General features: G+C 41.1%; 113 protein-coding genes and 1 tRNA gene (1 of these 114 only partly in view). 59 read left to right on the top strand and 55 right to left on the bottom strand.

What is annotated here, in order from left to right; genetic code table 11:
• Window positions 1–1,086 precede the first annotated feature (1,086 nt).
• Window positions 1,087–2,385, top strand: coding sequence for a DUF418 domain-containing protein (locus tag ACXAH9_RS15395; RefSeq protein WP_474895746.1), 1,299 nt, complete (start codon window positions 1,087–1,089; stop codon window positions 2,383–2,385).
• 108 nt (window positions 2,386–2,493) lie between these two features.
• On the opposite strand, the gene thrC is transcribed toward ACXAH9_RS15395, so the two are convergent.
• The 3 genes from thrC to thrA are packed head-to-tail and all read right to left on the bottom strand — an operon-like array spanning window position 2,494 to window position 7,126.
• Window positions 2,494–3,765, bottom strand: coding sequence for a threonine synthase (gene thrC, locus ACXAH9_RS15390; protein WP_474895745.1), 1,272 nt, complete (start codon window positions 3,763–3,765; stop codon window positions 2,494–2,496).
• Complete coding sequence (locus tag ACXAH9_RS15385; RefSeq protein WP_474895744.1) at window positions 3,762–4,691, bottom strand: homoserine kinase; 930 nt, start codon at window positions 4,689–4,691, stop codon at window positions 3,762–3,764. The genes thrC and ACXAH9_RS15385 overlap by 4 nt, the downstream gene beginning before the upstream one ends.
• 5 nt (window positions 4,692–4,696) lie before the next feature.
• Window positions 4,697–7,126, bottom strand: coding sequence for a bifunctional aspartate kinase/homoserine dehydrogenase I (gene thrA, locus ACXAH9_RS15380; protein WP_474895743.1), 2,430 nt, complete (start codon window positions 7,124–7,126; stop codon window positions 4,697–4,699).
• 347 nt (window positions 7,127–7,473) lie between these two features.
• On the opposite strand from thrA, the gene ACXAH9_RS15375 reads away from it, so the two are divergent.
• The 5 genes from ACXAH9_RS15375 to ACXAH9_RS15355 all read left to right on the top strand — a co-directional run bounded on the left by ACXAH9_RS15375 (window position 7,474) and on the right by ACXAH9_RS15355 (window position 13,105).
• On the top strand, window positions 7,474–8,961 hold the full coding sequence (locus ACXAH9_RS15375; RefSeq protein ID WP_474895742.1) for a sodium:solute symporter family protein: 1,488 nt from the start codon (window positions 7,474–7,476) through the stop codon (window positions 8,959–8,961).
• A gap of 74 nt (window positions 8,962–9,035) precedes the next feature.
• Entirely contained in the window at window positions 9,036–10,652 is a 1,617-nt protein-coding gene (gene pckA, locus ACXAH9_RS15370) for a phosphoenolpyruvate carboxykinase (ATP) (RefSeq protein ID WP_474895741.1), read from the top strand.
• Window positions 10,653–10,781: 129 nt separating this feature from the next.
• Complete coding sequence (locus ACXAH9_RS15365; RefSeq protein ID WP_474895740.1) at window positions 10,782–11,312, top strand: RNA polymerase sigma factor; 531 nt, start codon at window positions 10,782–10,784, stop codon at window positions 11,310–11,312.
• The gene (locus ACXAH9_RS15360; RefSeq protein ID WP_474895739.1) at window positions 11,302–11,841 is read left to right on the top strand and encodes a hypothetical protein; all 540 of its coding nucleotides are present in this window, start codon (window positions 11,302–11,304) and stop codon (window positions 11,839–11,841) included. The genes ACXAH9_RS15365 and ACXAH9_RS15360 overlap by 11 nt, the downstream gene beginning before the upstream one ends.
• Window positions 11,807–13,105, top strand: coding sequence for a hypothetical protein (locus ACXAH9_RS15355; RefSeq protein ID WP_474895738.1), 1,299 nt, complete (start codon window positions 11,807–11,809; stop codon window positions 13,103–13,105). The genes ACXAH9_RS15360 and ACXAH9_RS15355 overlap by 35 nt, the downstream gene beginning before the upstream one ends.
• 6 nt (window positions 13,106–13,111) lie before the next feature.
• On the opposite strand, the gene ACXAH9_RS15350 is transcribed toward ACXAH9_RS15355, so the two are convergent.
• Genes ACXAH9_RS15350 through ACXAH9_RS15330 form a run of 5 tightly spaced genes read right to left on the bottom strand, consistent with a single transcriptional unit; the run spans window position 13,112 to window position 17,561 of the window.
• Window positions 13,112–13,975, bottom strand: a complete 864-nt coding sequence (locus ACXAH9_RS15350; protein ID WP_474895737.1) for an FKBP-type peptidyl-prolyl cis-trans isomerase — start codon at window positions 13,973–13,975, stop codon at window positions 13,112–13,114.
• 2 nt (window positions 13,976–13,977) lie between these two features.
• The gene (locus tag ACXAH9_RS15345) at window positions 13,978–15,288 is read right to left on the bottom strand and encodes a NupC/NupG family nucleoside CNT transporter (RefSeq protein ID WP_474895736.1); all 1,311 of its coding nucleotides are present in this window, start codon (window positions 15,286–15,288) and stop codon (window positions 13,978–13,980) included.
• Between the two features lie 2 nt (window positions 15,289–15,290).
• Window positions 15,291–15,872 (bottom strand): bifunctional nuclease family protein, encoded by a 582-nt coding sequence (locus tag ACXAH9_RS15340; RefSeq protein ID WP_474895735.1) that lies wholly within the window; start codon window positions 15,870–15,872, stop codon window positions 15,291–15,293.
• A complete protein-coding gene (locus ACXAH9_RS15335; RefSeq protein WP_474895734.1) occupies window positions 15,872–16,822 on the bottom strand; it encodes an electron transfer flavoprotein subunit alpha/FixB family protein in 951 nt (316 codons plus the stop codon). Before ACXAH9_RS15335 ends, ACXAH9_RS15340 begins: the two co-directional genes overlap by 1 nt.
• A 1-nt stretch (window position 16,823) precedes the next feature.
• Window positions 16,824–17,561: an electron transfer flavoprotein subunit beta/FixA family protein gene (locus ACXAH9_RS15330; RefSeq protein ID WP_474895733.1), complete on the bottom strand. Its 738-nt coding sequence runs from the start codon at window positions 17,559–17,561 to the stop codon at window positions 16,824–16,826.
• 356 nt (window positions 17,562–17,917) lie between these two features.
• On the opposite strand from ACXAH9_RS15330, the gene ACXAH9_RS15325 reads away from it, so the two are divergent.
• The 6 genes from ACXAH9_RS15325 (at window position 17,918) to ACXAH9_RS15300 (ending at window position 23,055) form a co-directional block, all read left to right on the top strand.
• Window positions 17,918–18,724, top strand: coding sequence for a M57 family metalloprotease (locus ACXAH9_RS15325; protein WP_474895732.1), 807 nt, complete (start codon window positions 17,918–17,920; stop codon window positions 18,722–18,724).
• A gap of 171 nt (window positions 18,725–18,895) precedes the next feature.
• Window positions 18,896–19,624, top strand: coding sequence for a head GIN domain-containing protein (locus tag ACXAH9_RS15320; RefSeq protein ID WP_474895731.1), 729 nt, complete (start codon window positions 18,896–18,898; stop codon window positions 19,622–19,624).
• A gap of 177 nt (window positions 19,625–19,801) precedes the next feature.
• Window positions 19,802–20,605, top strand: coding sequence for a helix-turn-helix domain-containing protein (locus ACXAH9_RS15315; RefSeq protein ID WP_474895730.1), 804 nt, complete (start codon window positions 19,802–19,804; stop codon window positions 20,603–20,605).
• 3 nt (window positions 20,606–20,608) lie between these two features.
• Window positions 20,609–21,829 carry a serine hydrolase domain-containing protein gene (locus ACXAH9_RS15310; protein ID WP_474895729.1) on the top strand — a complete coding sequence of 407 codons (1,221 nt, stop codon included), beginning with the start codon at window positions 20,609–20,611 and terminating at the stop codon, window positions 21,827–21,829.
• Between the two features lie 15 nt (window positions 21,830–21,844).
• The gene (locus ACXAH9_RS15305; RefSeq protein ID WP_474895728.1) at window positions 21,845–22,810 is read left to right on the top strand and encodes a YpdA family putative bacillithiol disulfide reductase; all 966 of its coding nucleotides are present in this window, start codon (window positions 21,845–21,847) and stop codon (window positions 22,808–22,810) included.
• Entirely contained in the window at window positions 22,810–23,055 is a 246-nt protein-coding gene (locus tag ACXAH9_RS15300) for a SemiSWEET transporter (protein ID WP_474895727.1), read from the top strand. The genes ACXAH9_RS15305 and ACXAH9_RS15300 overlap by 1 nt, the downstream gene beginning before the upstream one ends.
• Here ACXAH9_RS15300 and ACXAH9_RS15295 read toward each other — a convergent pair.
• Window positions 23,052–23,660, bottom strand: coding sequence for a DinB family protein (locus tag ACXAH9_RS15295; protein WP_474895726.1), 609 nt, complete (start codon window positions 23,658–23,660; stop codon window positions 23,052–23,054). The two genes, ACXAH9_RS15300 and ACXAH9_RS15295, sit on opposite strands and share 4 nt — an antisense overlap.
• A gap of 20 nt (window positions 23,661–23,680) precedes the next feature.
• On the opposite strand from ACXAH9_RS15295, the gene ACXAH9_RS15290 reads away from it, so the two are divergent.
• A complete protein-coding gene (locus tag ACXAH9_RS15290; RefSeq protein ID WP_474895725.1) occupies window positions 23,681–24,004 on the top strand; it encodes a tetratricopeptide repeat protein in 324 nt (107 codons plus the stop codon).
• Window positions 24,005–24,016: 12 nt separating this feature from the next.
• A complete protein-coding gene (locus tag ACXAH9_RS15285; RefSeq protein WP_474895724.1) occupies window positions 24,017–24,604 on the top strand; it encodes a YdeI/OmpD-associated family protein in 588 nt (195 codons plus the stop codon).
• 36 nt (window positions 24,605–24,640) lie between these two features.
• On the opposite strand, the gene ACXAH9_RS15280 is transcribed toward ACXAH9_RS15285, so the two are convergent.
• A complete protein-coding gene (locus tag ACXAH9_RS15280; RefSeq protein WP_474895723.1) occupies window positions 24,641–25,612 on the bottom strand; it encodes a quinone oxidoreductase family protein in 972 nt (323 codons plus the stop codon).
• Window positions 25,613–25,633: 21 nt separating this feature from the next.
• The gene (gene dnaB, locus ACXAH9_RS15275) at window positions 25,634–27,163 is read right to left on the bottom strand and encodes a replicative DNA helicase (RefSeq protein ID WP_474895722.1); all 1,530 of its coding nucleotides are present in this window, start codon (window positions 27,161–27,163) and stop codon (window positions 25,634–25,636) included.
• Between the two features lie 161 nt (window positions 27,164–27,324).
• Here dnaB and ACXAH9_RS15270 point away from each other — a divergent pair, with 161 nt between their 5' ends.
• The 3 genes from ACXAH9_RS15270 to ACXAH9_RS15260 all read left to right on the top strand — a co-directional run bounded on the left by ACXAH9_RS15270 (window position 27,325) and on the right by ACXAH9_RS15260 (window position 29,808).
• A complete protein-coding gene (locus ACXAH9_RS15270; protein ID WP_474895748.1) occupies window positions 27,325–28,131 on the top strand; it encodes an exonuclease domain-containing protein in 807 nt (268 codons plus the stop codon).
• Between the two features lie 142 nt (window positions 28,132–28,273).
• On the top strand, window positions 28,274–29,362 hold the full coding sequence (locus ACXAH9_RS15265; RefSeq protein ID WP_474895721.1) for a potassium channel family protein: 1,089 nt from the start codon (window positions 28,274–28,276) through the stop codon (window positions 29,360–29,362).
• Window positions 29,359–29,808 (top strand): hypothetical protein, encoded by a 450-nt coding sequence (locus ACXAH9_RS15260; RefSeq protein WP_474895720.1) that lies wholly within the window; start codon window positions 29,359–29,361, stop codon window positions 29,806–29,808. The genes ACXAH9_RS15265 and ACXAH9_RS15260 overlap by 4 nt, the downstream gene beginning before the upstream one ends.
• Before the next feature lie 42 nt (window positions 29,809–29,850).
• Here ACXAH9_RS15260 and ACXAH9_RS15255 read toward each other — a convergent pair whose 3' ends face one another.
• Entirely contained in the window at window positions 29,851–30,474 is a 624-nt protein-coding gene (locus tag ACXAH9_RS15255) for a GOLPH3/VPS74 family protein (protein WP_474895719.1), read from the bottom strand.
• Between the two features lie 81 nt (window positions 30,475–30,555).
• On the bottom strand, window positions 30,556–31,836 hold the full coding sequence (locus ACXAH9_RS15250; RefSeq protein ID WP_474895718.1) for a cation:proton antiporter: 1,281 nt from the start codon (window positions 31,834–31,836) through the stop codon (window positions 30,556–30,558).
• A gap of 132 nt (window positions 31,837–31,968) precedes the next feature.
• Between ACXAH9_RS15250 and ACXAH9_RS15245 the strand changes: the two genes are divergently transcribed.
• A complete protein-coding gene (locus ACXAH9_RS15245; RefSeq protein WP_474895717.1) occupies window positions 31,969–33,303 on the top strand; it encodes a D-alanyl-D-alanine carboxypeptidase in 1,335 nt (444 codons plus the stop codon).
• Here ACXAH9_RS15245 and ACXAH9_RS15240 read toward each other — a convergent pair.
• From ACXAH9_RS15240 to ACXAH9_RS15225, 4 genes are all read right to left on the bottom strand, one after another.
• Window positions 33,297–33,926 (bottom strand): hypothetical protein, encoded by a 630-nt coding sequence (locus ACXAH9_RS15240; protein ID WP_474895716.1) that lies wholly within the window; start codon window positions 33,924–33,926, stop codon window positions 33,297–33,299. The two genes, ACXAH9_RS15245 and ACXAH9_RS15240, sit on opposite strands and share 7 nt — an antisense overlap.
• Window positions 33,927–33,987: 61 nt before the next feature.
• Window positions 33,988–35,364 (bottom strand): TolC family protein, encoded by a 1,377-nt coding sequence (locus ACXAH9_RS15235; RefSeq protein WP_474895715.1) that lies wholly within the window; start codon window positions 35,362–35,364, stop codon window positions 33,988–33,990.
• A gap of 21 nt (window positions 35,365–35,385) precedes the next feature.
• On the bottom strand, window positions 35,386–38,589 hold the full coding sequence (locus tag ACXAH9_RS15230; RefSeq protein ID WP_474895714.1) for an efflux RND transporter permease subunit: 3,204 nt from the start codon (window positions 38,587–38,589) through the stop codon (window positions 35,386–35,388).
• 11 nt (window positions 38,590–38,600) lie between these two features.
• A complete protein-coding gene (locus ACXAH9_RS15225) occupies window positions 38,601–39,797 on the bottom strand; it encodes an efflux RND transporter periplasmic adaptor subunit (RefSeq protein WP_474895713.1) in 1,197 nt (398 codons plus the stop codon).
• Window positions 39,798–39,930: 133 nt separating this feature from the next.
• Between ACXAH9_RS15225 and msrB (ACXAH9_RS15220) the strand changes: the two genes are divergently transcribed.
• Window positions 39,931–40,326, top strand: a complete 396-nt coding sequence (msrB, locus tag ACXAH9_RS15220) for a peptide-methionine (R)-S-oxide reductase MsrB (RefSeq protein WP_474895712.1) — start codon at window positions 39,931–39,933, stop codon at window positions 40,324–40,326.
• On the opposite strand, the gene ACXAH9_RS15215 is transcribed toward msrB (ACXAH9_RS15220), so the two are convergent.
• Window positions 40,323–40,967, bottom strand: a complete 645-nt coding sequence (locus ACXAH9_RS15215; RefSeq protein ID WP_474895711.1) for a hypothetical protein — start codon at window positions 40,965–40,967, stop codon at window positions 40,323–40,325. The genes msrB (ACXAH9_RS15220) and ACXAH9_RS15215 overlap by 4 nt on opposite strands.
• A 130-nt stretch (window positions 40,968–41,097) precedes the next feature.
• On the opposite strand from ACXAH9_RS15215, the gene ACXAH9_RS15210 reads away from it, so the two are divergent.
• Complete coding sequence (locus ACXAH9_RS15210) at window positions 41,098–44,208, top strand: WD40/YVTN/BNR-like repeat-containing protein (RefSeq protein WP_474895710.1); 3,111 nt, start codon at window positions 41,098–41,100, stop codon at window positions 44,206–44,208.
• 91 nt (window positions 44,209–44,299) lie between these two features.
• Here ACXAH9_RS15210 and ACXAH9_RS15205 read toward each other — a convergent pair whose 3' ends face one another.
• Entirely contained in the window at window positions 44,300–45,343 is a 1,044-nt protein-coding gene (locus ACXAH9_RS15205) for an SO2930 family diheme c-type cytochrome (protein WP_474895709.1), read from the bottom strand.
• Window positions 45,340–46,560, bottom strand: coding sequence for a parallel beta-helix domain-containing protein (locus ACXAH9_RS15200; RefSeq protein ID WP_474895708.1), 1,221 nt, complete (start codon window positions 46,558–46,560; stop codon window positions 45,340–45,342). The genes ACXAH9_RS15205 and ACXAH9_RS15200 overlap by 4 nt, the downstream gene beginning before the upstream one ends.
• 82 nt (window positions 46,561–46,642) lie before the next feature.
• Here ACXAH9_RS15200 and ACXAH9_RS15195 point away from each other — a divergent pair, with 82 nt between their 5' ends.
• The 5 genes from ACXAH9_RS15195 (at window position 46,643) to msrB (ACXAH9_RS15175) (ending at window position 50,846) form a co-directional block, all read left to right on the top strand.
• Complete coding sequence (locus ACXAH9_RS15195; protein ID WP_474895707.1) at window positions 46,643–47,122, top strand: hypothetical protein; 480 nt, start codon at window positions 46,643–46,645, stop codon at window positions 47,120–47,122.
• Between the two features lie 103 nt (window positions 47,123–47,225).
• Window positions 47,226–48,380: an LVIVD repeat-containing protein gene (locus tag ACXAH9_RS15190; RefSeq protein ID WP_474895706.1), complete on the top strand. Its 1,155-nt coding sequence runs from the start codon at window positions 47,226–47,228 to the stop codon at window positions 48,378–48,380.
• Window positions 48,381–48,479: 99 nt separating this feature from the next.
• Complete coding sequence (gene lhgO / locus ACXAH9_RS15185) at window positions 48,480–49,676, top strand: L-2-hydroxyglutarate oxidase (protein WP_474895705.1); 1,197 nt, start codon at window positions 48,480–48,482, stop codon at window positions 49,674–49,676.
• Window positions 49,677–49,688: 12 nt separating this feature from the next.
• Window positions 49,689–50,210: a DinB family protein gene (locus ACXAH9_RS15180; protein WP_474895704.1), complete on the top strand. Its 522-nt coding sequence runs from the start codon at window positions 49,689–49,691 to the stop codon at window positions 50,208–50,210.
• Window positions 50,211–50,360: 150 nt separating this feature from the next.
• The gene (msrB, locus tag ACXAH9_RS15175; RefSeq protein ID WP_474895703.1) at window positions 50,361–50,846 is read left to right on the top strand and encodes a peptide-methionine (R)-S-oxide reductase MsrB; all 486 of its coding nucleotides are present in this window, start codon (window positions 50,361–50,363) and stop codon (window positions 50,844–50,846) included.
• On the opposite strand, the gene ACXAH9_RS15170 is transcribed toward msrB (ACXAH9_RS15175), so the two are convergent.
• Window positions 50,812–51,792 carry a YheT family hydrolase gene (locus ACXAH9_RS15170; RefSeq protein ID WP_474895702.1) on the bottom strand — a complete coding sequence of 327 codons (981 nt, stop codon included), beginning with the start codon at window positions 51,790–51,792 and terminating at the stop codon, window positions 50,812–50,814. The two genes, msrB (ACXAH9_RS15175) and ACXAH9_RS15170, sit on opposite strands and share 35 nt — an antisense overlap.
• 60 nt (window positions 51,793–51,852) lie before the next feature.
• Between ACXAH9_RS15170 and ACXAH9_RS15165 the strand changes: the two genes are divergently transcribed.
• The gene (locus tag ACXAH9_RS15165) at window positions 51,853–54,246 is read left to right on the top strand and encodes a TonB-dependent receptor (protein ID WP_474895701.1); all 2,394 of its coding nucleotides are present in this window, start codon (window positions 51,853–51,855) and stop codon (window positions 54,244–54,246) included.
• A 2-nt stretch (window positions 54,247–54,248) separates the two neighbouring features.
• On the opposite strand, the gene ACXAH9_RS15160 is transcribed toward ACXAH9_RS15165, so the two are convergent.
• The 7 genes from ACXAH9_RS15160 to ACXAH9_RS15130 all read right to left on the bottom strand — a co-directional run bounded on the left by ACXAH9_RS15160 (window position 54,249) and on the right by ACXAH9_RS15130 (window position 58,867).
• On the bottom strand, window positions 54,249–55,103 hold the full coding sequence (locus tag ACXAH9_RS15160) for an outer membrane beta-barrel protein (RefSeq protein ID WP_474895700.1): 855 nt from the start codon (window positions 55,101–55,103) through the stop codon (window positions 54,249–54,251).
• 49 nt (window positions 55,104–55,152) lie between these two features.
• Window positions 55,153–56,013, bottom strand: coding sequence for a DUF5777 family beta-barrel protein (locus ACXAH9_RS15155; protein ID WP_474895699.1), 861 nt, complete (start codon window positions 56,011–56,013; stop codon window positions 55,153–55,155).
• A complete protein-coding gene (locus ACXAH9_RS15150) occupies window positions 56,000–56,545 on the bottom strand; it encodes a YceI family protein (protein WP_474895698.1) in 546 nt (181 codons plus the stop codon). The genes ACXAH9_RS15155 and ACXAH9_RS15150 overlap by 14 nt, the downstream gene beginning before the upstream one ends.
• Window positions 56,545–57,342 carry a SprB repeat-containing protein gene (locus ACXAH9_RS15145; protein ID WP_474895697.1) on the bottom strand — a complete coding sequence of 266 codons (798 nt, stop codon included), beginning with the start codon at window positions 57,340–57,342 and terminating at the stop codon, window positions 56,545–56,547. Before ACXAH9_RS15145 ends, ACXAH9_RS15150 begins: the two co-directional genes overlap by 1 nt.
• Window positions 57,343–57,428: 86 nt before the next feature.
• The gene (locus ACXAH9_RS15140) at window positions 57,429–58,229 is read right to left on the bottom strand and encodes a hypothetical protein (RefSeq protein WP_474895696.1); all 801 of its coding nucleotides are present in this window, start codon (window positions 58,227–58,229) and stop codon (window positions 57,429–57,431) included.
• Window positions 58,230–58,266: 37 nt separating this feature from the next.
• Window positions 58,267–58,740, bottom strand: a complete 474-nt coding sequence (locus tag ACXAH9_RS15135) for a DUF2452 domain-containing protein (RefSeq protein WP_474895695.1) — start codon at window positions 58,738–58,740, stop codon at window positions 58,267–58,269.
• Complete coding sequence (locus tag ACXAH9_RS15130; RefSeq protein WP_474895694.1) at window positions 58,730–58,867, bottom strand: hypothetical protein; 138 nt, start codon at window positions 58,865–58,867, stop codon at window positions 58,730–58,732. The genes ACXAH9_RS15135 and ACXAH9_RS15130 overlap by 11 nt, the downstream gene beginning before the upstream one ends.
• 137 nt (window positions 58,868–59,004) lie before the next feature.
• Between ACXAH9_RS15130 and ACXAH9_RS15125 the strand changes: the two genes are divergently transcribed.
• Window positions 59,005–59,367 (top strand): DUF3127 domain-containing protein, encoded by a 363-nt coding sequence (locus ACXAH9_RS15125; RefSeq protein ID WP_474895693.1) that lies wholly within the window; start codon window positions 59,005–59,007, stop codon window positions 59,365–59,367.
• Here the strand turns inward: ACXAH9_RS15125 and ACXAH9_RS15120 are convergent.
• Entirely contained in the window at window positions 59,364–59,621 is a 258-nt protein-coding gene (locus ACXAH9_RS15120) for a hypothetical protein (protein WP_474895692.1), read from the bottom strand. The genes ACXAH9_RS15125 and ACXAH9_RS15120 overlap by 4 nt on opposite strands.
• Window positions 59,622–59,707: 86 nt before the next feature.
• Here ACXAH9_RS15120 and ACXAH9_RS15115 point away from each other — a divergent pair, with 86 nt between their 5' ends.
• A complete protein-coding gene (locus ACXAH9_RS15115; protein ID WP_474895691.1) occupies window positions 59,708–60,283 on the top strand; it encodes a DUF2911 domain-containing protein in 576 nt (191 codons plus the stop codon).
• Here the strand turns inward: ACXAH9_RS15115 and ACXAH9_RS15110 are convergent.
• Entirely contained in the window at window positions 60,255–60,701 is a 447-nt protein-coding gene (locus ACXAH9_RS15110) for a DUF302 domain-containing protein (protein ID WP_474895690.1), read from the bottom strand. The genes ACXAH9_RS15115 and ACXAH9_RS15110 overlap by 29 nt on opposite strands.
• 144 nt (window positions 60,702–60,845) lie before the next feature.
• Here ACXAH9_RS15110 and ACXAH9_RS15105 point away from each other — a divergent pair, with 144 nt between their 5' ends.
• The gene (locus ACXAH9_RS15105; protein ID WP_474895689.1) at window positions 60,846–62,780 is read left to right on the top strand and encodes a SpoIIE family protein phosphatase; all 1,935 of its coding nucleotides are present in this window, start codon (window positions 60,846–60,848) and stop codon (window positions 62,778–62,780) included.
• An 11-nt stretch (window positions 62,781–62,791) separates the two neighbouring features.
• Here the strand turns inward: ACXAH9_RS15105 and ACXAH9_RS15100 are convergent, their stop codons facing one another.
• From ACXAH9_RS15100 to ACXAH9_RS15090, 3 genes are read right to left on the bottom strand one after another with little or no spacing between them, the layout of a single operon-like run.
• A complete protein-coding gene (locus ACXAH9_RS15100) occupies window positions 62,792–63,028 on the bottom strand; it encodes a hypothetical protein (protein ID WP_474895688.1) in 237 nt (78 codons plus the stop codon).
• A gap of 9 nt (window positions 63,029–63,037) precedes the next feature.
• Complete coding sequence (locus tag ACXAH9_RS15095; protein ID WP_474895687.1) at window positions 63,038–64,285, bottom strand: response regulator; 1,248 nt, start codon at window positions 64,283–64,285, stop codon at window positions 63,038–63,040.
• A 30-nt stretch (window positions 64,286–64,315) separates the two neighbouring features.
• Window positions 64,316–66,217, bottom strand: a complete 1,902-nt coding sequence (locus ACXAH9_RS15090; RefSeq protein ID WP_474895686.1) for a sensor histidine kinase — start codon at window positions 66,215–66,217, stop codon at window positions 64,316–64,318.
• A 413-nt stretch (window positions 66,218–66,630) separates the two neighbouring features.
• Here ACXAH9_RS15090 and ACXAH9_RS15085 point away from each other — a divergent pair, with 413 nt between their 5' ends.
• The 4 genes from ACXAH9_RS15085 to ACXAH9_RS15070 are packed head-to-tail and all read left to right on the top strand — an operon-like array spanning window position 66,631 to window position 68,636.
• Entirely contained in the window at window positions 66,631–67,194 is a 564-nt protein-coding gene (locus ACXAH9_RS15085; RefSeq protein ID WP_474895685.1) for a SiaB family protein kinase, read from the top strand.
• A 36-nt stretch (window positions 67,195–67,230) separates the two neighbouring features.
• Window positions 67,231–67,620 carry a DUF1987 domain-containing protein gene (locus ACXAH9_RS15080; RefSeq protein WP_474895684.1) on the top strand — a complete coding sequence of 130 codons (390 nt, stop codon included), beginning with the start codon at window positions 67,231–67,233 and terminating at the stop codon, window positions 67,618–67,620.
• A 13-nt stretch (window positions 67,621–67,633) separates the two neighbouring features.
• Window positions 67,634–68,158 carry a hypothetical protein gene (locus ACXAH9_RS15075; RefSeq protein WP_474895683.1) on the top strand — a complete coding sequence of 175 codons (525 nt, stop codon included), beginning with the start codon at window positions 67,634–67,636 and terminating at the stop codon, window positions 68,156–68,158.
• A complete protein-coding gene (locus tag ACXAH9_RS15070) occupies window positions 68,142–68,636 on the top strand; it encodes a thioesterase (protein WP_474895682.1) in 495 nt (164 codons plus the stop codon). The genes ACXAH9_RS15075 and ACXAH9_RS15070 overlap by 17 nt, the downstream gene beginning before the upstream one ends.
• Here ACXAH9_RS15070 and ACXAH9_RS15065 read toward each other — a convergent pair.
• The 6 genes from ACXAH9_RS15065 to ACXAH9_RS15040 form a co-directional block, all read right to left on the bottom strand.
• Window positions 68,631–69,950, bottom strand: coding sequence for a YihY/virulence factor BrkB family protein (locus tag ACXAH9_RS15065; protein WP_474895681.1), 1,320 nt, complete (start codon window positions 69,948–69,950; stop codon window positions 68,631–68,633). The genes ACXAH9_RS15070 and ACXAH9_RS15065 overlap by 6 nt on opposite strands.
• 167 nt (window positions 69,951–70,117) lie before the next feature.
• Entirely contained in the window at window positions 70,118–71,350 is a 1,233-nt protein-coding gene (locus tag ACXAH9_RS15060) for a metallophosphoesterase (RefSeq protein ID WP_474895680.1), read from the bottom strand.
• Between the two features lie 39 nt (window positions 71,351–71,389).
• Window positions 71,390–74,797, bottom strand: a complete 3,408-nt coding sequence (locus ACXAH9_RS15055) for an efflux RND transporter permease subunit (RefSeq protein ID WP_474895679.1) — start codon at window positions 74,795–74,797, stop codon at window positions 71,390–71,392.
• A gap of 24 nt (window positions 74,798–74,821) precedes the next feature.
• Window positions 74,822–75,973 carry an efflux RND transporter periplasmic adaptor subunit gene (locus ACXAH9_RS15050; RefSeq protein ID WP_474895678.1) on the bottom strand — a complete coding sequence of 384 codons (1,152 nt, stop codon included), beginning with the start codon at window positions 75,971–75,973 and terminating at the stop codon, window positions 74,822–74,824.
• 4 nt (window positions 75,974–75,977) lie between these two features.
• Window positions 75,978–77,324, bottom strand: a complete 1,347-nt coding sequence (locus ACXAH9_RS15045; protein WP_474895677.1) for a TolC family protein — start codon at window positions 77,322–77,324, stop codon at window positions 75,978–75,980.
• A gap of 4 nt (window positions 77,325–77,328) precedes the next feature.
• A complete protein-coding gene (locus ACXAH9_RS15040; RefSeq protein ID WP_474895676.1) occupies window positions 77,329–77,952 on the bottom strand; it encodes a TetR/AcrR family transcriptional regulator in 624 nt (207 codons plus the stop codon).
• A 153-nt stretch (window positions 77,953–78,105) separates the two neighbouring features.
• On the opposite strand from ACXAH9_RS15040, the gene ACXAH9_RS15035 reads away from it, so the two are divergent.
• The 7 genes from ACXAH9_RS15035 (at window position 78,106) to pth (ending at window position 85,785) form a co-directional block, all read left to right on the top strand.
• Entirely contained in the window at window positions 78,106–78,918 is an 813-nt protein-coding gene (locus ACXAH9_RS15035; protein ID WP_474895675.1) for an alpha/beta hydrolase, read from the top strand.
• Window positions 78,905–79,432: a TlpA family protein disulfide reductase gene (locus ACXAH9_RS15030; RefSeq protein ID WP_474895674.1), complete on the top strand. Its 528-nt coding sequence runs from the start codon at window positions 78,905–78,907 to the stop codon at window positions 79,430–79,432. Before ACXAH9_RS15035 ends, ACXAH9_RS15030 begins: the two co-directional genes overlap by 14 nt.
• A gap of 227 nt (window positions 79,433–79,659) precedes the next feature.
• A complete protein-coding gene (gene purL / locus ACXAH9_RS15025) occupies window positions 79,660–83,334 on the top strand; it encodes a phosphoribosylformylglycinamidine synthase (protein WP_474895673.1) in 3,675 nt (1,224 codons plus the stop codon).
• A gap of 85 nt (window positions 83,335–83,419) precedes the next feature.
• A tRNA-Gln gene (locus ACXAH9_RS15020) sits at window positions 83,420–83,492 on the top strand.
• Between the two features lie 65 nt (window positions 83,493–83,557).
• Window positions 83,558–84,487 carry a ribose-phosphate pyrophosphokinase gene (locus ACXAH9_RS15015; protein ID WP_474895672.1) on the top strand — a complete coding sequence of 310 codons (930 nt, stop codon included), beginning with the start codon at window positions 83,558–83,560 and terminating at the stop codon, window positions 84,485–84,487.
• A 24-nt stretch (window positions 84,488–84,511) separates the two neighbouring features.
• Window positions 84,512–85,162, top strand: a complete 651-nt coding sequence (locus ACXAH9_RS15010; protein ID WP_474895671.1) for a 50S ribosomal protein L25/general stress protein Ctc — start codon at window positions 84,512–84,514, stop codon at window positions 85,160–85,162.
• Window positions 85,163–85,227: 65 nt separating this feature from the next.
• Entirely contained in the window at window positions 85,228–85,785 is a 558-nt protein-coding gene (gene pth, locus ACXAH9_RS15005) for an aminoacyl-tRNA hydrolase (protein ID WP_474895670.1), read from the top strand.
• 30 nt (window positions 85,786–85,815) lie between these two features.
• Here the strand turns inward: pth and ACXAH9_RS15000 are convergent, their stop codons facing one another.
• On the bottom strand, window positions 85,816–86,637 hold the full coding sequence (locus tag ACXAH9_RS15000) for an aminotransferase class IV (RefSeq protein WP_474895669.1): 822 nt from the start codon (window positions 86,635–86,637) through the stop codon (window positions 85,816–85,818).
• A gap of 49 nt (window positions 86,638–86,686) precedes the next feature.
• Here ACXAH9_RS15000 and ACXAH9_RS14995 point away from each other — a divergent pair, with 49 nt between their 5' ends.
• Entirely contained in the window at window positions 86,687–87,886 is a 1,200-nt protein-coding gene (locus ACXAH9_RS14995; RefSeq protein ID WP_474895668.1) for a BaiN/RdsA family NAD(P)/FAD-dependent oxidoreductase, read from the top strand.
• A 42-nt stretch (window positions 87,887–87,928) separates the two neighbouring features.
• Here the strand turns inward: ACXAH9_RS14995 and ACXAH9_RS14990 are convergent, their stop codons facing one another.
• The gene (locus ACXAH9_RS14990) at window positions 87,929–88,555 is read right to left on the bottom strand and encodes a 2OG-Fe(II) oxygenase (protein ID WP_474895667.1); all 627 of its coding nucleotides are present in this window, start codon (window positions 88,553–88,555) and stop codon (window positions 87,929–87,931) included.
• Between the two features lie 52 nt (window positions 88,556–88,607).
• Between ACXAH9_RS14990 and ACXAH9_RS14985 the strand changes: the two genes are divergently transcribed.
• Window positions 88,608–88,970 carry a VOC family protein gene (locus ACXAH9_RS14985; protein WP_474895666.1) on the top strand — a complete coding sequence of 121 codons (363 nt, stop codon included), beginning with the start codon at window positions 88,608–88,610 and terminating at the stop codon, window positions 88,968–88,970.
• 2 nt (window positions 88,971–88,972) lie between these two features.
• Here the strand turns inward: ACXAH9_RS14985 and ACXAH9_RS14980 are convergent, their stop codons facing one another.
• A complete protein-coding gene (locus ACXAH9_RS14980) occupies window positions 88,973–89,182 on the bottom strand; it encodes an RNA-binding S4 domain-containing protein (RefSeq protein WP_474895665.1) in 210 nt (69 codons plus the stop codon).
• A gap of 13 nt (window positions 89,183–89,195) precedes the next feature.
• Complete coding sequence (locus ACXAH9_RS14975) at window positions 89,196–90,446, bottom strand: YaiO family outer membrane beta-barrel protein (RefSeq protein WP_474895664.1); 1,251 nt, start codon at window positions 90,444–90,446, stop codon at window positions 89,196–89,198.
• Window positions 90,447–90,615: 169 nt separating this feature from the next.
• Here ACXAH9_RS14975 and ACXAH9_RS14970 point away from each other — a divergent pair, with 169 nt between their 5' ends.
• The 8 genes from ACXAH9_RS14970 (at window position 90,616) to ACXAH9_RS14935 (ending at window position 98,520) form a co-directional block, all read left to right on the top strand.
• Window positions 90,616–91,038 carry a response regulator gene (locus ACXAH9_RS14970; RefSeq protein WP_474895663.1) on the top strand — a complete coding sequence of 141 codons (423 nt, stop codon included), beginning with the start codon at window positions 90,616–90,618 and terminating at the stop codon, window positions 91,036–91,038.
• The gene (locus ACXAH9_RS14965; protein WP_474895662.1) at window positions 91,026–91,886 is read left to right on the top strand and encodes a hypothetical protein; all 861 of its coding nucleotides are present in this window, start codon (window positions 91,026–91,028) and stop codon (window positions 91,884–91,886) included. The genes ACXAH9_RS14970 and ACXAH9_RS14965 overlap by 13 nt, the downstream gene beginning before the upstream one ends.
• A 1-nt stretch (window position 91,887) precedes the next feature.
• Complete coding sequence (locus ACXAH9_RS14960; protein WP_474895661.1) at window positions 91,888–93,333, top strand: glycosyltransferase family 2 protein; 1,446 nt, start codon at window positions 91,888–91,890, stop codon at window positions 93,331–93,333.
• Between the two features lie 238 nt (window positions 93,334–93,571).
• Window positions 93,572–93,898: a PadR family transcriptional regulator gene (locus ACXAH9_RS14955; RefSeq protein WP_474895660.1), complete on the top strand. Its 327-nt coding sequence runs from the start codon at window positions 93,572–93,574 to the stop codon at window positions 93,896–93,898.
• Entirely contained in the window at window positions 93,895–96,492 is a 2,598-nt protein-coding gene (locus ACXAH9_RS14950) for an ABC transporter permease (protein ID WP_474895659.1), read from the top strand. The genes ACXAH9_RS14955 and ACXAH9_RS14950 overlap by 4 nt, the downstream gene beginning before the upstream one ends.
• 92 nt (window positions 96,493–96,584) lie before the next feature.
• Window positions 96,585–97,319 (top strand): tRNA1(Val) (adenine(37)-N6)-methyltransferase, encoded by a 735-nt coding sequence (locus tag ACXAH9_RS14945; protein WP_474895658.1) that lies wholly within the window; start codon window positions 96,585–96,587, stop codon window positions 97,317–97,319.
• Between the two features lie 15 nt (window positions 97,320–97,334).
• Window positions 97,335–98,159 (top strand): class I SAM-dependent methyltransferase, encoded by an 825-nt coding sequence (locus ACXAH9_RS14940; protein ID WP_474895657.1) that lies wholly within the window; start codon window positions 97,335–97,337, stop codon window positions 98,157–98,159.
• 67 nt (window positions 98,160–98,226) lie between these two features.
• Window positions 98,227–98,520 carry a rhodanese-like domain-containing protein gene (locus ACXAH9_RS14935; protein ID WP_474895656.1) on the top strand — a complete coding sequence of 98 codons (294 nt, stop codon included), beginning with the start codon at window positions 98,227–98,229 and terminating at the stop codon, window positions 98,518–98,520.
• A 96-nt stretch (window positions 98,521–98,616) separates the two neighbouring features.
• Here the strand turns inward: ACXAH9_RS14935 and ACXAH9_RS14930 are convergent, their stop codons facing one another.
• Window positions 98,617–99,822, bottom strand: coding sequence for a sensor histidine kinase (locus ACXAH9_RS14930; protein ID WP_474895655.1), 1,206 nt, complete (start codon window positions 99,820–99,822; stop codon window positions 98,617–98,619).
• Between the two features lie 202 nt (window positions 99,823–100,024).
• Here ACXAH9_RS14930 and ACXAH9_RS14925 point away from each other — a divergent pair, with 202 nt between their 5' ends.
• Together ACXAH9_RS14925 and ACXAH9_RS14920 are read left to right on the top strand one after the other, a co-directional pair.
• Window positions 100,025–100,765: a hypothetical protein gene (locus ACXAH9_RS14925; RefSeq protein WP_474895654.1), complete on the top strand. Its 741-nt coding sequence runs from the start codon at window positions 100,025–100,027 to the stop codon at window positions 100,763–100,765.
• A gap of 199 nt (window positions 100,766–100,964) precedes the next feature.
• The gene (locus ACXAH9_RS14920; protein WP_474895653.1) at window positions 100,965–101,537 is read left to right on the top strand and encodes a peroxiredoxin-like family protein; all 573 of its coding nucleotides are present in this window, start codon (window positions 100,965–100,967) and stop codon (window positions 101,535–101,537) included.
• A gap of 2 nt (window positions 101,538–101,539) precedes the next feature.
• On the opposite strand, the gene ACXAH9_RS14915 is transcribed toward ACXAH9_RS14920, so the two are convergent.
• Complete coding sequence (locus ACXAH9_RS14915) at window positions 101,540–103,888, bottom strand: GAF domain-containing protein (protein WP_474895652.1); 2,349 nt, start codon at window positions 103,886–103,888, stop codon at window positions 101,540–101,542.
• A gap of 183 nt (window positions 103,889–104,071) precedes the next feature.
• On the opposite strand from ACXAH9_RS14915, the gene ACXAH9_RS14910 reads away from it, so the two are divergent.
• On the top strand, window positions 104,072–104,578 hold the full coding sequence (locus ACXAH9_RS14910) for a ClbS/DfsB family four-helix bundle protein (protein WP_474895651.1): 507 nt from the start codon (window positions 104,072–104,074) through the stop codon (window positions 104,576–104,578).
• Here ACXAH9_RS14910 and ACXAH9_RS14905 read toward each other — a convergent pair.
• The 7 genes from ACXAH9_RS14905 to ACXAH9_RS14875 form a co-directional block, all read right to left on the bottom strand.
• A complete protein-coding gene (locus ACXAH9_RS14905) occupies window positions 104,575–105,363 on the bottom strand; it encodes a peptidoglycan-binding domain-containing protein (protein ID WP_474895650.1) in 789 nt (262 codons plus the stop codon). The genes ACXAH9_RS14910 and ACXAH9_RS14905 overlap by 4 nt on opposite strands.
• Before the next feature lie 4 nt (window positions 105,364–105,367).
• Complete coding sequence (locus ACXAH9_RS14900) at window positions 105,368–107,077, bottom strand: DUF4230 domain-containing protein (RefSeq protein ID WP_474895649.1); 1,710 nt, start codon at window positions 107,075–107,077, stop codon at window positions 105,368–105,370.
• Window positions 107,074–107,664, bottom strand: a complete 591-nt coding sequence (locus ACXAH9_RS14895) for a DUF4230 domain-containing protein (RefSeq protein WP_474895648.1) — start codon at window positions 107,662–107,664, stop codon at window positions 107,074–107,076. The genes ACXAH9_RS14900 and ACXAH9_RS14895 overlap by 4 nt, the downstream gene beginning before the upstream one ends.
• Window positions 107,665–107,666: 2 nt before the next feature.
• Window positions 107,667–108,647, bottom strand: coding sequence for a hypothetical protein (locus ACXAH9_RS14890; RefSeq protein WP_474895647.1), 981 nt, complete (start codon window positions 108,645–108,647; stop codon window positions 107,667–107,669).
• Window positions 108,640–108,828, bottom strand: coding sequence for a hypothetical protein (locus ACXAH9_RS14885; RefSeq protein WP_349562710.1), 189 nt, complete (start codon window positions 108,826–108,828; stop codon window positions 108,640–108,642). Before ACXAH9_RS14885 ends, ACXAH9_RS14890 begins: the two co-directional genes overlap by 8 nt.
• A gap of 77 nt (window positions 108,829–108,905) precedes the next feature.
• Window positions 108,906–109,931 (bottom strand): D-alanine--D-alanine ligase family protein, encoded by a 1,026-nt coding sequence (locus ACXAH9_RS14880; protein WP_474895646.1) that lies wholly within the window; start codon window positions 109,929–109,931, stop codon window positions 108,906–108,908.
• A gap of 31 nt (window positions 109,932–109,962) precedes the next feature.
• A complete protein-coding gene (locus ACXAH9_RS14875; protein WP_349562712.1) occupies window positions 109,963–110,172 on the bottom strand; it encodes a hypothetical protein in 210 nt (69 codons plus the stop codon).
• Window positions 110,173–110,218: 46 nt separating this feature from the next.
• Here ACXAH9_RS14875 and ACXAH9_RS14870 point away from each other — a divergent pair, with 46 nt between their 5' ends.
• Complete coding sequence (locus ACXAH9_RS14870; protein WP_474895645.1) at window positions 110,219–110,647, top strand: hypothetical protein; 429 nt, start codon at window positions 110,219–110,221, stop codon at window positions 110,645–110,647.
• Window positions 110,647–111,381, top strand: coding sequence for a VIT1/CCC1 transporter family protein (locus ACXAH9_RS14865; protein WP_474895644.1), 735 nt, complete (start codon window positions 110,647–110,649; stop codon window positions 111,379–111,381). The genes ACXAH9_RS14870 and ACXAH9_RS14865 overlap by 1 nt, the downstream gene beginning before the upstream one ends.
• A 2-nt stretch (window positions 111,382–111,383) precedes the next feature.
• Here the strand turns inward: ACXAH9_RS14865 and ACXAH9_RS14860 are convergent, their stop codons facing one another.
• Window positions 111,384–111,956, bottom strand: a complete 573-nt coding sequence (locus tag ACXAH9_RS14860; RefSeq protein WP_474895643.1) for a toxin-antitoxin system YwqK family antitoxin — start codon at window positions 111,954–111,956, stop codon at window positions 111,384–111,386.
• Window positions 111,956–112,354: a DoxX family protein gene (locus tag ACXAH9_RS14855; protein ID WP_474895642.1), complete on the bottom strand. Its 399-nt coding sequence runs from the start codon at window positions 112,352–112,354 to the stop codon at window positions 111,956–111,958. Before ACXAH9_RS14855 ends, ACXAH9_RS14860 begins: the two co-directional genes overlap by 1 nt.
• A gap of 36 nt (window positions 112,355–112,390) precedes the next feature.
• Here ACXAH9_RS14855 and ACXAH9_RS14850 point away from each other — a divergent pair, with 36 nt between their 5' ends.
• The 4 genes from ACXAH9_RS14850 (at window position 112,391) to ACXAH9_RS14835 (ending at window position 114,926) form a co-directional block, all read left to right on the top strand.
• On the top strand, window positions 112,391–112,819 hold the full coding sequence (locus ACXAH9_RS14850) for a response regulator transcription factor (protein ID WP_474895641.1): 429 nt from the start codon (window positions 112,391–112,393) through the stop codon (window positions 112,817–112,819).
• 74 nt (window positions 112,820–112,893) lie between these two features.
• Window positions 112,894–113,406: a DUF4199 domain-containing protein gene (locus ACXAH9_RS14845; protein ID WP_474895640.1), complete on the top strand. Its 513-nt coding sequence runs from the start codon at window positions 112,894–112,896 to the stop codon at window positions 113,404–113,406.
• 20 nt (window positions 113,407–113,426) lie between these two features.
• Window positions 113,427–113,948, top strand: a complete 522-nt coding sequence (locus ACXAH9_RS14840) for a hypothetical protein (RefSeq protein WP_474895639.1) — start codon at window positions 113,427–113,429, stop codon at window positions 113,946–113,948.
• A gap of 93 nt (window positions 113,949–114,041) precedes the next feature.
• Entirely contained in the window at window positions 114,042–114,926 is an 885-nt protein-coding gene (locus ACXAH9_RS14835) for a hypothetical protein (RefSeq protein WP_474895638.1), read from the top strand.
• Between the two features lie 107 nt (window positions 114,927–115,033).
• Here the strand turns inward: ACXAH9_RS14835 and ACXAH9_RS14830 are convergent, their stop codons facing one another.
• Window positions 115,034–115,343, bottom strand: partial view of a hypothetical protein gene (locus ACXAH9_RS14830; RefSeq protein ID WP_474895637.1) — the 3' portion only. It continues 119 nt past the right edge of the window; only the last 310 of its 429 coding nucleotides appear in the window; its start codon lies beyond the right edge, outside the window; the stop codon is at window positions 115,034–115,036.

Genomic DNA, 115,343 nt, shown 5'->3' with positions numbered 1-115,343 from the left:
TCTACTATTTTAATTGAAGCTCCAATTTCTGAATCATTTCAGTAACCTTGTCTGATATATTCGATTTATCATTGGTTTCAATGTAAAAGTACCTCTTAATGAGATTATTGTTATCTATGAACCTAATTCTATATGCTCTGTATAGCACTTTCTTAATCGATTCAACTTTTGACCTTTCGACTCGGTATTGGCTAAATAGATTACTAATTAAAACTTCATTTGCATTATAAAAAATCAAGTTAAAACGAGATATTACATATACTGGAGGAACTAAAAATATCAATACAAATAAAGAAATGTAAAAAATTTGGTTGTCCCAAAATATTCCTAGAATTAAAGAAGTCAGCAAAATTGAATAACAAACGATTGGAATTATTATACCAAGTATTCTAGTATTCCATGGAGTCAACAAAATAAAGTCTTCTTTTTTAATTTTCTTAATCGTATTAATATTAATGAAAACTATCACAACTAGCATGATCACAGTGAGTCCGACATAGAATAATTTGGAGATGATTAATAAGTTTTGATTCAAATCAAAAGGATCAATAATTGATTGTAATAAACCAGTCAATGCTACTATCAACAATATGTATGCTATTCTAATCACTGCTTAGAGAGTTAATCAAAAAGAAGACCATTGAAAGTTTCACCTCCGGTAAATACTCCAGCCCCGTAAGTGGCTCCTAGTGAACCGCCAACAAAGAAACTACCACCTTCTGTACCCCACCCTGGCGCAAGCGTCCGCTTGTGCCTATGCTATAATGACAACATCAAGCAATCCTTTCCCTCCTGAATAATCAATTGCACTGCTCCAAGTCCAATGTAATTTCCATTCCTCAGAGTCCGCTTTCCCTCCACTCTACCCAGAGGTGACACTGAGGGGGTGGAAATGTAATCAACTTTCTGATCTATTACTCCTGAACTCCAAAGTTCAATTGGTTTATTGTGTTGTCGCCAAAACTGTTTGATCTCCATTCCTCGCTATTGGGTATGATGCTGTAATCTGGCCAGCTTTCGTTTGAGGTGTCCCTTCATTAATGCATACAAGATTTCGAACCAGAATTAGGTCCTAAATCATTATCCGTGAAAGTTTCTGAACCAGAGGAACTTAGTTACTTTTATAACTCTTTCAAATCACCTAAGATGAACCAAAGTCTATCTCCCGTCAAGTCTTCCGATCGAATCATGAGCCTTGATATCCTTCGAGGGGTTGCTATACTCGGCATATTAATTATGAATATCCAGAGCTTTGCAATGCCGGGGGCTGCCTACATGAATCCGACAGTTTACGGTAATCTGGAAGGCGTCAACCTGTGGGTTTGGATACTATCTCACATCCTGGCAGATCAAAAGTTCATGACGATATTCTCTATACTGTTTGGTGCAGGGATCATTTTGGTAACTGAAAAGGCAGAGTCAAAAAATAGGCGTTCGGTAGGTCTTCACTACAAAAGAACATTTTGGTTACTGATCATCGGCATCATTCATGCCCATATTATTTGGTATGGAGATATATTAGTTCCATATGCCATTTGTGCCTTATTTGTTTATTTATTCAGAAAGAAAAGCCCAGTAAGTCTGCTAATTGTGGGGGTGATTTTTATATCTGTCCACACGTTGATTTATGGTTTTTTTGGAACTTCGATGGAACACTGGCCAGATGAGGCCATCGCATCAGCCAAATCCAGCTGGATTCCCGACCAAAATGAAATTAAGAGCGAAATTGAAGCTGTTACAGGATCGATCAATGATCAAGTCAGGCATAACTCAGAATCGGCCTTATTTTTAGAAACACTGGTATTTTTAGTATTATTCCTGTGGCGAGCAGGAGGACTAATGCTGGTAGGTATGGCCCTCTACAAATGGAACATCCTGCAGGGCTTAAAGAGTAAAAAATTTTACCGGCGAGGATTGCTTATTTCCTGGCTTATAGGGTTTCCTATCGTGATCTATGGCTTAATTAAGAATTTCGAAAATACCTGGAGTTTCGATTACTCGATGTATTTAGGCTCACAATACAACTATTGGGGAAGTTTATTTATCAGCTTTGGTTACATATGCCTTATCATGCTGTTTAGCAAAACTCAAGCCGGCGTGTCCATTAAAAAACGTTTCGCTGCTATCGGTCAAATGGCCCTGACAAACTACATTTTACAATCCATCATCTGTGTGTTTATTTTTTATGGCGTTGGCTTTGGTTTATTCGGGCAGGTTGAAAGAAGCGTTCAACTACTTATTACATTCGGAATCTGGATCATTCAATATGCCTATTCTAAAGCATGGTTGGACCGATATCAGTTTGGGCCTTTGGAGTGGGTGTGGCGCTCCCTTACTTATGGTAAGGTTCAGACCATGCGAAAAGAAAACGATCAAGCTAGTTGAAAAGAAGGCTGAAAAATAGTTGCTGTGAGACGACATTAATCCTTGAGATAAATACGTGCCAGAGCGGCTCTTTGATGCTCGAAAGAACCTCGACAATAGGCTATTTTATCAAGACCTTAAGAATTCCTTAAACTGTTTATAATCCACTTTCATCTCTAATGATCGTTTTTTACGAGTCATCAGGTCTTTAGCAAAGTCAGGAATATTCACTTCCTGCCCTAAAGCCTCCTTCATGGTTGGCAGGAATTTGCAATAGTGAGCCGTCCCCAGGAACACACCTTCTTCGTCCGAATTATGCAGTGCTGCATAAGCGATCGCACTATGCGGGTCCAATAGGTAATTGTTTGCTTGATGGCATTCACGAATGGTTCGTTTAATTGCTCCATCATCCATTGTGAATGGTGCCAGGTGGTTTTTTATGTCCTGATAGCTCCCACCAAACAAAGAAAGCAATCGTTTGAAGTTGCTGGGGTCTGAAACATCCATGGCATTCGCAATGGTTTGGATCGTGTATTCAGGCTCATAATCTCCAGACAGTAGATATCTTGGTACCACATCATTTGCATTACTTGCTGCTACAAATTGCTTGATCGGCACACCCATTTTCATTGTCAGTATACCGGAGGTCAGGTTACCGTAGTTGCCGCTAGGCACAGCAATTGTCACATCATGAAACCCGTGTTTTAACGGTACATAGTAAAACAATGATTGAGGCAACCACCTCGCAATATTGATAGAGTTGGCCGAAGACAAGTGCATCTCTTTATTCAGCTGCACATCCGCAAATGCCTGCTTAACCAGGCTTTGGCAATCATCAAATGTGCCCTCAACTTCCAGCGCTGTAATATTTTGTCCCAGAGTAGTCAGCTGTTTTTCCTGAAGCGCACTTACTTTTCCCTTTGGGTAAAGTATGACCACCCTCACGCCTTCCACTCCTAAGAATCCATTGGCAACCGCCCCACCTGTATCCCCGGAAGTAGCTACCAAAACGGTCGTTTCTTTGCTATTGTTTGCATTGAAGTGAGCCAAGCACTCGGCAAGAAACTTTGCCCCTATGTCTTTAAAAGCAAACGTTGGTCCATGAAACAACTCCATGCAATGAATCTTGTCGTTCACCTGTACCAAAGGAATTGGAAAATCAAAGACCCTTTCAGTAATCTTAACCAGTTCGTTAGAATCAATATCTTCTTTGCAGAACTTACCCAGCACTTCCAATGCGATCTGCGATAACTCCATCTCAGGGATCTCTTTGATGAAATCTTGGGCTAGTCTGGGAATTTCTTTTGGAAAATAAAGCCCTCCATCATTTGGCAGGTTATTCAAAACAGCCTCCCTGAAAGAGACTTCAGATCCTTGTCCAGTGGTGCTTACAAACTTCATTTTCCTTCGATTATTTTACAACCGTGATCACTCATGCTGCTTTCAAAAAAATCACAGGTGATTCCCAGTTGACCATACAACCCCAGAATTTTCTTCTTTGCCTTTGTAAGGCATTCCGCATCCTCAAATAGCCCAAACATGCTGGGTCCGGATCCGGATATATTGAAGCCCACACATTCATGATCATGTGCGATGGCTTTCACTTCTTCATAACCTGGAATCAGGGACTTTCTGACTGGCTCAGCGATAAAATCCTGAATAGAAGCTTTAAGTCTGCTCCAGTCCTTCATATGCATCGCATGAACCAGGCTGGCGAGGTTTCCCCATTGATTGCGAGCAGTAGCTATATCTAAAGATTTTGGAACAATCCCTTTCGCTTCTGAGGTCTTAACCTCAACAGACGGACGCACGATCAGCACATGCAATTCGTCTGCGACGGGTAACGCAAAGTAGTCCAGAGGATGATAGCTTCGGATAACAATAAAACCACCCATCAGAGAGGGAGCCACATTATCTGCGTGGTAGCATTTGGATGCAAATGCCTCTCCCTCCAAAGCAAACGGCAATAATTCAGATGTCTTCAATGGATTGGGTAGCAATTGATTTACTGCATACACTGCTCCTGCTGCACTGGAGGCACTGGAGCCCAAGCCGCTTCCGGGTTTAAAGAATTTTTTGATTTGAAAATCAAAGCCTGCCTTTATGCCTATATGATCCAATAAAGCCTTGGCAGCTATGGTCGCCACATTTTGTTCAGGATCAAGAGATAAATCAGCTCCCTCTATCGATTGTAAAACCAGACGCTCATCACTTCTTTTCGAAACAATGATCTCTTCATAAACACCATCAAGTGCAAACCCAATGGTGTCATAACCGCATCCGACGTTTGCGACGGTGGCCGGAGCATGAACCTTTATTCTTTCCATATTCATCAGGAATCAGATTGAGCAATTCGTAATACATCCGCAAATATCCCGGAGGCAGTAACTTCCGCTCCTGCACCCGCCCCTTTAATGACTAATGGCTGCTCCGCATAGCGATTGGTGTAAAACAGCACGACATTGTCTTTTCCTTCCAGGTGATAAAACGGGTGAGTATCCGGTATCTCTTCCAAACTTACTTTTCCCTTTCCATTTTCATAAGATGCCACCACCTTTAACCGAGTGCCATTGGCGATTGATTTGTCATAGAGTTCTTTGAAATAGGATTCCGCCGATTCAATTTTTTCATAGAAATCATCCAGGTCAGTACTTTGCTGACAAGATGTTGGTAAAAATGAAGTCAATGCAATCTGATCCGCCTCCATTGGGTATCCACTCTCCCGAATCAAGATAAGCAACTTTCGCATCACGTCTTCTCCGGAGATATCAAGTCGTGGATCCGGCTCTGTATAACCAAGGTCTTTAGCCTTTCTGATTACATCAGCAAAAGGTTTCGACCCATCATATTCATTAAATAGGAAATTCAATGTGCCCGAAAGTACCGCCTGCAACTTATTCACCTGATCACCACTTCTCACCAGATCATGAAGGGTAGATAGTATTGGAAGTCCAGCACATACATTCGTTTCTATATAAAACTGGCTCTTGAATTTCTTAGCTACTCCCTTCAATTCCAGATACTCACCATAAGAGCGGGTTGCTGCTATTTTATTAGGAGTAACCACAGAAATGCTTTCCTTCAGGATATCCTTATACATGGACGAGATGTCAGCAGATGCAGTGATGTCAATGAAGACCGAATTTCTAAAGTTGAGATTCACCATGTGCTGAACAAAAGTTAATTTGTCAAACGTTTCTCCTTTGCTAAGATGTTTTTCCCACTTTAATAATGGAATTCCATCCTTTTCAAAAGCCATTTGCCGGGAGTTCGCCACACCAATCACTTTGATATTTAGATGGTGATGTTCTTTCAGAAAACCGAACTGCTTCTTCAGCTGACCCAAAAAAGCCTTTCCAACATTTCCCGTTCCAATGATAAACAGGTTGATTCGTCTGGTTAGCGATAAGAAAAAGCTTTCATGTAGCACATTCAGTGCCTTATCCAGGTCTGACTTGGGAATAATGGCAGAGATGTTTCGCTCTGAAGATCCCTGCGAAATTGCTTTGATGCTAATCCCGTTTCTGCCCAATACATTAAACATATTGCCACTTACACCTATTTGATCTTTCATATTAGATCCAATAAGAGCAAGCAAGGAGTAGCCATCTTCCACATCCATTGAGTCTAAAACCTGCTTTTCCTCAGAGCTGCTAAATTCCTTTTTTAGGGTTCGGATAGCAGATCGGGCATGTTTCGTTTCAACACCTAAAGTCACAGTCAAACCAGCGTTGCTATGGGTCATAAATGCAATTGGTATCTCTTTACCCGCCAAGCCACTAAATAATCGCGGGAAAAATACACCATTGTCACGCAGGGTACTTCCACTAATTGATAAAATGGTGACCTCATTAATACTTGAAATCCCTTTGATAAGGTGTTCGTCCGAGTAGTCATTGGAAATGAAAGTGCCTGGATTTTCGGGATGAAATGTATTCTTCACCCATACTGGAATTCCAGCCTTTAAAACCGGTTCAATGCTTTGAGGATAAAGCACCTTGGCCCCAAAGTAAGAAAGCTCCAAAGCTTCGTCGTAAGTCACCTGATTCACTGTATGTGAACGCTTCACTCGCTGAGGATCAGCGGTCATTATGCCATCTACATCCGTCCATATTTCGAGCGATTTTGCATTCAAAGTAGAGGCTATGATGGATGCGGTGTAATCTGAGCCACCTCTGCCCAGTGTTGTGGTCTCACCTGTAGTAGTTCCTGCAATGAAGCCTGGAAAGAAATTGACTTTCCTAAAGTCCTTCTCCACTTCTTTGAACCGGTTAGCTGTTTTTGCGAAATCAACATTTGCTGCACCAAATCGATGATCTGTGACAATCAATTTACGTGTATCATACCTGATTGAGTCTAGTCCCTGACTGACGAAGTAATCAGAAATAATGATCGAGGAAGCCAACTCTCCTGTCCCAAGAATAAAGTCCTGACTTTTTGAAGTAAGCTCCTTGAGCAGGTAAACGCCCTCACAAACTCTTTTGAGTTGGGTAAAGCAAGCTTGAAGTTCCAATGATTCCTTCTTACCTATTAGCGACTTATAAAGGGAGTAATGACGCTTTTCCAATTCTTCAATGGAATTCAAATACTCCTCCGCACCCCGTTTTGCTGTGTCGGCGATTTTCTGAAGTTCATCTGTGGTGCTGCCGATGGCAGAAACCACTACACATGATTTTGAATCGCGTACTTCCACAATGGCCTTCACCTGTTTGATGGCCTGTTCATTTTTGATAGAGGTACCTCCAAATTTGAATACTTGCATAGGCATGGCATAAAAAAAGCGCCATTCTGATTTAGAATGGCGCTTTTGGATACAATTTTTATATTTCAGCAACTACCATTCCTTGTGACAGGGATACCCGGTGGTACCTGTCGTTCTCGAAATAATAGTTGTTGTAATCGTTTTCATTCGAAACCAAAAGTAACATTGCCGGTGATGAATCAAAATAATCTTAACGGTTTTTATTGCAGAATGTCATTTTTCTCTTCTAATCTTCAAAATAGAAATGATAATAAAAGAAGATAATATCAAACCTTGAACTAAGAAAACATGGCTTATCGAGTAAATAGTATATTCATTATCTTGCGGCGGAATTACAAAAAATCGACATGACCTACCTTATTGTAACCATTGGATACATTTTGATTCTTGCTGGAATCATTATTTACAAAAGTAGAGGAGTAAAGAACGAAGAGGATTTTGTAGTTGCAGGCAGAAATGTGCCGGTTTATCTCTTAGTGGGCACATTGGTTACGACCTGGATTGGATCTGGAAGTTTATTTGGAACAGCTGGGCTCACCTTTCAGGTTGGATTCTCAGAACTGTGGTTCTCTTTAGGTGCATGGATTGGCATACTTGCTGTATACTTCATTGCTGCCAGGGTCAGAAGGATTTCTCAGTACACACTTACAGACATTCTTGAAAAAAGATACTCTCCTCTCGCACGACTGATGGGCACCATCACAATCATTGTGGCATACCTGGTTATCGCTGGTTACCAGTTTAAAGGAGGTGGAAGATTTCTTTCGATCCTTACAGAAGGTGGGATATCCGTTGAGCAAGGTACTTTAATAACCTTTTTAATCATCATTGCTTTTACATCACTTGCAGGAATGGTTTCGATTGTTTCGATTGATATTTTCAATGGAATTATCATGATCACTGCCATCATCCTTGCGGTACCATTCGCCATAAGTGGCTTTGGTGGATGGGACAATGTGGTGAACACGATCAATGAAGTAAGCCCCGATCACTTATCAATCATAGAAGGTCATGAACCTACTTGGTATATTGGTATTATGCTTCCTACCCTTATCTTAATGTTGAGTGAAAGTAGTGTATATCAAAAGTTCTCTTCAGCAAAAGATTCTAAAGCTGCCAGAAAGGCTGTCATGGGAATGTTTATAGGGGTCGTTGGTATTGAATTCCTGATGTGTCTTTTAGCAGTGGTCGGTTTCGCCATTTATGCACATGATCCAAGATTCTTCATGCCGGATGGGTCTGTGAATGCACCAATGTCAGAAGAAATCATATTACGAATAGGGTTTGAACAACTGCCTGCTTTTGTGGGGTCGCTGCTATTTGCCGGAGGTGCTGCTATTATACTTTCCACAGGAAATACTTTCCTGATGGTTACCTCTACAAACCTATCCAGAGATATTCTGGAAAAGTATTTTATCAAAGGAGCGTCTGATAAGACTAAACTTTTAATTCAAAGAAGTGCAATCGTCATCCTTGGATTCATCGCATACCTCATCATGACACAGTTTGAGGAGATTCTCTCGATGGCATTTATATCCTATACTATGATTGGAGCGGCATTAGCACCTCCATTGTTAGCTACATTCTTTTGGAAAAGAGTTACTAAACAAGGGGGAATTGCTTCCATTCTTGCAGGCATGCTTTCTGTGATTGTCATTGAAGTATTGAATAGAAGTGGGGTGGCTCTGGATCTTGGATTTATGTCTTTTCCATACGATTCCAAGATGGTTGCGATACCAGCACTTATAGCATCTGTCGTAGCATTAGTTGTTGTCAGCTTATTAACTAAGCCTACACCAAAAGAAATCGTTGATCCTTTTTTCGAGAAAGACTGAGTTCGAGTAACTTCGCGCAAACGTTTGAGTCCTATCTCAAATCAGGAAAAATTATTAAAAATACCCCATAAAAAATGCAAGAATACGGCGTAAAATCCAGCAAAAGTGATCTTTCTGACTTAGGAATAAAAGTAAAGGAGGCTCATTGGAATCTGAGCCAATCAGAACTCATTGAAGAAACACTGAAAAGCGGTGAAGGTGTACTTACTTCAACCGGTGCTTTAATGTGTGATACTGGCAAATTTACCGGTAGATCTCCAAAAGACCGATTTGTGGTTGAAGATGCAAAAACAAAAGATTCCGTTTGGTGGGGCAACATCAATATCCCATTCTCCGAAGAGAACTTTGACAAATTGTATAACAAGATGGTTAAGTTCCTGGAGGACAAAAAAGTTTATGTTCGCGAAGCATATGCCGGAGCAGACAAAACGCATAGACTAAGAGTGCGAGTCATTAACACCATGGCTTGGCACAACCTGTTTGCTTACAATATGTTCCTTCGTCCGGATGCGTATAAAGTCAAAGAATTCGATCCGAATTTCACCATCCTTTGTGTTCCGGAGTTTCAGGCCGACCCTGAAGAAGACGGTACCCGACAGTCGAATTTTGCAATTATCAACTTCACCAAGCGAATGATCCTAATCGGAGGTACCGCATACTCTGGTGAAATGAAAAAAGGGATTTTCTCCGTACTAAACTACATGCTCCCACACGAGCAAGGAGTGCTAAGTATGCACTGCTCTGCCAATATGGGTATTGAGCAGAAGGATACTTCAATTTTCTTCGGCCTTTCCGGTACAGGAAAAACTACGCTATCAGCTGATCCAAACAGACTGCTAATCGGAGATGATGAGCATGGATGGACGGAAAAAAATGTATTCAATTTTGAAGGTGGATGCTACGCCAAAGTGATTGACCTGACCGAAGAGAAAGAACCAGACATCTATAACGCGATCCGCTACGGAGCTATACTGGAAAATACCAGATTCAAAGAAGGCATCAGGGAAGTAGATTACGAAAACAAATCAGTAACCGAAAACACCAGAGCTTCCTATCCTATTCATCATATTAGAAATGCGATGGAACCATCTATAGGTGGGATTCCGAAGAACATTTTCTTTTTGACCTGTGATGCATTTGGGGTAATCCCTCCTATTCAGCGCCTAAATAAGGGACAAGCCATGTATCACTTCATCTCAGGATACACATCGAAAGTTGCTGGAACAGAAGCAGGAGTAACAGATCCAGAGCCTGTGTTCTCCGCATGTTTTGGAGCTCCATTCCTTCCACTGCACCCTACAAAATATGCTGAGATGCTTGGTGCAAAGATGGACAAGCATGAAGTGAATGTATGGCTGGTTAACACCGGGTGGACTGGTGGCCCATATGGAGTGGGTAATCGAATTAGCCTGAAATATACTCGTGCGATGATTACTGCCGCATTGAATGGACAATTGGATAATGTTGGATATCGCACGCACTCCATTTTTGGGGCGGAAATACCAACAACGTGCCCAGGTGTTCCTAACGCGATTCTGAGCCCACGAGAAACATGGAAAAATGATAAAGGTTTCTATGAAAAAGCAAATGATCTTGCTTCACGTTTTATTGAAAACTTTAAGAAGTTTGAGGACTTTGCCAATGACGAAATCATGGCGGGAGCTCCAAAAGAAAATACTAACTACAATTAGTTAGTAAATCAAAAAAGTATGAAACCCTGCACTAGCTAGTGCAGGGTTTTTTTATGTTCAAAAAACTTTACCTTCATACAACCTTTTTGTTCGACTTCCATCCTACCCTTAGAAAACGCCAAATAACCTGTGACTGAAACGCAAATAGTATGGATAAACCAGCTAAAGAAAGGCAATGAATTGGCGGCTTTCAACCTATATAATAGTTATTCTAAAGCTATGTATAACACGTTAACTCGTATAACAAATGATCAGGAAGTAGCTCAGGACCTACTCCAGGAAGCGTTTGTAAAAGCCTTCAAGCGAATCAATGACCTGGAAGAGCCTAAGGCATTTCCCGGATGGCTAAAGCGCATCGTCATTAACCTGGGGCTAGAATATGTACGTAAGAAAAAGTTCTATTTTGAAGATATTGAAGACCAAATCCAACTTGAATCAGAAGAGATAGAAGAACAATTGATAGATAATAAAACACTCCATTCTGTGATCAAAGAACTCCCGGATGGTTGCAGAACAATACTTAGCCTTCACCTACTAGAAGGCTATAAACATAAAGAAATCGCAAACCAACTTGGCATATCTGAGTCTACATCCAAAACACAATTCAGACACGCCAAGATGTTATTAAAAACAAAACTTCAACATCTTTATGAATCTTGAAGACTTAATTAAAAAGAGAAGAGAAGAACTAAATCTAGACAGTCCCCCACCAGAATTGTGGGACGAAATAAGGCATTGTTGGAAAAAGGAGAAATCCATTAGATTTTCCTGGTGGAAGGTGGCTGCAGTTGTCTTTATTACCACCTCAATAGGGCTATTAATCCATAATATCACTCTTCAAAATACCGTAGATGAGCTTGCTACTCTCGGCGATATCTCATCCGAATACAGGGAAATTGAAAACAGCTATATCACTCAGATTAATCAACTGGAAGAACAGATTCCGGTAAAGGAGATGGAATCTGCCACAGACTTTCAGTGGATAATCGAGGAATTGAATACACTGGAAGAAGTGAACATGTTATACCGACAGGATATTGGAAAAATTAACAAAGAACAGCTGGTAGGAGTCCTGATAGACTACTATGAAAAGAAAATCAAGCTGCTGAGAAAATTAGAACTAGAAATAAAAAGGGCAAATAAATACAAACGAAATGAAGAAACTGATACTAATACTACTCGCATGTAGCTTTGTATGGAGTGCGAACGCAATCAATAATGACGGAGAGACAAGGTCGGCTAAAGTGACAGTAGATGTCTCACCTTCAGACAAAATCAACATCCAGGCCAAGTACACCGAGCTTGTTGTACAAACGTGGGATAAGCCACAGGTAGAAGTAGAAGCAATTGTTCGGTACGATGGAAAAATGACTGATAAGATTCAGGACTTTCTTGATGAATTTGAGCAAAATGTGAAAGACCACATAGATAAAGGTGCCACCGAGTTACTCATTGATAGTGACCTGGATATTCCGAATAAAATTCAGATTGGGGGCAAACACATTGGCATTCAGGTCTCCTACGGAGATGATGAATTGAAGGTGACCTATAAAATAAAGGCTCCTGGAACCAATGATTTCATCATAAACAATTCTTATGAAGATGTGCAATTGATTGGATCTTTTAAAAACGTTGAATTCAAACAATATTCTGGTGAACTTGAAGCCGAGTACATAGAGAAAGGAGTTTTCAACTTCAAATACGGAACAGCTTCCATTCAGCAAATAGATGATGCAGAGATGGAGATTTATGAGCAGGAAATTGATGCACGAACAATCGGAACCCTTAAGATCAATACCAAGTATTCCAACCTTGAAATCAACGAAGTGGGCACTATTGAAGCTACCTCCTACGAGTCTGATTATCAGATCGGATCAATAGATGGATTATCCGGCAATTTTAAATATGGTGAGATTGAAATCACTGAGCGGCTGGGTGAAGGTGAACTTACCTTCTATGAAATGGACATGGAGATTGAAGAGGTCCGGTCATTGATTTTGACGAATAGCAAATACAGCAAGTTCGAGATTGATCGCGCAGGTTCAATCACCTTCAACCAATCTTATGAAGATGAAACGGACATTGTTACACTGGATCATTTCATAAGTATGAACTCAAAATACGGCAATCACTCGATCGAAAACCTTGAGACAAGCTTCCAACTCAATGCTTATGAGGACGAGGTTGAAATTGAATTGATTGGCACGGAGGCAACAGAAATTATCATTGATGGGAAATACATTGATTCATCAATTGGTGTTAGAAACACATCTTTCATTCTAAAATCAAACGTAAAATACGGCAAGGTCGAATACGATGAATCATCTGTAGATGTGAAAAGGTACATCAAAGATGGGGATCAACTTGAAGTGGAAGCACACTCTAAGTCTAAAAATGGGAGTATTGTTAATATAACTGTAAAAGGATATGAAGTGGACGTGAAGCTTAACTAAGTCACATCACCTAACTTCAACCAACTCAATTTCGAATGTCAATATAGTATTTGGAGGAATGACTTGATTACCTGATGAACCGTAACAAAATTCAGAAGGAGCGAAAATCTTAATCTTTCCTCCTTCTTTCATGGTTGGAATCATAATTTGCCAAGCCTCAATCAGATTTTGAAGACCAAACTGAATGCCTGTCGAGTTTGAATCAAATACATTTCCATTCAGATAGCTACCCTCGTATTTTACTACCACATTGTCATTTGCTGTTGGCGAGTCACCAGTTCCTTCCTGAATTGTTTGAACCCGGATTCCCGAAGAGTGAACCACAAAATCTATCTGGCTCTCCTCTAGAAATTCATCAATTATTAGCGTATCGACTTCCAACTGCTCCTCTTTACTATCCACCACGGCCAGTAGCTCTACATCATAAATAAGGTTTGTATTTGGAGGAACTACACCATTACCATTTGGTCCAAAACAATAACCGGATGGAGCGTAAAATGTGATTTTTCCTCCCTCCTCAATTTCTGGAAGCATTTCTAACCAGGCAACCACTATTCCATCGTCCAGCTTTACAGTAAATCCTATTGTATCTCTACCCAGGAGTTTTTCATCAAGATAATAACTGGCGTATTTGATGGCTATATCATCACGAAAAGCAGGTTTTTGACCATTCCCCTCCTGTTCAACAACATATCTAATTCCTGAATCATGAACCTCGGCATTGATTCCTTTGTCTTTAAGATATTCGTCGATGATTTCAATATCAATCGAAAGTTGCTCTTCGAATGAAGCAGAGTTTCCATCGTCATTTCCACAGCTAATCACTAACGAAATGAATACAACAGATAAAAGGAGTGTAATCTTTTTCATAATTATCCAAATAAAGCACCAGCGATAGTTGCTGTCATCATGGTAGCCAATGTGGCAGCAACCAAAGCTCTTAATCCAAGTTTTGACAAATCACCTTGTCTGTTAGGAGCCATTCCACCAATTCCACCAATCTGGATTGCAATTGAACTAAAGTTTGCAAATCCGCAAAGTGCGTACGTAGAAATAATAATTGATTTTTCTGAGAGAAGACCTGCAGACTTCATATCCGCTAGGCTTAGATAGGCAACAAATTCGTTTATGACAGTCTTTTGACCCAAAAGACTACCTACTTTGATTGTTTCAACCCAATCTACACCCATTATAAATGCAAAGACTCTGAATACCTGACCAAGGATATATTGGAGTGAAAATCCTTCAAAAGCTCCATCGGTAGTTCGTATAACAAACTCATTAAGCCCTGTTAACTCACCTATTCCATCCACTAAAATCCAGTTCAATGCAAAAATGACTGCAATAAATGCCAGCAACATTCCAGCTATGTTTAACGCCAGCTTCACCCCGTCAGAGGCTCCTCTTGCTAACGCATCAACGAGGTTTACTCCAATATTTTCTTTATTGACTCGCAGGCTACTGTCTATTTTTTCGGGTTCATCTTCCGGCAGAAATATTTTTGCCATAACAATGGCAGCAGGTGCGTTCATAATAGATGCACTCAACAGATAAGTAGCAAAAATTTGCTGCTGAGCAGGGTCTCCACCTCCCAGGAAAGACACATAAGCTCCAAGCACACTCCCTGCAATGGTTGCCATGCCTCCGGTCATCAGGCAGTTCAGCTCTGATTTTGTCATTTTTCCAATAAATGGACGCACCAAGAGAGGTGCTTCTGTTTGACCTAGAAAAATATTTCCAGCGGCTGATAAACTTTCTGCACCTGATAGACGCATGGTCTTAGCCATAATCCATGCGAACCCATAAACGATCTTTTGCAAAAGTCCCAGATAGTAGAGGCCGGCAGTCACAGAGGAAAAGAAGATAACCGTGGGAAGAGCCTGGAAGACAAAAAGAAACCCAAGATTATGTTTTGCATCAACTGCTTCGCTGTTCTTGGCCAGGTCTCCGTATAAAAACTCGGCACCCTTCAGTCCAAAATTCAAGAACTTAACAAACCCAGCACTCATCCATGAAAAAAGCTGATTAACAAACTCAACATTGGCAATCAATAAACCAATGACTACCTGAATGGCAATACCAATGCCTACCAAGCGAAAGTCAATCTGCTTTCTACTGCCGGAAAGCGCCCAGGCTATTGCTACCAAGCCTATCAATCCGGCTATACCTCTTACGTAATCCATGGTTAGTTTCGCTTATTCAGCACATCCCTGATCCGGGCTGCTTTTTCATAGTCTTCTTTGTCCAGCGCTTCATTGAGAAGCTTTTCCAATTCGCTGGAGGAAAGGTCTTCCAAATTAGCTTTCTCTGGTTTTGATACTTCCTGCTGTGCTATTTCTTCCTCATATTCCTCTGTCAATACTATACCCGCCTCAGTAAGAATGTTTTCATTGGTATAGAAATCAACATTGAATCGAAGGCCGATAGCTATAGCATCAGAAGGACGGGAGTCGATTTCAAACACTTTACCGTCATGTTCACAAATAATGCGCGCAAAGAATACCCCTTCTTTTAGGTCTGAAATGTAAACCTCTTTAATTGAAATGTCGAAATTATGAGAAAAGGCCTTGAACAGGTCGTGAGTCATTGGCCTATTAGGTACAATCTTTTCGATCTCGATTGCAATAGCCTGTGCTTCAAACATGCCAATGATAATAGGAAGCCTTCTATTCCCTCCTGACTCTCCTAACACCAGTGCAAAAGAGCCTGATTGGGACTGACTCGAGGACAGTCCCAATATCTCTAACTTTATTTTCTCTTCGGCCATTAACCTTGTGCCTTCTTGATTGCTTCAGTAAGTTTTGGTACTACGTCAAAGGCATCCCCAACAACACCATAATCTGCAGCTTTAAAAAACGGAGCTTCAGGATCCTTATTAATAACAAGAATGTATTTAGATGAATTCACCCCAGCTAAATGCTGAATGGCTCCTGATATTCCTATGGCAATATACAATGAAGGACTAACTTTTATACCTGTCTGTCCAACGTGCTCATGGTGAGGTCTCCAATCCATATCTGAAACAGGCTTACTACACCCGGTTGCAGCGCCCAATGTCTTTGCCAACTCTTCAATCATTCCCCAGTTTTCCGGCCCCTTCAGACCTCTACCTCCTGAAACTACTAAATCTGCTTCTGGAAGTAAGATATCTCCCTCTGCTTTTTCTGTCTTAGTAGTTTTAACTGTGAAATCAGCATCATTTATTGTAGGTGAAAACTCAACAACCTCTGGTGATCCTCCGTCCTCTTTAATTGCGATTGCATTTTTCTTGATGATGATGATCTTCTTATCACCTTCCAGAGTCGTATTTGCAAATGCCTTACCAGTATAAATGCTTTTCTTTACCGAGTATCCGTTGGATGTATCAGGCAGATCAGCAACATTTGAAGCAAGTGCCGCATCTACTTTGATAGATACCCGTGCAGAAACCGGATCTCCTAAAGAGCTTTTAGCCAAAACCAATAAATCAGACCCCTCCTGATTCATTGCCTCTGCAATAGCCGAAGCATATGCCATGATGTTTGGTGTTGCCAGCTTTTCATCTGTTACATGCAAAACTTTGCTTGCTCCAGCTTTGCCAATGACATCCATGTCACCAGTCTTTCCAAAAACCACTGCTGTGACATCTCCGGCAACTGCTTGAGCATAGCTCACTGCTTCAAGAGATGATTTTTTAACTTTTCCTTCGTCTAATTCTACAAATGCTAATGCTGCCATGTTATATCACTTTTGCTTCGTTCTTCAATAAATCTACTAGTTCATCCATATTATCCGGATCTATCAACTTCACATCTCCTTTCGCTGGAGGCAATTCAAACTTGCTCACCTTAGTTTTAGGAGCATCTCCGGTTGGATCTTTTACTTCGAGCGGTTTGGTACGAGCACTCATGATGCCTCTCATATTAGGGATTTTCCATTCAGCAATCGGCTCCTGACACCCTGCAACAAATGGTAGTGGCAATTCCAAGTATTCTTTACCGCCTTCTATTTCTCTGGAGATCTTGGCAGTTTCACCTTCAATATCTAATGTCATCACTGGAGACACTGAAGGAATACCTAACAACTCACCAACCATACCATGAACCTGGCCACCATTAAAATCTATTGATTCCCTACCCATTAAGACTAAGTCATAGCCACCATCTTTTGCTACAGCTGCAATTTGCTTGGCAACAAAAAGTGCATCTTCGGGAAATGCATTTATCCTGATCGCATCGTCAGCTCCAATAGCCAGCGCTTTTCTAATGGTAGGTTCTGTCTCAGCTTCTCCTACGTTCAATACTGTGATACTGCCACCTGTTTGCTCTTTAAGTTCTACAGCTCTGGCAAGCGCATAGTCGTCATAAGGACCGATGATGAATTGCACACCATTTTTGTCAAACTTGGTATCACCATCCGTGAACGCAATGCGAGAAGTAGTATCAGGCACGTGCGTAATACAAACTAATATTTTCATGTATATAAATTAATTTTAAATGGTCACATGGAATTCGCATAAATGATATTCATCCCAAGTTGGTAATCAATCAAAATCATGCTCATTTCATTTATCTATCTGAGTGTTTTTAGTAAGAAACAAGTGAGAAGCAAAACGGTTCCGCTCCTCATTTTTTCGAACCTCGAAGTTAGTAATTATGGTCAATTTGGGAAGCCAATTCATTCGCTTTTTGCAAAACAGAACTACACCCTCTCTTTGAGTCAGTTTATATTTCGTTAACCCATCGGAATAACTCTATTTTCTTTTACAATGGTTTTATAATTCCTTACAATTTTTTACCTTCATCCTTAAGAACCAAATTTTTTAAATGTATTATGAGAAGATTAATGAAGCTGGGTGTCTTCGCCCTTGCTCTGGCGGTACTATGGGCCTGCCAGGACAGCAATGAAGAACAACAACCTCAATTACAAGAAGTCCCAAGTGATATCTTGGCGAAAGTCGCTGATCTTGGATTCAATGCCAATGAAGTGAAGATGTACGATGACATTCTTTTTATTGAAGGTGACATTCGTATCACTTTGGATCAGTTGGAAAAAATGTCCCCTAGTAATGGTCTTCCGGTTGAAGAGCATTATCACACTGACAATTTGGTAACAGGCACACCGCGCACAATCAATGTGTACGTAAGGAATATGCCTACCAAGTATGCACAAGCGACTGACATTGCAATTGCTCGTTACAACGCTGAGAACCTAAACCTTACATTCAATCGAGTAACGAGCTCAAGCCAGGCTGATATCACTATCAGAGCATCTCCTTGGTATTACTATTGGTTTGGGATTTTGGGTTCTGCCGGATTCCCTGAAAATGGAGATCCGTATGGAACGATCCTTATGACAAGAGGGTACTATGACAATGTTTCAAATATCAATGGATTGGCTACTACCATCGCTCATGAAATGGGACATTGCATTGGCTTTCGTCATACCGACTACATGGACAGAAGCTACAGCTGTGGCGGTGCTCCAGACAATGAAGGAGGTGGTGGTGTAGGTGCTAACCATATCCCAGGCACTCCTACCGGACCTAGTGCAAATAGCTGGATGCTAGCATGCGGCAGTCCTGAAGGAGATCGTCCGTTCACTAATGATGATAAAACGGCGTTAGGATACGTCTATTAATTTTTTTTTGTTCAAATCTACTTTTCAAAAGGCGCAGACTTCTGCGCCTTTTTTATTCTCAAAAATCAGGTTAGAATTCTCATATTGAGAATCATATTGATGGCTAAGTCCATTATACGGTCAAAATCAGCTTTGGCATACCATTGGCACATGAGGTTGTAAATGATAACTATGAAAAAGCTACTTATAATCCTTGCAATCATGTTGATGCCAGCACTTATTCTGGCGCAATCACAGGTTATCAAAGAAGATATTGAAGTTATGGATGACTTCCATACCATCCATTTGAATGCTCGCTACTCGGTATACCTCAAACAATCCAATGAAACCAAAATTGAAGTTCGTGCCTTGAAAGAGGTAATGGATATCTCAGAGTTTAAGATATCTGATGGAGCACTAAGCATAAATATTAAAAGAGATGAGAAAAACAAAAGCATATGGGAGCAAATCGATGATATCAAAATCGCACCAAAGCTTGATGTATTCATTTCCATGAGAAATGTTAATGCCCTTAATGTTAATGGTAATGGCAAGCTGATCACTGAAAATTCAATTTCCTCAAAGGAATTGAAATTAACCAATTCAGGATCAGGAACTTTAGAAGCAGATATAAAAGGTGAAATTCTATCACTAACCAATTCTGGGTGTGGATTGGTGAAGCTCACCGGATATGCAGACAGTGCCGAGATTTCACTTTCCGGATATGGAAAAATTGAAGCATTCAAGCTTGATTTAAATTCAGCAAATGCAGACTTATCAGGCTCGGGAGATATGGAAATCAATGTGAAAGATCAACTAGAAGCCAAGGTTTACGGAAGTGGCAAAATTGTCTTTAAGGGAAATACGAAAAAAGTAACGAAAAAAGAACATGGATTAGGTAAGGTGGAGCGTACGTATTAATGGAATCCTCTTCATACTAATGCGTACGTCATAGTAGTACCATCCCGGAGCAGGTCTGGGATGGTTTCTTTGTTTTTAGGCTTGTAAGATAAATGACGGGTAAATGACGGGTATATTGCAATCTTATTTTTTGTCAATACAAGTAGTTTCGGAATACTATTGCCGAAAAGATCAAAAATGAAACAACCCGAATTAGGACAAAAATTAATTGAACTGCGTCAACAGAGAAATATGACGCAAGAAGAATTAGTTGAGGCATGCAATGTAAGTGTTAGAACTATTCAGCGCATTGAATCAGGCGAAGTAACACCCAGGCTATCAACTGTGAAAATATTACTATCCGCTCTGGAGGTGGATATCGAGGAATTTAAAGAAAAGACCAGACCTACCAAGTCTGCAGCATATATGAATGCGCTCCAATCATCACTTCAAGCCGCTTGGATATCTGGTATTGTATACTTTGTTGTTGGATTTATTGATGGGGCACTTGAAATTGATCGATTTGAAGGTGGTGACCTTAGCATCTCTCCTACCTTCTACATTCCCATGAAGCTACTCTACTTTTTTTCATACACAGTCTTTATGTATGGCATTATCAGGCTTTCTGATTACTTCAACAATTACCTGCTTAAAGTATCTTCTTACATCATGATAGGCCTTTTTGCATTCATCACATTAATCGATATTGCATCCCTTTACCTTGATATCAGTGATGCCAATTTAATTATGATCGGAGTTGGTGAATCAATGTCTGTGGGAGTAATTGGCATTCTGATAGGAATTGGATTTATGCGACTACAGGATGGTATGGGCATTCTTGCCAAAGCAGCAGGAATTATTGAAATCATTGCGGGTGCTTGTTTTCTTCTAGTGGTAGGTTTTCTTATTGGATATATCATGCTCATACCGGCAATCATATTAGAAGTAATCCTCCTCTTTAAAGGATATGAGCACATCAAAACTGAACTTCTAAAAATCTAACGTATGAAAAAACTAATCATAATTGCAGGGCTCTCCAGCCTTGCCTGGATGATCTATGCCCTTTTCCAACCAATCATTGATTGGAACTTTGGCTGGAATAAAATTCCCACCGAAACTACCAATGTGTTCTTTGAAGGAATAGAAAATGCGGAATATTCAGACGTTATAGTAAAATCTAAAGCTCATCTGGACACAATCCACAAAAAAAGCGAAGCACCATCTATTTCCATAGCAGCAATGATTAATGGAAGAATGGCTTGGTCTTACGCTATTGGGTTTATGGATATGGGAGAAATGATTCCTGCTGATACCAGTACACAATATCGAATAGGCAGTGTATCCAAAGCACTCACATCTCTTGGGCTGGGGAAACTGATAGAGGACAGACACATACATCCTGACTCATCCGTGCAGTATTATACAGACCATTTTAAAAACAAACCGAAAATTACCATCAGGCATTTGGCATCTCATCAGTCAGGAATCCGTAATTACGGCGCATGCTTATGCTTTCCTGTTTGGGAATATTATAGAAATAAAGAATATGAGAGCATTGAAGCCAGTTTAAGCCAATTTGAAGATGATCGACTTCTATTTCCTCCGGGTGAATCCTTTTCATACAGTTCGTACAACTTCACCGCCTTGAGTTTGGCCATGGAAAAGTCCTCAGGAAGAAACTTTTTGAGCTACATGGGTGAATATGTATTCAATCCGCTGGGAATGAGTAACACGGAGGCTGATAAAAGAGGAAAAGTCAAGAATAGGGCTATTCCATATGATATTGACAGTGAGAATTATAAGGAAGCTTTCACGGTAGATTTAAGTAACAAATGGGCCGGTGGCGGCTTTGTCTCTACCCCTTCCGATCTGGTGAAAGCCGGTAATGCATTATTGGATTCAACGCTTTTGAAGAGGACAATCATTCAGATTCTCACCACCCCTCAAAAACTAAATGACGGCACCATCAATGAGCAAAATTACGCTCTGGGATTGCGACATGATTTCTCTGAAAGATATTTTGATGGAAACTTAAAAGTGGAAGTCATTCATCATGGTGGTATGGCTGTTGGAGGGATGGCCCTTCTTGTTGTTTATCCGGAGTATGACCTGGCTATTGCATTAGCAATGAACAAATCAGGCCAAAACGGAAGGTTTGAGTTATTTGATTATTTAACCCCAATCGTTGAGCTATTACTTGAAAAGATACGAGAAAACAATGCTTAGTTTTACCTTCGCAGCATGAGCGAAGAACTTGATGTTTTGATCGTTGGTGCCGGCCCCATCGGGCTGGCATGCGGTATTGAATGTGAGAAAGCCAAACTCTCATATGTCATTGTGGATAAAGGATGCCTGGTCAATTCTTTGTATAACTACCCACGTAACATGACATTCTTCTCTACCTCTGACCGGCTCGAGATTGGGGGTGTCCCGTTCATTTCACATAACCCTAAACCTACCCGACCGGAAGCGTTAGAATACTACCGTCGCGTCGCTTCTTCCTGGAAACTCAATACCCGTCTATACGAACGGATTGAAGAAATAAAGAAAGATGAAGAGCAATTTGAAATACACTCAAGCCGACGATCATACAAAGCAAAGAATCTGATTATCGCTACAGGCTTCTATGACCTCCCATACATGCTCAATGCTCCTGGAGAAGATCTCCCGAAAGTGAAGCACTATTACGATGAGCCTCACCCCTATTATGACATGGATGTCGCGGTGGTCGGAGCGGCTAACTCCGCTGTTGATGTTGCCCTTGAGGTTTACAGAAAAGGTGCTAAATCAGTTACAATGGTGATTCGCGAAGAAGAGATCAATCCCCGTGTAAAGTATTGGGTGAAGCCGGATATTGATAACCGAATCGCTGAAGGCTCTATAAAAGCCTATTTTGAAAGCAATATCACTCGCATTGAGGAACATTCGATTGATATACAAACGCCTAAAGAGCAGCTTACGATCCCCAATGATTTTGTGCTAGCCATGACTGGTTATCAGCCGGACTTTTCATTCCTTAAACATGTAGGAGTTGAGATTGGGAACGACGAATTTAAAACTCCCGTTTACAATGAGCAAACTATGGAAACCAATGTGTCCGGCGTTTACCTGGCTGGAGTGATCTGTGGTGGACTAAAAACCAATGCCTGGTTTATAGAGAACTCCAGAGAGCATGCGGAGATAATCATCAATCATATAGCCAACTAATGAATTACATTGGATTTATTGCTGCATTCCTGACTACTATCTCTTTTGCACCTCAGGCGATCAAAACCATCCGTACTAAAAGCACAGAAAGTCTTTCATTGGGAATGTACCTGATATTCACCATTGGAGTTGCCTGCTGGCTGGCTTATGGCATCCATTTGGGTGATCTACCTATCATTATCGCAAATTCTATCACGCTCTTGTTAACAGGAACCATTCTTATTATGAAGCTAAAGCATGGCTAGCCTCGCACCCTACCCTGCAACACGCTAATGTTCTGATTGATGGGGTTGCCATTGGTACGTCTCAAGGTGATAATCTGACCTACATGATTAATTGCATCTGCTATTGGTCCGTTGATCAGATTCCAAAATGGGAACTCCGCACTGGGAAAAACCATATCATACCGGGCTAAATCCTCCCCATTTGCATTCCTAAGAATTTCACTGGTTTGACGAATATTTTCTAATGCACGACCTCTCTTCTCCTCAAAAGAAAGCCCATCCATCTCTACCCCCTCAAATGGTTGTTCATTCACCGCATTCACCAGGATCTGTGTCAGAGACAAAATGTGATCGATGGTTTCTTCCACATTCCTGGCTCCCTCGCTCGGTCGGTATTCCAAGTCACCAGCTGTTAACCCTTCCGTCCCCCAGTAATACCGAAAGCCTAAACCATCAACAATTCTTGCAGCGACAGTGCCAGCATTGTATTCCTCAGGATAATCGGGAATTTGATAGTAGTAATCTGTGGTGTCACCATCCTGGGCAGAAGATACGATTCCAGTAACAAGACAGATTGATAAGAGGTAGTATTTCAGGTTGTCCATTTCAATTTTATTTTGAAGCATATCAAAAGTAATTTAGTCTGATGAATTCAGATCGGACCTCACTGCTTAAACAGTTCATTTCAGAAGAACCCGCAAATCCATTTAATAAATATGCGCTCGCAATGGAGTACTATGATTCTCAGCCGAAGGATTCACTAGAAATACTCCTTTCGCTGCTTAAAGATCATCCGGATTACCTTCCCACCTATTTTAAAGCAGCTCATCTATTGTGGGAGGAGGAACGGTGGGATGAAGCAGAAACAACTTTTCGAAAAGGGGCACAGCTCGCGGCAGAACAGGATGATCAAAAGGCATTGTTAGAGTTGCGCTCAGCTTACCAGAACTTTCAGTTCGATCGGGATTGATATTTTTGAGGTATGAAAATGGCTAAAACTCCAGAAGAGTATTTTTCATGGAATGAGGAATACCGACAATTGCTTGAAAAGCTACGATCCATTCTTCTGTCAACAGAGCTGGAAGAGAAAATGAAGTGGGGCATTCCTACTTACTGCTGGAAGCATAAAAACGTAGCGGGAATTGGCGCCTTCAAAAGTTATGCAGGACTGTGGTTTTTCAATGGCGTGTTTCTGAAAGATCCTGCCAACATACTTATCAATGCACAGGAAGGTAAAACCAAAGGCATGCGACAATGGCGGTTTGAATCCATGGATGACGTTAATGAAAAGCTTGTCCTCGATTACCTCAAAGAAGCGATTCAAAATCAGAAGGACGGAAAAGAAATCAAACCGGAGAAAAAGCCATTGATCATTCCAGATGAATTGAAGGAAGCGCTTGCATCCGATAGTCAGCTTTCTGAAGCGTTCGACTCACTCACCCATTCTTGCAAGCGTGAATATGCCGAGCATATCGTAGAAGCCAAACGACCTGAAACCAAACAGAAACGTCTTGATAAAATCATACCGATGATATTAGACAAGGTAGGTTTGAATGATAAGTATAAATGACCGTCATGCTGAACTTGTGTCAGGGTGACAATCTGATCAAAAACTAATCACAATTTTTCCAAAATGGTCCGGCGCTTTGAATCGATCAAAGGCGGCTAGATAGTCATCTACTTCATACAATTGATCAACCGTCGGTTTAATCTTGTGCTTATTCACCCACTGCAGCATTTCCACAAACTCCTCATCACTGCCCATCGTGCTACCCATGATCTGAGCCTGTGACCAAAACAACCTAAATACATCAACCTTTTCCGGATAGCCCGTTGTGCTTCCATACATTACAATGCGACCGGCTGGCTTAATGATTTTCAAGTAATTATTTAACTGATTTCCTCCGGCGCTATCAATGATTGCGTCAAATTGGCCGGCCACTTTAAACCACTTTTCTTCTTTGTAGTTAAACCCACCTTTCACTCCCATTTCTTTTACGCGCTCTATCTTCTCATCACTGCCACTGGTGACACAAACTTCCGCTCCTGAAGCGACAGCAAAAGCAATCGCAAATTGGCTCACTCCACCACCAGCACCCGTAATAAGTACCCTTTTTCCGGCTTTTGCACCTCCTTTTTTGATGGTGGCACGAAAAGCAGTAAGCCCGGCTAGTGGTAAGGCAGCCGCATCTTCATCACTCAGGTGAGATGGTTTTTCCTGTAATCGGTGAGCTGGTACTTTGATGTACTCAGCCAGCGTACCATGGGTTGGCATACCCAATACCGAATAGTCTGAAGACTGAACTTCAGTATTATCACCCCAATTCACATTCGGGTTGATGATTACCTCTTTACCTTTCCATGCTGCAGGTCCTTCTTCCACTACCCCACATCCATCCGATCCCAGCACAGTTCCAAACTGAATGCCCGGATACATGCCTTCCCTAATCCACTGATCTCGACGATTAAGTGCAGCAGCTGAAATCTTTACTAAACATTCATCACCTGACACTTCTGGTTTATCAATACCTGTCAATTGAATCGGTTCCGATTCCTGTGTAATCGTAATCGCTTTCATTAAAAAATAGCATTTTAGAAATTAAAACGGTGCATCATCCTCCGGTCCTTCATCCCCATTTGCTTTGCTGGGAAGGGTGATGGTAAAGTCATCGTTGGCTGGGCCTGATGTTGGGAAGCCACCAAATCCATCTCCCTGATCTCCATCCCAGTCGGTAAACTTGGTGAACTTGCCGATGAATTTGAGGTTGACAGTATCGAGAGATCCGTTTCTATGCTTGGCAATGATTACCTCACCTAGTCCCTGAAGTGGCATACCTGATTCATCGGTATCCAATCCATAGTACTCCGGACGATACAAGAACATTACCATATCTGCATCCTGCTCGATTGAGCCGGATTCCCTCAAGTCAGATAGCTGAGGCCGCTTATCTCCACCTCGGGTTTCCACAGCCCTGCTCAACTGGGAAAGTGCAAGTACTGGCACATTGAGCTCTTTGGCAATTCCTTTCAATGCTCGTGAGATGGATGCAATTTCCTGCTCTCGGTTTCCTCCGCCCTTGCTACTGTCCCCACTCATCAACTGGAGGTAGTCAATGATGATCAGCTTCACTCCGTGCTGTGCTGCCAGCCTTCTACATTTTGCTCTGAGTTCGAGAATACTCAATGCTGGTGTATCGTCAATAAAGATAGGCGCTTCTGATAGTTTCCTGGTTTTATGGATCATCTGCTCCCACTCATAGTCGGCCAGGTCACCCTTCTTAATTTTTTCACTCGGGAGTTCGGCCTCAGCTGAAATCAATCGATTAACCAACTGTACCGATGACATTTCCAGTGAAAAGATGGCTACTGGAGTATTGAAATCAATTGCTGCATTTCGGAGGGCAGAAACCACGAATGCCGTTTTACCCATACCGGGACGTGCCGCAATGATCACTAAATCAGAAGGCTGCCAACCGGACGTTACACGATCCAGTGCGGAGAAACCACTTGGCACACCAGTAAGACCATCTTTACGATCCTTCCTTATTTGAATTTCATCAATGGCCTGGTGCATCAGTGAGCTCATCTTGTCATAATTCTTTCGAATATGCGATTCCGATACGTCAAACAACGACTGCTCTGCTCTGTCTAGCAGTTTGAAAACATCTATCGTATCCTCATACGCATCCTTTTGAATCTCAGAGGAGATTCGGATCAGTTCTCTTTTAATTGATTGCTCCGCAATGATCCGCGCATGATACTCGATGTTGGCAGCCGAGTTCACTTTGGTGGTGAGTTCAGCAACAAAATGCGCCCCACCAACTACTTCAAGTTTTGCTTCTTTTCGAAGCTGGTGAGTGACTGTTTTGATATCTATCGGCTGACTGTCATTGAACAGTGCGACGATAGCCGCATAAATCTCTTGATGTGCATCTTTATAGAAACTCTCCGGATGAAGAATGTCAATCACATTGGAAAGTGCATCTCTTTCAAGCATGAGCGCACCCAGCACTGCTTCCTCTATTTCTACTGCCTGAGGCGGAAGTTTACCTAAATGTTCTGAAAGGGTGGACAAGCCGATGCGACGACTTTTTGTAGATGATGAAGATGATTGTTTAGCTCCGTCCATTCAGGTAATGTGTTAAATATTTTTATTCCAATACAAACTTAAATTTTAGCAAAAGATAAAAAGGGTATTTCGTCCACCATTTCCCCCCCACTTATCCACAACGATCTTTCGGCTCCTTTGGTGCTTTCTACTATCTTTGGTCACACACCTTTAAAAGCAACATTTTGTTCAAACTCAATCTGAAAAATCCTTTAGTCGTATTCGATCTGGAAACGACCGGCACTAATATTTCGCAAGACAGAATCGTCGAGATCGCCATGGTAAAAGCCATGCCCGATGGCACCATTGAAGAAAAGTGCAGAAAGATCAACCCAACCATCCCTATACCTCATGAAACAAGTTTGATTCACGGCATCTATGATGAAGATGTGAAAGATGAGCCATCTTTTACTCAGATCGCCAAATCATTGGCACAATACCTGGAAGGATGTGATCTGGCCGGATTTAATGTACTAGGCTTTGATGTACCCATGCTTGTGGAGGAATTCCTCAGAGCAAATGTGGAATTTGAAACGGATAACCGGAAGATTGTAGATGCACAGAAGCTCTTTCACCTGATGGAAAAGCGAAACCTCACTGCTGCTTATAAATTCTACTGTGATAAGGATCTAGTAGATGCCCATAGTGCATTGGCTGATACGAAAGCAACGTATGAAGTGCTAGTTTCTCAGGTGGAGAAGTATGAAGGTCAGGAGGCATTCGATGGTTTGGGTAAGAAATTAGCAACCATTGAAAATGACATGGGCAAGCTCCACGAACTGACCACTTCAAGTCGAGTGGACTTTGCCGGGCGCATGATCTACAAGGATGGTATAGAAGTTTTCAATTTCGGAAAGCACCGGGGCAAAGCTGTAGCAGAGATCCTGGAAAAAGAGCCCAGCTTTTATGATTGGGTGATGAAGGGCGACTTCCCTTTGGACACGAAGCGTAAGCTTACCAAAATCAAGCTGCGAGCTTTTAATAAGTAGGATATGAGGTAGGAGTTATTAATACGATTCAAAAACCACCTTGAATCTTATTTTACTTATCTTAAACCGAGAATAATTCATCCCAAAAACTACTGAGTCAAAATACATCTTGAATATGTTATATTTGACATTTACCTAGCCTATGTCAACTACCCTAAAAAAGAACGCGAGCTTTCGTCTTTTTCTGCTAATCACACTGGTCTTAGTGATTTACTTTGCATTGGTGTGGTTATTGGTCTATGTGGAAAAAGACAGTGGCCAGTCTGCGCTAAACAACTATCAAAATGCATTCTGGTACTCCCTGGTAACACTGACAACTGTTGGGTATGGTGATATTTTTCCTGCTACGATCTGGGGAAGGTATATTTCTCTCATATTCATACTTACAAGTATTGGTATTTTCGGTATTTTAATTGGACAACTTACTACGCTTATGACAACTATTAAGGAAAACAAAAAGCTGGGTTACAGTGGAACCAGCTTTATTAACCATGCAGTAATTATTGGATGGAATGAATTCGGGTGGCATGTAGTAGATCAGTTAGTTGGGGTAGGCAGAAGGGTAGCGATAGTTACTAATAAAAAGGATGACGTAGAACTTATCAGAGAAAAATACAGTCCAAAGAACGTATTTGTGCTTTTCAGCGATTACAATAATCATGAGCTAATCAAAAAGTCCAATATCGAGGAAGCAACTATTGTATTTGTTAATATGCTGGATGATACCGACAAGTTGGTGTATGTCTTGAATCTGAAGAAGGTATTTCCGGAAACTGAGTTTGTAGTTACTCTGGAAAACGGAGATTTGAAGAATACCTTTTTGGCAGCAGGTGTAAGCAATACCATATCGACACAGGAAATTTCATCTAAACTTTTAGCTTCCTATATGTTTGAACCTGATGTGGCTACATATAGTGAGTCGGTGCTATCCTACGCCAAATCCGATAGTGATTATGACATCAAGCAATTGATCATCACGCCAAACAACCCGTATAATGGGAAAGCATACCAGGATGTATTCTTCGATTTGAAGAAACGATACAATTCCGTTCTCATTGGAATTACAAAAAGAGACAAATTTGGACAGAAAAAGCTTATAAAGAATCCTTTGGGTGACCTTAAGATTAATACGGGTGACTACCTGATTATCTTATTAAATGGGAAAGCATTCAAGCTATTGAAGCGTATTTTCGGTGTGGAAGAAGGTGCTATAAAGGATCGGAACAAATGAAAAAGTTATTGATTTTGATAGCGTTTGCTAGTCTCTCATCATGTGAAAACAGAGACATTAATGAAGGCGAAGAGTTTCGTCCCAGAGCTGTAAAAGACAGCTTTGAAGACACACATTTCACCAAGATAACCGTTGATGGTGTTGAGTACATCATGACCGAGCGGGACAATAATAACCCCCATGAAGGTTTTGGATTTATGGCCTTTAGGGCTAATAAATTGATGGAGAAGCAGGATACCATTATCTCCTACCTTCGTACAATGCAATACTTTCAAAATAAGATCTACACCAGAATGTATGGAATATCTGAGGATTCGGGTCGAGCTGAATTCGAAGATAGGTTCCTGGAGTTTTTACTTCAAGAAACACGCGAATTGGAAGAGCTGGAGCGGGAAGACTTAGTAAATACAGAAAAACAACCTGCTTTAAACAACGAAGAGGAGTAAACTCCTCTTCATAATATCTCAAATTATATTCTCAAGTTTTTTTTAGAAAATAGCCTTCACTTGACGAAGTGCAGTTGCTAACTCTTCGTCTACACCTGATCTCTCAATAACCTCCTTACCTACTTTCTCTGCATCGATCAGTTCATCTTTATCTCTGAATACTTCTCCAAGGATATTGCAATCATCAATCAACGTGTATAGAATGGTGAATGCCGGTGAAGGTTTAGCACTTTTGAAAACTATCGCTTTCAGGTTATTTCTAATCTCCTGCTCAAATGCATAGTTCGCATTATCCATTCGGTCTGAAAGAGGGATCCAAAGTAGCTTTGTTTCTTCTTTCTTGAGAATACCTCGCTGAACAAGCAGCGCATTCAAGTCCTCCTGTATGTCTTTAAACTTTCCGGTGAGCGTCTTGATCTGATCCACTATAGATGGTCCTGTTTGTAACTTCTTAAGAACATTATCAAGAATACCATTTCCTGTTCCAATCGTATCAACAACAGAAATATTACCGCCCTCCAATTTTATTTTCTTAAGTAAGTATAGTTCCAATATGCAGGCAGCAATGACACCAGGTACTACTGTTTTTTCCGCTGCTGCAAGAATTCTTCCTTCTTCGTCATCAAGAGCGATTAGATAAAACCCTTCGGCGATACTTAATTTCATAGTTGGTTATTTAATGTAAAATGTGATGTTTCTCAGAAAGCGAATTTCATAAATTTTACTTAAACAAGAATACCCCAAAGATTATTTTTTCAATAATGCCCCAATCGTGAGTCCCTGAACTAGGATTGAGAACACCACTACGCAGTAGGTAGTAAACAAAATGGTGTCCTTTACATAATCAGGAAAAGCAAGATCGGTAAGAGACAGAGCCAGTGCCACAGAGATACCTCCTCGTAATCCACCCCATGTCAAAATCTGAATAGTTTTAGGCTCAAAATTTCTGAACGGTCTCATCGCTGTGATTGGAATACTTACACCAATAAACCGTGCTGTTAATACAATCACAATGCCTATTCCTCCGATAGCCAGATTACTCATGGTAAACGAATCTGCAATGACAAGCATCTCCAAACCTATCAAAATGAAGAGAATGGCATTTAATGCTTCATCCAGCAAGTGCCAGAATTTAAATACGTATTCCCCTGTTGCGTTAGCCAGTTTTTCATCTCGACCCTGATTACCGATAAAAAGTCCCATTACTACCATTCCCAGTGGAGCAGATACGTGAATCAGCTCTGCAATTCTACCTCCCACCATCACCAATGTAAGGGTAACCAGTACTTCAAGCTCTACATGATCATTATCAATAAAGTTTAGCAACTTAAATCCTGCAAAGCCTAGCAGAGCACCTAGCAACAGCCCTCCAAATACCTCCACACTAAAAAGCATAGCTACACTTGCAGCAGTAATCTCTCCATCACCATGCCCACCTGCCTCATGAATGCCCGCTTGAGCTTTGGCGATTCCGAGAATAGTCAAGAAGATGACAACCCCTACTCCATCGTTAAAGAGGGATTCTCCAGCTATTTTGATTTCTAATTTTTTTGAAAGCCCAAATTGTTTGGTCAGTGCCAGCACTGCAATTGGATCTGTAGGTGATATAAGTGCACCAAATAACAGACAATAAATAAGGTCTATCTCATATCCAACGAGTGGGAATATGTAGTACACCAGGAAGCCTACGATAAAGGTAGACATCAATGTTCCAAGGGTCGCCAGGATCAAAACAGGTACACGCTCCTCAATCAGTTTACCAAGGTTAGTAGAAAGAGCACCCGCAAAAAGCAGGAAGTTCAGCATCACATTCATGAGCACTTCCTCAAAGTCAAATTCAGCTATTATGTGCTCTGCTCCCTCAGTGATGGAGGGCACAAATTGCCCCAGCACCAAGATGGTCAGGGACATGATCAGAGCTATTAACATCAGGCCAATGGTAGAGGGCAGCTTTAAAACCGTGATGTTGATCAGGGTGAAAGCGGCGGCCATGAAAATCAGGAGTGTGATTAATTCTAATATACTCATTGGTAAACTAGGTAGAAGTTTCTTTTGGTTTAGATTAGTGAGAGCAAAATAAATAATTTAAGAATACGAAAAAAATAGTGCTCTACGAGCGGAAAAATAGCTCTAAATGCGCTCATTTCATTCAATAATTATATGATTCAGTATTTTTCCTTACTCCCGATCAAGAGAAATCCGTATCAAAAATTCCTCTTTATATGCCTCAGCCTGTTGGGAGCCAGTTGTGCAAGCGTAAAACAGCTGGCAATAGAAAAAGATGTAACCCGTCTACTTAATCAGTCAGAGGTCTTCTCAAATCAATTTACAGGCTTTAGCATATACGATTTGGAATCTGAAACTTTTATAGCCAGTCATAACTCAACGTTGAAATTTACGCCGGCATCTAACACGAAGCTGCTAACCATGTACGTAACATTGAAAAGCTTCCCGGATTCATTACCATCCTTACTTTATTCGAGAGAAGACTCAATGCTCAGGGTAGCACCGCTTGGTGACCCAACATTTCTTTATGAACCATTTGAAAATCAGAAAGCATACGAACTGCTAAGTCAGGTTAAAGGCATTACCATCCATTGGCCAGACAATGACCCTGAGTTTTTTGGATCTGGATGGGCATGGGATGATTATATCTATAATTTCCAACCTCAGCGTGCATGGTGGCCGATTTATGGTAATACAGTGAGCATTCAAAAAGTAAACGATACCTTGACTATCACCCCACCTTTTTTTGAAGATTATGTAGAGGTGTTAGAGCAAACGCGTCCGGGTGAACTTGTCGATAGGGAATTGAAATTCAATGTGTTTAAGGCGTATCTCGAAAGTGACACCTCCGATTTCGAGCGGATCATTCCTTTTGAATATTCTAAAGACCTGCTACATCAGTTGCTTAAGGATACGATAAATGCTGAAATACAATTTGCAAAAACGTCAACACCACTTACCGACACCCTTTTCGCTCAAAGCATTGACACAGTACTGGCAAAAATGATGAAGCCCAGCGATAACTTTCTTTCTGAGCAACTCCTACTGATGGCCGCACGATGGCATGGATATAATGAAGTAAAGCCGTTTATCAAAGAGGTGAGGACTACCTGGCTACCTGATCTTACGGAGATGGTTTGGGTGGACGGTTCGGGTCTCTCGAGGTATAATTTAATTGCGCCAGTGGATCAGGTGCGGCTTTTAAAAAGGTGCTATGATGAGTTTGGATGGGAGAAAGTCACCGCTATTTTACCAACCGGTGGTGAGGGAACGTTAGAGGAATTATACCTTCCTAACGAAGAAGAACCACCGTTCATCTTTGCAAAAACGGGAACACTCAGCAATAATCACAATTTGAGTGGCTATTTGGTGACACGTTCAGGTAAACGAATGATCTTTTCCTTCATGAGTAATCACTTTACTCAACCAACAGATAATGTGAAGAAAGCCATGGAGCAGTTCCTACTGGATATCAGGAACGCTTACTGACTATAGGCCACATCCAAGTCTTCCAGCTCTTCCAGGATGCTGTCCAATTTACTTATCAACTCGGATTTTTCTGCGTAATAGTTTGAAGTAATGTCATTGATGTCAGAGAATATCTTTACTTCATACTCTTTTTTATTACCCTTCGCAAAATCAAGAGCATTTCGCAGATGCTCAATAGCAAAAGCAAGAGCCTTCATAGCTTGTGGGCGCTTTTCCTCTTCTATAAACTGCTTAGCGCTTGCAATCTCATAATACATCAATGCATTGAGGGCTATCACGCTGTTTTCATTCAACTTATTGGAATAGAAAAAGCCGGCATCCATATCCCTTTCAACACTCCTTAATGCATCGAGACCTGTTGTTAAATGTTTTTTACTGGCATCATCCGCATGATCCCTTAAATATGCGATCGAACGAATGGCTTCTTTCAAATGAAGCAAGCTTCTGGAATGGAGCTTGTCTGTTAAATAAAGCCGGGCATTCTGCAAGGCGTAGTTGGGAATGGAGGCATGCGAACTAATCGCTACCGGAGATCGCTCGGCTTTGATAAACCCGACAATGTGGAACAAGACAATAATCCCAATTAGAACAGATAAATAAAATGGTGCTCTCTTTAATGACATACACTCCTAACATAACAAAAAAGTCAGAAGTTTCTTTATTTCAAGCTCAAAATGCGGGTTTTTACGGATTATACTCTCGTACTAAACCCCAAGTCAAACGCATTAAAGTCACCTTCGAATCAATCAGATTGTAGATAGCCTGCAATTCCAAAATAGCAGCAGAGAGATAGTTATTTTGAACATCCCTGAAATCGAACGAGTTGATCGATCCATTACGGAATTTCTCCTCTGAGTTTTGCAAGTTGATCTCAGCTGCCTCTCTCCTCCTTTGGTTGATTGCCAGCAATTGCTTACGAACCAAATACTGATCATATGCAGTGGCCAGATCTCGTTGGATGGTTTTCTTTAACTGGTCGATCCGAATGTTCCCTATATCCTCCTGAACCATTGCATTTCTAATCGCCCTGTTAATTCTGTTTCCATCAAACAAGGTGAATGATAATGTGAAGTTGGCAAAATAGGTCCCGGTTTTCGAGACCAGAGGTTCTGGTGGTGTTTGAAAGTCAGGGTTTGGACCATCATACCTGGCATTCGTTAGGTCACTCACATTCCTGTTCCAGTTGTATCCACCATTTAACGATAGTGTTGGCAGTCTGGAAGCTTGCTGCAATGAAGTATTGGCTTGCAGGATGGCCTGTGAAATGTAAATGGATTTTAAATCCACATTCTGATTAAATGCTGCATCTGATAGATCCTCATAATCGTATGTGAAATCTTCGATCATTAAGGAATCTGTCAGGACATACTCTTTATTGATATCATCCTGCACCAATAGCAGATTTAGATTTCTGAAAGCATTATTCAGAGCCAGTTGCTGATTGAGTACGGATACTGAATCGGTGAGATAATTATTCTCTTCAAGAAGCATGTCGGATGTCACCGCTCCTCCCAGATCATATTTAGTCTGGATGTAGTCGTATTTGTCCCTGGACAGATTCAATTGTTTCTGAAACTCCTCAAGTCGGCGCTGCTCCAACACAGCGATGTAATAACCCAGAATAATGGACTGAATCGTATTAGAAACAACCACCTCTGCATTTTGCTCCGACTCAGCCTGTAGCTGCTCCAGTCTTCGTTTGCTGATGATTGCACGATTTCCCTGAAATATATTCCAGGTGACCGTCACACCGGGAGTCAAACCAAACGTTTGCTGGTTATTCAACTCAAAGCCAGGGAAAAGAGTACCTCCAAAAAACTGATTGTCTGATTGCTGATTTCGAATGGAATTCTGACTCTGTACATTCAAATTGACTGTTGGCAATCTCCCTGCCTCACCCCAGGAGTTGTTGTTCGTTGCAACTTCAACGTTCCCTTCTTCTATTCGAATGCCATAGTTTCGTTCCAACCCAATCTGGATCGCATCAGAAAGAGAAAGTTGATCCTGTGCGTGCACACTCAATGCACTCAATATGCTTATTGAAAGTATGAAATACTTCATTTATTGATATAAATTTTTAAGTTAAGCTGATTCTTTATACTCCTCCATTCTACGCTCATCTATGAGCACACGCTCCACATCTTCACGTGACGGCTTATCACCTGTCCAGAGCCACTTCGCATACCTTCTAAGGTCATTGGCAATGAGAATGAATACCGGGAAAAATAATAGTATGATGATTGTTCCGAACAGCACGCCATATGCCACCGAAATCGCCATAGGAATCAAGAACTGTGCCTGGAAACTGGTTTCTTTTATTAAAGGATAAAGTCCCAAAACGGTGGTCAATGATGTTAACATGATCGGACGGAACCTTGCAAGTCCGGCATTGTATGCTGCCTGATAGACCGACTGTCCATCATCCTTTACCAGTGAATTAAACTTTGACAAGAACACCACTGCATCATTGATAATAACTCCCATTAAGGCAATCATCCCCCATAAACTGAGCATTGATACTGGCTTTGGAGTAACGCTAATCCATGTTTCAATACCATGACCAAGAATTCCCGAGAACCAACCAAGCGGCACCATTAATAATACAAGTATGGCCTGATACACAGAGCGGAAATTGATCATCAGAATGAATAAGATACAGACAAATGCACCTACAAAGTAGGTAGCCATCTCACCTGCTGATCTAGCTCGCTCCTCCGCCTGTCCGCCATAATCCACTTTAACTCTAGGGAACTTGGCTAACATCTTGGGCACAATATCTTTCTCTACTCTCTCCAGTATCACGTTCGCATCGCCAAATGGATCAACCATGTCTGCTTCTACCGTCACTGATCTTGATGCTTCATAGTGCTTGATTCCAGATACTCCACGGTTGATATCGTACTCTGCCAGCTGGCTTAATGGATATTCCTTATCACCATCCTTAATTTTAACGGTCTCAAGCTGGTCGATACTTTTGCGATCTTCTTTCGGATATCTCACCCACACTTTGATTTCATCGTTTCCTTTCATGAATCGCTGCACCTCTTCACCAAAGAATCCTTGACGTAGCTGTTGAGTAATATCGCTATTCGTTAATCCAAGAAAGTAAGCCTGAGACAATAAGTCTAACTGAACCTCTCGGTTACCTATTGGAATGTCATCGGTCACATCTTTCAATGCCGGCATTTGATCCAGCTCAGAAATCAAGAATTCCTTAGCCTCAGCCAATTCTTCATAGTTCTTACCCAGAATTCGAACGGATACCGGCTTCCCCCACCGGCTTCTTCCACCAATGGCAAACTTCTCAGCTTCAGGTACAGAACCAATTTCATCTCTCAGTTTATTAATAATATCGTACTGATTGAGATCAAATTCATCCAGTTCTTCATGAAATACATTCACAAATCCTGTATGCGAACCTGACTCAAACGAAGAACTGCCAATACTTGTAAAAGTGTTCTTCACAATATCCTTGTCTGTTCCGGCTTGCTCCTTCAACTCTTCATTGACCCGCCATACCGCTTTATCAAATCGCTTCAGATACTCTTCTACCTTATCCTCGCGCTCTCCAGGTTTGAAAGCAATTTCAATGTTTACACTATTGAAAGCGATAGGTGGAAACAAAGTAGATGGAATAATTCCTCCTTTCATCATCCCAACTATGATCATCACGAATGCAATGACAATGGAAACAGAAACTGCTCGGTACTTCATGGTAAATTGAAGGGCCTTGCCGTATACTTTCACTCTTAGGTAATCGATGATTCCATTAAGGAAAGAACGAATTTTATAACTGCGTGTATCTTCTTTCTTTATGGATAGAACATGTTTACTTGAAAGGTGCGCGGGGAGTACAAAAAACGCTTCTATCAAAGAAAAACCCAGACTGAAAATTACCACGATAGCCATGTCTTTCAACATTTCAAAACCACCGGTAAGAAGCAATAATGGTGTGAATGCCACCATGGTAGTAAGAATGGAAGTAAATACCGCTGGCACTACTTCTAGCGTCCCCTGAACGGCAGCCTTGATGGGATTGCCATGCTTCTCAAAATGCGAATAGATATTTTCTGCGATCACGATCCCATCATCAACCAGGATACCGATCACCAGTATCATTCCGAAAAGCGATATCATGTTGATGGTAAGCCCTACGAAGGTTCCTAGGATGAACATTCCCAAAAAGGAAGATGGAATCCCCCATGCTACCCAAAAGGAAAGTCGAAGGCTCAGGAAAAGACCAAGTGAAACAAGCACGAGTGTCAATCCAACCAATCCATTGGAGGTAAGCATATCCAAGCGTTGATTTAACATGGACATAAAGTCCCATGTCATGGTAAGCTTAACAGCATCGTTTTTTTCATTGAAGTCAACTACGTAGTTATTCACCGTTTCTGAAATCTGCTCCAGATCTTCTCGTTCCAGTCGTCTCACTTCAATGAAAACTGCACGTTCTCCGCTGAGATAAGATTTATTTGGCTGATCGGCAAATTTCTCCTCGATAGTGGCAATATCCCTTAGAAGCAGGTTTTTTCCGTCATCACTACTTCGGATCACGATATCACCAATCTTGTCTGCATCTGTATCTTTAGCTCTGGCTCGAATGAGAATTTCCTCTGTAGAGGTTTTTACTGAACCTGCGGAAACGTCGCGGTTATTTACTCTAACCGCATTAGCCACTTCAGTGAATGTCAGGTTGTATCTTCTCAATACATCCTCAGCTACTTCAATGGATATTTCCAAAGGAGGAAACCCTGAAATGCCCACTTGTGAAATAACTCCGGTCGCCAGCAACTCGTCTTCAATGTCTTCAGCAAACTGTTTCAATGTAGCCAAATCGACATCCCCAGTTAGAGCCAACCATTGAGCGGTGGTACGAGACTTTTGTTTGACAATAATAGGCTTCTCAGCTCCTGTGGGAAATGAACTGATCCCATCTACAGAATTTTTTACATCGGTGTAAAGTTCGTCAATATCATACCCATCAATCTTCTGAATATTTATTGTGGCAAAATTTTCAGAAGATGTTGAAGTAACTTGATAAATACCAATAACCCCCTTTAAAGCCTCTTCAATTTTTAAGGTTACACCTTCTTCCATCTCATCCGGAGAAGCGCCAGGATAGGAAACCGATACGGTAATGTTCTTATCCTCCAGTGTTGGAAAAAAAGATTTCTTCGTATTTAACATACTCACCACACCGCCCACCAGGGTTAAAGCAATCAGGATGTTTGCCAGTATGGGGTACTTTACGAAATACTCAATTAAGCCTTTGATTGATGTCATAACTTAAATCTTTAGTTGGTGGAAGCTTGTCTGGCATCTGAGCTGAGTTGCACATCCTTGCTCTCTCCGGTCTCCAGGTTGATGTCCTGCTCTGGTCGCTTGAAAGCCTTCATGTTGTTGTAGGCTCCTAAAAGTGGTTCTACGACCAGTTCCTGACCTTGCTCCAGCCCATTGAAAATAGCATCCTCTTCCGATAAACGCACGACATTGATTTTCTTCTTTTTTAACAATGAATCCTCAAGCACGAATACTTCATTTCCATTGTAAATGGCGTTTCGAGGCATGATCATCCCATCTTTGACTGTGCGGGCAGGAATTGCAGCCTGGAAAAACTGTCCATCATATATTTTTTGTCCGTTAGGATATATGGTAATAAACACATCTACTGATTGTGTGTTTTGATTCACATAGTCGCTGATTCTGGTTACCTCCCCTTTCCAGTATTGCTGAGATTCTTTTGAGTAAATCTCCACCGAAGATCCAACTCGAATCCATGGAATATCTCTCGTTTCTACCGATGCTTTCATTTCGTAGACACCCGATCGTAGAATTTTCCCAATCCTGGTACCTGGATTAACAAACGAACCTGACTGCATGGTAACCTCCATAATAGACCCGGAAAATGGTGCATAATAGCGATACTTGGCAAGCTGTGCCTCCGAACTTTTTATTGAATAATAAGAAGAATAAATCCCTTTAGTCGCCAGGAAGGTCTTTTCTTTGGTTGATTTCACTTTAGGAAGTTCTGGGAAGGACTTATCAATATCCAGTGCTTCAAAGTAAGCCTGCCATTTATCATAGTTATCACCAAAGTCGATCTTCAAATCGGGGAGAATTCCGGCCAAATCACGCAGGAAATTGCTTTTCTGAGATTTGAGATTCAGAGATGCTTCTTCATCGTTTAATTTGTAAATAAGTGCTCCCTTCTTAAAAGACTCCCCTTCTTTTAACCGTACACTTCCCTGAGTCATTCGTCCTGAAACTTCAGAGATAAGATCCAACACCTGTGCGTTTTCCACACGTCCAAAAGTGATCACATCCGTTTTTAAATCCATATACCTAACCGGCGTAGTTGTGACATACTTTTTAGCCTGTGGCGGCTTACGTACCACCGGCTCTTCCTTTAGAGATCCCAGGTATTCGCTTATTCCATAGGATGCTATGATAATACCCGCGGCGATTAGAATGATTGATTGTCGTTTTTTCATTGGTTGATGTGCTCTTCTATGAATTCCTGAACTTTCTAATGCAAAATTGACTTACTTAGTTGCGTTTATTTGAAAAATTTTGATGAATGGGGTTTTACATTCGTAAGCAGTCAAATAACCAACTTTAAAAACCATGGAAAAAATCAACAAATCGGAAGAAGAGTGGAAAAAGGAGTTGAGCGAGGAGCAATATTATATTTTACGGGAAAAAGGAACGGAAAAGCCCTGGTCTGGCGCTCTGCTAGAAAACAAGGATAAGGGTATTTATCAGTGTGCAGCATGTGGTAACGACCTTTACTCCTCTCAAACCAAATACGATTCAGGCTCAGGTTGGCCCAGCTTTTATGATCCGATCTCTCCGGATGCCATTGATTTTGAAAAGGATACCTCTTTCGGAATGGTGCGTACTGAAGTAAAATGCGGGAAATGTGGCAGTCACCTGGGACATATTTTTCCAGATGGTCCTGAACCTAGCGGTCAGCGATACTGTATGAATTCGGGAGCACTCAACTTTAAAAAGGAAGATTAGGCAACCGTATTAAGCTTCGTGATCCGCACGAAATTCTCATCTATCATCCACAAAAAATGCGGCTGAATATTGACAACTGCACCATTTAAGGTAGACTTCAGGTAAAAAGCAGTCTGATTTTGTTCATTTTCATTTTCGAGGTAAGAATTTACCAATTCACCCTTCATATTTCGAACGATTGGAACCTCTCCGGTAACTTCTACTCCTAAAAATTCCGAAAGAGCAGCCATTGACATATTAGCAATCAAATTCTCGATTTCGGCCATGAAATCATTTCGCATCATCTTGTGATGTGAAGATCTGGAATAGGTAATATCATCCGGAAGATTCACCTGATTGATCAGATCCATTTCGTGACTATTGATGACAAAGTAAAAAGCACCGTTGATTTCACCTTTAAAGGCAACCTTCATTAGGTTTACTTTAAATCTTCCTAAATCATCGAACTCATGAAGGGGCTTTAAAACACCCTCTCCAAACTGGATAATCTCTGGATTTACACGAATCCGCAGCATCTGCTCCATGGACTGAGCCGCCTTATCAAGCGACTCTGTGATCATCTCTTCAATTATCTCTAAATGTACGTCAGATAAACTTCCTCTACTCACAACTGAACTACCAATACGGTACAAAATTATCAAAAGATAAAGTTAAAAAATGATGAAAAGTTCCTTCTTTCCATCCAAACGATTAAATGACCTCTAGTGTAGTTAAAATGCCCTGAAGTATCGTTGAAATATTTAACTTGAAATTCTACTAAAAGCTATACATATGAAGAAGATATTACTATTCATTTTGATGTTAAGTTTCTTCTGTTTTGATGGAGAGTCTCAACGAAGGAAAAAGAACTCATCAAGTGCCCCTACTTATGATAAAAGTCTATATGGCGGCATTCAATGGAGAAACATTGGACCATTCAGGGGCGGAAGATCTGCAGCAGTAACCGGTGTACCCAATCAGCCCAATCTGTTCTACATGGGTGCAACCGGCGGTGGTGTTTGGCGGACCAAAGACGGAGGCCAGACATGGGAAAACATTTCAGATGGCAATTTTGGAGGATCCATTGGTGCGGTCGCTGTAAGCGAATGGGACAATAATGTGATCTATGTTGGAGGTGGCGAAGTGACGGTTAGAGGAAACGTTTCTTCTGGCTGGGGCATGTGGAAGTCAGTAGATGCTGGTACCACCTGGCAGGAAATCGGAATGAAAAATGCACGCCATATACCACGAATTCGCATTCATCCTAAGAATCCGGATCTGGTATATGCTGCTGTTTTAGGTGATTTATACAAATCAAGTACTGAACGAGGAGTTTTCAGAAGTAAAGATGGAGGTCAAACCTGGGAACGTATCCTTTTTGCCAATGCAGATGCTGGGGCTGTGGACTTAACTTTTGATCCAAATAACCCCCGCATTCTATACGCCTCCACCTGGAGAATTAGGAGAACACCATACAGTTTAGAGAGTGGTGGCGAAGGCTCTGCCCTTTGGAAAAGTACAGATGGAGGAGACACCTGGACCAATATTTCTAAAAACGAAGGACTTCCCGGTGGGTTATGGGGAATTTCAGGTGTGACTGTATCCCCTGTTAATTCTAATCGAGTTTGGGCGATCATCGAAAATGAAAACGGTGGCGTCTATCGTTCAGATGATGCAGGAAAAACCTGGCTATTAATAAACAAAGAAAGAAAACTGAGACAAAGAGCATGGTACTACACACGTATTTATGCAGATACCCAGGATGAGGATATTGTATACGTGTTGAACGTTCGATATCATAAATCCACAGATGGTGGAAAAACTTATGAGACATACAATGCGCCTCACGGAGATCACCACGATCTATGGATCGCACCTGAAAACAATCAGCGTATGGTGATTGGTGATGATGGGGGCGCCCAGGTATCCTATGATGCGGGGGAAAATTGGTCAACATACCACAACCAGCCTACTGCACAGTTTTATCGGGTAACCACCGACGACTCCTTCCCTTACCGCATTTACGGTGCGCAACAGGACAATTCCACCGTAAGAATCGATCATAGAACAAATGGTTGGTTCATTGGAGAAGATGATTGGGAATCAACAGCGGGCGGTGAGAGTGCCCACATTGCACCTGACCCGGAAAACAATGATATTGTTTATGGAGGAAGTTATGATGGATTCCTAACGCGTGTAGATCACGAAAATGAGCAAATCCGAGCCGTAAATGTTTGGCCAGACAACCCAATGGGCCATGGTGCAGAAGGATTTAAGTATCGATTTCAGTGGAATTTCCCGATCTTCTTTTCACCACACAATCCGGATAAGCTCTACACTGCTTCCAATCAATTACATGTGACTACCAACGAAGGTCAGACCTGGGAGGTAATCAGTCCTGACCTGACTCGCAATGATCCAAGCAAGCTGGGTTCATCAGGAGGCCCCATTACGAAGGACAATACGAGCGTGGAATACTACTGCACCATTTTCGCTGCGGTGGAATCCTATCACGAAGAAGGGGTTATCTGGGCTGGTTCAGATGACGGCTTGGTACATGTAACCAGGGATGGTGGCGAGAACTGGACAAACGTAACGCCAGCAGGAATGCCGGAATGGATGATGATTAATAGCGTTGAGATTGATCCATTTAACAAAGGCGGCCTTTATATAGCCGGAACACGATACAAACTGGGTGATTATGCTCCATTCCTATATAAAACCGAAGATTACGGTCAGACATGGAAAAAAATCACCGGTGGCATTCCAGCGGAACATTTCACTAGAGTTCTAAGAGCAGACCCGAACCAAAAAGGATTGCTATATGCAGGTACTGAGGCAGGTATGTATATATCGTTTAATGATGGAGCAAGCTGGCAGCCGTTCCAGATGAATTTGCCGATCGTACCGATTACGGATCTGGCTGTTAAAGACAATAACCTGATTGCTGCCACACAAGGAAGAAGCTTTTGGTTGATCGATGATTTGACTCCATTGCATCAATTAAATGAGGCGAATGGCAAATCGCATTTCCTTTATAAACCAATGGATACCTGGAGAATGGGTGGAGGAAATGGACGAACCTCAAAAACTGCCGGGACCAATCATCCGGGTGGTGTGATTGTTAATTATTTTGTTAAGGATACTGCCAGTACCGACACTATCGCTATAAGCTTTCATGAAGCTGATGGTGATCTGATTAAAACTTTTAGTACCCATCCTGATAAAGATAAGAATGAAAGCAAACTTGAGGTAAAGCCAGGGTTTAACACTATGAATTGGGACTTGCAATATGAGGGTGCAAAGACCTTTGATGGCATGATCCTTTGGTGGGCCACTACACAAGGTCCGATGGCTGCACCGGGAGACTATAAAGTCAAAATGACAGTGAATGGGAATGAGTCAATTATGGATTTCAAACTAAAAGCCGATCCACGAAGTGAGTCTACTCAAGCAGATTACCGGGCACAGTTTGACTTTCTGATCACGGTTAGAGATAAGCTTACCGAAACTCATGAAGCCATCATTAATATTAGAAAAGCCAAAGCACAGATCAATGATGTGATGAAAAAGGCGGATAATGAGGAAATTTCGGAACTTGGAAAATCCATCATTAAAGACATGTCTGAGATCGAGAAAGCACTCTATCAAACCAAAAATGAAAGTGGACAGGATCCATTGAACTTTCCTATCAGACTGAACAATAAATTAGGACATTTAGGATCGCTGATGGGTATGGGCAACTATCGTCCGACTGACTCAGCACTTGAGTTTTATGATGAGGTAACGGCTCTTATTGATGTTCAGTTGGATATGCTCAATGAAATATTTGATACCCGAATCAATGAATTCAATGAAGCAGTAAAAGCAGCGGAAGTTGATGCTGTGAAGCTGGATGATTAGATTTTTATAAACTCGAATAGCACAGCTCAAAGTGATTACATAAATCCTGACAGGTTTACGAAACCTGTCAGGATTTTTATTAATTAGTTAATTAATCCATCTCAGCAATCCATTCCTTAATTAAGTCCACTCCTTCTTTGTGAGTTAGCTTCCTTCCAAGCTCCGGCATCATTTCTCCGGGCTCCAATGACTCAATACGATGAACGAGGATCGACTGATCCGGATTACCTGGTACAATGCTATACTTCAATCCCCCGGAACCTTTGCCTGCGGCTACCGGCGGTTTATTCACTCCCAATCGATAAGGATCGCTTTGTGAGGCTAATAAATAAAGCCCTGAATTCTTAGCAGGCCCTTCTCTCCTATGACAGTGAGCACAGTTCACCTCCAGCCATGCGCGTGCTCGTAGATCAATGGAAGCCGTTTCATCGGTATAATCTGTCAATTTTGGTAATGATTTTAGTTCGGGCATCTCCAGCCATCCATTTGCTTTCCATGTCATCAGCTGATCATATCGATTAAGCTGTCGTAAGGACGGACCAATAGGTACCATCTTGCCTCCTAAATCATGGCAGCTTTTGCATTGTGGCTGAGAAGGTATGGAATAACTGATCCGCTGCAATTCACCATGTTTATCTGTCCATTCAACAGGGACTTTCTTGCCCAAAATCAAGCGCTTTGCATCTGTTTGCTCCTCATTCCATTCGTAAACAATTCCATGCCATCCTTGCGGTTCATGAATAAGCAATCGGGTTTCTAAAACTCTCCGCTCACTTTCAGGCTTTCGAAAATCAGATGGATAATAGAAGTTTTTGACTAGCATGGTTCCAACGGGGAATTCAAGTACCTCGCTCTCATGATAGCTAACCTTCTCTCCTTCAGGTAACTTCACAAATCGGGCTTTAATAGCGTAATCAGAAAAGAGTGGAGAATTAATTTCGTATGGAAACATCCGATTACCTTTTGGCTTGAGTTCTTTCAGCGGAGACTCAAACAAATCAAGTTCACTCAAATATTTGGGATAATCAACTACTTCCTCCACCCCTAAACTTACCTCCTCTAAAACAATGGGTTTCTTTTTCTCAGGCGTAGCACAAGAGGCAATAACCAATAATATCAAAAAACAGACTCTCATGGAAAGATTGGTGCAATTGATCCGACTCCACATGCATACGTACTCCAATCAGTGGTGCGTCCTTCAAAATCATTGGCCGCATCAATGTTGGCAAAGGTGAACTCTCCATTGTTTTCAAGACACAATACAAACTCATCATACTGCGGTATGATGCCATCCATTACAAAATCCGGGAGGTTGAAGGTGAAGTACCTTAAAAAGAGCAAGCCAAAATCACTTTCAAAGGTTGGAAACCAGTGTTTATTCATAAACTCATTATCGTGGAAGTAAATGTGATTTGGATAAGGATCATACGCCTCATCAACCTGATTATTGGCACTATCCAATTGTGAACCTTCTTCGGCCCCAAGCGCTTCCACAAGCACATAACTTGCCAATGCAGCGCCTACCGTACGATTATGGTGTATTCGATTGTTAAATACCTCAATTTTTCGAGTCGCCATCATCATGATACCTGTTCCCGGTGGCACTACCGCCACTACATTACCTTCAGGGGCAAAATTTTCATGATTATTGCTAATTACATCATTGTCGTACACACGAGTTGTGTGCCCACTTTGAGTAAGTCCAGGCAAGTCGAAAATGAGAATACCTCCGGTATTATCATGTGCATTGTTTCCATAGATCTCTACCCAACGACTGTTCTCACTCTCAATCCCTGCTACATTGTGATAGACCTCATTATTTCTGATAATCACACTATCGGATTGACCTACGTAAATCCCGGCATCTGATGATCCGATCGCCAGGCAATTCTCGACGATCACATTCTTACACAGCACCGGATAAAAAGCATAAGCACCATTTTCCTCACTTGGCTCCCCGGTCCATTGTGATTTCACATTTGTGAACCGAATGCCATTTGTATCGGTGATTTTGATATTGTCCCCGGGTGCATCCTGTACAGTAAAATCCTGAAAGACCAGATTCGTACAATTTGCAGCTCGGATACCCTCTGCTCCACTTTCCTGCAGTTCAAATGAGAAAATAGTCTGATCCATTCCCGCTCCCTGAAAGACTACATTAGAAAGACCATCTAAAATGAGCGGATTCTTAAACATATAGTTGCCTTCCCGGATGTTGATTGTATCACCGTTTTTAGCTTGAATCAACAGGGTTTGTAAGTCCGCTTCTATGGTTTTCCACTGAACAGGTTCTTCTGTCTTTTGGCCACAGGATATCACCAAAATCGATGTGAGTAATGATAAGTATTTCATAGCATAGTTGTATCTAATCAAATTTAAACGGTTTTCGAATGGAATGAAATGAATTCATTTGCAATCCATACTTTTGTTGGAAATGGAAAAGGTACAAGTAGAAATAATACCAGGTATTGGATTAGGCAAGCTTAAGTTTGGAATGAGCCGTGAAGAAGTAAAGTCCATTCTTGGTGAGCCTGATCACCAGGAAATTACCAGTTACAGTGAGGATGAGGATGATAAAAGTGATTCCTGGGAGTACCACCCGCTTCGCCTTGACCTTAGCTTCGAAGAAGCGGAAGACTGGCGACTTACAATTATCTCTGTTTCTTCAGAGGATTACTTATTTAAAGGAAGTTCGTTGATCGGCCTTGATCAGGATGAGCTAATGGAAGAACTGGAGGTGCTTGGGGTAAAAGATCTTGAGATCGAAGATTTGTCTTCTAAGGATCACCCGGAGCAGTTGCTTATATCGTCAGAAGCTTTAGGCATTAACTTTTGGCTGCATAAAGGAATACTTGAAGAGATACAGTGGGGTCCGCTTTTTGAGGATGAAAACACCATCCGCTGGCCTGAATGATATCCACTACGTAAAAAACGTATTCTGTTAATTACGAATTATGCGCTAACCAGACGTTTGTGGTTAACCTAGTTTTGGATATCTAAAACTTTAAACCATTATAATGAAAACGTCTAGAATGAAATCCTTCTTAAAGGGAGGTATCGCAACGGCTGCTTTAGCATCAATGATATTCTCCTGCTCTCAGGAGGATGAAGAAATTTCTCAAAGAAATTTTTCCATCAATAATGATAAAGCTGAGCTAAATGCACGAATGACTACCATGAATCAAACGGTTAATGTAAACGCAACAGCTGGTGGTCGAAAAAATCAAGATTTTGAACTAGTGCTTAGAGGCGAGTTAGAGCCACCAACAGTAGATGAAAACAAACTTCAGGCCACCTCAATCATACGAAAAGGTAAGTTACTCGCCGTAAGCTACAACTTCAAAGGAGAAACATATGCCGGAGGTATTGATTTGCTAACCGATGAACTGGAAGTAACGTCTCAGGTATTGTATAATGACTCAGATATCAATGATTTAACCTTTTTTGGAAGCAGCTTGTTTTTTGTAGGTTCAACCTCATCAAGTGCTATTCCTGCATTTGTGGGTAAAATCGGTTTCAATCAAGGTAAAGGAACCTTCAAGTCAGATGAAAGCATTCGTGAGTCATTAGGAAGCTATGCAGCAAATAGTATTTTGGAAATCGATGGTGATATTTATGCAACCTCTGGCAACCTTGCATCCCAAGGTGGTGGCTTATACCAGCTAAGCTCTGCTCTTGATATTAAAGGTTTCCAACCTATTGAAGATGCTAAATGGGTTACTTCTGATGGTGGATCGATGGTTTGTGTAGCAGGTGCTCCCAACAAGCTGTACACATTTGATACCGATGGTCTTCAAGCAGAGGGTGACTTCAGCCATGATGGCCAGCCACTACCTGAAGCAAAAATGACGGTCGATGTTGATAATGATCTAGTGTTTATTGCGGGAGGTGAAAATGGAGTGCTGGTTTATGACCTGAATGGAAACCTGGAAGGGCATATCACCTTTTCAGACAACTCCATCACCAATGCTGTATCCGCCGAAAAGAACCGTTTGTTCATCAGTAATGGTGAAGGCGGTGTATATGTTGCATCCTACAAAAAGGATATCGAGATCATAGGAAAGCTGGATCTGGACACAAAAGAGTCTGTCAACCATATCCTGGTTCATGACGACTATTTGTATGTCGCATCAGGACTAGGCGGAGTGAAAATGATTGAGATCAAAGACTAATTCATTTAGAAATACACATTAATAATCAGAAAAATCAACATTCAGTTATAGGAATTTAAGCATACCAGCGATATTTGCGCCGCACACTTAAACAGGTTTATGTATAATGTTGTAGTGATCGGCGGAGGTATCGTTGGACTAGCTTCCGCACTGAAAATCAAAGAAAAGAACCCTAACTATAAAGTAGCCATCGTTGAGAAAGAGCGAACAATTGCTCAGCATCAAACGGGTCACAACAGTGGAGTAATCCACTCCGGGTTGTATTACAAGCCCGGAAGCTACAAAGCAAAAAACTGTGTAGATGGCTACAATATGCTCATCGACTTCTGCAACGAAGAAGAGATTCCGTATGAACTATGCGGTAAGATTGTAGTAGCAACCCGGGAATCCCAGCTGGATGCACTTGATACACTACACCAACGTGGTGAGGCCAATGGCCTGAGAGGAATAAAGAAACTGAGAGCCGAAGAGCTCAAAGAATACGAACCGCATGTGGCAGGTGTAAGTGGGCTCTACGTACCACAAACGGGCATCATTGATTACAAGCTTGTAGCTGAGAAGTATGCTGAGAAATTTAAGCATTTTGGTGGTGAGATCTTCTCTTCGAATAAGCTGGTGTCATTCAAAGAAGAACGCGGTTTCATCCACGTTCATACCCAAAACGAAAGACTGACCACTCGTGTAGTGGTAAACTGTTCTGGATTGTATACAGACAAGATCGCCAAACTTTCAGGAGCTAAGATTGATTTCAAAATTGTGCCTTTCAGAGGTGAATATTATAAGATCAAACCTGAAAAGGAATACCTGGTAAAAAACCTGATCTACCCAGTCCCTGACCCTAGCTTTCCTTTCTTAGGTGTGCATTTCACCCGTCACATTGATGGTGGCATTGAAGCAGGCCCAAATGCTGTGCTTGCTTTTGCACGTGAGGGCTATAAGAAGAGCCAGATCAATATGAAAGAGTTGCTGGGTACGTTGTTTTACCCCGGCTTTATGCGGGTAGCAGCCAAATACTGGAAAACCGGGTTTGGAGAAATGTATCGATCGTATTCAAAAGGGGCTTTTACACGCGCTCTTCAGGAATTGATTCCAGAAATACAAAAGAAAGATCTTAAGAAAGGCGGAGCGGGTGTTCGTGCACAGGCATGTGACCGAAAGGGTGGATTGATCGATGACTTCCTGGTGGTAGAGCACGACAAGTTCATCAACGTTGGGAATGCCCCCTCTCCTGCGGCTACTTCCTCCCTCGCCATTGGAGATCGCGTAGCGGAAATGGCTATAGAGCGGCTAAAGTAGTATCTTTAATCCATGCAATTCGATCTATCCAAATCCATCCAGGTGCTGGAAAGAACTCCTGCGGTGTTAAAAAAATTGCTGGAAAATCTTCCGGAAGACTGGGTCACACCCAACGAAGGTCCGGATACCTGGAGTCCATATGATGTTGTGGGTCACCTGATCCATGGGGAAAAGACCGACTGGATCCCTCGTGCGAAAATCATCCTGAAACAGGGTGAAAAGCGACCGTTCACCCCCTTCGATCGATTTGCACAGTTTGAGGAAAGTAATGGCAAAACATTGGCGCAGCTATTAAGTGAATTTGAAGAACTAAGAGCCGCGAACCTGGAAGCACTAATAAAGCTGAATATTACTGAAGATAACCTTCAATTGACTGGCATGCACCCGGGTTTAGGCCGGGTGACACTTGAAAACCTTTTGGCCGCCTGGGTGGTTCATGATCTAGGTCATATACATCAGATTTCACGAGTGATGGCCAAGCAATACATCAATGAAGTGGGACCCTGGACCAAATACATGGGAGTATTGAAATGAATGATTTTTAATAAAAAAAAGCTTCAATCCCCTCCCTGGAGGGGTTGGGGTGGGTGTTAAAAGAGTTTTTCTTTTTAAAAAATTAGTCTTTTTGGCGACCTTATTTAATTCTTGGAAACCGATTGGAACCAAATAATCGTTTATTAAATCATGAAAAAACTAATCGTACTTTTAGCTATCACTTTTTCTTTTATCTCTTGCGCACAGCAGAAGAAAGAAATGCCAAAGAATACAGATCTTCCTTTTAATAAGATCGTGAAATCCGAAACGGAATGGAAAGCCCAACTCAGTGAGATGGAGTACTATGTACTTCGTGAAAAAGGAACAGAGCGAGCCTTTACAAGCGAATTAAATAATGTAAAAGACGAGGGTACCTTCGTATGTGCTGCCTGCTCCCTCCCACTCTTCTCTTCCGAGACCAAGTTCAAGTCAGGAACCGGCTGGCCTTCATTCTATGAGCCTGTAAACGAAGTGAATGTAGCAGAAGAAGATGACATGTCTTATGGGATGGTCAGGACGGAAGTGCTATGCGCTCGATGTGACGGACATTTAGGTCATGTCTTTCCAGATGGTCCTAAGCCAACGGGTTTGAGATACTGCATCAATGGGGCTGCTTTGAAGTTTGAGAAAAAATAACTTCTTCGATAAATCGGTCCGCGGCATACTCCATGTAACTCCATTCGCTTTTGGGGATGGTGAAACCTACATGTCCGCCCTTTTCCGGCATTTCCAAAAAGATGTTTGGGCTGTTTTGCGCCAAATCAATCGGGTAGCATGGCTCACCGAGCATGGGATCATTGATCGCATTTACGATTAGGAGTGGAATCTTGATATTAGGCAAAAACTGATCACTGGTGATGCGTGCATAAAAGTCATCTGCACTAGAGTACTCCGGGTGCACCTTTAAGGTAAACCGCTCATCTAATTGACGGAAATTTTTGACATCTCTGATGCCATCTACATCCATTTCCACTACTTCGGCCTTAGCCAAAATCTTTTCTTTGAGTTTGGACACAAACCGCTTTTCATAGATTCTGCCAGCTCCTTTTCTAAGCATATCGGCACTGTTTTGCACATTACATGGAACTGAAAATGAGATTGCTCCTTTGATGCGACTGTCAGGGTCTCGCTCACCCAGGTACTTCTGTTGCATCCCGGCACCCATGGAATATCCAATCAAGACTACATCCTCGTATCCTTCTTTCAACCCCCGGTCAATCACTGCAGCAATATCTTCAGTAGCACCATGATGGTAAAACCGGGGCAAGCGGTTCATCTCCCCGCTGCAGCTTCGATTGTTCCACGCCAGTATGTCCCAGCCTTTTTGCGAAAAATACTGTGCAGGCCGTTTGATATAGTGCCGGTCAGCACTTCCCTCCAGCCCATGGCTAAGTACAATCAAGCGTTTGTTACCTTGCTTGACCCAGTCCAGGTCCAGGAAATCACCGTCCTCCAATTCCAACCGCTCACGGTCATATGCTATCCCTTCCACTTTGTAAAACAGAGAAGGGATAATGGTTTCAAAGTGACCGTTGAAAAAGTACCACGGCCTCTTGTGATATTTTGACTTTATTATTGGCATGAACGGCGCAATTTTTGCTAATAGATTTGATCCGAACCAAAAATCGAAATTAACGACTGAATGAGACTTAATCTTAAGATTACCTTTCTTTTACTTCTTTCTTATTCCTCTTATGCTCAAAATGCCTTGGTTGTGGATGATGCTAATGGTAAACCTATTATAGATGTATTCATCTACCATGAAAATAAGGAGGATGTTTCCTATACCGATGAGAAAGGGATTGCTGATATCTCATCTTTCCCCAAGGGACTTGTTTTCTTCCAGCACCCCTCCTTCCATCAACAATCCATCGCCTACCTGGGTAATGACCTTAGGGTATCATTGAAAGAAAAGATCATGTCGTTTAATGAGGTGGTGATCTCTGCTAATAAATGGGAGCAGGAAGAGGAGAATGTCTCTCAGCAGATCATGACCGTAAGCAAGAAAACCATTCAGTTTCAGAACCCACAAACGTCGGCTGATTTACTGGCCAATTCAGGACAAGTATTCGTTCAAAAAAGCCAGATGGGTGGGGGCTCCCCAAAAATACGTGGGTTTGCAGCCAACTCTGTTCTTTTGGTTGTGGATGGTGTGCGCATGAATAATGCCATTTTCAGAAGCGGAAACCTGCAAAACGTCATCAATATCGATCCAAACGCACTGGAGAGCTCAGAAGTGATTTTTGGTCCTGGTTCTGTCATTTATGGAAGTGATGCACTTGGTGGTGTTATGGATTTTCATACCATCGAGCCACAATGGTCTACTGATGCTGTGACGGACATTTCAGGAAATGCAATGGCACGATACAGTACGGCTGCAAATGAACGAACAGGACATCTGGACGTCTCTGTGGCCAGGCAAAAGTTTACCTTTTTTCACTCCTCCTCGTTCACAGCATTTGACGACTTAAGAGCAGGTGGCCATCGATCCGGAGGATACGAGGGAGAATTTGAGCGTGAATTTTACGTAAAACGAATCAATGGACAGGATCAGCTGGTTCGAAATGATGACATCAATGTGCAGAAATTCTCCGGATATGATCTGTTCAATTCCATCTCCAAAGCCAAGTTCAGACTGAGCCCAAACACTGACATTAGCTATGGATTTTACTACAGCACCACATCGGACATTCCACGTTATGATAACCTGACTGAGACCCTGGGACCAAACACAGACTCACTGGCTGCAGCGGAATGGTATTATGGTCCGCAGGAGTGGCAAATGCACAACCTGAAGCTAAACTTTTATGAAAGCAATATCTTTTTTGATCAGGCCCGTGTAACGCTTGCTTACCAGAAGTTTGAGGAAAGCAGAAATGACCGGGACTTTGGTGACGACCGATTGCGAACAAGAACAGAAGAGGTGGATATGTACTCCGTCTCGCTTGATTTTGATAAAGAGTTTGCTCGTTCCAATTTGTATTATGGTGTCGATTTTTATCATAATGATATTGCATCAGACGCATACAGGCAGAATATTGAAACGGGGGCATTCTCTGAAACAAGTAGTCGCTACCCGGATGGCGGAAGTGATTTCACATCGTTTGCCATTTACGGGAGCTATGTAAATGAGCTGACGGAGCAGGTAACATTTAATAGTGGTATCCGATACAATGCGATTAGCCTGAAAGCAAACACCACAGATGATAGAGCATTGGCAAATAACTCCGCTGACTTGGACCTTCAAAACTCAGCATTGAACGGATCTCTTGGGTTGGCGATCAACCTCAATGAGGTCAACAAGATCAGTTATAATATTTCCACCGGATTTCGCTCTCCTAATGTAGATGATGTAGGAAAAGTTTTTGATGTTGGGAACAGCGTGGTAGTACCAAATCCCAGCCTTACTCCGGAATATACACTGAGTTACGAGCTGGCCTATCAGCGAAAAACCGAGCGATCGTTGTTCAAAGTAGTAGCTTTTCACAGCCGACTATACGACGCAATCATTGACGGACCTTTCACGTTAAATGGTAGCTCTACGGCCTCTATCAATGGGGAAACATTGAATGTTTTTGCGAAAGTGAATACGGGAGATGCAGAGATTTACGGAGGCAGCATGATTTTTACTGCCGAGGTTGCTGATAACTGGGCCATATCTAAAACAATTAGCTATACAGGCGGAAGAGACATTACAAATGATGAGCCTCTGAGGCACACCACACCAATCTTTGGTAAAGCCACGGTCACATTCCAGGAGAAAAAACTACGTTCAGAATTTTACATCGAATACAACACCGATCGGGATGCTGATGCTATACCTTCTTCGGAAATTGACAGGAAGCCTTATCTCTACACTGATTCCGGTTCCCCGGGTTGGTATACGCTAAACTTAAAATCCAGCTACCAGATCAATGAACATGTGAATGTGAATGCGGGAGTTGAAAATATCCTCGATAAGCATTACCGCCCCTACTCCTCAGGAATCAGTGCGCCGGGAAGAAATTTCATTGTAGCTGTAAGAGCTACCATTTAGCGCTATTTCATGAATCGTAAACCCAGAGTCAGGTCTATCCTCGTGATAGAAAAATCAACTGGAATTACAGTTCCGTTTGATTCTATTTCTGAAAGGTTCGCAATATTGATCTCAGCTCCGGCTCCAATTCCAAAGTTTTCGGTCAATAGAAAATCATATGTTACTCCCAATGCCACTCCAAAAGTGTCCCCTCTTTCATTGTAAGGTTCTCCATCAAGCAATCCATCCGTTTTATAATGAATGAATCCACCTGCAATGAAATATTGAATCATCTGATCATCGGCCAGTATGTTTCTATACATCAATGAAAGGGCTGCATACGAAAACCTGATTTTCTCATCCCTGATAGAGGATATGCCGTATCTCTGAGGATCAAAATCTTGCTCTGCTTCGGTAAAAATGTGATTATACTTAACGCCAAGACCAAAGGCCTCTGTTGGAAAATAATGAAGATCACCTCCCACATTCCATAACGATTGTAATTGCTTTTGGTATGAATCCGGCCAGGATTCATACCCACCGAACTGGTAAGTATATCCGGCATTTAAGGAAAGCCTGAATTTCGCAAGTTTAAAATCAGGCAAGATTAAGCGATTCTGCTCGGTGATCTCAGGTTCACTTTGATTCGTTTCAACTTCAGTTTCACTTTGCTCATAAGATGCTATTTCCGATAGTGGTAGTCTGGATCGCATTAGCAAAACCCCACTTTTATCAAATACTGAAAAGTGAATGAAATCGTCAGAAACCCTTGTAATTTGACATGCTATCGAATCTCCATCTTTGGTAACAATTATATCCTGAGAATGGACACAATAGGATACCACCAGTAATATCAGCGTAATTAGGAAGTGCTTCATCTAATCCAATTATCCCTTGAATATAAGAGAATATTGTCAGATGTAATCATTAGGGTTTGGTAGGTTTCAAATCAAATACCCGCGTGATATTAAACCCGTAGTGAATATCGCCATCCCAAAAGTTTTCGATCGTTTCACCGATAAATCCTCGCTCATTCATCTGGGTTGCATTGGTAAAGTGTAGTTGAAAAACATGCCCACCTGTTTCGATATCTACACCTACTGCAAACGCATTTTGAAACTGATCCGATTTATCCGAAAGCTGAGGATAGTACTCGGTGACTATCGCTATTCTATTAGACACTTTATACCTGGCTCCTAGTCCTATAGCGATCAACAGGTTATCATCCTCGGTGGTCGCCACCAGGTTACGCTGAATAACTGTGGGTGCTACCTGGAAACTTAAATTTGAATTGAATTTTCTAGCTATCAACACTTGTGCCGTGTATGCATTTCTATCAACTCCTTCCAATCCCAACTGGTCAACTGTCTTCCTGGCAAAACTGGTAAAGGCAGTAGCAGTAAATGGAAAATCATCCGACTGACGAACAAACCGATATTTTAGAAAGGCATCTATCACCTTATCAAAAGATGATCTTCCGATTCCAATATTCAGATCATCCGTTAGGCCGTATTCCAGACCAAGCCTTATCGTTGCAAAATCGAGCCCAAAAAACTCCTCGTATCCTGAATTAAGGGTACCGAAGCGATGGCCAATGATAAATTCCAGCACACCACTTGATCGCGTCTCAATCGAATGACCGTTTATTACACGTGTACTTTTAAATGTAGCCGAAACATAACCCTCTGACTTTGCCTGTTCAGATTCCAGCAACTCCAATAACTCATCCTCCTGAGCAAATGCCTGTAAACTGAGGGCGACTAATATCAGACAACTAATTTTTTTCATAGGGCTTGTATTGAAGTTTTGCAGTGACCTCTACCTCTTCGGCAATCTTGTAAAATACCGCTTTTGGTATCTTTATTTTATGATCTTCTAATTTGATTGGAAATACAGTCTCAATTAAGATTTGATTATCTTCAAAAATTAATGTTCCGGAAATTTCTTTCTCCAGCTCTACTCCATGAACTTCCAACGTCCCGATTGCGGAAGCCTCTACCTTACCAATACTGCCATCCCATCCTCTTATTTCACCTTTAAAGATCGCGTTGGGAAACTGATCTGATTCCAAATAATTCTCGTTGAAATGCTGCTGCATCAGCTTCTTTTGAAATGAAAATGATTTAATGGGTACCACGATGACAATCGTATTTTTTTCTACATTAATGATGCTGGAAACAGCCTGATTGATTGCCTCGATATCTTCCAATGGTGCATTAGAGAAAAAGCGAATGTACGTGCTATCCGTTTTATATCGCTGGGAAAAGCCGGCCAAACAAGCCAGCATAAAAATCAGCAAAAGCAGCTTTTTTATCATCATCAATTGTCTTTGGCTCCATCATCCACCCAGCAGGCTATCATGTCAATTTCAGCCTGTGTTAACTGGCCTGGAGATCGAGGCATGGACCCGCTTTGGGTCCTTGATTTTATTTCACTTGCCTTGCTTAGGACGTTGCTTTTCACTGTCCAGTTTCGATCAGATCCATTGTCTCCATTGTGACAACCGGAAAATGTACATTCGCTTTGTAGCAAGGGCATTATATCACCAGACAAACTAATATTAGAACTGACGTATTCATTTGAAGTCACCGTACAACCTGTACCATCTGTGACGACAATCTCATGGTCTCCGGTTCCCACGTTTTCAAATGTACTAGCTGATTGGCCAGTACCTCCATCCAGAGAATAAGTAAAAGAACCATCTCCACCCGAAGCATTCACAGTGATTGTACCTGTATTACTGGTACAGGCTGAATTCGTTTTATCTATTGAAATTGTAATTCCATTCGGACCGGCAGATAATTGAAAAGTACCTTCAAAAACACATCCGTCTGCATCCATGACAGCAACATTATATGTCTTTGCCACCAAACCTGAAAAGACTCCTGATGACTGAAAGTCACCATCGTCCAGGCTATACATATAAGGAGAGGTGCCGCCAGAGGCAATTAAAGTAAAGGCCCCTTCATTATCACAATCAGGATTAATGACATCACTAACCTGTAGACTCAAATCTGAGGCATCACAATCTATGGTTGTGTCCTCTTCACTACTATTGGAACATCCCATAAAAATTAGCAGGGAAGCAAAGAGTGAGTAAGCAAGTATTTTTTTCATCATTTTCAGATTATGCCAAAAGAATAAGATTTTAGATTTAGCTATCTAAATATACTAATTAATGTATCAACATTAAAAGTATGTACCTAATTATTCAGAGCCCCATCATCAACCCAACAAGCAATCTGTTCGATTTCCTCGTCTGATAATGTACGGTTCCTCGGCATTGATCCGGCCTGTGTTTCAGATTTAATTCTTCCGGCATTTTGCATTACTTCCTGCTCGGTCATAAGCCTTGGTGATTGTGAACCGTTGTGGCACCCGTTAATCGCACAATCCTTTTGAATAATTGGCATTATATCAGATGCTAAACTTGTATTGGTCTTTACCTGAATGGATCTTGTTACTTCGCAGCTCTCTTCATCCTTTACGGTAATATTGTATTCACCTCTACCAAGGTTATCAAATAATGCCATCTCTGAAAAAGCGCCTTCATTAATCGAAAATTGTAAAGTTCCCGTTCCACCATTTGCATCTGCTTCTATAGACCCAGAAGCAGACCCACATGCTGTATTGGTGCTGGTCAGATTTAAAGTTATGCCTGTTGGTTCGGATTCCAGGGTAAATCTAATTTCAGCAGTGCATGATTGATTATCCCTAACCAATATTGTATAAACCCCTGCAACTAATCCATCAAAAAAAGCTGACTCCTGAAAAACGACTCCATCAATGCTATATTCATAAGGTGCTTCACCTCCACTTGCCGCCAGCTCGAATGATCCGGGTATCTGGCAATCCGATTTGGTGAATGATACAACCTCCACCCGTAGGTCAGATTCCGAACAGTCGATACCTGGTTCCTCTGTATTGTTGCTGCAGCTCTCCATAAGCACACACGTTGCTATTAGTGAGATGATAAGTATGTTTTTAAATTTCGTAATAATCATACACCCTTAACAAACGAAAAAAAGCAATGGTTAGGATTTAATATTGATAATCCTGATTATTCGTCTTTACTATTTCCCAGGTATGATCCGACATGAGCCTTACTTCCGCTTCAAATGCCTCATATGGAAAGCTATTTCCCCACTCATCCGGACTTATCATGGATAAAAGGTCTGTACCGTCCTTCTTTTTATATAGGAAATATATTTTTCCAACCACCGGCTGAAAAGGGACATTCGCCTGGTAAATGCGCTCTGATACTTCTACTCTACTTTGTAAGTATTTCGCCTGTTCGATCAGGGTCTGCATTTGTTCGTATAGTTGCCGGAACTGACGATCGGTCTGATCGTGCATGGCTGCAACGGCATTTCCCTTTATTCTTCCTTTATCCTCCGGCTTGATGATAGCACTACCTGCATGATGTGCATATTCGATCAGTCCTGGCAAGTCGGTTATCTTTTCCCTTTCCTTTTCCAGGTCTATTTTGGAGATATCTACCTTATTATTGCTCATTCGATTGTTCAGTTTTTTCTTTCTCCCATGGGGCTACAGTCCTGCTACTTATATCGACAGCTATGATTATCATGATAATCACAAAAATGACAGCTCCGATCAGAAAATATTTCTTAGACTTTTTCATACTTGCAAATTGAACTATCAAAAATGAATAATAGTTTAGCGCTGAAGAAGGGTTTGTAGTAAAAAACCACAGACATTGATCTAATTGATCCTTAACTTCGAACTTTTTTCCAGTTCAATGAAAACGTAGTAATTCACATGATTGTAGAAGGTAAGATCGTAGAGAAGTACGACACACAAAACATCAAAGACACATTTAAGAAAAGGGAATTTGTATTGGAGTATGCTGAAAACCCTCAGTATCCGGAGTTCATTAAGTTTGAATTAATTCAAAGCAATTGCGAACAATTGGATAGTCTGGAGATAGGTGATGAAGTTTCAGTAAACTTTAACCTTAAAGGAAGAAAATGGACGGATCCTAAAGGAGAAGTAAAATACTTCAATAGCCTACAGGCGTGGCGAATAGATAAAAAATCTGGTGGTATGCCTGAGACACCTCCACCTCCATCTCAGGAATGGGCAAAAGAAGACTTCTCAAAAGATGATGATCTGCCCTTCTAGCGGCGTTTACGAAATGTGATTGGAATGTAGTCATCGGTAGGTATTCCGATGTGGGCCAGATCCCAGTTTTTGTCATAACCATTAACCAACTGACGAATACATTCCACTCGATCTTCTGTTGGGTAAGGACAGTCATCCCAGTGAAAAATTTCTACCCGATACTGATATTGTTTTTTAATTCCGTTTACACGAACTTCAACTTCTATGTCCTGTTCTTCGTTTAATTGCGGTATTTCAATGCCTATTATTCCCATATGATGAATAGTTTTTATATTCAATCGGCAAATAATATACCCAATTTTGTAACATACTATTATTCAGTACGTTATCGTCTATCCCAATGAAATCAGTATTTCAAATTCGGACATATTTTCGTTCAAATTCAGTATTAATCATTTTCGCAACGATTATCGCAGTTGCTCAAAGTGGATGTACTTCTGATCCACAGAATCGTCCCTCTCCGCTGAGATCGGACAGTGCCTCAGTTCATGGCATTGATGCATACATTGAGTTTAGCAGCCCCGGAGTGAAGGATCGTAGGATTTTTGGTGAGGGATCTGATTTTCTGGTCCCTTATGGTAAAATATGGAGAACAGGTGCCAATAATGCCACCTATGTTTCATTTGATGCTGATATTATGGTTGATACATTTCTATTGGACAGTGGTAGTTATTCACTTTTCACTATTCCTGATGAGAGTGAATGGACTGTCATATTCAATTCAGAATGGGATCAATGGGGATCTTACAATTACAAAGACTCTCTGGATGCTTTCAGGCTTAAAGTGATCCCACGATATGCAGATCAATCACAGGAACGAATGCTTTTTTATTTCGCAGAAGATTCTCTGAAATTCAGATGGGATGAAGTAAGATGGGCAATCCCTCTTAATCTCCCTCCCGAAGCGCTTCGTTAACTACACGTATTTTCAGTCGAGACATGCTGGTGATGACATCATCACATTCGTGAAGCATGAATCGCTTTTTCATCACTTTAGGATCAAAAAATCCAACGTATACGTCACCGTGCTCCTCCCAAACAAGAATTCGCATTGGAAGATCCAATGCAGTCGTTTGCCTACAGGCAATTAGTTCGATCATTAGATTTGGGTCCTCGAATAAAATCATGCGTGTGGGGGGTATCTCTACTCCATATTCTTTGGCCACTTTATCGTGTTCTACCGTTTCGAAATAGGCCAGTTTTTTCTTTTTGATAATTTCAACAATTCTATCTACCGTTTCATCAACAGAACGAGCGCTCCTGTAGGTAGTTAGATTTTGAGATTTCAACGAGAAAGTAGCAAATACTATGCAGGCGGATATTATAAACTTCATTGGTGGTTAAGTTTAATCAATAGCGAAGATAATACTCTTGACTGTAAGAAGGCATGAAATCGATTATTGACTTATCAATCATATCTCATAGATTAGCAGAGTGAAAAGATTTATTTTTACTGACCAAACGGAGAAAATCATTTTATGAACATATACGCCAAACTAACCATACTCTGTCTTTTTTTGGTATTATTCACCGCAGGCGTTCTTTCATTTTTTGCTGATCAAAGAGTAGAGCAAACCTTTAAAGAGGAGATCGTTGCTAGTATGACTCAGCAATCCAAAGGTATAAGTGCTGATATTGGTCGATTCATGTTTTCCAGACTGAACGATGTTCGAATGGCAGCAAAAAACCCTTATTTCAGAACCGCCAATAACAACCCTGAGATACTTACTCAACGACTACAAGAACTTGAAAACCTAAATGACCTTTACTATTCATTTTCTTTTTTTGATACGAATAGGTTTAGGATCGCAGATAGCAAACGTTTATCGATAGGTAAGCAACACCCAATAACTCCATACTGGAGCAAACTTCAATCAGGTGAGGAATCATCAGTCGATGTGTCAAAATCGGAATCAGTAGGTCGCGTTGTGATGCATTTTGCAACCAAAGTAACTGATCTCAATGATAACAATGAGACTGGCGTTTTAGTCGGCAGGATTTTGGTAGATGAGCTTTTTAAAATTGTGGGTGAATATTCACTTAGTTCTGATAACTCCAGAAACCTAGACATCCACCTCATTGACAGTGAAGGGACGATTCTATACTCTAACTTAGATCCATCCAGCATTCTGACCACAACATACAGTGAATATGACCTTATATCTTCACTAGAGGAACCTGGAGTAAACTTTCTGGAGACTCAGGATAAGCTATATTTTGTTACTCATGATACTAACTACCTTTCTTTTCAAGGGAACGACTGGACCTTAATTTTGAGTATTCCGAAAGAGAGGGCTTACTTTCCTTTAGCTCAAATTAGAAACCAAATTTTATGGGCTGTATTGCCTGTACTGGCTTTGACTATTATAATGGCATTGGTGGCTGCCAACTTCTTTGTAAAACCAATAGTAAAACTTAGCAATGCAGCTGAAGAGCTGGGTAAAGGCAACCTGGATGTAGAATTGCCAACAGGGTCAAAAGATGAAATCGGCAAACTGGCAAAGCAAATGGCCATGATGTCACAAAATCTCATTGGTCAGATTGATGAGCAGCGACAAACCAACAAGCAGCTAATTGATCAGAAGACTCAAATTGAAATGCAGAAGAACCAGCTGGTGTCCGTTTCCTCACAGATACGAGACAGTATAAGCTATGCAGAACGTATCCAAAGATCCACACTTCCACCATTAAGTACGCTACAAAGTGTATTCCCGGATTCCTTTGTAATGTATCGACCCAAGGATATTATTGGAGGTGATTTTTATTGGTTTGAGCGAGTGAGAAGAGGAAATAATGAGTTTATGATTATTGCATGTGGTGACTGTACCGGTCACGGAGTTCCGGGAGCCATCATGTCGATCATGGGTAGTAATCAGCTAACTAATATTGTTTATTATCAAAATTACCTCGATCCGAAAAAAATCATTTCGAGACTGGATAAAGTAATCAAATTTGAGCTACAAAGAGAAACAGAAGAGGTAAATCGGGATGGTATGGAAATTGGCATCTGTGTGATTGATCTTGACACTTTAAAAATGGAATTCGCAGGAGCTGGGATTCCACTAAGACTCATGAAACATGGAGACAAAGAGCTAACGATATATAAAACGCCCAGACAGATGGTTGGTGGTATTGAAGGGGATGAACAAGAAGTACACGCTCAGCTTACGAAAGAAGTGATTCAGCTAGATGTAAAAGATCGTATCTTCCTTTCTTCTGATGGTTTTCAGGATCAATTTGGAGGGGAGTTTGACAAAAAGTTTATGTCTAAGAATTTTAATAAGCTCATCGAAAGCTCATCCGATAAGCCAATACTGGAGCAGCAGAAAATCATTGAAGGAACCTTCGCAGAATGGTCAAAGAATACCAGTCAGACAGATGATGTCTGTGTGCTGGGATTCGAAATTAAATAATAGACTACTCGTTAATGGGTAGCAAGTAGCTCCTCATCTACAGTCATTTCATAGAGTTCAGAAAGAGCAGCATTAAGTGCATCAAGTAGCTCATCGTCTATTTCTACATCAGGATTGAGATCCTCCATTTCCTTCAGCGTATGTCCTTTACCTCGTATTTCATCTACGCACTTCAGGCATATGCGTGTCCATGATTGCGGACTTATATTGTTGGTGCACCAATTTTTAAAACTGCTCGCCTTTGCCATCCCAAAAATTTAGAGTTTAAAGCCTATGATCGAAATATCGTCATTAAGGCTTGATCCTGCTTTCCACGTTTGTAAATTACTCATCAAGAAATCTCGCTGCTCACTCATAGGTTTGTCCTGAATAGACTTAAGCATTTCCTCGTATTTTTCATAGGTAAACTTAACTCCGTCCTCATTCTCCTGATTGTAATATCCGTTGGAATACATGTAGTATGAAGCTCCCGGTTCAATTGGTATTTTGTCAGCGATTGCGTCCTCAAAATGATCACTCTCTTCTCCTTTCAATAGAGTGGTCTTTTGATCATTGAAGACCAGCATATCTTGATTAATGCCGCTAAATTGTAATGTATTTGCGTTATGATCAAATACTGCGACAGAAACTTTAATGTCGCATTGAAGTTCGTCTGATCCGGCAGCATCTAACTCGTACTTTAGCTCATTTATGATCTCTCCAGAATGGAAAATCTTTCTATCATGCGTGAGGTAGTTCAATACTGAGTCAGCTATTAGCGTCTTTAAAGAACCAACTATCCCTTTCCCGTCAAATTCAATTAATGAAACCACGGTATAATCTTCAGATCGGAAATTAAGCCGTGTGGTCCAGACAAACTCTTCACTAAAAAGATACTTTGTTTCAAAAATGACGAAGTGATCTTTAAACTGACGGCTTAGATATCGATCGTTTGGCAGCATGGATTGTTGAAGTAATCCAGCATATCGTATACTATCGATCAATCTTTTGTTAATCTTATTCAACTCCTCAGTTCTCGCTCTTACTCTGGTTTCAAGTTCTACATTGCTATCTTCAAGTTCTTTAATGTGCTCTTCACTTTCAGCTGCTTGTTGGTAGGTCTCTATTGCTCTCTCGAGTACCCCCTTCATTTCGTCAAAATTCCAGGGTTTGGTGATGTATTTATAGATGCCACATCTATTGATACCATCCTTGATCGCCTCTATGTCTGTAAACCCAGTCAAAATAATTTTGATGACATCCGGATGATTAGGAAGAATCTTCTCCAAAAATTGTGTGCCGGTCATTTCCGGCATTCGCTGATCAGTAACGATCACCTGAATATCTTCCTGATCCAAAATATCAATCGCCTCAATTGGGTTAGTCGAGGTGTGAACATTGTAGAATTTTCTGAAATTGGCTTTGAAAACCCGAAGGTTTGTAGCCTCATCATCTACATAAAGAAGCGAAAACTTCTTTTTTTCTTTTGGTCGATCAATCTGTTGCTGGTCTTGAGTCTCTTCCATCCTTCCCGGGTCTAATTAGTTGTTAAAGTTTTAATTACTCTCTGCTACCTCTTTGTCTTCTTTCTTTTTAATTGGGGTGATTTTCTTAGGTAATGTAATCACAAACTCCGTACCCTTACCTACCTCACTGGCAAGGTCAATCTTACCCCCGTGTTTCTCAACAATACCGTACGTTATAGACATTCCTAATCCGGTTCCTACACCTACCTCCTTGGTGGTAAAGAAAGGCTCCCAAATTCTGTTTTTAATTTCGTCAGGAATACCCACACCATTATCCTTTATTCTCACATAAACTTCGTTATCAGCTTCCTCTGTATAAATGGTGATTTCTGCATCTTTCTTTTCCTCTGGCATTGCTTGAACTGCATTATTCAGTATATTCATGAATACCTGATTTAACTGCCCAGGATAACATTCAATATCATGCATACTCTCATCATAATGCTTGGTGATCTCAATCTTACCTTTGGTCTTGTTTCTAAGCAGTGTAAGCGTCGCATCAATGTTTTCATTAACGTTCGCATTCTTCGCTTCTTCTTCATCCAGCCTGGAGAATACCCGCAGACCTTTCACAATCTCGATGGTTCGCTGCACACCATAATTGATATCATTGATTAGATCATCCAATTCATCAACTATTTCGTCATATTCATGCTCTTCCTTAAGTTCTTTTACGGACTCAAGTACGTCCTTGGCATCTTCTCCATCATCCAGCCTGGTATACTCCTCAGCGATATCACGCATTGCTTCAATAGACATTTTTAAAGACACCATACCACTTGAAATAAAGTTGATCGGGTTGTTGATCTCATGTGCAATTCCAGCGGTAAGCTGACCCAATGACGCCATCTTTTCAGAGTGTACTAATTGAGACTGAGCACTCTTCAATGAATTAAGAGCGTTGGCCAGTTCTTCTTTAGACTTCTGCTCTTTCTCAAGTGTGGCTTGTAGCTTCTTCTCTGCAAGGAATAGTTTTTCATTATCCTGCAATTGCTTATCTGCCAACTCTCTGATCTCCACTTCAGAATCCTGAAGTTTCTTATATGCCAGATTCAGCTCATCCTGAGCGGCAATCAACCGTTCGTTGATCTTGATCTGCTCTTCAGAAGATTTGAGCAACTTAGCCTCAGATTCCTCTAGTTTTTGGTTTTTCTCTTCCAGCTCTTTTCGGGAGAGATAAAGTTTCTTATTAATAAGTTTTTGTTTCTGGAAGTTGATTTTAAGCTGCTGCTCCGATTTCTTCACTTTCACAAACGCTTTGTTCGCCGACAGGTAGTTTTCACTAGCCAGCTTAACCAATGGCCTGAAAATGAAAAATCCCTGAACAAGGAAAATTCCGATGAAAATCGAAAAGCCGACATACTCGGCAAGTCCAATACTTGCTCCTCTATTCTGTGCATTGTCTACAAAATAACTGGTAATGTTGTCCATACCCTCTTCATAGGCTCTCACAGCATTAACTAATCCTTCGATTGATTTCCTTAATGATATGCGATTGATGTTCCCTTCATCCAACGAAAAGGATACATCCATAACATTGGAGGTATTGCTGTTCATATCAAAGAAGAGAAACTTCAGTTCATCTTGTAAGTTGACGTATTCATCTGTTTGAGATGGTTGAGATATGTTAAGATCCTTATCTCCACTTATAAGGGCCTGATGACCTTTTACCCATTGTGGATACACCCTTTTTAGTTCGTTTTTAAAATAATCAAACTGCCCCTGATTTCGTGCATACCCCATACCAATAGCTGCCTTAACAATTTGTTGGCCTTTAGCAGCCTGGTCGGCAGAAATCTGAACTATCTGTGGATCCTGATTGAAAGAGTCTTTAATCTCTTTCTGGAGGACAAAGACGTAGTAAGCAACCGCCCCTATCATAACCAATGCCGTAAGAATATAGACATTGGAATACAAATCCTTCTTTAACATACCTTAAACATAGTTGGTTAAACTCTTAACTAGTTAATCTCTATTTAGCTGAATGAATTAAAAAAATCCTATTAGCAAGTCCCTCAAATCTATATCAAAAATAGTATTATTGGAAATATCACATTTTTATACTGATTTACCTCTAGGAACGCCTAACAATAATACCTAGGCTGTTTTCGGCACTCCCCACCCTCACTAATGTAATAAAGAAAAGCATAATTTGTCTTTTAATATGTTTTTAATCCCCTAAGTCTATTAAAGAACATAATTTTGCCTGTGAGAATAATTGAGGGTTGGAATGCTGGCGACCTTAATCGATTGATTATCACCACAAAGTTTTAGGTGATTAAACATTTGGTTTAATTAGTCATTAGTTCTTACTTTTCCAGCCCAAAGAAAATTGACCCCTATTTATGGATTATCTGAGGAGCTACAAAAACATTTATGACCAAAACATTATCCTGATGTTCAAGGGCGAATTGACCTTTGATCTGGTGACAGCCATGATAGGGACGCTGGAGGAAAGACTAGAGGAGCTGGAAGAAAACAGAAAGGTCAAAAAGAAGTTTTATAATGTAGCAACGGAGTGTATTCAAAACCTTTATTATCACCTGGATGAGGTGAATGCGGATGACATGAAAGTGAGTAGTTATGATTCCAACTCAGCTCTTATCATGATCGCTGCAAGAAAGAGATTTTACAGCCTGCAAACGGGCAACTACATCCCGTCGGAAAAGACAAAAGAAATACAAAAACGACTAGATGATATCAATGCAGTAGATGCGGATGAGTTAAGAGCCCTTTATAAAAGAGTACTTGCGGAGCAAGAATTTTCTGATAAAGGAACTGGTGGTCTTGGTTTCATTGATATAGCCCGAAAGACGGGCGGACAAAAGCTGAGATATAAATTTCAACCGGTGACTGACAAGGTGAGCTATTTTACTTTTCAAATTAGATTACCAAGGATTGAAGGATAGGACTAAAAGATTAACTTACAAACCGTAGAGGAATTTATGGAAAAAGTATTCATCGAACCAACAAGAACAACTCCCCTGATCAATTTTGATCCAGACGAAGGTTTGCTGGAAATGAAAGGGAGATCCAGTCCTGAAAATTCCATTCAGTTCTATCAGAAGATTCTGGACAACCTTGATGAATACTGTGTTTCCGGAGGTCCTGAGTTCACTACAAATATTGCATTCGAATATTTTAACACAAGCTCCTCAAAGTGTCTCTTTGATGTTTTCAAGCGTTTGAGTAAAATTGAAGATAGTGGTAGAAAGATCACGATAAATTGGTATTTCGAGGAGGGAGATGATGATATGATGGAAGCAGGTGAAGACTACAGTGATCTGCTGGATTTAAATTTCAACTTCTTTGAAATAGAGGAAGAAGACTTATGATCGCCTAAAATAAATGGATAAAAACCAGGAGCTTTATTATGACGAGATAAATAGTCTCAGGAAGTTCAGAGCAAAGATTGAGACACATGCAATCTACAAAGAAGACCTGGACGCATTTTCAGATGAGTATGAAGAGCTGGTTGCGCAAGCTAAAGTAATCACACGAGTTTCGGACAGACTGCAGAAGAAGTTGGATAATGCCAACATGCAGATCCGTGAACAAAACGAAGAAATCAAAGATAAAAATGTGCAATTAGCTGATACTGTAACACAGTTAGCCAAAGCCAAAGTAGGAAGAAAAGCTTCTACCATTTTATTGACAGTAGCTGTCGTTCTCTTCATTCTTGAGCAACTCCTTCTGGAACCGATTATTGACCAGTTTTTTGATACACAATTTGTTAGCTTAGGTGTGTTAGGAGTGCTCTTTCTGCTCATTAAATTTTCTGAAGGTGCACTGGAAAGCTACTTTATGAACCGGGAGAAAAAGAAGATCCTGGAAAACGAGAAAAACAACACACTGGATGTCTCTAAGTTCTAAACAACAAAAGCTAGCCCAGCAGGTAACCAGTGGATTTATGTTTCCGCTCTTCCTGATGAAAAGCCTACCAATGGGTTGGATAGCTGGTCTGCGTGTGAGAGATTTAGACAAAGAAAAATGCACAACTTCTGTTCCGTTTAAATACCTGAATAAAAACCCATTTAAATCCACCTATTTTGCTGTTCAAAGTATGGCTGCAGAGCTTTCAACAGCTACTCCGTGTTTACTGGCAATTACTGGTCAAAAGCCATCAGTTGCATTTATTATCGTAGACCTTAAAGCCACATTTACCAAGAAAGCAACCGATCGTGTTTACTTTACCTGCGAGGACGGGGCAAAAGCTTTTAAAGCCGTGGAAAAATGCATTGCAAGCGGAGAATCTGCAGAAGCCACATTGAAGACGGTTGGGAAAATGAAAGATGGTACGGTGGTTTCAGAGTTTGAATTTACCTGGTCTTTCAAGCAACGCAAATCATAAGTCTTTTAATAAGACATTGCTATCACTGGATTTCCATTTCTCTTCTATTTTCTTCAAAGCACCCTCTATAGCTACGAATGCTTTTGATTTACGAGGATCAAAGTCCCCCATTCCCTCTTTCTCATACTTATCCAAAACTGTATATAAATCCATTTTGTGAATATCAAAACTAGGTTGATAAGCTACATCATCAGCTTCAACTCTGGTTATGAGTCCGGAACGCTCCAATTCGTATGAAATATCCACGACATACTTCCTGGGAATATTGACATATCCAGCAAGTTCATTCAGAGTCATTACGCCATCTCCTTTCTCAAATTTTTTGACCACACGGTAAAGCAAAAGCAACACAAGTTTTCTTCGGTGACTTAGGCTCACTTTCAGTTTTTCAGAATTCATTTCCCACTGATCTATATACTGTGCCCCGTAGCATATTTCTGCACCAAATAGCACTATAAGCCAACTAATCTGAAGCCATATCAAGAATAACGGAAGAAATGCTATACTTCCGTAAATCGCATCATATCTCGCAAAAGCAAACTGCAAAGAGATAAATGCCTGTTGATTTAGCACGTAAAGCGTTCCAGCAATGATGCCTCCCAGCAAAGCAGGGAAAAACTTAACTCGTGTATTGGGGAAAATCAGGTATAGTCCAAAAAGGAGAACCCATAAAATAGTATATGGAATTAACGTTATAAAAAAGATGATCCCAGATCTAAACTCTCCCAAAAACTCTATACTCGCAATGAAATCCTGGAATGTATCTTTCACAAAAACAGTAGCTGTACTAGCTACGATCATCAATATTGGGCCGAGTAGTATTACCGCTACATAATCAGATATCTTCCGTTCCCATCTTCTGCTTTTTTTTATGTCCCACATGTCATTAAATGCCTCTTCAATATTCATGAGCAGGCGAATGACTGTATACAATAAAAACACTGCCGAGCTAATAGCAATAATACCTCCTCCTTTAACGGATAGAATATTTTCAACGAAAGGTATTACTTGTTCCAGAACCTCTGTTTGCCCTTTGAAATATAGTTCCAACTCACTTTCGACCAGTCCTCTAATACCAAAGGCCTTCGCAATAGCGAATAAAAGAGCAAGTACTGGCACCAATGAAAGCATAGACAAATACGTAAGTGCTGATGCTTTCTCAGCGCATTTATCATTGATAAACTCTTTAATTGCGATAACCCAAATTCGGATGAATGCGAAAATATACCGTTTGCGTTTAGGAAGGGATCTGAGTCTCAACCGCCATAGGTCTACTTCAATAAACTTCTGAACTTGATTCAGTTTTTCTTTCATTGTCTGCAGATTTCCCGAAAAGATAAAAAGAAAACCTTCACTTGGCTGGTTTTCAAAGAAAAAGGGGCTCCTCAGCCCCTTTTCACCTAATCACCTGTAAAAATCACCTATCATCCTATGACATGAAGATATATACGATATAACAATCGTTTCTGCATGTCCCCTACTTAAGCTTTTTTTAATTCCAGAATGGTTATTTCTGGTAGTATACCAATTCTTCCCGGATATCCGATAAATCCATAGCCACGATTTACATATAATGACTGATCTCCTTCCTGATAATGGTCCGCCCACTGCTTGTACCTGTATTGAACCGGACTCCATCTGAAGTCTCCTATTTCCACCCCAAACTGCATGCCGTGGGTATGCCCTGCCAGCATCAAATCGATATCCGGGTAGCTGGGTCTTATCTGCGCATCCCAATGACTGGGATCGTGAGACAGCAAGAGTTTATAAGGCATTTCTTCTGCTCCTTCGATCGTCTTTGACATATCACCATACTTAGAAAACCTTCCTGCTCCCCAGTTTTCACAACCTAAAATGGCAATTTCTTCTCCATCCACTTTTACCGTTCTGTTTTCATTTAATAGCAGATCGTAACCCATATAGGCGTGCATCTCGTGCAGCCTTTTGATATCCTTTTGTTTGGCTGCCTCGGACGTCCAGTTAGTATAATCTCCATAATCGTGATTGCCCATCACAGAAAACACTCCCAATGGTGCTTTCACCCGCTTAAAAATATCGAGGTAGTCCTTGGCCTCCTCACTACGGTTATTCACCAGATCGCCGGTAAAAAAGGCAATATCCGGCTTTTGCCCCAATAGCATATCTACCCCTCCCTCTACGGCCGTTTTATTAAAAAAACTACCAGTATGGATATCCGAAATCTGTGCAACTCGAATTCCATCGAACGCTTTTGGCAGGTTGGGTGAGTAAATCACACGTTTACGTATTCGGTAATCGTGAGCTCCCGAAATAACTCCAAAAGACATGGTGGCAATTGGAATAGCTCCTGCAATCAACGCAGACTTCTGCATGAAATCGGAACGAGAAGTTGAGTGATCCTCTTCGGTAAATGGGAAGATATTGACCAACCAGGTTATTCCTCTTCTGATGTCATCGAGAAGCAAAAAGACGGCACTAAAAAGCTTGCCAATAAAAAGTACAAAGAAGAAGGTTGTTATATATAGTCGCAGGTTTTGAAATTGCTTAGGGTCTATCTGCCTGTAAAGAAGGACACCAACCAAAGAGCCGATACTTAATACCCAGTAGGCAATCCAAATGGTCTTCCTCCAGGCCGGGCTTAAACTCTCCGTTAATGACCGAACAGCGACAAAAACATAGATGTCTAATACCAGGTAAACAGACACTAAAAAAAAGACAAAATACACTCGACTCATATCACAAAAAATCCCCCCGGAAACCGAGGGGATATACTATTAACTTAAACCTAACCGACGATTAATTCTTGCGAAGAATAAATACATTAATGGTACGATTACTAACGTAAGGAACGTAGCAAAGGTTAGACCAAAAATGATGGTCCACGACATGGGTCCCCAAAATGCCACATTGTCTCCACCCAGGAAGAAATCAGCATCGTATGTACTTAAGAATTTGATGAAGTCAATGTTGATTCCAACTGCCAAGGGAATTAAGCCGAGGATGGTCGTGATGGCAGTTAAGAGCACCGGACGTAATCTCGTCACACCTGCGCTAATAATTGCCTCTTTTATTTTCTCCATCGAAAGCTTATCTACACCTGTTTCTGCCCTGAGCCTATTTCTACTTAGTTCAATAAAGTCGATCAATACAATAGCATTATTTACTACGATCCCGGCCAATGAAATGATACCAATCATGGTCATAATCACCACAAAGTTCATCTTGAAAATAACAAGCCCAAGGAAAACTCCAATGGTACTGAAAAGTACAGACATCATGATAATGAACGGGGTTGTAACCTTATTGAACTGTGATACGATGATGAGGAATATGGTGAATACTGCAATCATTAGTGCTGTACTCAAGAACTCAAATTCTTCTGCTTGTTTTTCCTGCTCACCACCAAACTTAAATTCATAGCCCGGAGGCATATCAAAGTCTGCCAGCAATTCCTTGATCTCATTGTTGATCTGCGTTGGGTTGTAGCCCGCCTCCACATTCGAACTAATGATCACTTGTCTCCTTAAATCCTGACGTTTAATCGATCCATAAGTCGATGAAAGCTCAGCTTGAGCAACCGAAGAAATTGGCACGCTTTTCATTTGGCCGGAGGTCTGATCCCTAAATACAATACTCTTGTTCATCAAAGCATCAATGTCGTATCGATACTGATCCTTCAATCTCAACTGGATTTCGTAATCATCCTCACCTTCTTTATACTTCGAAATTTCCTTTCCAAAAAGTGCTGTTCGCACTTCCATCGCAATGCTGGAGGTAGACAACCCGAAACGTCTGGCTTTTTCTCTGTCAATATTCACAACAAGCTCAGGTTTACCAGTTTGTAGATCGGTCTTCAACTTCTCAATGCCCTGGATACCAGATTCATTGATCAGGTTTTTCATATCCTCAGTAATCTCAATCAATGTGGCATACTCCTTACCGGAAACCTCAATGCTGATAGGCTTACCAGTTGGGGGTCCATCTGAGTTTTGGTCAACAGTAACAGCCACTCCTGGATAATCACCAACTGAATCGCGTATTTCATTCAATATTTCTTTAGTATCAATGCCACCTCGATTTTTGAACTCAACGAAGTTCACAGTGATACGTGCTTTATTTGGTGTGTCCTGCTCACCAAAAGCTGATGGGTCATTCGGATCCGATGTTCCGGAACCAACATTAGCAATAACAGACTCTACAATGCTTTCGTAGGGTTTGACCAGCTCAATCACCTTTCGTTCAATATCCTGAGTAAACTCGTTAGTGGTTTCTATATCTGTGCCTACAGGAAACTCAATGAACACATTGACATATAAAGGGTCTGTTTTTGGGAAGTATTCCAGATTTGGTTTGGACGGTGACATAAGCACTGAACCAAAGATTCCAATCGAAACTACCATCAGAACAACAGTGCCCCAGAAGAACAAGTAAGGATGCCATCCTTTGATCGCAAACTTCAAAGTGCTCTTATATATCCCTTCTATCCTTGGCAGGAAGTTTTGAAACCTTCTGGAAAGAGGTGTTAAGACATAGATGTTCAGGAAGGTTATTGCTCCGGAAATGATAAGCAGATTACTCAAAACGGTCACCTTAGCGAAAGCGAGTAAAAGGCCTAGCCCAATCGCCACAGAAGCAAAAATCAACACACGTTTCTTTCTGATTTCTCCTGTATCTACTTTCATGAAAGATTTGATTAATACAGGGTTGATCACCAATGCTACAAATAATGAAGAACCAAGAGTAATCATTAATGTAATCGGCAGGTATTTCATAAACTCTCCCATAATACCCGGCCAAAATGCCAAAGGAAGGAAAGCTGCCAAAGTTGTGGCAGTAGAAGCAATAATTGGTAGTGCCACTTCTCCAACACCATTTTTGGTAGCTTCAAAAGCGGAAAGTCCTTCCTCTCGCAAACGATAAACGTTCTCAACCACCACAATACCATTATCCACCAACATACCGAGTGCCATGATTAATGAGAATAATACCATCATGTTAATGGTGATACCAAACATTCCTAAAATCATGAACGATATGAACATGGAAAGCGGAATAGCTATCCCTACAAACAGTGCATTTCTTGGGCCCAGAAAGAAAAGAAGCACTAAAACAACCAGAATCACCCCGGAGATGATGTTGTTCTCAAGGCTATCCACCATGTCGCGTGTTTGTTGCGACTGATCGTTTGTTTTCGTTACAATCAAATCATCCGGGAAGATTTCTTCTCTTGCTTCTTCTAAAATGGCATTGATCTTTTCAGTTGCAATCAAGAGGTTCTCACCGCTTCTTTTGATCACATCCACCATGACCACCGGGTTAGTGTAAAGGCGCGCATAGCTCTTCTTCTCTACATAATCGAAAGAAACATCAGCAATATCCTTCAGGTAGACAATGTTGCCATTCTCCGCTTTCACCACTACATCCAATATCTCTTCAGGCTCTTCAAATTCACCAACCACTCGGATGGTTCTTCTGATATCTCCTTCTCTGTATGTTCCACCGGATAAGGTAATATTCTCGCTGGCTACTGCCTGCTCGATATCTCCAAAGTTTACCTCACGTGCCTCCATCTGGTATGGATCTACACTAATTCGAACTTCACGCTCGTCGATACCTCTAATTTCAACCTTTGATATCTCTGACAGCTTTTCAATTTCCTCTTCCAGGTATTCTGCATATTCATTCAGGTCCGTCATACTGTAATCGCCCGACAGATTGATATTCAGAATCGGGAACTCTGAAAAGTTCATGTCAAACACATTCGGATCCTGTTCCAGATCGGATGGTAATTCGGGCTTAGCTCTATCCACCGCATCTTTCACCTTAGTGAGGGCATCCTCTACATCCGTTTCGGGTGTAAACTCAACGATGATGGTGGAGTAATCCTGAACAGAAGTGGATTTAATCAAATCGGCCTCAGAAATAGAGTTGAGCTCATTCTCGATCGGTCGAGTGATCAGGTTTTCCATGTCCAGCGGCGAGTTGCCCGGATATGGAGTTCCTACATATACCACTGGCTGCCTAATCTCAGGAAAACTTTCCTTTGGAAGGCTGATATATGAAAACAAACCTGCGGCTATTACAATGAATGTTAGCACATATACCGTGGTTCGGTTTTTCAAGGAGAGGGTGGTTAGTCCAAACTCCTTTTGTGTTTTAATATCTTTTAATTCTTCTGACATATCTAATTGAATTAAAGATTCAGCTTATTTAACGATGGAAACTTGAACCCCGTCAGACAGATCTCTGTGCCCCTTTACTACCACTTTATCACCTGCATTCAGTCCTGAGTCTACTTCGGTCTTTAGATTGTGCGAGACTCCTAATTTCACCTGCCTTTTGGTAGCCACCTGTTCTTCGCCTTTATTGGTGATTACATACACATAGTTTCCTCCGTTATCTCCCTGGATAACTTCTGTAGGCACCACTAACGCCTGATCATTTCTGTAATCAACCAGGCGCAATACCACTACCTGGTTCGGTTGTGCCGGAAAATCTAATTTTGGTAACTCTACTTCAAGTTCGAAGGTTCGGTTGTCTGTTTTAATGGTTTGTCCAACAGACTTAATTCTAGATTTAATTCGCTTATTCTGAGAAGGAAAGTAAACCTCAACTTCTTGATTTGGTGAAAACTTGCCAAGGAACGACTCAGACGCATCCGCTGAAATATAGATGTCATCCGGATTTACCAATCTTACGAGTGGAAGCCCCGGTTGAGCCACCTCTCCTACTTTTGCAGGAATATTGTCCACAATTCCACTAAATGGAGCTTTTACAATCATCATATCAAGCTGAGACTGCAACACTGCCAATTGACTCTCAAGAGTCTCCTTATTTGCCTTTGCTTCCAGGTATCGCACTTCAGTTCCAATGTTCTTCTTCCATAAACGTTCTTGCCTTCCGAAAACTTCAGTTGCCAAGTCAAGCTGTGCTTGCGTCTGTTTAATATTATTCCTTACCATATCAGTATCTAAAGAGACCAAAACCTGCCCTTTTGATACTCGTTGACCTTCTCTTACATGGATCGTTTCAATTTTCCCCATAGCTTCAGCAGAAAGCAAAACATTCTTTCTAGACTCAACTGCTCCTCTTATTTCTACGGAATGGGTAAAGGTCTTTTTAGCCAAAGTCTCTACCGATACAAGAACTGCGGATTTCTTCTGGTTGAAATCAGGGTCTTCTGATTTGATTTCTTCTTCCAGCTTAGCAATTTCAGCTTTAAGTTCGATGGATTGACCCTGAAGTTCCTTCAGTTTTTTCTTTTTATCAGCAAGCCCTTGCTCACCGGATGCACTGCCACATGCGACCGCTATAGCAGATAGAATGGTAAGTGTGATTATGAGTTTGATCTTTTGCATGATCCTAATTTTTATAAAGTGTTCCTAGTGCTTTTTTAAGTTCGATTTGTGATGTGATTGCCTGATACAAGGCATTGAGGTAATTGGTTTGTGCTTCTTTCAACGATGCATCAGCGTCAATCACCTCCAGGTTGGATCCTACTCCTTCCTGATACTTTACTTTTGATATATCATATACTTCCTGGGCCAGCTCTACATTTTGTTTTTGAACCTCCAATGTTTCAAGCTGACTATTCAGGCTTATTTTAGATTGTTCGATTTCAAGGTCTATGCTTTTTTCTACATAAGACATCTGATTTTCAATCTGCTTTACCTGTAATCTGTTTTGCTGAATTTTATTGCTTTTCAAGAATCCATCAAAAATTGGAATTGATGCAGTAATACCGATTGCTCCATTATCTAACCATCTGCGGGAAACAAAAAGATCACTTCCCGTAGCGGCAGCTGTATTCCAACCATATCCGAATCGTGCGTATAGCTTTGGAAGGTATTGAACCTTGTTGTTTTTCAAATCCAAGTATGCCAAATTTCGATTCGTTTGCAATTGAGAATATTCAATTCGCTGATTGTAATTAAAATTTTCAATCGGCACAATTGGCACATCCACTTCAACATCTTCAAGGTTTTCCATTAATGAGATTGGTTGATTCAAATCCATTCCCATCTGAAACTTCAGAAGCTTTCGACTTACATCTTTTAATTGACGAGTCCTGCTTAAATCTACCTTGAGGTTGTTGTAGTTGACCCGAATTCGATCGACATCAATCTTCTCTGCAAAACCGGCCTCATACATCTCTCTGGTCTCGTTCAGGAGGGTATCCAACCTATGGATGTTTTTCTCTAGTAGTTCTAGCTGCTCTTCAGCAATCAAAGCATTGTAGTAAGCCTTGCTGACAGCTTCAACGATATCGATCTTAGACTTCTGATGTTCTTTAGTTGAAAGTTCTTTGTAAGTCCTCGCAGCTTGAAGTCCCACAAAGTAGGAACCGTCAAAAATCAACTGATCAACACCAAGTCCTATGTTTCCATCATATTTCTGCTGAAAAGAAACTTCAATGTCCTCTGTCGCACCTCCCGATCCACCAGGGAATGAATTAGGATCCAACAGGCTTTTCTGTGGCTCGAAATTATAATTCAAACCTCCGTTGACGTTAGCTTGAGGAAGCCCCATTGAAATGGTTTTTCTAACTTCCGCCTCTGCTATTTCCCTGTCTAACTGCTTAATCTTAAGCTGCTCATTGTTTTCCAGAGCATACCTTATACAATCCTCAAGCGTAAGGTCAATAGGCTCTTGCGCCTCCAATTTCATCGCAAAGCCAATTAGTAATAATGATATGAGTAGTCCTTTCATAAAATTAGCGTATGTGAGTTGTAGATTCTTGTTGCATGTATTCTTCGTATTTCCTTCGGCCTTTATCTGTTAGCAACCCGTGAATAAAATGATCAAGGATTTGAAGCTGAACAGAAGGAAAATCAAATTCTTCTCGCGGGAAAATGCGGGTATTGAACACCAACTGAACGCACTCTACTCGCAGGATGGAAAGTACTTTGGCATTCACTTCTTCCCGAAACAGCCCCTCCTTCTTTCCTCTTTCTATGTTTTTCTCAATGTATCCTCGAATAATTGAGTGTTTGAATTCGAGGTATTTGTCCCATGCAGCACCATGATATTTCTGCATATCATAAAGCAATGACGGGTTCATTCTGAAAACGTGCTTACGTAAGCATTGTGATACAAGTATAATTTCGTGAATGGCATCAGTGGCCTGCTGATCAATCTCCTCAAACTCCGATGCTTCTTTCTCAAAATGATTTTTCGCCACTTCAGAAACCAGGCCATCCTTGTTGTCAAAATATTGATACAAAGTCTTTTTTGACATAGAAGCCGCTCTGGCCACATCATCCATGGTTACACTCCGGATTCCATATTGAATAAATAACTCCTCCGCACTATTCAGTATTTTTTCTTTCGCTTCCAATGCTAATTTCCCGTTAATAACCGCAAATACTCTGGAAACTTTAATAACACCTAAAGTTTCCGTCGTGCAAATCAACGTAGGGCACGGAGAATAGTTCGCTTTTTTTCAACTTTTTTTTCAGTACATGGAAAATGCACCTATTTTCATGCTCGTATGACGAAAGTTGATGTACCAAATGGACAGCTTGTCTATACAAGGTATGGAGAGGGTAACAATGTTTTAATTGCTTTCCATGGATTTGGACAAAACAAGAATATTTTTAGTTCCTGGGGAAAAATCCTGGAAGATCATTACACCATTTATGCCATCGACATTTTCTATCACGGGGACAGTTATCGTGATTTCGGGAAACTTTCCAAAAAAGAATGGTATACCTACCTGGAAGCATTCTTACAAAAAGAGAAAATTGACAGATTTTCGGTTTTAGGTTACAGTTTAGGTGGGCGATTTGCAATAGCATCCACTTTGGCATTTCCACAAAGAATTGATGAATTGATCCTTATCGGTCCGGATGGTGTTTTTCTAACGATTTGGTTCAAACTTGTCACTAACCGATCAATCAAGTGGCTATTTAAATACCTCATGCTCCGCCCCAACAAGCTGGAGAAACTGGTTACTCTAAATGAAAAATACAAACTAGTCAGTCCATACCTGGGAAACTTTATAAAAAAGGAATTGGGAGATGATGTAAACCGAAAGCGTGTATATATATCGTGGAATCATTTTAAATCGCTTGGTTATTCCAAACGTCAGCTTTCCATGCATTTCAAAAAGCATTCGTTTGACAGACGTATCATCCTTGGAAGCGAAGACCAGATCATCAAACCGCAAAAGATTTTACCCATTATTGAAAAAATGGGTGATTTTCGTGTAGACATCCTTCCACTCAAGCATCATCAGTTGATTAAACCGGAAGTTGCTAAATTGATATTAAATAAGACATCCTATATAAATGAAACTCGCTAGTACCCTGCTGATCTTACTACCCCTGCTGTCGCTTGCTCAGCAACCTACAAAAGAGCAAATTAAAGAAGTGGCTGATGCCAAAAAGGAAGTAAAACGCATGAAAGGTGAGCCTTTTCCGGATTTTGAATTGACAACTCTGGATGGTAAAACTTACACCAAAAAACAATTAGAGGGCGAAATATTTCTTGTGAACTTTTGGTTTACCAGATGTAAACCATGCATCATGGAAATGCCTGAAATGAATGAAATGGTGGAGGAATTTAAAGAAGAAGGAATTGTCTTTCTTGCTCCTACTTTTGATGATGAGCAACAAGTAAACAAGTTTCTTAGTAAACGAACATTTGCTTATCAGTCAATTCCGAGGGTCAAAGATTTTTGTCAGGAAATGAACGTCCGATCCTATCCCACACACTTCGTTGTTAACCGAGAAGGGATCATTGATAAGGTCGTGATTGGGTATTCGGTGATGACTGTTAAGGCATTGAAAAAGAGCATTCGGAAATTGTTGAAATAAAAAATATTGATGTCCGATTAAGATTATCGAAATGGTAATTCAGCCTAATAATACCCTTTAATTCCCTAAAGGACCATTTTAGCAACACCCTTTAGGGATGGGGTAGTGTTGAAGCTGTCAGGAAATCTTAATCGGATGCTGCTAATTAAAGTAAAAGACCTTAAAGGTTTTGAAAACCTCTCACGTCAAATCCTTAATTTTGCGGACTTCAAAACGAGGTTCCTTCAATGATTCAATTCTTCCAAAATTCTGAAGACGCTGTTATCGCCGTTGGTGTTTCAGAAAAACTCTCATCAGACCAAATTTACAAGCTTACCTGGCTCTTCTCGGGAGCTAAACCTGTTGAAAAAAACGAAATAGCCGGGAAGTTCATCGGTCCCAGAAAAGAGATGATTTCTCCATGGAGCACCAATGCTTCAGACATTGCCCACAATGCAGGGATTGAGGCTATCTACAGAATTGAAACCTATATCTCTGAATCATCAGCCGGAGCATTTGACCCCATGCTTCAACAAGTGTATCAAGGATTGGATCAATCCATTTTCACACTCGATCGAGAGCCCGCACCGATTGAGCACATACATGATATTGCCTCATACAATAAACAAGAAGGGTTAGCACTCAGCACAGAAGAAATTGATTACCTCGAACAAGTATCAAGAGAAATCGGGCGACCACTTACTGACTCTGAAGTATTTGGATTTTCTCAGATAAACTCTGAACACTGCAGACACAAGATTTTCAACGGCATATTCATCATAGATGGAGAAGAGCAGGAACTCTCCCTCTTCCAATGGATTAAACGTACCTCCAGGGAGCATCCGAACTACCTGGTTTCTGCATACAAAGACAATGTGGCTTTCATCCAGGGACCAAAGGTTGAACAATTCGCACCATCCACTCAGGACAAACCGGATTGGTTTGACACTAAAGAATTTGAATCAGTTATCTCACTTAAAGCTGAGACACATAACTTCCCTACTACAGTGGAACCATTCAACGGAGCAGCAACCGGTTCCGGTGGAGAAATCAGAGACCGGATGGCAGGTGGTCAAGGTAGTATTCCATTAGCAGGTACTGCGGTCTACATGACATCCTACTCACGATTAGAGAATGGAAGAGATTGGGAAAAGCCTGCCAGAAAATGGCTGTATCAGACGCCTCAGGAAATTCTGACCAAAGCATCCAATGGAGCCAGTGATTACGGCAACAAATTCGGTCAACCACTCATTTGTGGTAGCGTGCTAACCTTCGAGCATGAAGAAGGTGGAAAGAAATTTGGCTATGATAAGGTAATCATGCAAGCCGGTGGAATCGGTTATGGTAAGAAGAAAGAAGCTCAGAAAAAGACGGTAAGCGCTGGTGAAAAAATCGTAGTGATGGGTGGCGACAACTACCGCATTGGAATGGGTGGTGGCGCTGTTTCTTCCGTTGATACAGGTGCATTCAATCAAGCACTCGAGCTAAATGCAGTTCAACGATCCAACCCGGAGATGCAAAAGCGAGTAGCCAATGCTGTTCGCGCAATGGTGGAACTGGAGGATAATACCATCACTTCCATTCATGATCATGGTGCAGGAGGCCACTTAAACTGTCTATCAGAATTGGTGGAAGAAACCGGTGGTGTAATTGACTTAAAGAAACTGCCTGTGGGAGATGAAACGCTATCCGCTAAAGAAGTGCTTGGAAACGAATCCCAGGAACGTATGGGATTGGTCATCAAAGATCAGGATGCAGCATACCTGAAACGCGTTTCTGAAAGGGAAAGAGCCCCCTATTATGAAGTTGGCGAAGCGGGAGATAACAATGAATTGAAGTTTGAGAATAATGGAGAAGCATCGCCATTTGATCTAAAGCTTCACCATCTTTTTGGATCATCTCCGAAGACCATACTGGAAGATAAAACGCAGCAATCCAATTTTGAAGATGTCAGCTACTCTGAGAACAAGATTGATGAGTACCTCGAAGCTGTTTTACAAATGGAAGCAGTAGCCTGTAAAGACTGGCTCACGAACAAGGTAGACCGATGTGTAACAGGAAGAGTAGCTACTCAGCAAACGTGTGGTGAGCTTCAATTGCCATTAAACAATGTAGCGGTAATGGCACTGGACTTCAAGTCAAATAAAGGGATTGCCACTTCGATTGGACACTCTCCTGTCCCCGGATTAATCAACGCTGGTGCAGGGTCTAGACTTTCCATTACTGAAGCTTTAACCAACCTCGTTTGGGCACCTTTGACTCATGGACTGAAAGGGGTCTCATTGAGTGCCAACTGGATGTGGCCAGCAAAGAATGAAGGAGAAAACGCTCGTCTTTATGAAGGAGTGAAAGCTATAAGTGATTTTGCCTGCGAATTAGGGATCAACGTTCCGACAGGGAAAGACTCCATGTCGATGACCCAAAAATATCCGGATGGCGAAAAAGTGTATGCACCGGGAACAGTGATTATCAGTTCTGTTGGGGAGGTTTCCGATATCAACAAAACCGTAAGTCCGGTCATAGATTACAATCAGAAGGATTCTAAAATCATTTACATCGATTTCTCAGGAGGCGGTTTTGAATTGGGCGGCTCTTCGTTTGCACAGACCCAATCGAAACTTGGTGCAAAAACCCCGGAAGCAAAATCAGCAGTTGTAGCCAAGGCTTTCAATACGGTTCAGCAATTAATAAACGAAGGGCATGTGATAGCCGGACACGATGTGTCAGCAGGGGGTCTGATTACCACACTCCTTGAAATGAACTTTGCAAATACACAGGGTGGCTTAAAAGTAGATCTCTCCTCCTTAGGAGAAGCCGATCCGGTAAAGGTGTTATTCTCAGAAAAGCCGGGTTTGATTCTTCAAATCAACGATGAAAAAGCGATCAAACATTTAGTTGCCGCTGGTGTGTCTCACAGAGAAATCGGTGAAGTGATCGAGGATCGAAAAGTAGAGGTTAAGAACGGAATGTTTTCGCATACCTTCGATATTGAGAAATCAAGAAATGATTGGTTTAAGACTTCAGCATTGCTTGACTTAAAGCAAACTACACCTGAAATTTCAAAGAACCGAACTGCCAATAAGTTTAAGCAGCCACTTTCCTACTCTTTCCCTAAACGATTTGATGGAAAGGCTTCTAGTTACAATCTGGAATTTAACCGAAAAGGAAAGTCCGGAGTAAAAGCGGCGATCATCCGTGAGCAAGGAGTGAATAGTGATCGGGAAATGGCTTACGCATTATGGCTGGCCGGGTTTGATGTAAAGGATGTGCACATGACAGACCTAATCACCGGTCGTGAAGATTTGAGTGAAGTAAACATGATCGTGTTTGTTGGAGGTTTCTCCAACTCTGATGTGCTAGGATCAGCAAAAGGCTGGGCAGGCTCGTTCTTATTTAATGAGAAGGCAAAAGCCGCCCTCGATGCATTTTACGCAAGAGAAGATACGTTGAGTTTAGGTGTTTGCAACGGCTGTCAATTGATGATGGAGCTTGGATTGGTCTATCCTGAATTGGGTGACAATCACCCGAAGATGCATCATAATACTTCCGAAAAATTTGAATGCGGGTTCGTAGGTGTAGATATTGAAGAAACAAACTCCATCATGCTGGAATCCATGGTTGGATCAAGACTGGGCATTTGGTTGGCGCATGGTGAAGGGCGATTCATGCTTAAAAATAAATCAGATGTAAAGATTCCTGTGAAGTACTCCTATTCTGAATTTCCGGGTAACACAAACGGCAGCTCTTACGATACAGCAGCACTTTGTTCAGAAGATGGAAGACATCTTGCGATTATGCCTCATTTAGAGCGTTCCTTATTTGCCTGGAACTGGCCATATAAGCAAGGATTAGAAGGCGCTGAAGTATCTCCATGGATGGAGCCTTTTGCAAATGCATTTAATTGGATAAAATCCAAAGTGTAGCCTTTTGATTTAAAAAATTATCGGCTAATTTTGCCGTCCGTTTAAACGGAAGTGAAGGACAACACTTATTGAAATCATCCGGTATTGGCCTATGGTGTAACTGGCAACACGTCTGGTTTTGGTCCAGAAGAGTCTAGGTTCGAGCCCTAGTAGGCCAACAAGTTCTAAAAAGAACAACAAGATCAGATCCCACCAACGTAGGTGGGATTTATTTTAGGTAAAGATGTCATCAGTAAAGATTTTCGCAGGATCAGCCCACCCGCAATTGGCAAACGCTATTGCCGATAATTACGGCAAGCCCCTGGGCAAGAGTGAAAAGCAAACGTTTAGTGATGGCGAAATGGGTGTTTATTTCACAGAATCTGTTAGAGGATCAGATGTATTCATCATTCAGCCTACCGTCCCTCCTGCTGACAATATTTGGGAATTACTATTATTAATTGATGCTGCGCGAAGAGCAAGTGCGAAGTATGTGACAGTTGTTGTTCCTTACTTTGGGTATGCGCGTCAGGACAGAAAAGACAAACCAAGAGTTTCCATTGCGGCAAAATTGGCTGCAAATGTATTGACATCTGCAGGTGCAGATAGAATCATGACTTGTGACTTGCATGCAGGACAAATACAAGGATTTTTCGATATTCCTGTTGATCACCTGGATGGATCAGCGATCTTCTATCCATACATCAAAAACCTAAAACTTGATAACATGATCATCGCCTCTCCAGATGTGGGAGGAACTGCTCGAGCTCGTTCATATGCAAAGCTGTTTGAAGTAGACATGGTGATCTGTGACAAGCATAGAAAGCGGGCAAATGAGGTGGCGTCTATGCAGGTAATTGGTGATGTAGAAGGTAAGGATGTTGTTTTAGTTGATGACATGGTGGACACAGCAGGAACGATTAGTAAGGCTGCAACGCTATTGAAAGAAAAAGGAGCCAATTCCGTTAGAGCATTTGCCACACATGGCGTGCTTTCCGGGAATGCATATAAAAATATTGAGGAATCTGCATTAGAAGAATTGATCATTACAGATACGATCCCTCAAAAGCAGGAAAGCTCAAAAATCAAAGTACTGACTGTGGCAGAATTGTTTGCGAAAGCGATTCGTAAAATCCACGATCACGAATCAATTAGTTCTTTATTTATTAAATAATCATATTTTAAATCAAATTCAATTATGAAAACTGTTGAGATTATAGGGTATAAAAGAGCAAATCTCGGCAAGACAGAAGCGAAGCGCTTAAGAGAAGAAGGGATGGTTCCGTGCGTGGTATACGGCGGTGATCACCAGATTCACTTCTACGCTCCAATGATCTTGTTTAGAGACCTGGTATACACTGACGAAGCACACTTCGCTTTATTAACAATTGAAGGCGAACCAGAACCATTTGAAGCAATCCTTCAAGATGTTCAGTTCCACCCAGTGAGTGAGATCATCATGCACGTTGATTTCCTTCAGCTATTCAGAGGGACTCCTATCAAAATGAACATCCCTGTTCACCCAGTAGGTACAGCTCCTGGTATTCAGCAAGGAGGTAAATTGATCAGAAAAGTAAAATACTTGCAGATCAAAGCCCTTCCTAAAAACATGCCTGAATACATCGAGGTTGATGTTTCAAAGCTTGGTTTAGGGAAGTCTATCAAAGTAGGTGAGCTTGAAACCGGAGACTATGAAATTCTAAATAGCCCACTCGTGACGCTTGCGGGTATTGAAGTACCTAGAGCGCTTAAAGGCAAAGAGGCAGAAGAAGAAGAATTGGAAGGTGAAGAAGGAGCAGAAGCAGAAGGTGGGGATGCACCAGCAGCTGAAGCACCAGCTGAAGCATAATTCATTTCAAAATATCTATTTTAATCCCGACCTTCGCGTCGGGATTTTTTTTTGCTTTTTAAATTATGAAATACCTTATCGTTGGCTTGGGAAATATCGGTCCTGAGTATGAGTTGACTCGACATAACATCGGCTTCCTGGTTCTTGATCGAATGGCGGATCAGGAAGGTACCAAGTTTGAAATGAACAAACTCGCCTATACGTCCGAGGTGAAACACAAGGGACGATCCCTGCATTTGATTAAGCCTACGACTTACATGAACCTGAGTGGAAAGGCCGTGAATCATTACCTGCAGTTGCACAAAATCTCAAAAGAAAACCTCCTGGTAATTACCGACGATATCGCCCTTCCTTATGGTAAAATTCGACTAAAACCTAAAGGTTCAGCAGGAGGCCATAACGGATTAAAAAACATTGAACAGCTATGTGGTGGTGCCAATTATCCACGCCTGCGTTTCGGCGTTGGTGACAACTACCACAAAGGACAGCAAGTCGATTATGTGTTAAGTCCATTTAACAAGCAGGAAATGGACGAACTGGTGCTAAATATGGATCGAACCATTGATGCGATCAAGTCTTTTTGCACGATCGGAATGGAGCGGACCATGAATCACTTTAACTAGCGGTATACACGATATAATAAACCAGACCGTTTACAGTCGGAAGTGGTCATCCCTCGACTTTTGCTGAAAAAGTTGGCTGATCCTTCTTGAGAGAGGGCCAACTTTTCCACTACCTATTGAGTTTCCATCAACCTCTACAATGGGGCATATTTCCTTAAGCGTACTGCAAATAAATATTTCATCAGCAGTAAAAAAGTCATCAACAGTGACATCCGTCACTTGCACAGAGCCAATCTGCGCTGCAACCTCGAGAACCTGCTTTCGGGTAATTCCCTCCAGAATTTTTTCAGCAGGTGTTTTAAAGATGCCATCCTGAATAATAAAAACATTACTACGAGATGCTTCGCTGATTAAATTATTCTTATGGTAAATAACATCTATAGCTCCTGCCCTCGCCTTCTTACGATGCAATAAGTTGCTTGTAAAGTAGTTAATCGTCTTGATCTGAGGATATTCACGTACATATTCATGCAAAATCACACTTGCATAAGGAGCTGATTCATGTTTAGACAGATCAGACTGCAGAATAAAAAACAGTGGAGACAGTTCTGCATCAGAATCTTTACCATCTGCAAGGAGCATCAGCTTGAATCCGGCATCTGTATAACCATTCCAATCTCTCAGCGTATCCACAGCCTCTCGGATTTCATCCTGCTCGATAATGTGAGATAAATCCATAAATCGCTGAGACTTTTCGAATCGATCTAAGTGATCTTGAATGAACGAATATTTTCCATCACGCATTCGAAAGAAATCGAACACACCAAAGCCCCGATGAACACCAAAGTTGTGAATGGATAGACTTACCTCCTTTTCGTCTACCATCCCTCCATTGAAATAACAGTATGCCATTATGATCGAATTGAGTACTTAATTTAATACAATTGTATTTCTTTGAAGCGTGAAAGTGATCGTCATTGGAGGAGGTGCTGCTGGCTTTTTTGCAGCAATTAACATTGCAGCGAAACACCCGGACTATCAGGTGACCATATTAGAAAAATCAGTCAAGCTACTAAGTAAAGTCAAAGTCTCCGGTGGCGGGCGGTGTAACGTAACCAATGCCCGTACCAAGCCTTCGGAACTAGTAACCTTCTACCCCAGAGGAAACAAGAAACTTCATCCACTTTTCAAAAGATTTAGCACATCGGATATGGTAGATTGGCTGCAACAGCGGGGTGTGGAAACCAAAGCAGAAGAAGACCAACGCATGTTTCCGGTCACGGACGACTCCCAAATTATCATTGATTGCTTTCTGAATGAAGCAAGGAAACATGGGGTGACGATTCTACAAAATGAAGCACTGACCCAATTGAAACAGAGCAATGATGGATGGATAGTTTTCACTAAAACCACGACTTATAAGGTGGATAAGGTGATAATCGCCACCGGCTCCTCCACGGCCACCTGGAAAGTGCTGGAAGAGCTGGGACTTGAGCTAACACATCTGGTTCCCTCCCTATTCACTTTTAACATCAAAGACTCTCGAATTCAGGATCTACAGGGAATTTCCTTTGATCAAGTGCAAGTGAAAATAACAGGCACAAAACTGGAAGAAGGTGGTCCGATGCTGATCACACATTGGGGGTTGAGTGGGCCTGCGGTGTTGAAGCTGTCATCCCGTGGAGCGTATGAGTTGGCAGACAAAAACTATCGATTTGATGTGTTGATCAACTTTACCGGAACATTGAAGCCGGACGAAATCAGAACCAGAATAAAGGAATATGCAGCAGCTAATCCTAAAAGAAAGGTGATCAATTACCCGATTTTCAATCTTCCCAAGAGATTCTGGGAACGAATAATAGATCAATGTGGAATTGGGGTTGGAACGCCTTTCGCAGAGCTATCCAAAAAGCAATTAAACAAATTGGTAGAAGAGCTGGGTCAAGGTCGATATTCAGTGGATGGCAAGAGTACGTTCAAAGAAGAGTTTGTTACCGCGGGAGGTATAAAATTGTCAGAAGTTGACCTAAACACCTTTGAGTGCAAACGCTATCCCAACCTCTACCTGGCTGGTGAGGTGCTGGATATTGATGCCCTCACCGGGGGCTTTAACTTTCAGGCTTGCTGGAGTGCGGGGTGGGTGATTTCGGAGCATGTTTGAAAAACTTTTGGAAAGTTTGAAACTTTCCAAAAGTTTAAAAAATCACCCCAAAACAAACCCAAATCCGCTCGGCTGATAGAGTAACCAACCGGTAAGACTGTAGCGACCTACATTGGTTTGCATCACCTCATGTGGAACGTCAGCGCTTTTAAACATCACACACCGACCGGCAACCGGATCAATAATCAACTCATCATTTTCTCTAAAAATCTTCAACTCTCCCCCATCTCCTTTTTTCCAGCCTTCATTCAGATAAATAATCATGGAGATCATGCGGTTGCTTCGCTCCTGAAACTGATCCAAGTGCTTTTTGTAATAGGTGCCCTCAGGATAGTAAGCCAAATGAAATTCGTATCCGGATAAGCTGAGAAAACAAAACCGATTTAAGACATCCTTCGTCTCCTCAATAATTTCAAAAGCTGCAGATACATTCTGATCCCTTTCCTTGTCCAACCAGTATGTAAAGTCCCCTCGAATTGAAGTATCTTTTAGGTTGTTTAAAGAGCCAATACCAGCACGATCAAACTCATCCTCCTTCAATTTGGTAAGAAGAAAAGCCCGCACCCGCTTATACAGGTCTTCAGGTAAAAAATCGTCTATAACGACAAAGTCATTTATTGAAAGCTGATCGACCCAGTCGATCCACCTTTCCTCCGGATGAAAATTCACAATTGAGAAAATTATGCGAAATTACGTAAAACATTATGCTCGCCAATAAACCATGAAACCAATCGTCAATTCAATCAGAACCTTTATAGGTGCCAAAGATTATAAGCTCTCTCGAGACTTTTACAATGCGTGGGGATTTGAAGAAATAATTACTTCACCTAAATTATCCTACTTCGCAATTGATAATTTTGGGTTCTACCTGCAAGACCATTTTGTGAAAGATTGGGTGGAAAACTCAATGGTTTTTTTGGAAGTGCAATCACTATCAGAATACTGGGAAATCCTGAAAGCCAAAAATCTGGATCAGAAATTCAAGGGGGTGAAGCTAGTGGAGCCAACCACGTTTGATTGGGGGCATGAAGGATTTATTTACGATCCATCTGGAGTGCTGTGGCATATAGGTGAATTCAACTAAACTCACTGCACCTTTACCTCTTCGCCTTCAAATGATACCACGTCTCCTGTACGAAGTTTTTTTCTTCTTTGCTTCTCTACCTGACCATTTACCAGCACCAGACCCTCATCAATAAATTGCTTGGCCTCCCCCCCTGAACCCACCAGGTTCATAATCTTCATAAGCTTGTTTAGTTCGATAAAATCGTATTCTTCCAGTTCGAATGTTTGCATTCTGCAAAGCTGATCAAAATTTATATTTGATGGTCGATATCAAGCTGGTAATTAACAAATATTCATCTGACTCTGCAGACAATTCCCTATAGTTCAATCTTGATTCCAGTGATGCAGACCAACGATCTCCAAAACTCCTTTGTACTTTGATGGATGCCCGTTTTGACTCAAGTGTATAAAACGATTCTGTCTGCCCTGCAAAAGTCTGGTTAATTCGAATATCAGGTGAGTAACCCAAGCCAGCAGAAAACTCCAGATAGCTTTCAGGCTTTTTGAAATTCTTCTTGACACCAAAATCTATAGATGCAGCAGCAAATGATTTTTCATGCGTATAGAATGGACGCATGGATAGTTCATAACTTCTCCAGTAATACCTCATGGAGGCCGTGTAGGTCACGATGCTTTGTGTAGAAAATTGAAGATATCTGGCTCCAAAAGATGTTTCCAGTTTATCGAAAGCAACTGCGTATACCTCTGCTCCAATTCGATGATTCGAAAACAATACGCTTTGTGAAAACCCATAATTAATGTAACCGTACACTTTATCAGTAATAACCGGATATACGTCTACTTCGCCCTGCAATCCAAATTGCTCAAACCGGTGGGCATAGTTTACCCTGGCAATCAAAGCTCCCCAGTTATTTTTCTTATTCACCTCCACCGAACCAAATATCGCCGGGTCAAATGACTGATCAAACATATCTACTCCCGACCTTACTACTGCTGTATATTGACGGGATTCCTCCTCAAGTGCTATTTTCAAATCTAAAGCTTCAATGTTGGCTGGATTGACTTTCAAAACTTCATTCAGTGTTTCAATCGCGCGATCATGATCTCTTCTATATTGATAGATTTTTGCCCTTTTTAGTAGAAACCCTTCATTATCAGGATGATATTCCAGTGCCTGCCTTGTTGTTTCATAGGCTTCATCCAGCTCATCACTCCATATCTCTACATCTATTTTCGCATGTAAGGCCTCTATGAATCCCGGATCTTGTTTCAATACCCTATTATAAATGAGTAGGGCATCCATATATCGGCCCTCCCATGCATATGTTCGTCCTAACTGCACTTTAACATCATGGTAATTCGGGGCAAAGTGGAGAATGTATTGAAGTTTCTCTCTGGAAGCAACGTACTGTTTTCCCATTGCCTCCGTTCGAGCTTGCTTAAATATCTGATCAATGCTTTGATTTTTCCAGCTCTGTGCATAAAGCGCAGACCCAAGAAGTAACATCATGCATGTAATGTGTATATGTTTCATTTTTTGGTAGTATTAGCTGCTACAAATATCAAAACCAATAACCCTCTATCCTTGAGCATTTTACTGACTTTTATTAAGTGATTCACGCATTTCATGCAAATGGTTGAAATACGCTTATATAGAGTGTGGAAATGTGTCAGCTTTGGATTACCAAAAAACAAATTTTGCAATGGACACATTACTAACACACCAGAAGCAAAGCAATAAAACCATATTGGTCTGCGACCCAGATTTTATCAGCTCAACGCTAGTGGCCTCAATGGTCAAGAATAAGCTGGGGGCCAAATGCCTCACTGCTCCTGATGGCAGATCTGGAGCAAAGACGGTAAAGAACGGCCACATTGATTTGGTCATTACAGAAGTTTACCTCCCCTATCTCTCCGGCTGTGGTATGATAGAGCTCATTCGGAATGAGATAGATCCCAATGTTCCAATCTTATTACTCTCCTCCGATGTGAGTCCTCAAATGAAGGAAAGTCTCAATCAGACGCTTGTCAATGCGTTCGCTGAAAAGCCCATTCATTTGGACAAGTTGATGACGAAAATTGCTTTTCTGCTACAACTAAACAAGAAAAAATTATGGCTGTCCTGAGCACAACATTCATAGGAGTTTGTATCAGCCTAATTGTGTTGACTACCCTGGCTATATACGCCAGTATCTTCATTATCCGATGCACAAAGAAAAGACATTCGTATATGAAGAAGCGGATGGCAAGACATATTTCATACCTGTTGATTCAAGTGATAACCTCCGATAAAAAGGCAGAGTCAATTCAGCGACTGAAACAATTCCTAACCAAAAAAGTCAATGTACATGTTTCCGTCAAAGCAGTAGCTACAGAGGAATTCATTCACTTGGCACGGACACTATCCAGAGACCATTTACCAGCTCTGCAGGGGCTTTTTCTCAATCTGGGATTACAACAATTCAACATTAAAAGAGCCGAAAAAGGAGGTTTAAAACAGAAGCTGAAAGCATTTGAAGTGCTGAGTAAACTGCGAATCATTACCGCCCTGCCTGTAATCCAGCAATACATTTCTGTAAGCAATAAGACATTAAGAGCTGAAGCCATTATGTCCCTAATGCGACTGTCATATGATCCCCTTTTCTTTTTGGACGATCAAAATGTAACCCTATCGGTTTGGGAGTCAATGAAAATCCATGGTATGCTCAAAGAACTGCCGAGAGATAAGATTCCTCAGTTTACTCGATGGTTGAATCATAAACAAAAATCGGTGGTACTCTTTTGTCTCAGAATGATTTTACATTATCAGCAGAAGGCAGACCTAGATCTACTTACTCGCCTGTCTAAATCAAGAAGTGCTCGTGTAGCAGAAGAAGCACAAAAAGCACTGATTCTTAGAAAAATACTTGTGTATAGTGACCCTGACGAAGAGGGTGACCAACTGGATAAAAATGATTATTTAAACGTAGCTTGATATGAACCTGTCAGAAATACTAGATATCTATAATGTAATATTTGTTTTCTACACACTTTTCGTAGTACTGGTCTATCTAGCCTTGGCATTGATATCACGAAAAGCATACAAGGAGTTTAAATCTGCAAATATTTATTCAGACTATTCATACATCAGCAAATCTGAATATGCTCCAAGAATTTCAGTAATTGCACCAGCCTATAACGAGTCGCTAACCATCGTTGAGAATGTGAAATCATTGATGTCATTAAAGTATAGTCACCTGGAAATCATTGTAGTGAATGACGGCAGCAAAGATGACACAATGAAAAAGCTCATTCAGGAGTTTGACCTGAAGCTGAACAATATAAAACCGCTTGGAAAATTAGAATCCAAACGAGTTAAAGGAATCTATACCTCTAAAAAGTATTCGCTTAGAAAATTGATTGTCATTGATAAAGAGAATGGAGGTAAAGCAGATGCACTGAATGCGGGTATCAATTATTCGAGATCCGGGCTAGTGGCTTGCATCGATGTAGATTGTATTTTACAACCGGATGCACTTGTTAAAATGGTAAAACCTTTTGTACTAAGTAACAAAACCATTGCCGTGGGGGGTGTGGTTCGCGTCTTAAACGATTCCATCGTGGATAGTGGAAATATTGTGAAGGTGAGACAATCCCGTAATCTTTGGGTAAGATTTCAGATTCTAGAGTACGTTCGTGCATTTCTGATGGGTAGAATGGCGTGGAGTAAAATCAACGGATTGATCCTGATTTCCGGTGCATTTGGAGTATTCCGCAGGGACGTACTTATCGCGTGTGGGGGCTATGATACTAATACGGTAGGTGAAGACATGGAGCTAATTGTGAGAATGAGACGGTACATGCACGAAAAAAATCTTCCATATAAGGTTAAATACATTCCAGAGCCACTTTGCTGGACTGAGGTACCTCCCAATTTAAGCATTCTCAAAAAGCAGCGTAGCAGATGGACCCGTGGGACTATTGAAACTTTGCTTAAGCATAAGGACGTGTTTTTTAAGCGTAAATATGGAATCATGGGGATGATCAGTTTCCCATTTTGGTTGCTTTTTGAGTGGCTGGCCCCACTTTTGGAATTTTTTGGGGTTATTAGCCTGATCTTTTTAAGCATGTTCGGCTTAGTGGATTGGAATCATACACTGATGATGCTGGGACTAGTCTACTCCTTCGCAATATTTTTCTCAGGACTTACACTACTTGCGGAAGAGAAATCATACTTCAACTATACCAATAGAAACGATATTTTCAGGATCATTGCAGTCGCACTTCTGGAACCCATTATTTTCCACCCAATCATGGTCTATTATGCAATCCTTGGCAATATCGATATGCTGCGTGGTAAAAGCAGCTGGGGCGAAATGAAACGGACAGGATTTAACTCCGCCGCTGTTGGATCAAAAATCGAATTGATACCTTCTGAATAAAGAAATCGATCCCCTATTCAATTCTTTTTAGCAAGATTTCATAATTATTTCTTAAAAATAGAAACATATCATTTACTATTGCCGTATGATTAATTCTTAAAAGTAGAAAGTAATACGAAATCTTGTTTAGCATGTCATTTCGACTGAAAGGAGAAATCTTTAATGTTATGACAACTGCATCATCAATAGTAGATTTCTCACATGCGTTCGAAATGACACAACAGTAAAGAGTAGTAACATGAAAGGATACATCGGTGAATTTGAAGAGCTGGTCTTGCTAACCATCGCCAACCTGGCAAAAGATGCCTATGGCGTAGCAATACTCAATGACATATCAGAAAGGGCCAATCGCAAACTAAGCATTGGCGCACTGCATTCTACCCTCACCCGCCTGGAAGAGAAAGGCTACATCTCCTCCTACCTTGGAGAACCAACAAATGAACGAGGCGGCAGACGTAAACGCTATTTCGAACTGACAGACAGTGCCAAAGTGGAGCTTTCCAACATGAAAGTACTGAGAGATCAACTTTGGGCAGGTGCTAAACTCAATTTATCTACCAAATGAGTTACCCTCCTGCTCTTGCACAAAAGCTACTAAAATGGTTTGCCGGAAGGGCAGACCTGGAAGACATTCAAGGTGACCTTGATGAGGTCTATGGACTAAACCTTGAAGAGTCCGGTAAAGTAAAAGCCGGCTTTAAATACTGGATGCAGGTGCTCTCGGTCCTGTTTTCCTACGGACTAAAAAAGCGGAAGACTAAAGCCGCGTACTCTCCATTTTATCACAAAAACTCAATTGCAATGTTTAAAAACTACTTCAAAATTGCGTTTCGAAACTTCTCGAAGCACAAGCTTTTCACTTCCCTCAATATGCTCGGGTTAGCCCTGGGCATGTCTATCTGTCTTTTAGCCCTATCGATTTCGGTGGCGATCTATCAATCTGATAATTGGCAGGCGAATAAAGAGCGCATCTTCCAAATTAATACACACATTGTGGATCAGGATGACGATCGTACGTTTGCTTCGACCTTTCGTGCTATGAGTGATCACCTCATGGATCAATATCCATTCATTGAGAAAGCTGTCTCCATTCAATCAGACTTTATCCCCATGGTAAATCATAATGGTAGCGAAATTCCCATCCAGGGATACCTGACTGAGCAATCGTTTCTGGATATTTTCAGCTATCGGCTGATCAAGGGCAACCAAAAGACTGCCTTGAACACACCCAACAGCATGGTCTTGACAGAGAAAACAGCAGAATTACTCTTTCGAGATGAGGAGCCTGTGGGAAAATCACTGGAAACAGATCATGGAATTTTTACTGTCACAGGTGTCATGGAAAATCCAAAGCAAACTCATCTCTATTTTGACATGCTTGCCACGCCAGCTGTGAGGAAAAGCAACATTGCCGATGACTGGAGGAATCACCATAGAAACTATGTGTATGTGCTTTTGGATGAAGCTGACTCTGAAAAGGGTTTAAAACAAGCATTGAAACAAGTAGAAGAAAAAGCTGCAGTCTTCAATCCGGGACATGAAGTCGCATTTGAATACATCCATTTAGAGGGTGTAGTCCCTCGATGGAATATCAGCCAGGCAATCGGGATCGGTTGGGATGAGCCTTCTATGATATTTTTTATGTCGATAGGGCTTTTGGTCTTGTTACCTGCTGTTTTCAACTACACCAACATGTCGATTGCCCGGGCACTTAAGCGCGCCAAAGAGATAGGTATCCGAAAAGTGGTGGGTGCGGAAAAGCATCAGATCAAGGCACAATTTATCATAGAGACCATCTTACTTTCAGTCATTGCATTGATTGGATCTTTGGTTCTCCTATACCCAATGAAGCAAGAATTTTTGGGTATGATTATCGGTGGTGGAATGCTGAATACCAACCCCAACTTCGCTCAGATTATTACTTTCCTGGTTTTTTCCATTTTGGTTGGCATTTTCGCTGGACTCTTCCCCGCTCAGTTCTTTGCCAGGCTCAATCCAATCCAAACCATGAAGGGTGAAATTAAAAACGGGAAAAGTACCGTTTCTGGATTTAAGAAAGGGTTATTCGTTTTTCAATTTTTCCTATCGCTTGTTTTCGTTATAGGTGTGTTAGCCATGGCCAGACAATACACCTATGTACTCAATAATAATCACGGATTTCAGTCTGAAAATATCCTTTCAGTTCCCTTGGAAGGTGTAGACAGACAACTTGCTTTAAATGAATTAGGTAGTCATCCTGATGTGAAAGGGATTACAGCTGCTTCCAGTCTTCCAGGGGTATTTCTGGATGGGCAACAGGAAGTAACCGCCAATCAAGTTGACACGATTGATGTGAAAGAGGTCTTTATTGGAAACAATTTTATAGAGAACATGCAAATGGAACTGGTCTGGGGAGATGGCCAATCTCTACAAGCATCGAACCGGAATGAGGAGTTAGTGCTGGTAAATGAGCGCTTCATTGAAGGCTTGAAAGTCTTTAACATTCAGAAAGATACCCTCAGGTTTACTCTTGCAGATGGTACCAACTGTAGAATTGTGGGCATCCTGAAGGATTTTAACTATGAGCCATTAAACCAAATTATTGATCCGCTTTTAATGCGTTATTCCTTAGAAGAGAGTAAATACGCATTGCTTTCTGTAAGCTCTGAAAATATTAAGCGAACGGTCAATGAACTTGAAGATCGATTTAAAAGCATCGATCAGGAAGTCAATTTTCACGCTACTTTCCTGGACGATGAAATCGAAGACGCTTATTGGTTTTTGCGTACTCAAATGAAATTTTTCAGTGTGTTAAGCACTTTGGCAATTACTATTTCATGCCTCGGGCTTTTAGGCATGGTTACTTACACCACAGAGAACCGGACCAAAGAAATTGCTGTGCGAAAAATCATGGGTGCTTCTGATCCCAGCCTGTATTACTTGCTGACCAAGGATTTTATAAAATTGATCTTAATTGCCGCTTTGATAGCAATCCCATTTTCTTACATTTTTTACGATAAGTTATTTCTATATGTCTTAATTCGATACGGTACAGGCCTTGGATTAATGGAGATTCTCATAAGCATTCTATTCCTTTTTCTTGTTGGACTATGTTCTATTTATTGGCAGACATCCAAAGTAACAAAAGCCAATCCGGCAACTAAGCTGAGGTATGAGTAAATCTTTCGTCATTGCGAACAGAGTGAAGCAATCTCATTATTAAGATTGCTTCATTCTTTCGTCACTCGCAATGTCGTTGATATCTTCGCTCCATGCCAAACACTTACTTCCAATTCAAGCAGTTTCGCATCGAGCAGGCACAATCAGGTATGAAAGTAACCACCGATGGATGCTTGTTTGGAGGCTGGGTAGCGGAAGAGATTCAAAAAACGAAAGAGCCTGGACACATACTAGACATTGGGGCAGGTACCGGTCTACTTTCACTGATGCTGGCACAGGTTACGGAGCTAGCTGAAATCACAGCTTTAGAAATCAATGAAGCTGCCTACAAAGAAGCCATTTACAACTTCCAGCATTCCCCCTGGAAAGAACGATTGTGGTGTAGCCATACCTCCCTGCAAAATTTTGATTCAGGCAAATATGATCTAATCATATGCAATCCACCATTTTTCAAGGGCAGTCAGGAAGGTCCAAACACGAATAAAAATCAGGCTATACATTCAAGTAGTCTGGACGCTGAAGAGCTGCTCGATCACGTTATCAGATTACTTGAACCGAATGGAAGCTTTTACCTTCTTTATCCTAAAAGAGAGATGCAAGCATTCAAACAAATGGCATTTCATAAAGGGCTTAATCCCGTTCATCAGGTGGTCGTAAGGAACCAGAAAGATCATCCGGTATTTCGATCAATGATACACTTCAAATTGAAAGAAGCGAATGAATCAACCTCAGAACTGATCATTCGAAAAGCAGATCGGAAGTACACGAAAGAGAGTTGGAATCTATTGAAGGACTATTATCTGGAGTATAATAATCCTAACTTGTAAAAGAAACTGAGCAACATGAACGCTTCGCCCGGCAAGTCCATTCAATCACACTATCATCGCGATCACTTATATGAAATGATTCTTGAAAAACTTGATGCAATAGGTGTGAATCTCAAGCAGGTCAAAAGAACCGATCTCTCCAAAGTAGACGAATTTCATGTAAGAGGTGCCGAAGTATCAAACGAACTGGCTGGTAGCATTAAAGCCGGATCTAAATTATTGGATGTTGGATGTGGTATTGGAGGCCCTTGCAGATTGCTTGCAGATGAATACTCTTGCGATGTGACAGGAATTGATCTTTCGAATGAATTTATTCGAACGGCTAAAAAACTGAGTGAATTAGTAGGTCTTAATCAAATCACATTCAAACAAGCGGACGCCACCTCACTCCCATTTGAGGATGCTTCTTTTGATGTAGTGTGGACGCAACATGTACAGATGAACATCTCTGATAAGATGAAATTCTATTCGGAGATCAGTCGGGTACTGAGACCAGAGGGAAAGTTCATTTATTACGATATTTTCCAAACGGGAGAGGGATCTATTCCCTACCCCATGCCCTGGGCTGAAACAAGCGATATCAGCCACTTGTTTTCTCTATCCGAAAAGTCTGAGATTTTTAACAGAGTAGGTTTAGAAAGCGAATATCACACAGATGAAACTCAGGCTGGAATAACATTTTTCGAAAACCTTTTAAGGAAAATAGATCAGGGAAAAGGCCCGACCCTGGGACTGAATGTACTGATGGGTGCTGATACCCGAATAAAGCTTGGCAATCTTTTGAATGTCCTTAGGAACGGAGACCTTGAATTGGAAAGTGGTGTTTGTGTTAAAAAGTAAAGGTCTTTTATGACTTCCCTGAACTTTATTGAACCATCATTACTTTTACCTTAAATAGAAAACAACCATGCTAGGATTATTTAATAAAGGAAAGAAAATCAATCAGTTCATTCAGGAGGGTGCTGTCATCATTGATGTGCGCACCAAAACCGAATATGAAGGAGGCCACCTTCGTTCCAGCAAAAACATTCCATTGGACAACATCCCCAGCTACATGGGTCAACTAGATAAAACGAAACCTATCATCACCTGTTGTGCATCAGGTATTCGAAGCGGACAAGCAAAGCGCATGCTCAAAGCCAATGGCTTTAAGGTGATAAACGGTGGCGGTTGGATGAGTCTGGAGAAGTACGGCTTGTGAAGTCCAAAAAAATAATACCTTACAAAATGAGGAGTTAATTTACATTATCTGGCGGTTCCCAATCTTTATTACCCCCCTTATCATCTATCTTATGAATTAGTTTGGTTTTGGAAGAGAAACAACAAACTTAGCACCCACTTCCGGGGATTCAATGGTTATGCTTCCATTGAGAGAATCAACCAACCGCTTTACAATTGCAAGGCCAAGGCCAGTACCTTTTCCTGATTCCTTATCTCGATCCAAAACCCTAAAAACATCAAAAATTTTACTGTGGGCATCTGACGGTATACCTGGCCCATTATCTTCAACGGACAGAACATAGTTTTCACCTTCTTCTTCCAGTTTAATCAGAACCTTTGTAACCTCCTTATCATTGTATTTGATTGCATTATTGACAAGGTTCAGCAAAATCCGCTCAACTGCTGATTGGTTCGTGGTAATTGAACTGACTGAAAATTCAAATTTGATTTCTAACTGTTCATAAGCTGAAAACAAAGCCAGTACATCCTCCTTTAATTTATCCTCTGATACCTCGGTAAAGGCAATGTCTTGGAGATGGGTGGATTTTGAATATTCCAACAGTCGATCCACAAGCTGACTGAGTTGTCCACTTGCATTGGAGATGATGGTCACCAACTCTCTCGCCTGCGAAGATTCCTTATCGAGATATTCATCCTGATCCAATAATTTAACCAGCTCGTTAATGCCCACCAAGGGGCCTTTCACATCATGTGCTACGGTTGAGGCAAAGCGATCCAGCTCTTCATTAAGCTGCTCCAATGAATTAATCGATAATTCTAGCTCCATTTTCTTTCGGCGAAGCTCCAGAATATTCATGATTTGTTTTCCCAAAGCTCTGAGAGCCTTTTTTTGCTTGTCGTTTAGCGTTTTTGGTTTGTCGTCAATCACACACAAAGTCCCTAATGAGTATCCATTATCATTAACTAATGGAACACCTGCATAGAAAGTCACATTAGGCGCATCAGTCACCAGCGGGTTGTCATGAAAGCGTTTGTCCTCTCTGGCATCATTTACAATAAATAGTTCATCCGGTTCATTGATTGCGTGTGCACAGAATGCATATTCTCTTGGAGTCTCGTTTGCTCCTAAACCAAACCTGGATTTAAACCACTGCCGATTTTCATCTATGAGGCTTACAAGAGATATACTGGTACCGCAAATTTCAGCGGCAATACTTGTCAAATCATCATAATCCTCCTCTGGAAGTGTGTCTAATACTTGATACGCATTAAGTTCTTTTATGCGTTCATCCTCATTCTTAGGAATTTCAGGCTTAATCATATGGCAGGCACTTTTAGGCGTTTACAGATCAAATGATCCATATTAAATTCAAGATATAGAAAGAACCACAAACCAAGCAAAAAAGTTATCCTAAAAGGCTCTATATCATGTAGCCTATGATTTTAGTCCTACATTTATAAACTTCAGTACTTCATTTTGTAAAACCACTTATCTTTAAATCACACCCAATCAAGTTAACCATATGAGGGATCACTTTAAGCACCTACACCTTTGGCTCATTATCCCTTTTATTATCACAATTGCAGGATTTTATAACTCGTATTGGTCTCGATTTATCGATTCAAACATCAATCACCACTTTCATGCACTCAGTGCCACAGCATGGTATTTATTGTTGATCATGCAGCCATACTATTTCACGCGTGGACAAATGAAAGCGCATCGAACTTTTGGAATGATCGGATTTTTGATTGCCGGTTTCGTTGCTGCTTCTGCACTGGGTGTAGTGAGAGGTCATATTACAGACCTTGATCCGGTATTAGATGATTTCATTTATCAATATCGCTATTCACTTTCATTGACAGACTATATCTACATTGCTGGATTCCTCCTTACTATTATCATGTCAGTTGTTTATCGGAGGGATACACCAAAACACAGCGCATGGCTTATCAGCTCAGTTTTCTGGGTTTTCTCACCAGCTACTGATCGCTTCACTTTTTTAGTACTAAATCCCTTACTGAATGCAAATGCTGAATGGTTTGATTTTGAAGCACAATTTTGGATCAGCCACCTCTTCATTATTTCCATTTTATTGGTGATTGTCATCCTTGAGTATCGGAGAGGAATGAAGTATTTACTACCCTATATATTAATTGCCGTCTTTCATATTGTCAACCCGCTACTGCTTATTGGGCTGGCTGATTCGGAAGCATTGGCCAATTGGTTTGAGTTTATGTACCGCCCACCTTTTTCTGAATAAAAAGGTGTCACTCTGTGAACTAAAAAGATGTGGGTTAGTGCAGAGGAAATAAAAAGTAATATCAATGGCGTCTTCCAGGATCATACCGATCTACCCTAAGAAGGCCAAGGATTAAGTTTCTCACTTCTTTCACGTAAATCAAAATCCACAACTAAACATTTCTTCGTATATCAAGTTCATTCAAACAACTATCTACTTTATGACCCATCCAGAAGGCAGGCTGACCCTTGATATCAACAGTCCGGCACCCACTTTTAAACTTACAGATGTCTTTGATCGAGAGGTTGATTTAGCTTCATATAAAGGCAAAAAAGTACTGATCGCTTTTTTTCGTCATGCCGGATGTCCGTTTTGTAATACTCGAGTACACAGTCTTCAAAAACACTACGCTGAACTTAAAGCAAAGCGCCTGGAAATGGTCTTTTTCTTCGAATCAAAAAAGGAGATGCTACTAAAAAGTCATTTTCACAAAGAAATCTCCCCCATACCTCTTATATCTGACCCTGACAAAGTCTGGTACGATGCGTATGGTGTAGAGAGCTCTGCATTAAAATCTGCTAAAAGTCATTTCACCTCCTTCTTTCAAAAAGTCTTTGAAGCCAAAAAGAAAGACCTTCCTGTTCACTGGATGGCTGGAGAAGAATCCATTAAAACGATCCCTGCTGAGTTTCTAATGGACGAACGAGGCATAATCCGTAAAGTCCATTACGCAAAAGGGCTTAGAGACCGAATGGCAATAGATGAGATCAAAGCTTTCGCAGAGCTTGGTTAAAACTACCTAATATTCCCCTCCATCTCTTTGATCAATTCATCCACGGTGAGGTTACCTGAGTAGTTGATATCTACACGAAGTGCACTCAATCCATGGACGCCTTGCAGGTCCTGCAACTCAAGGTCCTCAACTCCTTCTTTTAAATATCCTTTATCCGTCAGGTAATCAATGTACGTGCGGTATTCCTGAGCATCCTGTTCTTGTGAATACACAATAGCGATACTGCCTGGTCGTGTAATTCGTTCCTTCGTCCCTTTGATGTATGCTTTGTCTACCCTTTTCTTAATGATCTCATAACGGGCATTGTAGGCTCCCTCCACATCAAACTTTTTCTCATCCATTCGGAAGTGAACGGAAATTGGGGTGTTGTAGACAAGGATCAAAGAGGCAATTTCAATGGAAAAGTCCATCGATTTTCTCAGAGTATTGAATTCATTTTCCATTTCACACATGACCGCCAATTGCCAAAGTCTCAGATTCTTTAAAAATACTTTATCGAACAGGTGATCTTTTGTGATCGACTGCCCTATATACATGTTGAATTCAACTCCATCGGTTTTATACCGCTCGAAATAATGCGGAAACATGTGTTGTGCTTCAATCTGTCTTTTATCAATAAAGCTTGCCAAATGCTGATTGATGCGATTCACGCTCTGATCATACTTTTTTCTTTCCTCATAAACGGTTTTTAGGTCGTCATCCAATAGTGCATAATATTCAGCAATGAGCGGACGAAGCGCTGCATTTGTCTTATGCAAATAGTCCAAAACCGGATACACATCCTGCTTCAGGAAAGTCAGTATCTTATGCTCACTGCCAGCTGCTAGATCACCAGCTAGTTCTTCAATGCTCCTGTCCAGACGAAACTGAAGCTCCTCATACACCGGCATGGATTTTTTACTATTTGCTTCTTTGATCACTTTCGAGACGCTCTTAAGCTGCTTAATGAGATCAGCACTCACTGCTTTATTCCTTCGTTCGGATGATCCCTTGATGTCCAATTGCCCATAAAGTGGATACAATTGATCAAACACGATATCTTTAAAAACAGGCTGTTGTCCTTCCAGTTGCTCTTTCATGAACTTCTGAGCCTCCTCTTCAAAACGCCATTTCACAGACGGGTGAATGGTGGTACATTCCTGCTGAATAATGGCTTCAACAAGGTTTTGAGCCTCCGTTTGGAATCGTTTTTTAGCCATTCCTAAAATAGGCATGACTTGCTTGAGTGTCATTAAAACACCGCGATGAAGCTTGTATTCTTCTTTAGAACCAAGCTCCAGAAATCCCAAAAGTTCATCTTCATGTATGACCGGAGCAATAACATAGCTTTTGAGTTTTGAGTCAAGGAGTTTTTGAGAAAGTCCGCTCTGCCCCATCTCATGAAACATATCTGCACTGGTTATGACCAAAGGTTCTTTTTCCTCAAATAATGTACGATAACTATATGGGCATAGATCTTCACTACAATTTAGATATTCTCCCTGCTCAAGAATCAGGCTATTAATCGCAGACTTCTCCATAGCCTGTAGCTGACCACTACCACAGTTCACTACACCAATGTGTAATGAAGAATCATTGAGCATTTTCCGTATGCTCCTTTTTATATTTTCAAATGAGTCAGGATCGTATACGAGCAGACTTGAAGTGATCGAATTAATAGCCTGATCAGCCGTTACATCTACTAAATTAAGAATGTTTAGCCCACGCATGATCCAGCTATTAGGCGGAAATTTCTTTTTCCATAGCTTCATGTCACCAAAGTTCTCAATGAGTTCCTCATAATCCTCACGAGTGATATCTACTGCCCGATCAGTAGGCTCAAATTCTGACATATCTGCATTTATAAGGAGCTTGTAAGTGCGGGTGAGTCCCTGGACCTTATTTTCTATTTCAAATAATTGTGGGTTTGAAATGCTTACAGGATAACCATAGTAACTACCCAAAATGAAGTAGCAGCAATACAGATAGAAAGTGTCCTCATTCACGTCCCTCATAGTAAAAGAAAAAGGCTGTCCAGAAGCTTTTATGATAGTTTTAAACCGCTCTGAGGAATAAAGTGGCTCAAAGTAAAAAGGTGGAGAAAGGATTTTGATTTCATTGGTGGAGAGAACTGCAGGAAATAATGGCTTACTCAATTTCTCAATCGCCCTCTGGTACTTTTTGAGCTGAGACATATCTGAGATACCGTCTTTGAGCTCCGGATACTTCTCCACTATTGCAAGCAGTTCTTTTGCGTAAGTGGCTGCTTCCTTATCCTTGGAACGGGCCTGCTTTTCCAACTGCTCGATCAGCTTAAAAAAGCTGACCTGCATAATGGCAGGAAATTCCACTTCTTTTCCATTGTAGATCATTGGTCTTTCATTGAGGAAAATTAATAACGTTAAAAAGGCGTTGAGGATTCCTTGCTATTGGAAATAGTCTTCATACACCATCAGATACCATTATTCCTAAATAATTAGAATGCTCAATGAGACTATTGAGGAAATAATTCCTTATTTTGATTTAGTTAAATAATATAAGGTCAATAGTTGCTTATGCCCCGCCCTCAATCGAAAAATGAACTCCTAGAGCAAAGTGAGAAGAGTTTTAGCCAGCTCATTGAGTTTACAGAATCATTCAGCGCTACTGAGCAAGAAGCAGAATTCCCTCAAGGCACACTGAACCGTAACATTCGAGATGTTCTGGCACACCTTCATCATTGGCATCTTTTGTTCCTTGACTGGTACAATGTAGGAATGAGTGGTGGCAAACCGAAAATGCCAGCAAAAGGATATTCCTGGAAATCTACTTCAGAATTAAACCATGATATCCGTGAACAGTACAAACACTTAAAAGTAGATCTAGTACATGATAAATTTAAAAAGTCTCACAACCAATTAATGGAGATTATCAAGAGTCATACGAATGAAGAGCTTTTTGAGAAAAAAAGGTATAAATGGACAGGGTCAACTTCATTGGGTGCTTATTTGGTTTCAAGTACTTCCAGTCATTATGATTGGGCATTTAAGCTGATCAAAAAAGCAAAGAGGAAATCATATTAAATCACTTTATACACATCAATTGTATGTCTTTGAAAATTCCTTCGTCTCAGGCATACTTCAAAACCTTCCCTTGAGCCTTCATCATTGGTATTTCCTTCGATTGTGTGCATCCAATCACCTTCCACACCTATCACAATTCCAGTATGCACCCAATCATACTTTGTTTTCATATTGAGGAACACATCCCCTTGTTCTATAAGTTGAGGATTGCTGCGGACATTCACATTGCGATACAATTTCTTCTCCTTTAGCCCATGACTACCAACCACATCACAGCTATACGAATGTGGCATGATCTCCGTGAATCGCTTTCCAATAGTTGTTGTGGCCTGATCCAGAATGGTTTGAACAAAACCCATGCACCACGCCCACTCTTTGCCTTCATTCCCATCCATATAGGCCCTTACCCATGGGCCAATGTTTGAATTGTAGAGCTCCCTGGGAATATTTTGCAGATGCTGTCGCGCATATGCCACAATCAATTGTCGAAGATCGCTTCCTTCAATTCTGCTAAAGGCATTAAACATGGGACTGGATAACATGCGAAACGTATTTGGTCCAACCACTCCATCAACCTCCAACTTTTTATGTGCTTGGAAATCCCGTACTACAGCTTCCGTTTGCTGACCGTAATCTCCATCCACCGACACCCGATGAAACCATCCGGGATCCACAAATCGCCAGAGATTTAGCCATTCCTGTACTTTTTGCACATCGTACCCCTTTTCTCCAACCTTCAAGAGCTTTGAGATATTTAGTTCTTTGATGTAGTGTTTTTTTATCATGGCGTTATTTTTTTAGTCTGTCAATAAAATCAGTGACTCGTGCCTGCATCCGTGTCAACGGGCGAAGCTTATCCTCATGAAGCTGCTTTCGTTCGATTACCTTTCGCACGGTATCTATTTCCGAAAGCAGAATAGAATCCCATGGTCTCGACACCTTAGCGGTAAGGTCAATCCATTTCTTAGGATCCACAGTATCCTGCAATGGGATTACCTGATATTTGAATTTGCTTAAATCCAATGTACTGTCATATCGTGAGAGAGAAACACTATCAAGTGCCACCAGCGATGTGTTCCACTCTTGCCTGAAATCGCCAGAGGTAAACCAGTCTTTATTGGCTAATATCACGGATGTAGTCAGGTTTAACTCATCTAATCGTAAGGTGTCACGAGTTGTAATAAGCTGGATCACATCGGTAGAATCGATATGGAGGGTGTCCCTCAAAATATGGGCAACACCAAGTGAATAATAGCTAAAAGGATGTTCCTTTTCCAGAAAAGACAACTTCTTTAAGCCCGCCACAAATCGTCTGAAATGTTGGCTCATTTTCTCAGCCTTCTCTTGCCCTACGGTATCTATAGTACTTCTGTATTGTTGGTACAAACTGTCAATAAATACAGCCTCCTGCCGGTCAATGAGCGTATCAGCTTTTATAGTAGCAAGATGTAGGTCGTATGGATGGGTATGAAATGAAACCTGAAGATCAGGCTCATCCAGCAGTAATGAAAAGAAATTTCTTAGTGCATCTTTTCCATTTTCCTCAGCACGTTTCACTATGTCTGCGCCGCGCGCTTGTGCCAGCAACTTTTGTTTGCATTGGCGCTTTACCTCTTTGGCCTCCTTGAAATTTACCTTGCCTGCGAAAGACACCAACTCAAAACCCTTGACTTTGCGCTCAGGTATAAACCAGGGATTGATATCTGCATCCAGCACGGTAGGCTTAATCCCATAGAAGTGGATCATCTTTCGATCTTCCTCATAGAGGAAATTGCTCTCGTCCAGTTGTCCAAAATCAAAACCTGCTTTTACCGACCCTCGCCCTATGAAAACGATATTTTTCTTCTTCTCTCTCTCCAGGTCCTCTCCTACCACATACTGATAAAACGGGAAGAAATCATAAACAAATGCAGGCACATCCAGCAGGTAAGCATTCATCGCTGAATCCAACCTGTCTCCCTTAAGTCGACTGGTTTTTTTTAGCTGTTTGTACTTTTTATTGAAATCCTTGAGCATGCGTTTGTAGATGGTCTGCTCTACATTGCCTACCAGTTTGCCTTCTTTGTAAATGCGGCTCATCTTCCTGGATAAATAATTATTTCCCAGGCAAGCCACAAACTCATTAAAGGTGTTGTTTGTAGGTAAGTCCAGGTGAAATTCAGTGTTTCTTACCCTGGACTTCAGCTGGTTCTTACTGTTTTTATTTTCCCAAATAGTAAGAGCCAACTCCTGCCAGGCATCTTCAGCAAAATCGGTAAGGGTGTCTTCCGGAAACTCGGTAAGCTTAAATTCCTTCCACGAAGAGATTACTTCCCCATAATACTCGGCTGTTACCAGTTGCCCGATATCTCTTACACCTGTTACCAGGTTAGCCGTTTGTTTGGTACGTGCTTTAGTAAACATGCCGATGGGATCCCAAAAAGTAAATGCGATGATGGCTCCTACGACAAGAACAATGTCCAGAAAAAGCTTCCAGTTTTTAAGAAGGAAATAAATCATATACCCACCTCCCCTTCTGTGATTTCCGGAATCAATTCTCCCTTATGGAATTCAATGTATATTTCCTGATACCCCAAAGTACGAAGCAGATTCTCCAGCATGATCCGCGTCTTCTTCTCTGTAGCCTCGATGATGTTCATGTGCTTCAGGGAATTTCGAATATCGATCTCTGCATCCTGAAAGAACTTTTCCTGATCATTCAATGAAATCCGATTAAGGAACGCATCTGTTGAGATCAGTGTGTCCATTTCAAAAAGCTCTGCAGGATATGAGAAATTGATAACCTCTACCGGGGGGAGTTTTAATGAGATGCTCTTCCCTTCAATATCTACATCCTCCTTTCTTAGTTTCTTCAGATCTACCCCTGCTTTTACGATCGCTTTAGAATGGGCGAGAAACTTCGCTTCATTAAGCTTTACCACCCAGAGGAGTCGTTTTCGCTTCACTCCATACACTATCTTATCAATGGTAAATTCCGTTGTAGCCAGCTTCGAAGCTTTCTTAATCTTACCTACCACCAACCCCCGCTCGTCCTTGCAGGCCGACAGCAAAACAAATAACGACACGATGTAAATAAGCCGTTTCATGCTTAGCCTTTCATCGGATCGACAGTCGAAAAATCTTCCTTCTTTGCTTCTTTTGGTGCTTCCTTAGCTTCTTCAGGTTGTTGCATTGGGTCGGCAGCTCCGGCCGGAGATGGCTCATTGATTTCCTTCTTTACCTGCTCAGCCATTGAAGGTTGTGATGGCTGTCCCGGTGTGGAAGTATTTTCCTTTCCTACCGGAGCAGGCGCTCCATTCGGACGAAGATATTGGAGTGAACGACTACCAAAGTAAAAGGCAATCATCATCAGGAAAGCTGTCTTGAAAAACTCATACTGATCCCAGAAAAGCGAACTTGAATCTATTTCATTGGTCATACCAAAACTTACTACCAGCAGGGCAATGGCTCCAAATAAAAGCGAAAATGCAATCATCCCCCTCACCGTCCCGTTCGGCATGCCGAAGGTTTCATCTTTATATGGGTTGTATTCCGGTTCTGCATCAATATCATCCTGATGGTAAAAGTTACCATGACGCTTGTCTTCTTTGGCTTGATAGATTTTATTCCATTCCTCATCCGTGAGTCCAAGGTTTACATTGTAGTAATAAACAGCCCAGATAAAATATGACAGAAAAATACATGCCCATAGCGTGACGATACCAAGCGCGATTGCTTTAAATACAGCCGACTCGCCTGTGTTCGTTTCAAACACCATCATCACCCCAAAGGCACCCAATGCCAACAGGATAAAGATGATCACACGAATGCCCCAAAAGAAAAACTTTGACATAGAGTCCGGTTTCTTCTTTTTTGATTCGGTGGTTGATTTATAAAATGCCAGTATGCCAATAAAAAGGGAGAACGACAAGATAACCGCTACATGGCTACCCCATCCCCCAATCCAGGGAGATCCAATGTATTCTTTGATAAATAGTAGTAGGAATAGAAATGCAAACAATGCTACCAGTCCTTGTAACAGGATGCGGTTAAACATATGTTTATCTCGGGAACGGAATAGGTCAAGCATTGTCCAGGGATTTGAAGAAGTTGGAAATGGATTTAACGATGGCCTTTACAAATCCAATAATAGGACCAATCAGGCCTACCAACCATAACCATACATCCTCCAGCAAATCCGGACGATAAATAACCAGAACAATTGATATGGTAATTAACGCAACAAGAATAAGTATGAGTGCATGCCTCATAGGTTAAGTGATTAGGTTGGCTCTATAAAGAGAGTCATTTTTTATCCGAAATCAAATACCCTGTATATGGTATTTTCTCAATTACCTCTTTCTATTGCCAATTCAATCAGTCGGTCAATCAATTTGATATAACTAAGACCTGCCTCTTCCCACAGCTTGGGATACATGCTGATGCTGGTGAACCCGGGGATGGTATTCACCTCATTAATCAGTATGGCGCCCTCTTCTGTTAAAAACATATCCACCCGTGCCATGCCCTCACAATCAAGCACTCGATAGGCTTTTATCGCTGTTTGTTTTAAAGCAGGCAAGTATTTCATATCGACTTTAGCTGGAATGATAATTTCAGCATGAGATCCTGACGCATATTTTTCTTCGTAGGAATAGAAGTCACCAGACTGCACCTCTCCAACTCCTGTTGCTTCTGGTTTGTCATTTCCCAAAACAGCACATTCAAGCTCTCTCCCCTTTATAGACTGCTCCACCAGGACCTTGCGATCATATTTTAATGCATCAGTTAGTGCATGACTCCATTCAGTCTCGTTGGTAACCCGATGCACACCAACGGACGAACCCATATTGGCCGGCTTCACGAATACCACTGAACCGAGTTGCTCATTTATCTGCTCGTAAGTTGGAATATCTTCATCTTTTTGGATTAGTAACCAATTTGCTACCATGAGGCCTGCATCTCTTAGCAAACGTTTGGTTATGTCTTTATCCATTGAAACGGCAGAACTCAGCACTCCGGGACCTACAAATGGTAATTTCATCAATTTGAGCAGGCCCTGAATCGTACCATCCTCTCCATTGGGACCATGTAATATTGGTAATACGGCATCAAAATGACCTAACGACACTCCTTTTGAATAAAAGCAACCACCACTCGCTCCTGGATGGAGGGATACCAATTCGCCCTGATCAGTGATCTCTGTTGGTAGCTTTTCCTCTCTTAATAGTTTCCACTCTCCTGCTCGGGAAATGCCAATAAGAGTAATGGTGTACTTAGATCGATCTATGGCATCCAAAATATTTCTGGTGGAACGGAGGGATATTTCATGTTCGGGAGACTGGCCGCCGCAAAGGACAAGGAGATTTTTCATAGAAGTACTTTCAAAAACGAACTTACACTTTTCAATCGTAAATTTCTCTTAGTTCAAAATCCTCACCTTTCCCATATTGAATGAGTTCACTCATCAGATAGCTTTCCATAGAAAAAAGGTCTTTCAGACGATAGTCATTTCGCCCGACCACTTCCATCAAAGTGAATTCACTTTTCTCGCCATAGTTAATTAGGCGATACTTCTTACCAATACGCATACTTGAAAATGCCAGTCCACTCATATCAAAAAGCAATATTATTGAGGCATTTTTGATTTATTTTTACTTTATGAAAAAAATTATTTTACTTCTTTCTGTCGTGGCGCTTATTTGGGTGATGGGTTGCAAAGACGATGATGAATCTGGTTCATTTGTGGGTACATGGATTGGGCAGACAAGAACCATAAGCTGCAATGACCCATCCAGAAGTGTGCCCACCACGAGTCTTAGGTGTAATGATTCATGCTACCGTTTAATTCTGGAAGGTAATGGTGATTTTTCCTATCAGCAGGGTTTTTCTACCCAGACTGGTTATTGGGAATTGGGTGACAGATTAAAGCTATGCTCTGATGAGGAAGGAGAAACCATATGTGATCGTTACAGTGCTCAACTTGCACAAGGTTCACTCACATTGGTGACAGATTCTACATCTGCCGGCTGTGTGACCACATTACTCTTTTTCAAAGAAGAACCTGCAGACACGACAAGTACCAATTAATGGGTCATCAAAAGCAGGAAGACCGAATTCATGGTAAAAACCGACATCTTAGCCGCTTTCAAGACTATCTGGGTGAGTTCGTTTATGGAGGTATAGACGGAAGTGTGACTACTTTTGCAGTAGTTTCCGGTTCAGCTGGCGCCAACCTTGAGAGCTCAATCATTATCATTCTTGGGTTTGCCAACTTAATAGCAGATGGGTTTGCTATGTCCATTGGAAGCTATCTTTCAACCAAATCTGAGAAAGAAAACTACCTCAAGCACAAATCAATAGAATATTGGGAGGTAGACAACCTTCCGGAAAAAGAGAGAGAAGAAATTCGAGAAATTTATGCAGCAAAAGGATTTGAAGGGGAGTTACTTGAAAAAGTAGTTGAAGTTATCACCGAAGACAAAGACCGGTGGGTAGATATAATGATGAAGGAAGAGCTGGAAATGGCAGAGGAAACCAAATCGCCCTTCAAGATGGGGGCGGTGACATTTTTAAGTTTTCTACTTCTCGGCTTTATTCCACTTCTCATTTACGTAATCGACTATATAAACCCCATTCAATCCAACCTTTTCCTGGTCTCCTCCATCCTAACCGGTGTTTGCTTTGTGGGAATTGGGTTTTTGAAAAGTGTAGTTACAGGTAGCAGAAAACTTAAAAGTGTGTTAGAAACGCTGCTCCTTGGAGGAGCAGCGGCTGTATTATCTTATTTTGTTGGTGACTTCCTTCAAAGACTAATCAGTTGAAGCTATTTTTCCACCAGCTCACCCATGTCATACTCATACTCAATGGTTAGATTTCCTTCCTGATCATACCACTTCGCCAGCCCATGGATCTTGCCATCTACATAATTAGACTCCTCCATCACCGTTCCATCAACATAAAATTTTTGCTGTAAACCATCTAACACACCGTATGAGTAATTTTTTCGCTCCACAATCTTTCTTCGCTTGTATTTTAGATACTCGCCATCCACCTGATCATTGTTATAGGATGCCTTAGTCTCCACATATCCGACATTATCAAAAATGAGCTGAACACCCTGCTTTTTACCTTTAAAATAGGTTGTTATTGACTGTACTTTACCATCTGTATTGTAGCTGGTCCATGTTCCATGATATAGCTCATTAAGAAAATCTCCTTCACCTATAGTGATTTCTCCCGATTTGATTATTGCTTTTTGCAATCCAGGAATGGACGGGTAGTCCTGAACGATGGCTCCAGCTGGTATTTGACTTCCTTCTACAGTTGCAGAATCACCAGAATTTGAACCTCCGCAAGCGCCAATAACAAATGGCAAAATCCAAATTTTCTTATTCATTACTTTTTCAAAATTTTAGGTAAAACTTCATTCATGATCTTGTCTTTATTATTAAAGACAACATACAACCCACAAAGAAAAACGATCAGAGCATAATAAAACAGCTGTCCTTTATCCCCCATTACTTCAACTCCCAATATCGTCAGGTGCATTCCGATGGCACCAACCATAAGACCCACAGCCAAAACTCCGCCAGCCCATGCTGTTCTTGGTATAATCAACAGCACTGCTCCAATCAATTCGAGGATACCTATGAGCCATCGTCCCCAAGGCTCCATCCCTACCGTTTTAAAGATATAAACAGACTCAACAGATCCAGTAAATTTGAAATAAAGCGTCTGAGCCATTATAAAAGCTGCTGCCAAACGCGCAATGATGTAAGCAATTTTTCGTAACATAGGAGTGATTTTTAAAGGACGAAAATTAGGAATATTTTGAGAAAGCTTCAGAAACTCAATAATGTCTACTGGATTTATGGTGGTTTGATGGGTCTCCTGATGATTATACTGGAAGTAATCCAATACCGAACAATTATAAGGGATTTAGATATTGAAATCTATGGTGCAATCATTGGTCTATTGTTTCTTTCGATGGGTATTTGGGTCGGGACAAACCTATACAATCGTAAGACCAAAGATGTATTTGACCCTGCACAGTTGGGACTTAGTAAACGGGAGGTAGAAGTTCTGGAATTGCTTGCAGAAGGATTTTCAAATCAGGAAGTGGCAGATAAACTCTTTGTGTCATTGAACACGGCAAAAACACACATTTCAAATATTTACTCCAAATTGAATGTTAAACGCCGGACACAAGCCATTCAAAAGGCCCGTGACATGGCGCTCATTCATCCCTCAAAAGAGTGATTTAGATGAAATCACCCAAAAGGATGAGTGCAAAACGATGAAAAATGTGGTGATTTGAGCGAAAAATAAAACACATGAAACGACTTATCTATTTTGGTTTACTGGCAGGCATGATCAATATCATTGGTTGGGTTGTCTTAGATGCCCTTTTTCAAGGGGAAGATTTTGATTTTTCATTGGGTGAGACACTTGGATATACCGCCATGCTTATTGCTCTCTCTACCGTTTTTTTTGGTATCAAATCATATCGTGACAAAGAATTGAATGGCCAGATCACTTTTAAAAAGGCTTTTCTGAAAGGACTAGTCATCGTATCCATTGCTTCACTCATCTATGTTCTGGGCTGGGAGATCTACTACCCTAACTTTCAGGCTGATTTTGGAGAAAAATATTCGGCCTATTTAATCTCCAATCTGGAGGAGCAAGGTCTCTCAAGTGCTGAAATCGCCTCAGAAAAAGCTAGTATGGACGAGTGGATGGAGCTGTATCAAAATCCGTTGTATCGGGTACCCATGACACTGATGGAAATATTACCCCTTGGATTAATTGTTACGTTAATTTCTGCCCTGATATTGAAGAGGAAATAGATTCTGCCTAACTTTCCTCTATGATAAAAAAAATAGGTATTTGGGTACTTGGCGTAGTGCTGTTTGCATGCGGAACGACAAGCAGTGAAAGTGAAAACTCAGGCAAAAGCAAGGTAGTTTTCGATAAAAGATCAGAAGGCTCCTACATTCCTGATGAAGTGCTGAATAATCTGGCCAGTAAGAGGAGAAGTACACTTAGTAATCTACATTCCGATGGTCCCTCATGGTTTAGCTTCCGTATCGAGGAGCCATTTAAAGACCTTATGATTAAACTCAAAGGCCAGCAGTTAACTTACGTGATGAACTGGAGTACACAGGCTACAATTGAAACTGAAGGTGTCTTACCACTCCAGAACGTAAATCAGGGTGACTTTATGGTGGATATTGTTCTCAATCCAGGAGAAGTGACTGTTTTTTTTAATGAAGGCTTAGAAAGTTTTTCATTTAACACAGATTCCCAGACAATCGACGCAAAAGTAGAGGTTTACCTGGATGGTGAATTGCGAGATCTGCCTGGGATTCTAAGTGATATTGGTGTATAATGTGAATTGACCATTTACTCACATTAAATTGATAACTCCGAATTTTTTAAATCAAAAACCATTAAACTTGAATACGTTTAGATGCAATATCCTATGAAGTCTCCTAGCAAAATATTCACTCTTATAGCACTATTAGTATTTCTTTATAGCTGCACCAGTAGCTCCTCTTCCGGAGAGAATGAGAAATCAAAAGAAGAACTAGCAGAAGAAAAGACCATTCACGATTTGGAGAAGTTGATGGCAGACCTTCCCGATCCGTCGTTAGTTCCTTTTACCCTCAAATCCATAGGTGCTGGATTTGACAAAGAGCATATCAACTCTCTGGATAATATAGAAAGCTATATGAGCAATAGAGACAAGATGGCACTTAATATGGGCGTTTATGCCTCGGACATCAGCTACCTGGCTGCATATGGACATGAAGAAGACTGCATCGATTACTTAAGAGCATCACATGAAATGGCTGAGTTTCTTGGGGATTCTGCTATCTACAATGAAGATGATCTTAATGAGTTTAGAGGGCATATTTCTAATCAAAATGAAGAAGAAATAGCCAAAATTCTAAGTAAACTATTTCTGGAAACTAGTGTAAAGATGGAAGAAGATCACCATCTAACCATGGCAGGACTTGCACTCACTGGCAGTTTTGTAGAGGGGCTTTACCAGGCAGTGATCACCATCGAAACATATCCCAATACTCCTGAAAACGAACGGCTTTTAGAGCCATTAGTGAAAATCGTTTTAGGTGAAGAGCAGGCTTTACTGGATATCATTCAGGTACTTAACGATCTTCCATTTGATGATACTATTGCCGACATGATTACTGAGTTGTCCATCCTTGACCGCCTTTATAAAGGTGACTTACAGGAAATAGAAGAAAAGATGAAAAGCGATCCTGACTTTGTTTTAACCAAGGATGTAATGAGAGACATTACACTGGAGGTAAAACGTATCAGAGAACGCATCACAGAAGAGTAATACACTTAATCTACCTAATCAAGCACCGGCATTTGTCGGTGCTTTTTTATGCACAAAAAAACCCTGACGTTACCATCAGGGCTGTTTGGCTTGATAATAAAGGATAATTACTTATCCTCTTTTTTCTTCGCTGCAGCTTTTTTAGGTGCGGCTTTCTTTGTTTCTTTTTTCTCTGCCTTAGGCTTTGCTTCCTTCTTTTCAGCATCAACCTTAGGAGCTGCTTTTTTCTTAGGAGCTGCTTTCTTTGTTTCCTTCTTCGGCTCTGCTTTTGTCTCCGCCTTAGCAGCTTTTGCTTTAGGAGCTTCCTCCTTCTTAGCAGTTGCTTTCTCAGCTTTAGGCTCTTCTTTCTTAGCCTTGGCCTTCTTAGCAAATTCAGCTTTTATTTCTTCAATGTCTACGTTTTTGATAGTAGGAACC

This window comes from Ekhidna sp. ABH4_415 (genome assembly GCF_056161305.1).
This window is presented reverse-complemented; position numbering and strand designations above follow the sequence as displayed.

Excerpts from the sequence above, each read along its gene's own strand:
- ACXAH9_RS15225 (WP_474895713.1), bottom strand. The coding sequence starts at position 39,797 with ATGAAAAAACGACAATCAATCATTCTAATCGCCGCGGGTATTATCATA.
- ACXAH9_RS15000 (WP_474895669.1), bottom strand. The coding sequence starts at position 86,637 with ATGGCATACTGTTATTTCAATGGAGGGATGGTAGACGAAAAGGAGGTA.
- ACXAH9_RS15385 (WP_474895744.1), bottom strand. The coding sequence starts at position 4,691 with ATGGAAAGAATAAAGGTTCATGCTCCGGCCACCGTCGCAAACGTCGGA.
- ACXAH9_RS15010 (WP_474895671.1), top strand. The coding sequence starts at position 84,512 with ATGAAAACTGTTGAGATTATAGGGTATAAAAGAGCAAATCTCGGCAAG.
- ACXAH9_RS15345 (WP_474895736.1), bottom strand. The coding sequence starts at position 15,288 with ATGGATTACGTAAGAGGTATAGCCGGATTGATAGGCTTGGTAGCAATA.
- ACXAH9_RS14930 (WP_474895655.1), bottom strand. The coding sequence starts at position 99,822 with ATGATTAAGCCTGAAATTCCTAAGAATGAGGATGAACGCATAAAAGAA.
- ACXAH9_RS14885 (WP_349562710.1), bottom strand. The coding sequence starts at position 108,828 with ATGAGGCATGCACTCATACTTATTCTTGTTGCGTTAATTACCATATCA.
- ACXAH9_RS14900 (WP_474895649.1), bottom strand. The coding sequence starts at position 107,077 with ATGATTTATTTCCTTCTTAAAAACTGGAAGCTTTTTCTGGACATTGTT.
- ACXAH9_RS14985 (WP_474895666.1), top strand. The coding sequence starts at position 88,608 with ATGAAACCAATCGTCAATTCAATCAGAACCTTTATAGGTGCCAAAGAT.
- ACXAH9_RS15190 (WP_474895706.1), top strand. The coding sequence starts at position 47,226 with ATGAAAACGTCTAGAATGAAATCCTTCTTAAAGGGAGGTATCGCAACG.
- lhgO (WP_474895705.1), top strand. The coding sequence starts at position 48,480 with ATGTATAATGTTGTAGTGATCGGCGGAGGTATCGTTGGACTAGCTTCC.
- ACXAH9_RS15230 (WP_474895714.1), bottom strand. The coding sequence starts at position 38,589 with ATGACATCAATCAAAGGCTTAATTGAGTATTTCGTAAAGTACCCCATA.
- ACXAH9_RS15245 (WP_474895717.1), top strand. The coding sequence starts at position 31,969 with ATGATTCAGTATTTTTCCTTACTCCCGATCAAGAGAAATCCGTATCAA.
- ACXAH9_RS14975 (WP_474895664.1), bottom strand. The coding sequence starts at position 90,446 with ATGAAACATATACACATTACATGCATGATGTTACTTCTTGGGTCTGCG.
- ACXAH9_RS14890 (WP_474895647.1), bottom strand. The coding sequence starts at position 108,647 with ATGCTTGACCTATTCCGTTCCCGAGATAAACATATGTTTAACCGCATC.
- pth (WP_474895670.1), top strand. The coding sequence starts at position 85,228 with ATGAAATACCTTATCGTTGGCTTGGGAAATATCGGTCCTGAGTATGAG.
- ACXAH9_RS15280 (WP_474895723.1), bottom strand. The coding sequence starts at position 25,612 with ATGAAAGCGATTACGATTACACAGGAATCGGAACCGATTCAATTGACA.
- ACXAH9_RS15055 (WP_474895679.1), bottom strand. The coding sequence starts at position 74,797 with ATGTCAGAAGAATTAAAAGATATTAAAACACAAAAGGAGTTTGGACTA.
- ACXAH9_RS15110 (WP_474895690.1), bottom strand. The coding sequence starts at position 60,701 with ATGAAGTTTATAATATCCGCCTGCATAGTATTTGCTACTTTCTCGTTG.
- ACXAH9_RS15075 (WP_474895683.1), top strand. The coding sequence starts at position 67,634 with ATGGATAAAAACCAGGAGCTTTATTATGACGAGATAAATAGTCTCAGG.
- ACXAH9_RS14945 (WP_474895658.1), top strand. The coding sequence starts at position 96,585 with ATGCCAAACACTTACTTCCAATTCAAGCAGTTTCGCATCGAGCAGGCA.
- ACXAH9_RS15165 (WP_474895701.1), top strand. The coding sequence starts at position 51,853 with ATGAGACTTAATCTTAAGATTACCTTTCTTTTACTTCTTTCTTATTCC.
- ACXAH9_RS14905 (WP_474895650.1), bottom strand. The coding sequence starts at position 105,363 with ATGATAAAAAAACACTACATCAAAGAACTAAATATCTCAAAGCTCTTG.
- ACXAH9_RS15090 (WP_474895686.1), bottom strand. The coding sequence starts at position 66,217 with ATGTTAAAGAAGGATTTGTATTCCAATGTCTATATTCTTACGGCATTG.
- ACXAH9_RS14915 (WP_474895652.1), bottom strand. The coding sequence starts at position 103,888 with ATGATCTACAATGGAAAAGAAGTGGAATTTCCTGCCATTATGCAGGTC.
- ACXAH9_RS14860 (WP_474895643.1), bottom strand. The coding sequence starts at position 111,956 with ATGAATAAGAAAATTTGGATTTTGCCATTTGTTATTGGCGCTTGCGGA.
- ACXAH9_RS15295 (WP_474895726.1), bottom strand. The coding sequence starts at position 23,660 with ATGCTTCAAAATAAAATTGAAATGGACAACCTGAAATACTACCTCTTA.
- ACXAH9_RS15360 (WP_474895739.1), top strand. The coding sequence starts at position 11,302 with ATGAATCTTGAAGACTTAATTAAAAAGAGAAGAGAAGAACTAAATCTA.
- ACXAH9_RS15180 (WP_474895704.1), top strand. The coding sequence starts at position 49,689 with ATGCAATTCGATCTATCCAAATCCATCCAGGTGCTGGAAAGAACTCCT.
- ACXAH9_RS14845 (WP_474895640.1), top strand. The coding sequence starts at position 112,894 with ATGAAACGACTTATCTATTTTGGTTTACTGGCAGGCATGATCAATATC.
- ACXAH9_RS15210 (WP_474895710.1), top strand. The coding sequence starts at position 41,098 with ATGAAGAAGATATTACTATTCATTTTGATGTTAAGTTTCTTCTGTTTT.
- ACXAH9_RS15200 (WP_474895708.1), bottom strand. The coding sequence starts at position 46,560 with ATGAAATACTTATCATTACTCACATCGATTTTGGTGATATCCTGTGGC.
- ACXAH9_RS15015 (WP_474895672.1), top strand. The coding sequence starts at position 83,558 with ATGTCATCAGTAAAGATTTTCGCAGGATCAGCCCACCCGCAATTGGCA.
- ACXAH9_RS15060 (WP_474895680.1), bottom strand. The coding sequence starts at position 71,350 with ATGAGTCGAGTGTATTTTGTCTTTTTTTTAGTGTCTGTTTACCTGGTA.
- thrC (WP_474895745.1), bottom strand. The coding sequence starts at position 3,765 with ATGAAGTTTGTAAGCACCACTGGACAAGGATCTGAAGTCTCTTTCAGG.
- ACXAH9_RS15135 (WP_474895695.1), bottom strand. The coding sequence starts at position 58,740 with ATGAGCAATAATAAGGTAGATATCTCCAAAATAGACCTGGAAAAGGAA.
- ACXAH9_RS14880 (WP_474895646.1), bottom strand. The coding sequence starts at position 109,931 with ATGAAAAATCTCCTTGTCCTTTGCGGCGGCCAGTCTCCCGAACATGAA.
- dnaB (WP_474895722.1), bottom strand. The coding sequence starts at position 27,163 with ATGGACGGAGCTAAACAATCATCTTCATCATCTACAAAAAGTCGTCGC.
- ACXAH9_RS14970 (WP_474895663.1), top strand. The coding sequence starts at position 90,616 with ATGGACACATTACTAACACACCAGAAGCAAAGCAATAAAACCATATTG.
- ACXAH9_RS15140 (WP_474895696.1), bottom strand. The coding sequence starts at position 58,229 with ATGATTATTACGAAATTTAAAAACATACTTATCATCTCACTAATAGCA.
- ACXAH9_RS14855 (WP_474895642.1), bottom strand. The coding sequence starts at position 112,354 with ATGTTACGAAAAATTGCTTACATCATTGCGCGTTTGGCAGCAGCTTTT.
- ACXAH9_RS15155 (WP_474895699.1), bottom strand. The coding sequence starts at position 56,013 with ATGAAAAAAATTAGTTGTCTGATATTAGTCGCCCTCAGTTTACAGGCA.
- ACXAH9_RS15130 (WP_474895694.1), bottom strand. The coding sequence starts at position 58,867 with ATGAAAAAGTCTAAGAAATATTTTCTGATCGGAGCTGTCATTTTTGTG.
- ACXAH9_RS14870 (WP_474895645.1), top strand. The coding sequence starts at position 110,219 with ATGAAAAAAATTATTTTACTTCTTTCTGTCGTGGCGCTTATTTGGGTG.
- msrB (WP_474895703.1), top strand. The coding sequence starts at position 50,361 with ATGAAAAAACTAATCGTACTTTTAGCTATCACTTTTTCTTTTATCTCT.
- ACXAH9_RS15030 (WP_474895674.1), top strand. The coding sequence starts at position 78,905 with ATGAAACTCGCTAGTACCCTGCTGATCTTACTACCCCTGCTGTCGCTT.
- ACXAH9_RS15325 (WP_474895732.1), top strand. The coding sequence starts at position 17,918 with ATGAGAAGATTAATGAAGCTGGGTGTCTTCGCCCTTGCTCTGGCGGTA.
- ACXAH9_RS15235 (WP_474895715.1), bottom strand. The coding sequence starts at position 35,364 with ATGAAGTATTTCATACTTTCAATAAGCATATTGAGTGCATTGAGTGTG.
- ACXAH9_RS15035 (WP_474895675.1), top strand. The coding sequence starts at position 78,106 with ATGACGAAAGTTGATGTACCAAATGGACAGCTTGTCTATACAAGGTAT.
- ACXAH9_RS15045 (WP_474895677.1), bottom strand. The coding sequence starts at position 77,324 with ATGAAAGGACTACTCATATCATTATTACTAATTGGCTTTGCGATGAAA.
- msrB (WP_474895712.1), top strand. The coding sequence starts at position 39,931 with ATGGAAAAAATCAACAAATCGGAAGAAGAGTGGAAAAAGGAGTTGAGC.
- ACXAH9_RS14910 (WP_474895651.1), top strand. The coding sequence starts at position 104,072 with ATGCCCCGCCCTCAATCGAAAAATGAACTCCTAGAGCAAAGTGAGAAG.
- ACXAH9_RS15170 (WP_474895702.1), bottom strand. The coding sequence starts at position 51,792 with ATGCCAATAATAAAGTCAAAATATCACAAGAGGCCGTGGTACTTTTTC.
- ACXAH9_RS15205 (WP_474895709.1), bottom strand. The coding sequence starts at position 45,343 with ATGAGAGTCTGTTTTTTGATATTATTGGTTATTGCCTCTTGTGCTACG.
- ACXAH9_RS15255 (WP_474895719.1), bottom strand. The coding sequence starts at position 30,474 with ATGAAATTAAGTATCGCCGAAGGGTTTTATCTAATCGCTCTTGATGAC.
- ACXAH9_RS14940 (WP_474895657.1), top strand. The coding sequence starts at position 97,335 with ATGAACGCTTCGCCCGGCAAGTCCATTCAATCACACTATCATCGCGAT.
- ACXAH9_RS15290 (WP_474895725.1), top strand. The coding sequence starts at position 23,681 with ATGAATTCAGATCGGACCTCACTGCTTAAACAGTTCATTTCAGAAGAA.
- ACXAH9_RS14960 (WP_474895661.1), top strand. The coding sequence starts at position 91,888 with ATGAACCTGTCAGAAATACTAGATATCTATAATGTAATATTTGTTTTC.
- ACXAH9_RS15330 (WP_474895733.1), bottom strand. The coding sequence starts at position 17,561 with ATGAAAATATTAGTTTGTATTACGCACGTGCCTGATACTACTTCTCGC.
- ACXAH9_RS14980 (WP_474895665.1), bottom strand. The coding sequence starts at position 89,182 with ATGCAAACATTCGAACTGGAAGAATACGATTTTATCGAACTAAACAAG.
- ACXAH9_RS14925 (WP_474895654.1), top strand. The coding sequence starts at position 100,025 with ATGAGGGATCACTTTAAGCACCTACACCTTTGGCTCATTATCCCTTTT.
- ACXAH9_RS15150 (WP_474895698.1), bottom strand. The coding sequence starts at position 56,545 with ATGATGATAAAAAAGCTGCTTTTGCTGATTTTTATGCTGGCTTGTTTG.
- ACXAH9_RS15120 (WP_474895692.1), bottom strand. The coding sequence starts at position 59,621 with ATGGGAATAATAGGCATTGAAATACCGCAATTAAACGAAGAACAGGAC.
- ACXAH9_RS15095 (WP_474895687.1), bottom strand. The coding sequence starts at position 64,285 with ATGGAAGAGACTCAAGACCAGCAACAGATTGATCGACCAAAAGAAAAA.
- ACXAH9_RS15250 (WP_474895718.1), bottom strand. The coding sequence starts at position 31,836 with ATGAGTATATTAGAATTAATCACACTCCTGATTTTCATGGCCGCCGCT.
- ACXAH9_RS14840 (WP_474895639.1), top strand. The coding sequence starts at position 113,427 with ATGATAAAAAAAATAGGTATTTGGGTACTTGGCGTAGTGCTGTTTGCA.
- ACXAH9_RS14835 (WP_474895638.1), top strand. The coding sequence starts at position 114,042 with ATGAAGTCTCCTAGCAAAATATTCACTCTTATAGCACTATTAGTATTT.
- ACXAH9_RS15320 (WP_474895731.1), top strand. The coding sequence starts at position 18,896 with ATGAAAAAGCTACTTATAATCCTTGCAATCATGTTGATGCCAGCACTT.
- ACXAH9_RS15265 (WP_474895721.1), top strand. The coding sequence starts at position 28,274 with ATGTCAACTACCCTAAAAAAGAACGCGAGCTTTCGTCTTTTTCTGCTA.
- ACXAH9_RS14965 (WP_474895662.1), top strand. The coding sequence starts at position 91,026 with ATGGCTGTCCTGAGCACAACATTCATAGGAGTTTGTATCAGCCTAATT.
- ACXAH9_RS14920 (WP_474895653.1), top strand. The coding sequence starts at position 100,965 with ATGACCCATCCAGAAGGCAGGCTGACCCTTGATATCAACAGTCCGGCA.
- ACXAH9_RS15050 (WP_474895678.1), bottom strand. The coding sequence starts at position 75,973 with ATGCAAAAGATCAAACTCATAATCACACTTACCATTCTATCTGCTATA.
- ACXAH9_RS15195 (WP_474895707.1), top strand. The coding sequence starts at position 46,643 with ATGGAAAAGGTACAAGTAGAAATAATACCAGGTATTGGATTAGGCAAG.
- ACXAH9_RS14955 (WP_474895660.1), top strand. The coding sequence starts at position 93,572 with ATGAAAGGATACATCGGTGAATTTGAAGAGCTGGTCTTGCTAACCATC.
- ACXAH9_RS14950 (WP_474895659.1), top strand. The coding sequence starts at position 93,895 with ATGAGTTACCCTCCTGCTCTTGCACAAAAGCTACTAAAATGGTTTGCC.
- ACXAH9_RS15340 (WP_474895735.1), bottom strand. The coding sequence starts at position 15,872 with ATGGCCGAAGAGAAAATAAAGTTAGAGATATTGGGACTGTCCTCGAGT.
- ACXAH9_RS15125 (WP_474895693.1), top strand. The coding sequence starts at position 59,005 with ATGATTGTAGAAGGTAAGATCGTAGAGAAGTACGACACACAAAACATC.
- ACXAH9_RS15160 (WP_474895700.1), bottom strand. The coding sequence starts at position 55,103 with ATGAAGCACTTCCTAATTACGCTGATATTACTGGTGGTATCCTATTGT.
- ACXAH9_RS14865 (WP_474895644.1), top strand. The coding sequence starts at position 110,647 with ATGGGTCATCAAAAGCAGGAAGACCGAATTCATGGTAAAAACCGACAT.
- ACXAH9_RS15355 (WP_474895738.1), top strand. The coding sequence starts at position 11,807 with ATGAAGAAACTGATACTAATACTACTCGCATGTAGCTTTGTATGGAGT.
- ACXAH9_RS15100 (WP_474895688.1), bottom strand. The coding sequence starts at position 63,028 with ATGGCAAAGGCGAGCAGTTTTAAAAATTGGTGCACCAACAATATAAGT.
- ACXAH9_RS14895 (WP_474895648.1), bottom strand. The coding sequence starts at position 107,664 with ATGAAACGGCTTATTTACATCGTGTCGTTATTTGTTTTGCTGTCGGCC.
- ACXAH9_RS15115 (WP_474895691.1), top strand. The coding sequence starts at position 59,708 with ATGAAATCAGTATTTCAAATTCGGACATATTTTCGTTCAAATTCAGTA.
- thrA (WP_474895743.1), bottom strand. The coding sequence starts at position 7,126 with ATGCAAGTATTCAAATTTGGAGGTACCTCTATCAAAAATGAACAGGCC.
- ACXAH9_RS15285 (WP_474895724.1), top strand. The coding sequence starts at position 24,017 with ATGAAAATGGCTAAAACTCCAGAAGAGTATTTTTCATGGAATGAGGAA.
- ACXAH9_RS15315 (WP_474895730.1), top strand. The coding sequence starts at position 19,802 with ATGAAACAACCCGAATTAGGACAAAAATTAATTGAACTGCGTCAACAG.
- purL (WP_474895673.1), top strand. The coding sequence starts at position 79,660 with ATGATTCAATTCTTCCAAAATTCTGAAGACGCTGTTATCGCCGTTGGT.
- ACXAH9_RS15085 (WP_474895685.1), top strand. The coding sequence starts at position 66,631 with ATGGATTATCTGAGGAGCTACAAAAACATTTATGACCAAAACATTATC.
- ACXAH9_RS15335 (WP_474895734.1), bottom strand. The coding sequence starts at position 16,822 with ATGGCAGCATTAGCATTTGTAGAATTAGACGAAGGAAAAGTTAAAAAA.
- ACXAH9_RS15070 (WP_474895682.1), top strand. The coding sequence starts at position 68,142 with ATGTCTCTAAGTTCTAAACAACAAAAGCTAGCCCAGCAGGTAACCAGT.
- ACXAH9_RS15350 (WP_474895737.1), bottom strand. The coding sequence starts at position 13,975 with ATGAAAAAGATTACACTCCTTTTATCTGTTGTATTCATTTCGTTAGTG.
- ACXAH9_RS15375 (WP_474895742.1), top strand. The coding sequence starts at position 7,474 with ATGACCTACCTTATTGTAACCATTGGATACATTTTGATTCTTGCTGGA.
- ACXAH9_RS15240 (WP_474895716.1), bottom strand. The coding sequence starts at position 33,926 with ATGTCATTAAAGAGAGCACCATTTTATTTATCTGTTCTAATTGGGATT.
- ACXAH9_RS15080 (WP_474895684.1), top strand. The coding sequence starts at position 67,231 with ATGGAAAAAGTATTCATCGAACCAACAAGAACAACTCCCCTGATCAAT.
- pckA (WP_474895741.1), top strand. The coding sequence starts at position 9,036 with ATGCAAGAATACGGCGTAAAATCCAGCAAAAGTGATCTTTCTGACTTA.
- ACXAH9_RS15065 (WP_474895681.1), bottom strand. The coding sequence starts at position 69,950 with ATGAAAGAAAAACTGAATCAAGTTCAGAAGTTTATTGAAGTAGACCTA.
- ACXAH9_RS14875 (WP_349562712.1), bottom strand. The coding sequence starts at position 110,172 with ATGAGTGGACTGGCATTTTCAAGTATGCGTATTGGTAAGAAGTATCGC.
- ACXAH9_RS15300 (WP_474895727.1), top strand. The coding sequence starts at position 22,810 with ATGAATTACATTGGATTTATTGCTGCATTCCTGACTACTATCTCTTTT.
- ACXAH9_RS15310 (WP_474895729.1), top strand. The coding sequence starts at position 20,609 with ATGAAAAAACTAATCATAATTGCAGGGCTCTCCAGCCTTGCCTGGATG.
- ACXAH9_RS15260 (WP_474895720.1), top strand. The coding sequence starts at position 29,359 with ATGAAAAAGTTATTGATTTTGATAGCGTTTGCTAGTCTCTCATCATGT.
- ACXAH9_RS15105 (WP_474895689.1), top strand. The coding sequence starts at position 60,846 with ATGAACATATACGCCAAACTAACCATACTCTGTCTTTTTTTGGTATTA.
- ACXAH9_RS14935 (WP_474895656.1), top strand. The coding sequence starts at position 98,227 with ATGCTAGGATTATTTAATAAAGGAAAGAAAATCAATCAGTTCATTCAG.
- ACXAH9_RS15145 (WP_474895697.1), bottom strand. The coding sequence starts at position 57,342 with ATGAAAAAAATACTTGCTTACTCACTCTTTGCTTCCCTGCTAATTTTT.
- ACXAH9_RS15305 (WP_474895728.1), top strand. The coding sequence starts at position 21,845 with ATGAGCGAAGAACTTGATGTTTTGATCGTTGGTGCCGGCCCCATCGGG.